Here is a 101,174-nt window from a genome sequence, read left to right as displayed (position 1 = left end):
GGCACCGCCAGCCGGGACCGGCGCAGCCGCCCGCCGAGCGGGCCGGGCGCCGCCCGGGCCAGCAGCCGCACCGCCAGCCGGGGCGCCCGGCCGGGGTCGTCGCGGATCTGACGCCAGGTGAGTCCCAGCAGGTAAACCGGCTTTTTCAGGGCAAGGTTCCGCACGGCGACGGAGCGTAGGCAACCCTGATGAACAGAAGGGAAATTGTGGTGTCACCCATCGTGCACGTCCTCGGGGCGCGCCCCAACTTCGTCAAGGCGGCCCCGGTCATCGGCGCCCTGCGGGCCGCCGGAGCCGACCAGGCGGTGATCCACACCGGGCAGCACTACGACGCCCGGATGTCGGAGATCTTCTTTGACGAGCTGGGACTGCCCGAGCCCGACGTGAACCTCGGCGTCGGCTCCGGCGGGCACGCCGAGCAGACCGCGGCCCTCATGGTCGGCCTTGAACGGGAGTTCACGAGCCGTTCACCGGTGCTCGTCATCGTGTACGGCGACGTGAACTCGACGATCGCCGCCGCGCTGGTCGCGGCCAAGCTGCACATCCCGGTCGCCCATGTGGAGGCCGGGCTGCGCTCCTTCGACATGACCATGCCGGAGGAGGTGAACCGGCGGCTCACCGACCAGCTGTCCGACATCTGCCTGGTGACGAGCCCGGAGGGGATCGGGCACCTGGCGAACGAGGGCGTCCCGGTGGAGCGGGCGCACCTGGTCGGCAACCCGATGATCGACACGCTGCTGGCCAACCTCGACTCGTTCGACACCGGACGCGTCCGGGAGGCGCACGGGCTGCCGGACCGGTACGTCCTCGCGACCATGCACCGGCCCGCGAACGTCGACGCGCCGGAGACCGCCGCCGCGCTCGTCCGGCACCTGCACGGCGTCGCCGACCTGGCCGACCTCGTCATCCCGGTACACCCGCGCGGCCGCGCGAACCTGCTGGCGGCGGGGCTCGACGAGCACGACCGCGTGCACGTCCTCGAACCGCTCGGCTACATCGACTTCATCGCCGCCGTGCGCGGCGCGGCGGCGGTCGTCACCGACTCCGGCGGCCTGCAGGAGGAGACGACGATCCTCGGGGTGCCGTGCCTGACCGTCCGGCCGAACACCGAGCGGCCCATCACGATCACCCACGGGACGAACCGGCTCGTCACCTTCGCGGAACTGGTGCCGGGCGTCCGCAAGGTGCTGGAGTCCGGCGCCCAGGCCGGCGACCGCAAGCCCCCGCTGTGGGACGGCCACGCCGGCCCCCGCATCGCGGAAGTCGTCATGACCTACCTCGGCGAGAACGGAGCCCTCGGATGAGCGGAGCCGACGGCGCGAAGGCGAACCGGCAGGCGGCGCGGCTGCGCGCCGCACTGCGGGAGCGCGAGGCGCGCGTCCAGGAGCTGGAGCGGCGCCTCGGCGCGCTGGAGACCTCGGTCGCCCTGCAGTTCGGCCGGCTCGTCGCCGGCGCCGCCCGCAACCCGCGCCGCCGCGGCGTCCGGCTCCCGAAGGAGCTGTACCGGCTCTGGCGCAAGCGGAACGGCCCCGAGCAGGGCCCGGCGGCCTCCGGGAGCGACCGGCTCCAGCTCGACCGGATCGACCGCCCCGAGGACCGGCTGCTCGCCGCCGCGCCCTACGACGGGACCGTCATCGCCGGGATCTTCGCACCGGCGACGGCGGCGGCGCTGCGCGAGCACGCCAAGGTGATCCCGCTCTACCCGCACGACGCCACGATCGTCCTCGACACCGCGGACGTGGACCTCGTCGTCGTCGACGCGGCGGCCGGCGAGCCCGGCGGGCCGTGGGCCTACCTGGGCGTCCCCGGCATGTACGACCGGGACCGCGCGCTGCACGACGTCCGCGAGCTCGCCCGCGCCCGCTCGCTGCCGCTCGTCCTGTGGGGCGAGGCGCCGCCCGCCACCCTCGCGCTCCTCGACTGGGACGCCGCCGTCACCAGCCCGAACCGGCTGCACGACCTGCTGGAACCCTCGCAGCGGGCGCAGCCCGCGGGGTCCGGGCGCACGCCCGCGGACATGACGCCGCCTCGTTGAAAGGAACTGCTGTGCCACCACGCGCCCTCGTCTACGGAGACGTCGACCTCAACCTCATCGACGGATCGGCGATCTGGGCCCAGGGCATGGTCCAGGCGCTGGCCCGCGCGGGCTGCGCGGTGACCCTGGTGCTCAAGGCCCCGGTCCGGACCGGCCGGCTGGTCGACCCGCTGCGCGCCCTGCCCGGCGTCACCGTCCGCAGCCCGCACGCCGAAGGGCTGGTCGAGGGGGAGGCGGGCATGCCGGCCAAGCAGGCCGCCGTGATCCTCGCCCGCGTCGACGAGCCCGAGCCGTTCGACCTCGTCGTCGTGCGGGGCCGCCGCCTCGCGGGCAAGCTGTCCGGCGGCCCGCTCGCCGGGCGCCTGTGGACGTACCTCACCGACGTCCCGCAGTCCGCCGCCGAGTTCACCGGCTCCGCGAAGGGCGAGCTGCGCCGCATCGCCGACGCGTCCCGGGTGCTGCTCTGCCAGACCGAGGAGCTGCGCGGCTTCCTGGAGAGCGCCGTCCCCGCGACCGCCGGGAAGAGCGTGCTGTTCCCGCCCGTCGTCGTGCTGCCCGACGGCCTGGAACCGCGCCCGGACGGCGCCCCGGACGGCCGCGCGCTCAAGCTCGTCTACACCGGCAAGTTCGCGCCGCGCTGGAACACCTACGAGATGACGTCGCTGCCGCGCCTGCTCGCGATGCGCGGCGTGGACGCCGAGCTGCACATGGTCGGCGACAAGATCCACGACGACCCGAAGGACCCCGGGTTCGCGACCCGGATGCGGACCGCGCTGGAGACCGGCGACGGCGTCGTCTGGCACGGCGGGCACCCGCGCGCGGAGGCGATGCGGCTGACGGCCGCGTCCGACGTCGGGCTGTCGTGGCGGCACCCGGAGATGGACGCGAGCCTGGAGCTGTCCACGAAGGTGCTGGAGTGCGGGACGCTCGGCGTCCCGGTCGTGCTGAACCGGACGCCGATGCACGAGCGGCTGTTCGGCGCCGACTACCCGCTGTTCTCCGCCACCGAGGACGACGTCCTCGACGCGCTGACGATCATCGGCAAGAACCCCGAGGTGTACACGCTCGCCGCCGACCGCTGCCGGACGGCCGCCGCCGGCTTCACCCTCGACGCCGCCGCCGCGCGGCTGCGGGACTGCCTGGCGCAGACGTTCCCGGAGCCGTCCGCCGCCGTCCTCGCCGCCGCCGAGGAGCACGAGCGCCGCTCCGCCGCGCCGGACGCCCCGGCGCTCCGGCCGCCCGCCGCCGGGGGCCGGCGCCTGCGCGTCGGCGTCGCCGGCCACGACCTGAAGTTCTTCACCCGCCTGCTCGACTACCTGAAGTCGCGGCCCGACATGGAGGTCCGCGTCGACCCGTGGGCGGCGCTGCGCGTCCACGACGAGGAGCGCAGCCAGGAGCTCGTCGACTGGGCCGACGTGATCGTCTGCGAGTGGTGCGGGCCGAACGCGATCTGGTTCGCGCAGCGCAAGCGGCCCGGGCAGCGGCTCGTCGTGCGGCTGCACCGCTTCGAGCTGTACGCGCGCTGGCCCCGGCACCTCGACATCGACGCCGTCGACCAGGTCATCTGCGTCAGCCCGCACTACGCGCGGCTGACCCACGAGATCCTCGGCTGGCCCATGTCGAAGATCACCACGGTGCCGAACTGGGTGGACGACCGGCAGCTCGACCGGCCGAAGCTCGCCGGCGCCGAGCACCACCTCGGCATGATCGGCATCGCGCCGTCCCGCAAGCGCCTCGACCTCGCCCTGGACGCGCTGGAGGAGCTGCGCCGCGACGACCCGCGGTTCACCCTCTTCGTCAAGTCCAAGCTCCCCTGGGAGTACTGGTGGATCTGGCAGAAGGACGAGGAGCGCGCCCACTACGAGCAGGTGTTCCGCCGCATCCGCCGGTCCCCGGTGCTGTCCGGCGGGGTCGTGTTCGACTCCTACGGCCGCGACGTGGCGTCCTGGCTGCGCCGGATCGGGTTCGTGCTGTCCACCAGCGACGACGAGAGCTTCCACCTCGCGCCCGCCGAGGGCATGGCGTCCGGGGCCGTCCCGGCGCTGCTCGGCTGGCCCGGCGCGGAGACGATCTACGACACCCGCTGGATCCACGCCGACCCGTCCGCGATGGCCGCCTCGATCTCCGGCACCGTCGCGCTGGACCGGTGGGAGGCCGACGCGGCGCTGGCCCGCGACCAGGTCCGCGCCGCCTACGGCCTGGACGAGGTGTGCCGCCAGTGGACCGACCTCCTCGCCGCCGCATGACCCGCGGCATGACCCGCGGCGCGGCGGGTCAGAGGCGATAGTACGGCTCGGGGTAGACCTCGATGCGCTTCACGTCGACGGTCGGCGGGACGCCCTTCGTCCGGATCCGCTGGATCGACCAGCCCGGCGGGAAGCGCGTCCAGGTCACCGTGTCCACCGGGCCGGTGCCGCCGACGATCCGGCCGCGCGAGTCGCGGAGGATGGCCGAGGCGTGCCCGTCGGGCAGGACCTCGCGCGCGCCGGACTCCACCCGGAACGTGATCGACAGGTCATGCCGGCGTTCCCGGTGCACCTCAGCGCGCGGCGGGCTGCCGAGGAGGAAGGGCTGCAGCTTGTCGACCCGATAGAGGTCGCCCTTGACGAGGCTCGCGGTGAGGCGCGGCGCGCGCGGGTCGGTGGGCGGGAGCCACTGCGCGGCGCCGAGCCGGAACGTCATCCGGGCCGCGCCGGCCCGCGTGACGTAGGTGTCGTCGCCGATGCCGAAACGGGCGCCCGGCATGATGTAGGGCGTGCTGCGGTGCCGCGCGTAGTCGCTCGTCTTCCCGATCAGCTGCGCGCCCCGGCGGTCGAGGATCCCGACGGTCACCGGCACCGAGACCGCCGTCGTCCTGCTGGTGTTCTCCAGCACGAGCCCCCAGCTCACCCGGTGCTCGCCGGACGCGTCGCGCAGCGCGGTGAAGCCCTGCTCGACGATCCGCACCGTCCCGCCGTCCGCCGGCTTCGCGGCGGGTGAGGCGACCGCGGACGGCTGCGGGAACGGGGTCGCCGGCGGGGTCGCGCCCTGCGCGGCCTGTTCGCCGGAGCCCCAGGGGCGGGTGAAGGCGAGCAGGAGCGCCACCGCCACTGCGGCCGCCGCCAGCGAGGCCCGCCCGTACAGGCGCGCCGTAGCGTACCGCCGCTCGTCGTCGTCCACCGCCGATCACCTCCGCCGCCGACTCTGGCGGAGGACGGGCGGGCGCGGTTCCGGCCTGACCGGAACCGGTCGCCGGGGACCCGGGGAAGGCCGCGATGCCATCTCATTGACTCCCGAAACGATCAGGGAGGTGGCCGTGCGGGAGTTCCGGTACCGGCGGCGGTGGATCCTCGGCGGCGGCGTCGCCCTGGCCGGGGTCCTCCTGGCCTCCCTCGTACACGGGACCGGCCGGGAGCCCCGCACGGTCGCGCTGGTCCGCGGCTACTTCGAGGCGATCGCGAAGCACGACGTCGCCCGCGCGCTGAGAACGGCGAAGATCGACCGGCCGGACGGGGAGGAGGCGCGGTTCCTCGCGGCCGGCGCCCTCGGCGACTGGAAGGTCGGCGGCGTCACGGAGACGAGCGACTCCGGCTACACCGGCGACGCGGAGGTCACCGTCGTCCTCGTCGGAGAGCACCACAGGCGGTACAGGACCACCGTGCGGTTGCTCAAGAGCCGCGCGGGCCTGCGGATCGCGGAGCCGCTGGCGACCGTGCGGTTCGGGGTGACGGCGATGCGGTACGCCGAGGTCGGCGGGATCCGCGTCCCCTTGCAGGTGGACCCCGCGAACAAGGACCGCAGCGTGGAGTACCGGCTGCTCCCCGGCTTGTACCGCTTCTACCAGGGCCGCCAGGACGTGGTGCGGGTCGCGGCGGGGCAGACGCCGGTGTTCCCCGGGGACGGCGGCACCGTGTCCGGCGGGGTGCCCGTTTCGCCGGAGTTCACCGTCACGCCCGCTGGGGAACGCGCCGTGTCGCAGGCCTACAACGCGTTCATCGACCGGTGCGCGAAGGCACGCGGCCTGCCGGCTGCGGGCTGCCCGTTCGGCCCTGATCCCGCCGGCGCCATCAGGACCCGCGACCGGGACGTGTTCGGATTCCGGAAGCTCACCTGGCGGGTGCTGAAGTACCCGGCGGTCGCCGTCCTCGCCCAGGGGAGCGGGCTGGAGATCGTCGATCGGGAGCGCGGCACCGTCGAGCTGAAGGGCACGGGGGTCGTCGGCGGCGCCGGGCCGAGGCGCGCGTTCACCGTCCCCTGCGAGACGATCACCGACGCGACCTACGGCACCCTGGGCATGGACGGGACGGTCTCGATCAGCGTGCCCCGGAGCGGCCCCCGCAAGGACACCTGCCGCGACGGCGCGCTCTCGGCCCGCTGACCCCGTCTCTCGGCTCGCTGACCGGCGACGCGCGTCAGCCGGAGCTGCCGACGCCCGCGCCGACGTGGCGCTCCACGACGTCGGCGGGCAGCTGCTCCCGGTACTCGTCGATCTTGGCGTTCAGCTTGGCGAGGCTGCGGCTGTAGTCCCGGCTGGACAGCCAGAACTTGTAGATGATGAACAGCTCGAAGGCCAGCATGCCCGCCGCGCTCACGCACACCACCGGGATGATCGCGCCCGGCACGGCCGCGGCGATCACCGGGGCGACGATGAACACGCCCATCTGGAACTCGATGCCGCTGATCAGGTGCGGGCGGATCCGGCCGCGCAGCAGCACGTTGCGGATCCGGATGTACCAGGGGAACCGCTTGTAGAACCCCGCCTGCAGGTCGGCGTTCGCGCGGTCGGCGTCGCCCTGGGGGGTGTCGCCGACGACCCGGTCCTCCTCGATCTCCGGGTCCGCGCCGAGCGCGCCCTCCGCCGACCGCAGGTCCGTGTCGACCGCCGCGGCGTCCGGCACCGCGCCCTCCGCCGCGCCGCCCCGCGCCGCCGCCTCCAGCGCCTCGGCCTCCCGGCGCGCCTCCGTCAGCGTGGTGCGCATCTGCGCGCGCACCTTGTAGATCTCCAGGGCGTCCATGTAGCGGAGCATGTCCAGGAACACGACGCCGAGCGCCGTCCACACGTAGGCGACGTTGTCGGTCGCCGCGTACTGTCCGGCCATCAGCGCGATCGCGCAGGCCAGCACCCGGACGCGGTCGAAGATGTAGTCCAGCCACGCGCCGAACACCGACCCGGTGCCCTTGAGCCGCGCGATCTTGCCGTCCATGCAGTCGAGCGTGAACGACAGGTGGTACAGCAGCGCGCCGGCCAGCAGCCAGGGCCAGGACGCCGCCGCGAAGCAGGCGCCCGCGCCGAGGCCGAGGATCAGCGCGCCCACGGTGAGCTGGTTGGGCGTGATCCGGGTGCGGTTCGCGGTGAACCTCACCAGGCGGGACGCGAGCGGGTCGACCAGCAGGACCGTCCACCACGCGTCACGCGCCTTGTACGTCCGTTGCCGAACGTCGTCGAGCGTGAAGTTCGCCATGGAGGAATTCCTTTCGTGCCGGGACCGCTCGATGGTATCGGCTGTCCGGATGCGGTCTCCGGCATTGTCACCGAGTCGTGACTCCGTTAATGGGACGTATGGGACGCCGGGGGACGGCGCCCGGCTCGTCCCGATCGTTTCCATCGGAGGGGCTGGGTAGGCTTTGCCGGTGCGCGTCAGACCTACGGCGGTTCTCGCCCAATTGCCCTTCGCCGGCGTGCTGGCGGTGGCGATCTGGATCAGGGTCGTGGCGGTGCGCGGGTATCCGGCGCCGAGGTGGAGCGGCGACTCCGCCGGATATCTCGATTCCGCGCTGAAGCTCCAGCCGGGCGAGACCCGCCCGAGCGGCTACTCGTTCCTGCTGTGGGCGCTGAAGCCGTTCCACAGCTTCACCGTGGTCGTCGCCGTGCAGCACGCCATCGGCGTCCTCGCCGGCGTCCTGGTGTACCTGCTGGTGTGGCGCGCGGCGCGGGCGGGGTGGCCGCTCGGCGGAGAGCGGCGCGCGGGCCGCTGGGCGTGGCGCGACTTCGTCCCGGGGCTGCTGGCGGCGGCCGTGACGGTGCCGGTGCTGCTGGACAGCTACCAGATCTCCCTCGAGCACATGCTCATGTCGGACTCGTTCTTCACGTTCCTGCTGGTGGCGGCGGTGACCGCGGCGCTGTGGCGGCGCCGGTCGACGTGGTGGCTCGGCGCCCTCGCCGGCCTGTTCGCCGCGTTCGCGGCGGTGACCCGGTCGGCCGGGCTGCCGCTGGTCGCGGTGATCCTCGTGGGGATGCTGCTGCGCCGCGCCGGGTGGCGCGCGCTCGTCGCCGTGGTGATCGCGTTCGTGCTGCCGCTCGGCGGCTACATGTACTGGTTCAAGCAGGTCCACGGCGAGTTCGCGGTGACGAAGGCGGGCTCCATCTGGATCTACGGCCGCACCGCCGCGTTCGCCGACTGCGCCAAGATCAAGCCGAGTCCCGAGCTGCGGATCATGTGCCCGGAGGACTCCAACCCGCAGATCGCGCCCGCGTTCGCGGTGCTGTGGACCGACGACTCCCCGTTCCACCGGATCCCCGGCTGGATCACCGGGGACGAGGCGAACCGGCTCTCGAGCGAGTTCACCAAGCAGGCGATCGAGAAGCAGCCGGGCGACTACGCGCGGGTGGTGTTCCGCGACACGTGGCGGTCCTTCGACTGGAAGCGCGAGCCGTACCCGACCCCGTGGACGTGGCTGGAGTACGTCTTCCCGCAGGGCGAGTCGTGGGACGACGAGCAGGCGCTGGAGGCCGTGAAGTACGACCCGTCCGGCGGGGAGACGAAGGTCGTCCGGCCCTGGGCCGGGACGATGCTGGGCTACCAGGACCGCATGGCGATGCCCGGAACGGTGCTCGGGCTCGTCCTGCTCGGCGGGCTGGTGCTCACGCTGCCGCACGTCGGGCGGCGCGGCAGCCGGTGGCGGTTCCTCGGGCCCGTCCGGCATTGGGGGACGGGCGCGCTGATGCCGTGGGGGATGGGCCTCGCGCTGCTGGTCATCCCGGCCGCGACCGCCGACTTCGACTACCGCTACGTGCTGCCCGCCGTGCCGTTCGCCTGCATCGCGCTCGGCCTCGCGCTCGTCCCGCCGCCGCGCCGCGTCCGCGACGAGCCCGCGGAGACCGAGGACGGGAGCGACGACGGCGGGTGGACCCGGCGGCGGATCGTGGCGCTGAGCCGCCGCGCCGGCACCCTCGCCCGCGACCGCGTGAAGGCGTCCTAGCCGGCGCGCAGGCCGGCGAGCATGCGGTCCCACCGGTCGGCGACGTTGCCGACGCGGTGCCGCTCTGAAGAGGCCAGCGCGCCCGCCGCGAGCATGCGCCGCAGCTCGCCGTCGTCGATCAGCCGGGTCAGCGCGCCCGCCAGCGCGTCGGTGTCCTGCGGCGGGACGAGCAGCCCGTCGCGCCCCGCGGTGATGATCTCGCGGGGGCCGCGCGGGCAGTCGAAGCCGACCACCGGCACCCCGCACGCGAACGCCTCGACGATCGTCATGCCGAACGCCTCGGCGCGCGACGGCAGCGCCAGGATCGACGCCTTCGCCAGCTCGCCCTCGACGTCGCCGGTGGCGTCCATCAGCAGGACGTGGTTGTAGAGCCCGAGCCGGGTGGCGCGGCGGCGGAACTCCTCGCGCCGCGGGCCCTCCCCGTAGATCCGCAGCCGCCAGTCCGGGTGCTTGTCGACGACCTTCGCCCACGCGTCGATCAGCAGGTCGTAGCCCTTGAGCCAGACCATCCGGCCCGCGGCGGCGACGATCCGGTTCTCCTGCCGGGAGCGCGGGTACAGCCGCTCGGGCAGGCCGTTGCCGATCGTGTGGACGGGCGGCGTCCCCCGGGGCAGCAGCCGCTCGTAGTCCTCGCGGTCGGCGACCGTCAGCGTGGTCAGCGCGCTGAGCCGCGGGTACCACTCGGTGATCTCCGCGAGGATGCCCGGCTCGTGCATGCCGAGCTGCAGGTGCTCCTGCCCGATCGTGACGGTGCCGGACGGGGCGAACCGCGCCGCCGCGATGTTCAGCCCGGCGCGGGTGGTGACGAGCACGTCGGTGCGCGGCCGCCGCAGCGCCTCGGTGAGCCGCGCGTCCGTCCAGGCGGAGAAGTACTCGTAGCAGCGCTCCTCCGGGTGGACGAGCCGGCTCGGCTCGTCCATCAGCCGCCGGGCGCGGCCGGCGTGCGGCCAGCGGACCTTCGCGCCGGGCCGGGTGTCGGTCAGCGCGCTCAGCGCCACCCGGTCCGCGAGCGGGAATACCGGGGCGTCCTTGTCGCGCAGCACGCTGACGATCTCCACCTGGTGCCGGCGGGACAGCTCGTTGGCGAGGGTGATGGTGCTGCGGACGGTCCCGTCGATGGTGAACGCGTCCAGCAGCATGAAGGTGATCTTCATGCCGCGTCCCGCTCGTCGACCAGGTGGCAGGCGACCGACAGCGCGTCCTCGACGGTGTAGTACGGCCGGACGCTCATCGTCCCGCCGCCGCCCGCCGCGATCTGCCGGGGGAACGACAGCTTGTTCCGCTTGCCCGGCGCGTCGTCGAGCAGGGTGGCGAGGCGGGCGCGCACGCCGGACGCCTCCAGCCACAGGTCCCACAGCGCGGGCGGCGCGGCGACGAGGGCGTCGATGGGCAGGCAGGCCTCGAACTCGGTGCCGTCGATCCGCAGGTCACGGGCGGTGGCGCCGCCGCCCTTGCGGGCGACCGCGGCGAGCCGGGCCGGGCCCGGCCGGGGGCCGGTGTAGGCGAGCCGGCCGGAGATCTGGATCTCGCCGCCGGCCGGGCGCACCGCCGTCACCTCGGCGTGCGGCGCGACCTCCCGGACGTCGAGGGCCACCTGCCCGCCGGGCGCGCGGACGACGCGGATGGCGCGTTCCCGGCGGACGTCCGCGTACGCGCGCAGGCCGTCGAGCGAGAAGCCGGGGTCGTCGGTCAGCAGCGGCCGGGCCGGGTCGTCGGCGCCGGAACCGGCCGTGCCCGAGGGGGTGAGGCCGAGGGTGTCGAGCAGGACGGTCCAGGTGCCGCGGGCGAGGCCGAGGGCGCCGAGCGCGACCGAGCAGGACGGGCGGCCGTTCAGCGGCACCGTGTGCTCGGTGCGGGACGGCGTGCCGGACGCGCCGCCGGACCCGGTGTGCCGCAGGACGAGCCGGGCGCCCGCGGGCGGCGCCTCGAGCCAGCCGATCGTCAGCACGTCCGCGGCGTCGACCCTGACCTGGTGCGCGACGGTGTCCGCGGCCCGGTCCGGCCCGCCGCGGCGGACCGCGGTGTCACGTCGAACCGCAGCATCCACGTGAAAGCGACCTTTCCCCCGATTTCACTGCGTAAGCGGGACCTTACCAGGTGCTCGTGAACGGCAGCGGTCCCGCGGCGGTCCGCGCGCGCGTCAGCGGCGTCCCCGGCCGCCGAGCCGGCGCCGCGCCGACCGCGCCATCGCCGGGACCTTCCCCGGCACCACCTCGACCGCGAGGTTCCCGCCGCCGGTCCGGTAGTAGCGGGCGCGGCGCATCCCGAACGGCGCGCAGGCGACCGCGGCGGACCGCCCCGCCTCCGCCATCGGCACCCGGATCCGGGTCGTGTCGCCGCCCACCGCGAGCTCCAGCCAGGCGTCCCACCGCCCGGACGACAGCCCGCGCGGGTCGACGGAGGCGGTGAACGCGACGGCGTCGCCGTCCTCCCCGACCCGGGCCTCGCCCCGGCGGGACTCGCCGCCGCCGCGCCGGTCGAGCGCGAGGCCCACCCGCACGTGCGCGTGCGCGCCGGGCGCGGCGGGCACCCGCCCGCGCACCAGGAGCCGTCCGTCGCCGTCCCAGCCGATCCCGTCGAGGGCGACCAGCCGGGCCAGCCCGGCCGCGCCGGGCCGCACGGTGAAGCTCAGGTTGCCGTACTCGCGGGTGAAGAACGGCTCGACCGCGGCGGCGCCCCGCGCGGACGCGACGAACCGCTCCGGCGGCAGCGCGACGCCCTCGGCGCGGTCGGCGCCGAGCCGCCCCTCCTTGACCAGCCGGTCGGTGGTGATCTCGGCGTACAGGTCCCAGATGCCCGCCTCCAGCGGCCCCTCCGAGGCACCGCCGTCCGATCCGCCGGACGCCGCGATACCGGCGGCGAAGCCGCCGACGCCCCCCTCGACCGGCAGCCTCCGCTCGGCCCCGGACCCCCGGTGCCGCAGCAGCAGCGCGAGCGACTGCGCGCCCGGATCGACCCGGGCGATCACGGCGCTCCCGGCCAGCCGCAGGCTCCCGCCGTCCCAGTCCAGCCCGGTGAGGCTCCGCTCCGTCCGCAGCCGGTCCGTGGCGTCGAAGTAGGCGTCCGGGATCGCCGCGGACGGCTCCCGGAACCCCGGGTACACCTCGTACGCGCGGTCCTTGTCGACCACGACCGGGACCGGGCCGGGCGCCAGGATCGCCTCGACGATCCGGGTCAGCAGCTCGTCGTGGCCGCTCCGCACGCAGTGCGCGATCAGCCGCAGCCGCGGCGGCATCCGCATCAGGACGGCGGGGGTGAGGAAGTCCTCGCACAGGCCGCGCACCCCGTCCCGGGTCTGCCGCCGGTACTCCGCCGAGTCCTCCAGGTACCGGTGCGCCTTGATCCGGTGCAGCACGTCCCGGGTGAACAGCCGCAGCAGCATCCGGTCGCGGACCGGCCCCGGACGGCGGTGGGCGACGACCATCTCCAGCAGCGGCCGCGCCGCCTTCGCGTAGTAGTCCTCCGAGGACGCGCCGCCCGTCTGCATGATGCTCGTGCCGTCGTCGCGCTCCACCAGGTAGTAGCAGTCGTAGTCGGCGATGACCGAGACGCCCGACGCGTGCAGGTACGCGTGTACGGCGAACACCTTGTCCTCGCCGGACAGCAGCCCCTCCGGGAACCGGATCCCGTTGGCCTCGACCAGCTCCCGGCGGAACAGCTTCTGCGCCGTCAGCGACCGCGTGAAGACGTCGATCTCCGGATCGTCCACCGAGACCTTGGCGATGTTCTCCCTGAACCGCGCCGCGCCCCGCCCCACGCCGACGTAGTTGCCGACCACGATGTCGGTGCCCTGCTCGTCCGCCAGCGCGCACATCCGCTCCAGCGCCTCCGGGCCGAGCCGGTCGTCGGCGTCCAGGAAGAACAGGTACTCGCCGCGGGCCCGCTCGATCCCGGTGTTGCGCGGCCCGCCCGGACCCCCCGAGTTCGGCTGGTGGACGACCGTGAGCCGCGGCTCCGCGGCGGCGAGCCGGTCCAGCTCCGCGCCGCTGCCGTCGGTGGACCCGTCGTCCACCGCCACGACCTCCACAAGCTCAGGCGCGATCGTCTGCTCGAACACCGAGCGCAGCGTGCCCGCCACCGACGTCCGGCAGTTGTAGACCGGGACGATGACGCTGACCTTGGGGGTAGTCACTGGTGGGTCCTCAGGGGAAATCCGTCAACGGGACGGGGGGAACACGCGATCCACGGTACGCGCCGCCGCGTGCCCGTCGTCCAGCGGGCAGAACCGGGCCACGAACTCCTTGTAGCGGTCCTGGTGGCCCGCCGTGGCGGCCTCGACGTCGCGGATCGCGTCGATCAGGTCGTCGGAGGTCTCCACCAGCGGCCCCGGGGCCTCCGCCTCGAAGTCGAAGTAGAAGCCGCGCAGCCGGTCCCGGTAGTCGGCGAGGTCGTAGGTGAAGAACAGCATCGGCCGGCCGGTGTTGGCGTAGTCGAACATCACCGACGAGTAGTCGCTGATCATCATGTCGGAGATCAGGTACAGCTCGGTGATGTCCGGGTACAGCGACACGTCCCGGACGAAGCCGTGCGCGTCCTCGGTGATGCCGTCCACCACGTTGGAGTGCAGCCGGACCAGCAGGACGTGGTCGTCGCCCAGCGCGGCGCGCGCGCGGTCCAGGTCGAGGCGCATGTCGTGCTTGTAGCGGCCGCGGCTGTAGTACTGGTCGTCGCGCCACGTCGGCGCGTACAGCACGACCCGCTTGCCCTCCGGGATGCCGAGCCGCGCCCGCACCGACTTCGCGACGGTGTCGGCCTCCGGGCTGTACAGCAGGTCGTTGCGCGGGTACCCGACCTCCAGCATCTCGCCCTTGAACGCGAACGCGCGGCGGAAGATCTCCGTGCTGAACGGGTTCGGCGACAGCAGGTGGCTCCACTCCGGGACGGCCGGGCCCTCCGGCTTCTTCTCCTTGCTCTGCAGCGCCGACTTCATCCCCGGCGCGTACGCGAAGTGGACCTCCTTGACGTCCCGGCCGATCTTCTTCAGCGGCGTGCCGTGCCAGGTCTGCAGCACGACCTGGTCGGGGTGCCGCTGGAACCAGTCGCCGAGCCGGTGGTTGGTGACGATGTAGCGGGACGTCGTCACCGCCTCCTGCCACTCCTTGCCGTTCAGCCGCACGCCCTGCAGCGTGTCCGGCAGCTCCGCCTGCGCGTCGTTGACGACCCAGAGCTGCTCCAGGTCCGTCCCGCGGCGCAGCAGCTCCTCGTGGATCGCCTTCGGGCTGTCGGAGTACTGCCGGCCGTTGAAGCAGGAGAACAGCACCGCGTCGCGCAGCCCGTCGCGGGCCACCCGGCGCCGCGCCTCCTCCCGGTACTTCGCGCCCGCGCTCTTCTCCTCGCCGGACACGTCGCCGGTGACGGCGACGACGAGCCGGCCGTCCTTGGTCTCCGGCTCGTAGCCGCGCCGCGCCACCTCCAGCGGCCCCGGCAGGGCGCGCTGCGCCTCCGGCGTCAGCCGGACGGTCAGCGCCCGCTCGCCGGGCGGCCGGAACAGCACGTCCCAGCGGCCGGGCCGCAGCGGCAGCACGCCCGCGACGCTCGGCACGGCCGCCGCCGGGACCTCCGCCCGCAGCGTGCCCGAACCGTCCGCGACCAGGTCGAACGCGTGCTCCTTGCGGCGGCCGCGGCTGCGCACCACGATCTGCCCGGACGCGTGCGCCGGATGCGTCGCCGCCAGCGCCAGCGTCCCGTCGGGACGCCACGCGACCTCGGTCACCGACAGCCGGATCGTCGCCCGCCGCACCCGCACGTACCCGCCGGGGCCGCGGCCCGCGCTCACCTCCAGCGCGCCGAACGTGCGCCGCGCCTCCGCGACGCCCTCGGCGAGGACGAGCGGCCGGCCGTCCGCCGACAGCGTCCAGTCGCGGGTGTCGTCGATCGAGTCGGGGTCGATGGCGACGTCGAGGGCGTCGGGGTCGACGCGCGCCGTCCAGCCGCCGGACCGCGCCTCCACCGGCACCGGGACGCGCGCGTCGCCGAGCGTCAGCACCAGCTCCGCGGGCGGCGCGCCCGCCGACTCCACCTCGACGAGCAGCCCGTTCTCGTCCCACTCCAGCGCCGTCGCCCGCTCGCGGACCCGCTCCACCTGCACGACGAAGTGGCCGTCCACGACCTTCGGCACGATCCGGACGTCGTCGGCGACGTACCGGTAGGGCGGGTGCGCGCCCGTCCCCGACCCGCCGCCGCGGACCGGGCCCTGCCGGAACACGCCCGCGTTCAGCACCGACGCGTGCACCTCCCAGGTGCCCTCCCGCCAGCCGCCGCGGTCCTTCAGCTTCGCCGCGTCGAGCGCGAACTCGAACCCGGTCCAGCCGCCGGACGACTTGCCCGGCTTCGGGGTCTGCCGCGCCTTCATCACGATCTTGCGGCGGCCGTCGCGCAGCGTCACCGTCTTGATCGACGTCCAGCGGCGGCGCGAGCTGACCGAGTTGATGTAGGCCTCGCCGGTGACGACCAGCCGGTCGTCCTCCCAGCGCACCGCGTGTACCCGGCCCCGCATCCTGACCTCGTCGCGCGCCCGGTACACCTCGCGCGGGACGTCGACCTTCGCGTCCTTCCAGTACGGGTAGACGACGTAGCGGCGCAGCGGGTCCCGCACGATCGACGGCGACGACTTGCCGCGCTCGTACCGGACGACCTTCACCAGCTCCATCGTGTGGCCCGCCTCGGCGAGGTGCCACTTCAGCCGGGTCAGCGCGGGCGCCTCCGCGAACACCTTCGGCGACACCCCCTTGGCGTACGCCGCGGCCTGGGCGACGACCTGCTCCCGCTCCTCGCCGGACAGGTCGGGCAGGGCGTCCAGGAACGTCTTCAGCTCCGTCGTGACCAGCGCGAGCTGCAGCCGCCGCAGCTCCTTGACGTCGCCGCGCTCGGCGACCCAGGCCGTCGCGAGGTTCGCCGCACCGAACCCGTCGGCGATCTCCTGCGGCTCGGTCGTCGGAGTGTACCGGCGCGACCGGCGGTGCAGCACGATGTCCGGCACCACGTCGACGGACGCCGCCGCGTGCAGCGCCCGCACCATGACCGGCAGGTCGTCGTAGCGGCCGAGGTCGGGGAACTCCAGGCCCGCCGCGTCGAAAAACGAGCGGCGCAGCAGCGTCCCGGTGATCTTGCGGTTGAGCAGCAGGTCCGGGCTGCGGTGCAGGTCGGTGGCCTTTGCGGGGGCCGGGTTGTCGCCGCGCGCCTTCCACTGCGACACCTGCCCCGTCCACTTGCGGGACGCGTCGGGGCCCGTCGCGAGCTCCGACCCGGACGCCTCCAGAGCGGTCAGCAGCGCCGCGACCGCCTCCGGCGGCATCGGGTCGCCGCCGTCGGCGAACAGCAGGAACTCGCCGCGGCTCTCCGCCACCCCCAGGTTGCGGCCCGCGCCCCGGCTCGGCGCCCCGTCGCGGACGATCCGGAACCGGTCGTCGGGCAGCTCCGCCCGCGCGGCCGTGCCGGTACCGTCGTCCACGACCAGGACCTCGAGGTCCCGGAACGTCTGGGCCGCGAGCGAGTCCAGGGCGTCGCCGAGGTCCTCCCCGGCGCCGTGCGAGAGCACGATGACACTGATCCTGGGGGCGGTCATGCCCACTCCTTCGGGGGCTGTGCGAGCCGGACGCGGCGTCCGGTCGCGGACGGTCAAGGGGATGGTGGCCGGCGCGGCCCGCCGCGCCGCCGCTAGGCCGGGCCGACGGCGACCGCCGGCGGGAGCGCCTCGCCGAGGAACACCCGGCGCACGGCCCGCTCGGCCGCGTGCCCGTCGTCCCACGGGCAGAACCGCGCCCGGAACGCCTCCAGGTGCTTCGCCGCCGCGTCCCCCCACGCGGCCCTGGACGCGAACGCGTCGACCAGCTCGGACTCGGCGTAGGCGACGACCCCGGGCGGGAACTCGGTCAGGTCGAAGTTCACGCCCCGGGTGAGCTTGTAGGTCTCCCAGTCGTTGGCGTAGATCACGATCGGCTTGCCGAGGTTGGCGTAGTCGAACATGACCGACGAGTAGTCGGTGAGCAGCGCGTCCGAGGCGATCATCAGGTCCTCGACGGACGGGTGCTTGGAGACGTCGATGACCTGGTCCTCGTTCCAGCCGAGGTCGGCGGCCATGTTCTTGAGCTTGTAGTAGTAGTGCGCGCGCAGCAGCAGGACGTGGTCGTCGCCGAGCTGCTCCATGACCCGGCCGATGTCGAACATCGGCGCGTACCGGCGCTGGTAGTCGCGGTGCGTCGGCGCGTACAGGATCGCGGTCTTGCCCTCGGGGATGCCGAGCTCGTCGCGCAGCCGCGCCTGCTCCTCCGGCGTCGCCCGCACCAGCCGGTCGTTGCGCGGGTAGCCGATCTCCAGCAGCTCGTACTTGCACGGGAAGCCGCGCTCCCACGCCTCGCTCATCAGCGGGTTGGCCGACAGCAGGAAGTCCCACCGGTCGGACCGCTCGATCAGCGCCTTGAAGTCCATGTCGCCCGCCCCGACCGGGTACTCCATCTGGTCGAGGCCCATCTTCTTCAGCGGCGTGCCGTGCTGGGTCTCCAGGTGTACCTGCCCCGGCCGCTTGACGACGTTGTCGGGGAAGTTGACGTTGTTGACGAAGTACTTCGCGGCGGCGATCGTCCGGTAGTACTCCGCCGACCCGGCCACCACGTACTCGACGCCGTCCGGCATCGTCTTGCGGGCGCCCGGCTTCACGACCCACACGCAGCGGATGTGCGGCGCCAGCTCCCGGACCTTCTCGTAGATCGCGGCCGGGTTGCAGGAGTAGCCGCGGTACCAGTAGGCGGCGAACACCGCGAGGTTCTCGTCGATCGGCATGTGCCGCCGCATCGCGTAGTACCGCTCCTTGGCGAGCTCCTTGGAGCGGACGACGCTGCGCCTCTGCAGCTTGCGGACCTTGCGGCCGCGCTTCTTCGCCTTCGTGGTGAGCGTCGGGGTGTTGAGGCGCTCCCAGGCCCGGAAGTCGCCCCGCTCGATCGCGCGGTGCTTGTCCGCCAGCCCCGGCTCGTCGTCCGGCGGGACGTGGCCCGGCGGCTTGTAGCGGTTGTAGGTCTTGGTCATCTCGGCGAAGAACCGCTGCTTCTCCGAGGGGTACACGCGGTCGGCGCGCTCGATGATGACCAGCAGGTGCCAGATCGTCCGGTCGAACATCAGCGGCCGGTACCGGTCCATCTTCGGGCCCAGGTGGTCCATGAACGCGAAGATGCGGTCGTACTGGTCGAAGGCGTCGAAGTGCTTGGCGCTGGCCGTCTTGGTGATCGCGCCGCTGCGGCGCTGCCGGTAGATGTAGCAGACCCGGTCCAGGAAGCTGACCCGCTCGGCGGCCATCAGGACGGGGTAGGTGATGCTGACGTCCTCGTAGTAGCCGCTGTTGAAGCGCAGCCCGTGCTCGATCATGAACTCGCGGCGGATCGCCCGGTTCCAGATCGAGGTGAACATCTCCAGCAGGCTCGGCCGGTCGGCGAGCGTGAACACCTCGGGCGCGGGCGGCTCCCGGAACAGGTGGTTGATGATGCTCCGCTTGACCCGCCCGTTCCAGTAGGACCGCGCGTAGTCGAACATCAGCACGTCCGGCCGGGTCTCGGCGAGCCGGTCGCAGATCGCCTTGACGGCGCCCTCGGTCGCGTAGTCGTCGCTGTCGAAGAACCAGACGTAGTCGCCGGTCGCCATGTCCAGCCCGACGTTGCGGGCCTCGCCGAGGCCCACGTTCTCGGTCAGGTGGCGCACCTTCAGCCGCGCGTCGCGCTCGGCGTACTCGTCGAGGATCTCCCCGCAGGCGTCCGGCGAGGCGTCGTCGATCGCGATGATCTCCAGGTTGGGCACGTCGGGGACCAGCAGCGAATCCAGGCACTGCCGAAGGTACCCCTGCACTTTGTGCACGGGCACGATGATGCTCAGGGAGATGTCGTATTCACTGCTCACGCGAACGCCAATCAACTACTCGATGAATCTGGATCATACCCGCATCCGGCAGGTAAATCTTATGTCCTGCCATGAGAGGGCTTGAGTAGCCATCGTCCCTTGGGCTCGATCGCCCAATGGGTGAGCCGCTGCACCGGGGCGGTGCCGAGCAGCACGCCGGCGGCGAGCGCGCCCAGCGTCGCCGCGACCACGCCCGCCGGGGTGTCGAAGAAGTGCGCGTCGAAGACGCCGCCGTAGTCCAGCGTCTTCACGATCAGGCCGTGCAGCAGGTAGACGTACATCGTCCGGGTCCCGAGCGCGGTGTACCAGGCCCGCCCGCGCGGGACGGCGGCGAGGAACGCGGTGCCGAGGACGACGGCGAGCACCATCGCCAGCAGCCGGTACGCCATGCCCTCGACGGCGCTGAAGTGCATGTGCTCGTACCCGCGGTTCCACAGCAGGACCCCGTGCGCGATCTTGGGGACGACGGTCCCGCGCTCCCACACGTACGCCGCCGGCAGCGCGGCGACCAGCACCGCGAACCCCGCCCAGCGCGTCCAGCCGCGGTCGCGCGGGGCCAGCGCGAGCTCGGGCCTGATGGTCAGGCCGAGGACGAAGAACGGCAGCAGCCCCGCCGCCCGGCACAGCGTCGAGTCCGTGTTGAAGCTCCAGCTCCCGGCGACCAGCGACAGCGCCACCGACACCGCGACGGGGTGCCGCAGGTGCCCCCACAGCGGGGCGCTCAGCCGCCACAGCACCAGCGCGACGAGGAACCACATCAGGAACTGGGGACGGAAAAGCTCGTGCAGCCGGAAATCATTTCCCCGGATGAACACGAGCTGCAGCCGGTAAAGCACGGCGAAGATCACGTAGGGAACGACCAAGGTGGGGAAAACAACCCGGAATTTGTCGGTCGACCGCATGAATCCGCGCGCGAAGTAGCCGGAGACGAACACGAACACCGGCATGTGGAAGCCGTACACGACCGTGTAGGCGGCGTCCACCGCGTGGCTGTTCGTCCGGAGGACCTCCCAGACGTGCCCGACGACGACCAGCAGGATGAGGAAGAACTTGACGTTGTCGAAGTAGGCGTCGCGCCGGCGCGGCGGAGCGGGGGGCTCCGGTGCCGGGCGCGCGACGGGCGCCGGCCCGCCGTCGAGGGGCCGGCCCGGCTCCGGGGGACGCGGCTGGGGGAGGGTTTCCGTCATGTCTCCGAAGGATTCATTTCGTCCGTGACAACCGTTCACGTGCGGGCAGGGCGACTCTAGTCCGCGATCGGCGGCCCTGGGGCCGGATGAGAGATTGTTCCGGTTCCGTGCCGCGGGCTAGCCGCGGCTCGGCCGGCGCAGCGGGGTGAACACCCAGGTCATCTTGGGCTCCAGCGCCCAGCTCATCGCCCGGCGGACCGGAGGCGAGCACAGGAACGTTCCGACGACGACGGCACCGCAGAGCACCGCGACGACGCCGCCCGGCGTGTGCATCCAGTCCGCGCCCCACCAGCCGGTGAAGTTCAGCAGCCGGGTGACGAAGCCGTGCAGCAGGTAGCAGTACAGCGTCGTCGCGCCCAGCGCCGTGAACCAGTACCGCTTGCGGGGGATCAGCGTCAGGAACGCGGCGACGAGCACGGTGGCGCACGCGAACATCGCGAGCCGCATCAGGGTGCCCTTGAAGTCGCCGACGCCGAGCATGAAGTGCGGGTCCTTCCAGAAGATCCACCGCACCGACATGTGCTTCATCACCAGGTAGGAGCACGCCAGCCCGACCGCGAGGACGGCCGCGCCGATGGGCCGCGCGATCGGCCGCTTCAGCAGCTCGAAGTGCTCGGGCCTGAGCTTCAGGCCGAGGACGTAGAACGGCAGCAGCCCGAACACCCGGTGGATGTCGAAGGTGCTGCCGAGGTCGCTCATGTACGACAGCAGCGCGAAGCCCATCGCGACGGCCAGCGGCCACCGGATCTGCTGCCACACCGGGGTCGACAGCCGCCACAGGAACAGCGCGCACAGGAACCACGTCAGGTAGTACGGGCTCAGCAGGCTGATCTCCAGGTCGTGGCGGCCCGCCAGCCAGTCGTACAGCGAGTACGCGACCTCGAACACCACGTACGGGACGCCGACGTTGGTGATGAGCTTGCGGGCCTTGCCCGGGGAGAACGTCCAGTTCCGCGAGAAGTAGCCGGTGATCACGATGAACAGCGGCATGTGGAACATGTAGATGAAGATGTACAGGCCCTTGGCCATCGGGACGTTCTGCAGGTTGGCGATCGAGTGGCCCGACACCACCAGCAGGATCGCGAAGTACTTCGCGTTGTCGAAGAAGGGGTCCCGCTCCTTGCGCGGCTTCGGCGGGGAGGAGATCCGCACCGGCCCGGAGGCCGCGCGCTCGCCGTCCGGCGGCGCCGCGACGGTGGCCGTCGCCGTGCCCGCTGTCGCGGCTGTCGCTGCGGCCGTGCCCGCCGTGGCCGTGCCCGCTGTCGCCGTGGCCGTGCCCGAGGTGGCCGCGGTGGTGCCCGGGAGCCCGGTGTCCGCGGCGGCGGGCGCCGCCGGGTCGGGACGGGGATCGGGGACGGCCGGTGCGCCCCGGTCGTCCGGTGCTCGCTGGTCGGCCGCCCGCGCGGCGGCAAGCGGTCCCGTCTCGGGCCCCGAGGGCCTGCTGCTGTACGTCATGGCCGGCCGGTTCAAGCCCCCTTGCAGATGTCGTCGTTGGCGCGGATCTCGCCCTGCTGCTTGGGGATGCCCCCCTTGGCGTTCTTCAGGGCCGTCCAGTTCGAGCCGACGACCAGGTCGACCACGCCCGGCTTCGCGCCGGTGGTGCGGGCCGCCGGGGTCGGCTTGCTCGGGATCAGCGCGGTGAGCGTCTGCGCCTGCTGGTCCGCCCCGGCACCGTACAGCACCTTGGTGGTGCTCGTCTGGGAGGCGTTGCCGCCGACCGACACCTGGAAGCCCTGCGCCTCCAGGTCGGAGGCGACGCGGCTGGCCTGGCCGGCGATGCCGCTGCCGTTGTAGACCCGCACCCGCACCTGCTCCGGCTGGATCTTCGGAGTGGCCGACTTGGTCTCGGTCGGCACCGTCTTGTCGTTGCGGACCGCGGAGAAGAACGGCTGCGCGGCGGAGGTGAGCACGACCCGGTTCGGGTCGGACGGGTCGGGGCCGTTGGGCGCGGTGACGAAGCGCAGCTTGCCCGAGGTCATGCCCTGCATGCCCTGGGCGATCTTCAGCATGACCTGCGGGGTCAGCTCCTTGTCGGTGGTGAGCGACTTGGTCGCCGCGTTCATCAGCGGGATCAGCTTGGTCGGGTTGCTCAGCACCCCGGCGCTCATGGCCTTGTTCGCCAGCGCGCCCATGAACTTCTGCTGCCGCTTGATGCGGTCGAGGTCGGAGCCGTCGCCGAGGCCGTGCCGGACGCGCACGTAGGCGAGGGCGGTGGAGCCCTTGATGACGTGCTTGCCGCGGGTCAGGTGCAGCTTGGACTTGGGGTCGTTCACGTCCTTCGGCAGGCAGACCGGGACGCCGCCGACCGCGTTCGTGATGGCCTTGAACCCGGTGAAGTCGACCTGCATGAAGTGGTCGATGCGGATGTCGGACAGGCCCTCGATCGTCTTGATGACGCAGGCCGCGCCGCCGATGGTGAACGAGGAGTTGATCTGCGCCTTCGGCTGGTCCGCGGACATGCCGCCCGCGTGCGTCTTGCACGGCGGGATGTGCACGATCAGGTCGCGGGGGAAGCTGATGCCCATCGCCTGGCTGCCGCCGGGGGACAGGTGCAGCAGGATCATCGTGTCCGAGCGCGGCGGGTCGTTCTTCATCGACCGGCCGTAGCTGGCGTTGGCGCCGGCGCGGGTGTCGGACCCCAGCAGGAGGATGTTCATCGCGCTGTTCAGCTTCTTCGGCCGGTTGGGGCCGATCGCCGAGTTGACGTCCTCGTGGTTGATGTTGCCCATCGCGCTGCGGTAGAGGCCGTAGGCGGTGAGGGAGCCGGCCACCATGACCGCCGACATTCCGACGCACACCCAGCCGAGGATGCGCCAGCCGCGTCGACGCGGCGCCGGCTGCGGATCGGCGTCGTCGACGTACTCCATGTACATCGGGTTGCTGTTCATCGGCTCCGTGTCCGGGGGCGCGGCCCGCTTTCAGGGGGTCGGTCGGCTTGGTCTGCTCTGCTGGAACGGTCTGTTCTGCTGACTCTGTCCTGTAGTGCTGTGACGGTGCTGGCCGCGGCTCGGTTGACAAAGCCCGGGCAAAGAGAGCGTAGGTCAGCCGAGCCGGCGCACGGACCCGGATGCGTCTTTCCATCCGGTCAGTCCGGCGACCGCCGTCACATGCTCCAAGGTCAAGCGTCGATCTAGGGCGGCTTTGTCAAAGTTTCGTTGGATTATGACGGAAGCTCCTGAGGCTAGTGGTGCGACCAGGCCCGCCATAACCCCGTCGAGTGTGGTGAAGGGCATGTCGACCAGCAGCCGCGCGTCCGCGTCCAGCTCCCATTTCGCGGCGGCCGCGCGGGCCGCCGCGACCAGCTCCGCGCCGGTCAGTGTGGTCTTTGTCACATCCAAAGCGGGCAGGTCGGGACCCACTTCCGGGCCCGCCGAGAACCGGTCGCCGTACGAGCGGACCTCCGCGGCGTAGTCGGTGACGCCCACCGGGCAGTCCGCCAGCGGCCCGCCGAGCGGGTGCAGCGAGAGCCCGACGATCTCCTCCGCCTCGGCGTCCACGCCCGGGTCCGCGAGCACCACGTCCAGCACCTCCTCGGCCGCCGCCAGGATGTACGGCCCGGACGCCCCGAGCGGTTCGGACCCCGCCGCGCTCCGCTCCAGCACCGCCGCCGGGTCCACCGGCTCGGCCACGAGCCCCGCCGACCAGCAGGCCATTAGCCACACGGCGGTCTGCCAGTGCGGCGGCAGCGCCAGCACGACACGCCCGCCGGGCTCCGCCGCGAGCCCGTCCACCAGGAAGTTCGCGGTCTTGGCGACCCAGTTGTCGAACGTCCGCGCGGACAGCTCGACGCGTTCGTTCTTCGCGTCGTCGTAATAGGTGACGAGCGGGCGGGACGGGTCGGCGGCCACCCGCAGGCGCAGCAGCTCGGCGGGTCCGGGCACGGCGGGTTCGCTGTGGCTCATGGGGCGAGCGTAGAGCCCCGTGACCGGCGGGGACTCGCTGACCGGCCGTTCCCGCTACGCTCCGCACCGATGGATGACCACGGATCGGACGAGCGCGGGGCGGGTGCATGAACGCGGGTCGGCTGCTCGCCCGGATCACCGTGGCCCCGGCGCTGCTCGTCGCCGCCTGGCTCGTGGTGGCGCTTCCGCTGCTGATGGGCGGGGTGTTCCGGCCCGGCCCGGCGATCCTGCTGTGGGCGCCGGTCGCCGCGGCGGCGCTCTGGCTCGGCCTGCGGCGCCGGCCCCGCGACGCGACCGCCGAGCGGGACGGGCCGCTCGGCCCCGCCCCGTGGTGGTCGGCGGCCGGGGTGATCGCGGTCGCCGCCGCGTTCCTGGTCTTCGAGGCGCTGATGTGCTCCGAGCAGATCATCGTCCGCCGCGACCCCGCCTCCTACGTGCAGTTCGCGACCTGGCTGAAGGACCACGGCTCGCTGCCGATCCCCGAACTGCGCTGGGCCTTCGGCGGCGGCGACCCCGCGCTCAAGTTCGACAGCCCCGCCTTCTACGAGCATGACGGTTCCGTCGTCCCGCAGTTCATGGCGGGCCTGCCGATGATCCTCGCGCTCGGCGGCTGGGCGGGCGGCACGCACGGGATGCTGCTGATGGCGCCGCTGCTCGGCGCCTGCAGCGTGCTGGCGTTCGGCGGCCTCGTCGCGCGGCTCGTCGGCCCGCGCTGGGCGCCCGCCGGGGCGCTGCTGCTGGCGCTGACCCTGCCGATGCTGTGGGTGTCGCGGTCCACCTTCAGCGAGCCGCCGGCGCTGATCCTGCTGCTCGGCGGCCTCTCCCTGCTGCACGACGGCCGGACGGAACGCCCCGGCGCGGCCGCGGTGAAGGCGTTCCTCGGCGGCCTCGCGCTCGGGCTGATCGTGCTCGTCCGCATCGACGGGATCCGCGACATCCTGCCCGCCGTCGTGTACGCCGGGCTGCTCGTCGCGTGGCGGCGCCGCACCGGCTACGCCCTCGCCGGCGGGCTCGCGCTCGGCGCGGCCGCCGGGCTCGTCGAGGGCTACGTCAAGTCCCGCCCCTACCTCGACTACCTGCACGCCTCGCTCGACCCGCTGCTGATGATCTCCGGCGCGATCGTGGTCGCGACGGCGCTGATGGTCGTGCTGCTCCGCTGGGACGCCACGGGCCGCCGGCTGCGGGCCGCCGGGGCCGCGATCGGACGTGGCCGGCTGCCCGGCGCCGCCGCGATCCTCACCGCGCTGGTGATGGTCGGGTTCGCCGTCCGGCCGCTCGTGCAGACCGTCCGCCGCGTCCCGACCAACACCGACGACCGGCTGAACGCCCAGTTCATCGAGGCCGTCCAGAAGATCGACCAGCTGCCGCTGGACGGCACCCGGCAGTACTCGGAGCTGTCGCTGTACTGGGTCGTCTGGTACATCGGCATCCCCGCGCTGATGCTCGCCACCTTCGGCGCGGCGCTGCTCGTGCGGCGGCTCATGCGCCGCCAGTCGCCGGAATGGCTGCTGCCCTACGCCGTCATCGTCTGGACGACCGTGCAGGTGCTGATCAGGCCGGGCATCACCCCCGACCATCCGTGGGCGTCCCGCCGGCTGATCGGGCTGGTCATCCCCGGCCTGCTGCTGTTCACGGTGTTCGCGGCGGCGTGGACCACCAAGCGGCTGAGGCGGATCGGCTACTCGCGGAAGGTCGTGCGGATCACGGCGGTGGCGGGCGTCGCGCTCATGCTGGTCCCGATCGTCATCACGTCCGCCGGGTACATGGTCGAGCGGACCGACCAGAAGGAGGTCGGCGCCGTCGGCGCGATGTGCGACCGGCTCGGGCCCGGCCGCTCCGTCGTGGTCGTCGAGGCCGGGACCGCCGACCGGTTCCTGCAGGTCCTGCGCGGGATGTGCGGGCTGCCGGCCGCGCGGGCCGCCACGTTCGCCACGCGGTCCGACGTCCGCCGCGTCATCGGGAAGATCGACCGCGCCGGGCGGCATCCGGTGGTCATGGGGTCGAAGCCGGACCAGGTGGCGCCGTACGGGCGCCCGCGGCAGATCATGCGGCTGCGCAGCCGGCAGGACGGGCGCACCCTCGACGAACCGCCGGCCGGGTCCTGGGGCCTCGGCATCGACGTGTGGATCGCCGAGCCGGCGGCCCCCTGACACGCCCCCGCCGGGGCGCCCGCGGGCGGTGTCCACGCGCCGTGCCGGCCGGTGAGTCGGCCGGTGAGTCGGCCGGGGTGCGCCGTTGCGAGTATTCTCGCGGTGCGTGAGTACCCAGCCCGCCGAGCCCGCGCAGCGGCCCGCGCCCGAAGGCGCCGAGCCGAGCGACCCCGTGAGCGACCCGGCCGCCGTGCCCGGCACGGCCCCGGAGGCCGCCGCCGACCCCGACGCGGCGCCGCCCGTCCACGTGACCATCGTCCTGCCCTGCTACAACGAGCAGGACCACGTGATCGACGAGGTCGAGCGCATCACGAAGGCCATGGACAACAGCGGCAAGAGCTACGAGCTGCTGGCCGTCGACGACTGCTCCACCGACGCGACCCTCGCCCGGCTGGAGGAGGCGGCGCCCCGCTTCCCGCACATGCGGGTCATGGCGTTCCAGCACAACAGCGGGTCCGGGACGGTCCGGCGCATCGGCTCCCAGCAGGCCCGCGGCGACATCGTCGTGTGGACCGACGCCGACATGTCGTACCCGAACGAGCGGATCCCGGACCTCGTCGACATCCTCGACACCGACCCGTCCGTCGACCAGGTCGTCGGCGCCCGCACCACCGAGGAGGGCACGCACAAGCTGCTGCGCGTCCCCGCGAAGTGGTTCATCCGCAAGGTCGCCGAGCGGCTCACCAACTCCAAGATCCCCGACCTGAACTCGGGGCTGCGCGCGTTCCGCCGCGACGTGTCCCTGCCGTACCTGCGGCTGCTGCCGCCCGGGTTCTCGTGCGTCACCACGATCACGATCGCGTTCCTGTCGAACCAGCACCCCGTGTACTACATGCCGATCGAGTACGCCAAGCGGGCGGGCAAGTCCAAGTTCCACTTCACCAAGGACGCCTACCGCTACATCCTGCAGGTGCTGCGGATGGTGATGTACTTCAACCCGCTCAAGGTGCTGATGCCGCTCGCCCTCTGGCTGATCGGGATCGGGCTGCTCAAGGGCGTGTTCGACATGGTGGTGCACATCGGCTACTTCGCCAACAACACCATCATGATCTTCGTGACGGGGCTGATCATCGCGTCGCTGGCGCTGCTGGCGGACCTGATCGTCCGATCGCGCGGCGACGTCTGATGCGGGCGGTCTAGTGCGGATCGCCGTCGTCGGCCCCGCCTTCCCCTACAAGGGGGGCGGCGCCCACCACACCACCGAGCTGGCGCGGCGGCTGGCCGCGGCCGGGCACGACGTCGCCATCGAGTCGTGGCGCGCCCAGTACCCCGGCTTCCTGTACCCGGGGCAGCAGACGATCGCCGAGCCGGAGGGCGAGCCGTTCCCCGGCACCCGGCACCGCCTCGACTGGCGCCGTCCGGACGGCTGGTACCGCACCGGCCGGGCGCTGCGGGCGTACGACCTGGTCGTGCTGGCCGTGCTGAGCCCCGTCCAGGTTCCGTCCTACCTGGGCATACTCGCCGGTCTCCGGCGCCGGGCGCCCGTGGTGGCGCTGTGCCACAACGTGCTGCCGCACGAGCGCAAGGTCTACGACGAGCCGCTGATGAAACGGCTGCTGCGCAAGGTCGACGGCGTCCTCGTCCATTCGGAGGCGCAGGCGGAGCTGGCGCGGGGGTTGACGGCGCGTCCCGTCCGCGTGGCGGAGATGCCCGCGCACCTGCCCGCGTCCGGCGGCGTGCCCGCCGACGACGGCAAGGTGCGGCGGCGGCTGCTGTTCTGGGGGATCGTCCGCCCGTACAAGGGTCTGGACGTCCTGCTGCGCGCGCTCGCCGAGGGGCCCGGCGACGTCGGGCTGACCGTCGCGGGCGAGTTCTGGGGCGGCCTGGACGAGACCCGGGAGCTGATCCGGTCGCTGGACCTGGCGTCCCGGGTGGACCTGCGGCCCGGCTACGTGCCCGCCGCGGACGTCCCCGGCCTGTTCGCCGCCGCGGACGCGCTCGTCCTGCCGTACCGGACGGCCACCGCGTCGCAGAACGTGTGGATGGCCTACGAGCACGGCCTCCCGGTGATCGCGACGGACGTCGGCGGGTTCGCCGAGCAGGTCCGCGACGGCGTGGACGGCCTGATCTGCCCGCCCGGCGACGCGCCCGCGCTGGCCGAGGCCATCACCCGGTTCTACGCGCCGGGGGAGCCGGAGCGGCTGCGCTCCGGCGTCCGCCCGGTCGACCACGGCCCGGTCTGGGCCGCCTACCTGGAGGCGCTCACCGCGCTCACAGGTGGGGCTCGATGACCTTCAGCAGCGCCCGCTTCGGCTTGGCGCCGGTGATCTGCTCGACGACCTCGCCGTTCTTGAGCAGCAGCAGCGTCGGCAGCCCCAGCACGCCGTACTTCTGCGGGGTCTGCGGGTTGGCGTCGTAGTCCAGCTTGGCGATCTTGATCCGGCCGTCCTGCTCGGCCGCGATCTGGTCCAGGACGGGGGCGATCATGCGGCAGGGGCCGCACCAGTCCGCCCAGAAGTCGACGAGCACCGGCACGTCGCTGTTCAGGACTTCCTCGGCGAACGTGGCGTCGGTCACGCTGATGGGGGCCGTCACGGTCACTCCTTCGTAGGCTTGGTACCCCTGACAAGCGCGTGGCGATCGGCTTCATTCCCGCCTTCGTCCGCGGACAGGGCGGCCTCCGCGCGGTGGCGGCGGGCGGAGCGGCCGAGCAGGAGGCCGGCGCCCGCGTTGAGCAGGTCGGCGACCGTCAGCACGACGCGCGACGCGATCGCGACCACGACCGGCGCGCCCGCCGGCAGCACCGGCGTCAGGACCACCGTCAGCGCGGCCTCCCGCGCGCCGATGCCGCCCGGCGCGATGAAGACGAGGAACCCGGCGACGAACGCCAGCGCGTAGGCGCCGGTCGCGAGGAACGGGAGCCCGGGGCCGTCGCCGCCGACGGCCAGGCACAGCAGCCAGGTGTGCACGCCGAACAGCGCCCACCCGAGGACCGTCCAGCCGACGGCCCGCAGCGTCACGCCGAGGCTGACCGGATGCTCCAGCGGCGGCCGCCGGACGAGCTTCAGCATGAGGTCCAGCGCCCACGTCACGACCTTCGGGTGCAGCGCCGCGAGCATGAACGGGGCGAGCAGGAACAGCCACCAGTACTCGCGGCGCGCCGCCGCGGACGTCAGCGGCAGCGTCACCGCCGCCACGGCGAGCCCGCACGCCGTCGAGGTCGCGACGGCCAGCAGCGTCGAGCCGAAGCTGCGCTCCGCCGGCACCTTGTGCTCGCGGGCCATCTCGATCTGCGTGACGAGCGCCCACACCTTGCCCGGCACGTACTTGCCGAGCTGGGAGACCGCCGAGATCCGGTAGGCGACCTGCAGCGGCAGGTGCGAGCCGAGGCCGCCGAGGAACGTCCGCCACCCGAGCGTCCACGCGAACAGGCCGGCCAGGCCCGTCACGAGCGCGCCGGCGAGCGTGGGCCAGGACATCTCCCGGAACGCCTTCGTCGTCGCGTCCCACTGGTGGATCACGCTGTAGGCGCAGAACCCGAGCGCGAGCAGTACCAGCAGCACGCGCAGGGCCCGCATGGCGACGACCTTGATGTTCACGCGCCCAGCGTAGGCGAACCCGGATCGCGGCGTGCCCGGCCTCCGCGGAGCCGCTTCGGCCGCGCCGCCGCCCTCCGCGCCCTACAGTTGGGGGCGATGAAACTCTCGGATGTGGTCGCCTTCATGGGGCACCAGGTACACGTGTGCCGGTACCGCGAGGCGGGGACGCTGCTGTCCTGGATGGGACGGGACCTGCGCGGCAAGCGGGTCCTCGACGTCGCCGGCGGCGACGGCTACTGGGCGGGGCGCGCGCGCCGCCGCGGGGCCCACGCCGTCTCGATCGACCTGGCCCGCAACAAGATGGTGTACGGCCGGACGCTCGCCGACGCGCCCGCGCTGATCGAGTGCGACGCGCTGCGGCTGCCGTTCGGCGACGCCTCGTTCGACGCGGTCCTGTCGGTGTGCGCGATCGAGCACTTCGACGACGGCGGGAGGTCCCTGGACGAGATGGCGCGGGTGCTGAAGCCCGGCGGTGAGATCTTCATGTCCGCCGACGTGCTGAGCCGCGCGGACGCCTGGCCGAAGCTGCGGGACGCGCACAAGGCGAAGTACCACGTCCAGCACACCTACACCCACGAGAGCCTGCGCAAGCTGATGGACGAGCGCGGCCTCGACCTCGTGCGGCACTCCTACCAGTTCAGGACGGCCGCGACGGAGCGCCTGTACCTGTCGCTGTCGACGTACGGCGGGAAGGTCGGCTTCAACGCGGCGGCCCCGCTGGCGCCGCTCGTCGCCCTCGCCGACCGGAGCGCGCCGAACCAGCAGGGCAGCATCGTCCTGGTACACGCGCGCAAGAGATAGGTGTGGGGCCGGGCCCGGAGTGAAAGGTATGGGCCCGGGGGCTCGGGTAGGCCCTCACCATGACTCGCGGCGGCGAGGGGCGCGGAGGTCGCGCGCCCGGCACGGTCGCGGGCGTAGGCTCGAACGGTAAAGAGTGATCTACGCCACTACGGCGGAAGCGCCGGAATGGGGGAGTGGACCGTGGCGCCTCGGATCCTGCTCGACGCCACCGCGGTACCCGCCGACAGGGGCGGGCTCGGACGGTACGTGGACGGCCTGCTGTCGGCCCTGCACGCGCTCGGCGCGGACCTCGCGGTCGCGTGCCAGCGCGCGGACGAGAAGCGGTACGGCCAGCTCGCCCCGGGGGCCCGGATCGTCGCGGGCCCGGCGGCGCTGGCGCACCGCGCGACCCGGCTGGCGTGGGAGCAGACCGGTCTGCCGCATGTCGCCGACAGCGTCGCGGCCGACGTGATCCACCTGCCGACGTACACGATGCCGGTCAGCGCCGTCCGGCCGACGGTGGTGACCATCCACGACGTGACGCTGTTCGCGGAGCCGGAGGTGCACGACCCGGTCCGCACGACCTACGTCAAGTCGGCGACCCGGACCGCGGCCCGCCGCGCGACCCGGCTGATCGTCCCGTCGCGGGCGACGCGGGACGAGTTGGTCCGGATCCTCGGCGCCGACCCCGAGCACATCGACGTGGCCTACCACGGCGTCGACCACGAGGTGTTCCACCGGCCGTCCGAGGCGGAGGTGAAGCAGGTCTCCGACCGGCTCGGCCTGCACGACCGCCCGTACGTCGCGTATCTGGGCGCGCTGGAGCCGCGCAAGAACGTCCCGAACCTGATCCGCGGCTGGGTGCGCGCGTGCTCCGGGCTGGAGGACCCGCCCGCGCTGGTCCTCGCGGGCGGCGGGGGCTGGGACGACGAGGTCGACGCGGCGATGGCGACGGTGCCGCCGCGGCTGCGGGTGCTGCGGCCCGGGTATCTGCCGTGGCCGTCGCTGCCCGGGTTCTTCGGCGGCGCGCTGGTGGTGGCGTTGCCGAGCCGCGGCGAGGGGTTCGGGCTGCCGGTGCTGGAGGCGATGGCGTGCGGCGCGCCGGTACTGACGACGCGCCGGGGCCCGCTGCCGGAGGTCGGCGGCGACGCGGTCGCCTACACCGAGCCGGACCCGGAGGGCATCGCGTCGGCGCTGACCGCGCTGAGCGGCGACCCGGCGCGCCGCGCCGGGCTGGCGGAGGCCGCCTACACGCGGTCGCTGGAGTTCACCTGGACCGCGTCCGCGGAGGCGCACATGGCCTCCTACGAGCGCGCCATCCGGCAGTACGAGGCCTCCCACGGTCGCGGGCCCGCGTCCGCCACCCACTAGGCTTCGTCACCACGGCCGTGGTGGAGAAAGGAGCCGAGTGGAAGCGATCCTCCTGGTGGGAGGCCAGGGCACCCGCCTGCGCCCGTTGACGATCTCCACCCCGAAGCCGCTGCTCCCCACGGCCGGCGTCGCGTTCCTGGCGCACCAGCTGGCCCGCGCGCACGCCGCCGGCGTCGAGCGCATCGTGTTCGCGACGTCCTACCGCGCGGAGATGTTCGAGGCGGCGTTCGGCCCGCGCGCGCACGGCGTCGACCTGGTGTACGTCAGCGAGTCGCAGCCGCTCGGCACCGGAGGCGCGATCCGCAACGCGGCGCGCGCGCTGACCTGCGGCCCGGACGACCCGGTGCTGATCCTCAACGGCGACATCCTGTCCGGCCATGACATGCGCGCCCAGGTGAAGGTGCACGAGAGCGCCGGCGCGGCGGTCACGCTGCACCTCACGGAGGTGGACGACCCGACCCGGTTCGGGTGCGTCCCGACCGACGGCGCGGGACGCGTCACCGCGTTCCTGGAGAAGACCTCCCATCCGGTGACGAACCAGATCAATGCGGGCTGCTACGTGTTCCGCCGCTCGGCGATCGACACGATCGCCGAGGACGAGGTCGTCTCCGTCGAGCGCGAGACGTTCCCGGCCCTCATCTCCTCCGGCGCCGTGGTCATGGGCCATGTCGAGTCGGGCTACTGGCTGGACGTCGGCACGCCGGAGGCGTTCGTCCGCGGGTCCTGCGACCTCGTCCTCGGCAAGATCGACTCGCCGGCGATGCCGGGCGGCCCGGGCGAGCGGCTGACCCTCGCCGGTTCGACGGTGTCGCCGGGCGCGGTGGTGCGCGGCGGCACGACGGTCGGGCGCGGCGCCGTGGTCGAGGCGGGCGCGACCGTCATCGGCAGCGTGCTGCTGGACGACGCGTTCGTCGCGGAGGGCGCGACCGTCCGCGACTCGGTGCTGAGCCGCGGCGCGCGCGTCGGCCCCGGGGCGGTCCTGGACGGGGTCATCCTCGGCGACGGCGCGGTGGTCGGGCCGGGCAACGAGCTGTGCTGCGGCCTGCGCGTCTGGCCGGGGATCGAGCTGCCGCCCACGGCGGTCCGCTTCTCCACCGATGCCTGACGGCCCGGCGGGCGTCGCGTCCGGGCCGCTGCCGGGACGTGCCGCCGGGGGGCTGCGGCGCGAGTGGGCGCCCGCCTTCGCCGTCGACGTGGGGGCGACGCTGGGCCCGCACCAGCGCGGGCACCACGATCCCGCGTTCCGGGTGGAGCGGGACGGGACGGTCTGGCGCGCGTCCTACACCCCGGAAGGGCCGGGCACGCTGCGGATTCGCACTCGCGGAGGCGTCGTCGAGGGGAACGCGTGGGGGCCGGGCGCCGAGTGGCTGCTGGACGGCCTGCCGGACCTGCTCGGGGCATCCGACGACCCGGACGGGTTCGAGCCGCACCACGAGATCGTGCGGCGGCAGGCGCTACTTCGGCCGGGGCTGCGGATCGGCCGGACGAACCGGGTGTTCGAGGCGCTCGTCCCGGCGGTGATGGAGCAGAAGGTCCTCGCCGAGGAGGCGTGGCGGGCCTGGGGGTACCTGCTGCGCCGGTTCGGCGAGCCGGCGCCGGGCGCGCCCGCCGCGCTGCGGCTGCGGGTCCCGCCGCCGCCCGCGGTCTGGATCCGGATCCCGTCGTGGGAGTGGCACCGGTCGGGGCTGGAGGCGGTCCGGGCCCGGACCATCATCGGCGCGGCGCGGGTCGCCGCCCGGCTGGAGGACGACCCGGCCGAGGCCCGGCTGCGGACGCTGCCGGGCGTCGGGGTCTGGACGGCGGCGGAGGTCCGGCAGCGGGCGGCCGGCGATCCCGACGCCGTCTCCGTCGGCGACTACCACCTGCCCGGCCTGGTCGGCTGGGCGCTGGCGGGCCGCAAGGTCGACGACGCCGGGATGCTGGAGCTGCTGGCGCCGTACGCGGGGCATCGGCACCGGGTCACCCGGCTGCTGGGATCGTCCGGCGCGCGCCCTCCGCGGCGCGGCCCCCGTCTTCCCGTCCGCGACTACCGGCGCTTCTGACCCTTTCCTTCCGGGCCTGGGCGGACCGGCGGGAGAGCCAGAAGTTGTCGGGGGTCCAGTTCAGGCCGTCGCGGGTGTCGGCGCCGGCGATCGGCGCGAGGACGGCGAGCAGGATGATGATCGCGAGCATGACCAGCATGGGACTGTCCTTCGGCGAGGGCCGTGCGGCGGTGGTTCCGCCCGGGGGGACGACCCTCTCGCACCTTTAGTTTGACTCAGTCCAACATTGAGGACTAGCGACTCTTTCTAGAGGTATTGATTAAGTTTCGCTACATCCCGGGTCGCGGCGGTCTCGGGGGAATAGTCGGAGCACGCGGCGGGCTGTATCCCGGTGATCGCCGGTTTCCCGGCCCCCGGCGCGGCGCAAAATATGACGATTGGCATAGAGTGCCCGCATGGAGGCCACGCAGAACGCGATCAGGCGGGCTTTGGCCCGTGCGCGTGACGGGAAGACGCTCGACCAGTCCGAGGCCGCGACGCTGCTGCAGGCCCGCGGCCCGCAGCTCGACGATCTCCTCGCCTACGCGGCGAGGACCAGGGACGCCGGTCTCGCGGCGGCGGGACGTCCCGGGATCATCACCTACAGCCGCAAGGTCTTCATCCCGCTGACCCGGCTGTGCCGGGACCGCTGCGGCTACTGCACGTTCGCGACCGTCCCGCACAGGCTGGACGCGCCGTACCTCAGCCCCGACGAGGTCCTCGACATCGCGCGGCAGGGCGCGGCGATGGGCTGCAAGGAGGCGCTGTTCACGCTCGGGGACCGTCCCGAGGACCGGTGGAAGCAGGCCCGCGAGTGGCTCGACGCGCACGGCTACGACGACACGCTCTCGTACGTGCGGGCGATGGCGATCCGGGTGCTGGAGGAGACCGGGCTGCTGCCGCACCTGAATCCCGGCGTGCTGACCTGGCGGGACTTCCAGCGGCTCAAGCCGGTCGCGCCGTCCATGGGGATGATGCTGGAGACGACCGCGACGCGGCTGTTCAGCGAGCGCGGCGGCCCCCACTTCGGGTCGCCGGACAAGGACCCGGCCGTCCGGCTGCGGGTGCTGGAGGACGCCGGCCGGACGAACGTCCCGTTCACCACCGGCATCCTCATCGGCATCGGCGAGACGGTCGAGGAGCGCGCCGACGCGATCTTCGCGATCCGCCGGACGATGCGGGAGTACGGCGCCGTCCAGGAGGTGATCGTGCAGAACTTCCGGGCGAAGCCGGACACCAAGATGCGCGACACCCCGGACGCCGAGCTGGAGGAGCTGGCCGCGACGATCGCGGTGACGCGGATCGTCCTCGGACCGAAGGCGCGCGTCCAGGCGCCGCCGAACCTCGTCGCCGACCAGTACGCGCTGATGCTGCGCGCCGGTATCGACGACTGGGGCGGCGTGTCCCCGCTGACGCCGGACCACGTGAACCCCGAGCGTCCGTGGCCGCAGATCGACGAGCTGGCCGAGCGGACCCGCGAGTCGGGCTTCGAACTGCGCGAACGCCTCACGATCTACCCCGAGTACGTCAAGCGCGGCGAGCCGTGGCTGGACCCGCGGCTGATCGGGCACGTGTCCGCGCTGGCCGACCCGGCGACCGGGCTCGCCCGCGAGGACGCCGTCCTCGAAGGGCGCCCGTGGCAGGAGCCCGACGGCGGGTTCGAGGCGTCCGGGCGCACCGACCTGCACACCGAGATCGACACGACCGGCCGCACGTCCGACCGGCGCGACGACTTCGACGAGGTGTACGGCGACTGGGACGCGCTCAAGGAGCGGATGAGCGCGCCGCAGCGGTTCGACGCCGACGTCAAGTCCGCGATGGCCGCCGCCGAACGCGACCCCGCCGGCCTGTCCGACGACGAGGCGCTCGCGCTGCTGCACGCCGACGGCCCGGAACTCGACGCGCTCGCGAAGCTCGCCGACGACCTGCGCCGCGACACGGTCGGCGACGACGTCACCTACGTCGTCACCCGGAACATCAACTTCACGAACGTCTGCTACACCGGCTGCCGGTTCTGCGCGTTCGCGCAGCGCCGCACCGACGCCGACGCGTACACGCTGTCGCTCCAGCAGGTCGGCGACCGGGTGGACGAGGCGTGGGAGGCGGGCGCCACCGAGATCTGCATGCAGGGCGGCATCCACCCGGACCTGCCCGGCACCGCCTACTTCGACCTCGCCCGCGAGGTGAAGCGCCGCGCCCCCGGCATCCACCTGCACTCCTACAGCCCGATGGAGGTCGTCAACGGCGCGTCCCGCACCGATCTGTCCATCCGCGAGTGGCTGGAGGCGGCGAAGGAGGCCGGCGTCGACTCGCTGCCCGGGACGGCCGCCGAGATCCTCGACGACGACGTCCGCTGGGTGCTGACCAAGGGCAAGCTGCCCACCGACCAGTGGGTCGAGGTCGTCACCACGGCGCACGAGATCGGCATCCCGACGACGTCCACGATGATGTACGGGCACGTGGACACCCCGGCGCACTGGGTCGCGCACCTCAAGCTGCTGCGCTCCATCCAGGAGCGGACGGGCGGGTTCAGCGAGTTCGTGCTGCTGCCGTTCGTCCACCACAACTCGCCGATCTACCTGGCGGGACTCGCGCGTCCGGGGCCGACCGTGCGGGAGAACGTCGCCGTCCACGCGCTGGCCCGGATCCTGCTGCACGGCGCCATCTCCAACATCCAGACGTCCTGGGTGAAGCTCGGCGACGAGCTGTGCACGCGGGTGCTGCAGGGCGGCGTCAACGACCTCGGCGGGACGCTGATGGAGGAGACCATCAGCCGGATGGCCGGGTCGGAGAACGGCTCGTTCAAGCCCATCAGCGAGCTGGAGGAGATCGCCGCGCGCGCGGGCCGACCCGCCAGGCAGCGCACCACCCTTTACGGCGAGGTCCCGCCCGAACGCCTCGAAGCCGCCCGCAAGACGGACGGAATCGGCCACTTCGGCCGCCCCACCCTCACCCTCACCCCTCGTTGAGTCGCGGCGTGTTGTCGCCATGGCGTCGTTCATGGCGCGGTTCATGGCGACAACACGCCGCAAACGAACGCGGGTCCGGTATGACTGACGCGTGAGGTGGAAGGTGTGGGCGGCCGCCTTGCTCGTCGTGACGGGCCTGGGCGGCGGGGCGTGGGCGCTCGGGCTGCTGCCGGGGCCGTCGTCGTGCGCGGGCGGGATCGTTCGCGTCTCCGTCGCCGCGCAGCCGGAGATCGCGCCGGCGCTGCGCGACGTCGCGTCCCGGTTCAACGTGGAGGAGCACCGCGTCGGCGGGCGGTGCGTCCGCGCGCGCGTCACGGCCGTCGCGCCCGCCGAGTTCGCCCGCCGGCCTGAGCTGCGGCGGCGCGCGGACGCGTGGGTGCCGGAGTCGTCGGTGTGGCTCGGCATCGTCCGCGACGCGGGCGGCGAGGACGTCCCCTCGGGCGGGACGTCGCTCGCCGAGACGCCCGTGGTGCTCGCCATGACCCGCCCGGTGGCGGAGGAGTTCGCCGCCGACCGCGTCGCCATGAGCTGGAAACTGCTGTTCAAGGACAAGACGGACGCCATGGGCCTCGCCCGCAGGGCCGCCGACCCCGCGGTCGGCATCAGCGGGGCGGTCGCGATGCTCGCCGTCGAGCAGACGGGTGGGAAGACCGGCGACGTCGCCGCGGCCCTGCGCGCGTCCGCGCCGTCACCGGCGGACGACGCGTCCGGCGGATCGGCCGCCGTCCTCACCGGGCTCACCACCGCCGGGCGCCTCGACCGGTCCCTCGTCGTCACCACCGAGCAGGCCGCCGTCGCCTACAACGACGCGCACCGCCCCAACCCGGTGACGCCGATCGTCCCGGACGAGGGCACGCTCATGCTCGACCACCCGTACGCCGTCACCGCCCGGGACCGGCGGCACCGCGACGCGGCGGCCGCGTTCGGCGACGCGCTCGGCGCCCGGTCCGCGCGCGACGCGCTCCAGCAGGCCGGGTTCCGCGCGCCCGACGGCACGTTCGGCGACGCCTACGCCCGCGACCACGGCCTCTCCGCGACCCCGCCCCGCGCCCTCCGCTTTCCCACCTCCAAGGAGCTGGCCGAGGCCCTCTCCTCCTGGAAACGCTGAGCCGTGGCGTGTCAGCGGACCTCGATGAACGCGTCGGGGGTCCGCGGCGGGCGGTCGCGGGGCGGGGCGGCCGGATGGCCGACGCCGACGGCGCCCATCGGGTCCCACTCGTCGGGCAGGTCCAGGGCCTCGCGGACGACGTCGCGGCAGAACATCGTGCTGGACACCCAGCACGACCCGAGCCCCTCCACCGCCAGCGCGACCAGCAGGTTCTCCACGCCCGCGCCGGTCGCGACGACGAACATCTCGCGCTCGGCGGTCGCGCGGCGCGCGTCCGGGTAGTCGTGCGAACCGTCCATGACCAGGCACGGGACGACCAGGTACGGCGCGCGGCGCAGCACGTCGCCGCGCCGCAGCCGCTTGGCGATCGACTCCTCGGAGAAGCCGTCGCGGCGCAGGTCGCCCTCCCACGCGTCGCGCATCGCGTCCAGCAGCCGGGTCCGGGACTCCGCGGACTCCAGCAGGACGAACCGCCACGGCGTCGTGTGGTGCGGCGCCGGCGCGGTGATCGCGGCGGCGACCGCGCGGCGCACCGCCTCCGGGTCGACCGGGTCCTCCGTGAACTCGCGGATGGTGCGGCGCGCGTGCAGCACGTCCGCCGACCCGTACCGGAACATGTCCTCGGCGGGCGGCCGGACGAGCTGCCGCGCCCCCGGCCCGTCATCGGCCGTGACCAGGTGGGACAGCCCGCGCACCACCGCGATCGGCACCCCGTCGAGCTTGCCCTTCACCAGCTCGGCCGCCGCCGCGATCTCGTCCGCGACCGCCGTGATGGTGGCTTCGAGGCGGTTGCCGTACTTGTCGTCGCTACCGCGCAGGTCGCTGAGCGGCGCGAGGCCCGCCACGCCGATCGCCGCGTCCGTCAGCCCGTTGCGCCACGGCCGTCCGAGCGTGTCCGAAACGATGACCGCGACGTCCCTGCCCGTGCGCTCCCGCACGCCCGCGCGGATGCGGCGCGCGGAGGCGTCGGAGTCCTCCGGCAGCAGCAGCACGGTGCCGGGCGCGGTGTTGGACGCGTCCACCCCCGCCGCCGCCAGCACCAGCCCCTGCCGCGTCTCCACGATCCGGGTCTCGCCGCGCGCGTGCCTGCGCCGCGCCACCACCCGCACCGTCTCGGCGTCGATCGCCTTCTCCCGGTCGTCCGCGACCAGGACCCGGCCCTCCGCCTTGCTCACGATCTTGGACGTGACGACCAGCACGTCCCCGTCCTCGACCAGGTCCGCCGGGACGAGCGCGGCGATGTCGTCGCCCTCGCCGACCTCCGGCAGCCCGGGAACGCCGAACACCTGCAGGTTCACGGTGCTTCCTTCTTCAGCTCCAGGGCCAGGTCGAGCGCCGCGCGCGCGATCGCCGCCGTCGCCTCCGGGTCGCTCATCAGCAGCGGGCGGGACCGCACCTCGATGCCCTCGACCCGCACGTCGCCGTCCGCCTCGTCGACCAGCCAGCCGTCCAGCAGCCCGAGCCCGTAGTGCTCGGCCACCGCCTTCGCCGACGTCTCCACCCCGATCGCGGTCAGGCACGCGTCCGCCATCCCGCGCACCGGGGCGCCGCCGATGATCGGCGACACGCCGACCACGGTGTTCGCCGCGACCGCCTCCCGGATGCCGGGGATCGCCAGGATCGTCCCGATGCTGACGACCGGGTTGGACGGCGGGAACAGCACCACGTCCGCCTCCTCGATCGCCTTCAGCACGCCCGGCGCGGGCTTCGCCTCGTCGGCGCCGACCGGCGCGATCGACAGCGCCGGCAGCGACGCGCGCAGCCGCACCCACCACTCCTGGAAGTGGATCGCCCGCCGGCCGTGCTCCGGGTCGTCGACCACCACGTGCGTCTCGACCTGGTCGTCGGTCATCGGGATCAGCCGCACGCCCGGCTTCCACCGGTCGCACAGCGCCTCCGTCACCGACGACAGCTTGTACCCGGCCGCGAGCATCTGCGTCCGGACGATGTGGGTGGCGAAGTCGCGGTCGCCGAGCCCGAACCAGCCGGGCCCGACGCCGTAGGCGGCGAGCTCCTCCTTGACGGTGAACGTCTCGTCCGTCCGCCCCCAGCCCTGCTCCTCGTTGATCCCGCCGCCGAGGGTGTACATCACGGTGTCCAGGTCGGGACAGACGCGCAGCCCGAACAGGGAGATGTCGTCCCCGGTGTTGCCGACGACGGTGATCTCCGCCTCGGGGGCGGCGGCCTGGAGCCCGCGCAGGAAGCGGGCGCCCCCGATGCCGCCCGCCAGCGCCACGATCCTCATGCCGATCAGCCTAGGGCGCCGGATGGGCGGCTCTCGACGCGCAGTGCGCGTTTCGCGTCCGCGAACCGCGCCTTTCTAGCGGTTTGGCGTGCCGCGGGGGACAGAGACGGGGCCGGGCGGGATGTGCAAAGCTTTGCGTGTCATCCGATTGCCTCGGTCTGGAGAAGTCACCGTGAACAAGGAAGCCGTCCAGCGCCTGCGCGAACCGGCCGCCTGGGTACTGCTCGCCTCCGCGGGCGTCCAATTGCTCGCGGGCATCATCCTGCTGCTCGGCGGCGGCGGTGCCTTCACCTACCGTGCGCTCGCGGCCGCCCAGGACACCCTGTTCACGCAGATCGTCTGTGTCGGGCTGGTCGTCCTCGCGGTGCTGCTGACGACGTGGGGCGCCGCGACCCCGCAGGCGCGCACCATCACCATGGGCGGGCTCGGCGTGCTCGGCGTCACCGCCCTGTTCGCCGTCATCTCCTGGCTGAGCGCGATGGCCGCCGACGGCGCGAGCGCACTCAGCAAGCTCGCGGTGTTCCTCGCCGGCGGCGGCAAGATCGCCGTGATCGGCGTCGGCGCCTGGTTCGTCTTCACCGTCTTCCAGGGCATGCAGCCGGCCCGCCCGCAGCCGCAGATGCAGCAGGGCTACCCCGACTTCGGCTACCAGCAGGGGCAGCAGCAGTACGGGCAGCAGGGCTACGGCCAGCAGCCCTACCAGCAGTACCAGCAGTACGGCCAGCCGGGCGCCGAGGGCCAGCAGTACGGCCAGCCGGGTGCCGAGGGCCAGCAGTACGGCCAGCCGGGTGCCGAGGGCCAGCAGGCCGCGCAGCAGCAGTACGGCCAGCAGTACGGGCAGCAGCAGTACGGCCAGCAGCAGTACCAGCAGTACGGCCAGCCCGGGCAGGCGCAGCCCGGCCAGCCGCAGGCGCAGCAGCCGGGGCAGCCGCAGGGCGGCGAGCAGCCGCAGCAGGCCGCCGACCAGCAGGAGGAGATGGGCGAGTGGACCCGCGCCTACGGCGGGTCCGGCCAGGAGGGCGCGGGGCAGCAGGGCCCGCAGGGCACCCACCCGGGGCAGCCGCAGGGCGAGCAGCGGCCCGACGAGGGCGGCGACTGGTACCGCGACAACCGGCCCCCGCCGCCGCAGTGACCGGCGCCGGTCGCGCGGCGATCCGCCGCGCTGACCCGCCGATTAACTGATCTTCATCTGAGGGTCGGCGAGGGGTTCACCACATAACCCGCTATGTCGCCCTGGAAACTCGTTCCGCTTGACGGGGCGGGCGCTACACGCGTGTAATTTCGTCGGTGTAGTTTCAATGCCTTCCCGGGGGAGAGATCTTGAGGACGGCATTGACCAGGGGGTTCCACGGGCAGGAGGTGCGCTGTGAGCGAGGTCGTCATCCCGCTGGCGCACGGCACAGACGGCGAAGAGATGGGCTGGCAGGAGCGCGCACTGTGCGCGCAGACGGACCCGGAGGCGTTTTTTCCGGAGAAGGGCGGCTCCACTCGCGAGGCCAAGAAGGTGTGCCGGGCATGCGAGGTGCGGACGGAGTGCTTGGAGTACGCGCTGCAGCACGATGAACGTTTCGGTATTTGGGGGGGACTGTCCGAACGCGAACGCCGCAAGCTGAAGCGCCAAGCCGTCTAGTTCCCGCCCAACGTGCCGAGCCGCCGCGCGAGCGCGTTATCTGACCGGTGGGGGCGATGCCGGAGGCGAGCCCCCACCGGGAAGCTCGCGAAGCGAGGTCGCGCTCGCCCAAGCCTGGTCAAGGGGCGAGCCGCCAGGCGAGCCCCTTGGGCCGGGATTGCAGGAAATACAGCGAAGCCACGCGTACAGTAAGCAGCCGTGCCGATCTGATGGTCGGCACGGCTGCTGCATTTCCAGCAGGGAACAACCCGTCGTCCCACAGATCGAGCGATCCTTGGCCCCCACACTCGATCGCCATGTCGTCACGGCGGTCCTCGTCGCCCACGACGGCGCGCGCTGGCTGCCCGAGGCGCTCAAGGCGCTGCTGACGCAGGCGCGGCCCGTGCAGCGCCTCGTGACCGTGGACACCGGGAGCCGCGACCGCGGCCCCGCCGTCCTCGCCGAGGTGATCGGCGGGCACGACGTCCTCACGCTGCCCCGCACCACCGGCTACGGCGAGGCCGTCGCGGAGGCGCTGCGCCAGGACGCCGCGTCCGCACCCGTCCCCGACGACGAGCCGGGCACCCCGAGGACCGAGTGGATCTGGCTGCTGCACGACGACTCCGTGCCCGACCACGACGCCCTCGGCCACCTGCTGCGGACCGCCGAGTCCGACCCGGGCATCGCCGTCCTCGGCCCCAAGATCCGCGACTTCGCCGACCGGCGGGTGCTGCGCGAGGCCGGGACGTCCGTCGACGCCGCCGGGCGCCGCTGGACCGGCGTCGACCGCCGCGAGTTCGACCAGGGCCAGCACGACGGCGTCCGCGACGTGCTCGCGGTGTCCAGCGCCGGGATGCTGGTGCGGCGCGACGTGTGGGACCGGCTCGGCGGCTTCGACGTCGAGTACGGCATCTTCCGCGACGACCTGGACTTCTGCTGGCGGGTCCACGCGGCCGGGCACCGGGTCGTCGTCGCGACCGACGCCGTCGTGTACCACGCCGAGGCGGCGCGGCGGGGGCTCCGCGAGATCGGGATGACGTCGGAGCATCCGCTCCGCCGCGACCGCCGCAACGCGCTGTGGACGCTGCTGGCGAACCAGCCGTTCCGCGCCATGCTGCGGTCGCTGGTCCGCAACGTGTGGGCGTCGCTGCTGCACGCGCTCGTCCTGACCATCACCAAGCGGCCCGCCGCCGCGCGCGCGGAGCTCGCCGCGCTCGCCGACGTGCTGCGCGATCCGGGCCGGCTGCGGCGGGCGCGCGCCGTCCGCGCCGAGGGCCGGGCGCGCGTACACCGCAGCGTGCGGCGGTTCCAGCCCCGGATGGTGGTGCTGCGGCGGGTCGCCGAGGCGGTCTCGGAGTTCTTCGCCGCGCACGAGCACGAGCGGGAGTCCGAGGACGAGATCACCGACGAGCCGGGCCCGATCCGCCGGCTGCTCGCCCGTCCCGGCGTGCTGCTGGTGCTCGCGCTGGCCGCCGTCACCGTCGCGGCGGAGCGGTCGCTGATCACCGGCGCCACGCGGCTCGGCGGCGGCGCGCTCGTGCCCGCGTGGGGCGGCGCGAGCGACCTGTGGGACCAGTACCTGTCGGGCTTCCACCCGGCCGGGCTCGGCACCGGCGCGGGCAGCCCGCCGTACGTCGGGTTCCTGGCGCTGCTGTCGACGGTCCTGTTCGGCAAGCCGTGGCTGGCGGTCGCGGTGCTGCTACTCGGCAGCGTCCCGCTCGCCGGGCTCACCGCCTACCGCGCGTCCCGCGTCCTGGTGCTGGAACCGCCGCGGACCGGCCGCCGCGCGCGCGCCGCCGCAGGCCGCCGCATCCCCGTCTCCGCCGTCCGCGTGTGGTTCGCCGCCGCGTACGCGCTGCTGCCCGCGGCGACCGGCGCCATCGCTGGCGGGCGGATCGGCACCGCGGTCGTCCTCGTCCTGCTCCCGCTGATCGCGGTGCAGGTCGCCCGCATGTACGGGCTGCCGCGCTTCGCCGCCGACCCCGCCACGCTGCGCAAGCGCGCCGGGCGCGCGGCCTGGGCGGTCGCGCTGATGCTGACCGTCGCGACGGCCTTCGTCCCGCTCGCGTGGCCGCTCGCGCTGGCCGGCGGCGGCCTGGTCTGGGCGCTGTTCGACCGGCGTCGCCGGCAGGACCGCCGCAACCTCGTCATCGCGCTCGCCGTCCCGCCGCTGCTGCTGTTCCCCTGGACGATCGGGCTCCTGCTGCACCCGTCGCGGTTCCTGCTGGAGGCGGGGCTGCACCGCTCGTTCGACCCCGCGACGGCCGCCGAGCTGCTCGCCCTGAACCCGGGCGGCCCCGGCACGCCGGTGTGGTGGACGTTCGCCGGGCTGTTCGCCGCCGCCGTGTGCGCGCTGCCGCTGCGCGGCCGCCGCACCGCCGTCCTCGCGGGCTGGCTGCTCGCCGTCGCGGGGCTGCTCGTCGCGATCCTCACCGGCGCCGCGACCGTCACCAAGGGCGCGGACGCGGCGCCCGCCTGGCCGGGCGTCGCGCTGATCTTCGCGGGCGCGGGGGTGCTGCTGGCCGCGACCGCCGCCGTCCAGCGCGGCACCGAGGTCCTCGCCGGCAAGCACCTGATCTACAAGGCGGGCGGCGCGGTCGTCGTCCTCGCCGCGCTCACGGCACCGCTGCTGGCGGCGGGCGCGTGGGTAGCGCGGGGCGCGGGCGGGCCGCTCAGCACGGTCGGCACGGACACCGTCCCCGAGTTCGTCAAGGCGCCGGGCGGGCCGCGCACCCTCGTCCTGCACGGCGCCCCGTCCGGACGCGTCTCCTACACGCTGCTGCGCGGCGACCGGCCGAGGCTCGGCGAGGCCGAGACCTTCGCGGACGGCCCCGGCGCGCGGCGCCTGGACGAGCTGGTCGCGGGCCTTGCCGCGAACCGGGAGGGCGACGACGGCCCCGCGCTGTCGCGTATGGGCGTCCAGTACGTGCTGGTGCCGCGCCCCGGTTCCGACCCGGTCACCAAGGTCCTGGACGCGGCGCCGGAACTGTCGCGCCTCAGCCGGACGGGATCGTTCGCGGTGTGGCGGCTGCAGGCGAACTCCGCCCGCATGATGCTCCTGCAAGGCTCCACCATCACACCGCTGCGCGCCGGCAAGATCGATGCGCGGGTGCGCATCCCCGCCGGTACCGGCGCGCGCACACTGCTGCTCGCCGAACCTGCGGACGGCGGCTGGAAGGCGGAGCTGAACGGCCACGGCCTCAAGTCGCGGACCGTGGACGGCTGGGCGCAGGGCTACGACGTTCCTACGTCCGGCGGCGAGTTCACCCTGACGCGCGGTATGGCGATGCGGCACACGTGGCTTGTCATCCAGGGTGTGGCCGTGCTGCTGGTCGCCGTCCTGGCGCTGCCGGGCGCGCGCGCGGAGACCCTCGTGCCGGGCGGCGACCGCAACCGCGAACGCCGCGACGGGCGAGGCCGCCGCGGCAGGCGCGGCGCACGCGGCGCACGCGGTGCCCGCCCGCGGAGGCACCGATCCTGCCCGCGGAGGCGCCGGCCCTGCCTGCGGAGGCACGGGCCCTGTCTGCGGGGGCATCGGAGCCGCGAGCCGAGCCCGAGTCCGCCTCCGAGGCTCCGCCCAAACCCGCGCCCAAGGCCGAGCCTGCGCCGAAGCCCGAGCCGGAGCCCGCGCCCGAACCCGTGGCCTCGGAGGAGCAGAGCTGACATGGACCGAGTGCTGAAGCTCCTCGGCATGCGCTACGCCATCGCCGCCCTCGTCCTGGTCGGCCTCGCCGCCCTCTACGGCGCGGCGTCGTTCTCCCGGCCCGGGAACGCCGTGGAGAAGGGACGCAGCGAGCCCGTCAACGCCGCCGTGATGGTCTGCCCCGGGCACGAGGGCGGCCGCGTCAGCGTCCAGTCCCTCCCGCAGAAGCGGACCGGCGGCCGCCTCGACGTGGCAAGCACCCGCGGCGGCTCCCCGCTCGCCTCCATGACCGCGACCGGCCAGGGCTGGGACAAGGACATGGGCACCACCGAGGACTCCTTCACCGTCCGGGCCACCGGCGCCCTCGCCGCCGGGCTCGAAGCGGAGCAGACCACCTACTGGCCTCGCGGCGACGACCGCGGCCTCGCTGGCGACCGCTGCGCCCGTCCCGGCACCGACCTGTGGTTCCTCGGGCCCGGCCCGCTCGCCGCCGACCGGCTCGACCTGTACCTCACCAACGTCGACGCCCAGCCGGCGTCCGTCGACGTCACCGGCCTGTCCGGGGAGGGGCCGCTCGACACCACCGAGGGGCGCGCCACCCCCGTCGCGCCGTACAGCACCAGCGTCATCAAGCTCGGCGGGCAGCCGGAGGGGCTCGGCGACATCGTCAAGACCGCCCGCGACCTCGCGCTCAACGTGCACACCACCGCCGGACGCGTCGCCGCGTCGCTGCGCGTCCGGATCGGCAAGAAGAAGGGCGTCGAGTGGCTGCCGCTGTCGCCCGAGCCCGCCGGATCCGTGGTCGTTCCCGGCGTGCCCGGCGGCGACGGGCAGCGCAAGCTGCTGGTCGCGGTGCCCGGCGAGGCCGACGCCCGGATCAGGGTGCGGGCCGTCACCGCCGACGGCGCCTTCGCGCCGCAGGGCCAGGACACCGTGGAGGCGCCCGCGCAGAGCGTCACCTCCGTCGACCTCGCCGGTGCCCTCTCGGGCCGCGCCGCCGCCGTCCGGCTGGACTCCGACCGGCCGATCATCGCCGGCTTCTCCGCCGCGCGCGGCGCCGACGTCGCCTACGGCACCGCCACCGAGCCGCTCGGCGGCGCGTCCGGGGCCTCCGCGGTCGTGTCCGACGACCGGTACGACACGTCCGTCGTCCTCACCGCGCCCGCCGGCCGCGCCGCCGTCCAGGTCATCACGATGGACGCGCAGGGGAAGGGCGCACCGCAGAACGTCGAGATCGGCGCCGGACGCACCGTCGAGACCAAGCTCGCCGCGCCCCACGGGAGCGGCGACAAGGGCTACGGGGCCGTGATCACGGTCAAGCCGGGGTCGGGCCCGGTGTACGCCGCCCGGATCATGGCGAAGGGCAAGGGCGACGGCTACCTGGTCACCGTCCTGCCGCTGATGCCCGCGCCGACCACCGTCCGGCTCCCGCCCACCGGCGACAGCCAGACCGCCCTCATCCACTAGCCGTACGTCGGCCGGTCGTCCCGCTGGCCGCCGCGCTAGTCGTCGGGGGAGTCGTAGCTCGGGTCGACGGACTCGGGGGAGAGGCCGAGCAGGTCGGCGACCTCCTCCACCAGCAGGTCGCGCACCAGCCGGCCGAGCTCCTGCTCGCCCGACGCGCGCGCCTCCACGGGACGCCTGAACACCACGATCCGGACGGGCCGGGCGGCCTCGCCCGGGACGGTCCGGCCGAGCGGCACGGGACCGTCGAACCACGGCTCGACGTCCGGCACCTCCTCGACGCCGAACTCCACACCGGACAGCTCCCGGCCCCAGCGCGCGCCGAGCCGCCGCACCTCGTCGTGGACGAGGTCGTCGAACTTCTCCGCGCGGGTCCGCGAGACCGGCGCCTGCGGGGGCGTCAGAGGGCCACGGAGGCCGCGACCGTGCCGATCGCGGCGCCGTACGCCTGCCACACGGGATCGCACCCCCTCAGGTTACCTCCCGCCGCACGCGAATCCCGGCCCCCGCACCAGGAACACCCGCCTCCACCCCGGGAACACCATCGTGGCGCCCCGGACAGCGACATCCCAGCGCCCCGGACGGCGACGTCGCGGCGCCCAGGACGGCCACCCCACGGTGAGGGTTCGGGACCACACGGAATGTAGTTGTTACCCCGGAAATCGGCCGGTAACGGCGACACGTGCGCCCGGGTGGTGGCGGCGGCGCCGGGAGCGAGGTACGGTCGGCCATCGTGAGCCCCGTCCGCACCTGCTCCCGCACCGCCTGCAAGGCGCCCGCAGTCTTCACGCTCACGTACGTCTACCGCGACTCGACCGCTGTCCTGGGGCCCCTCGCCACGTACGCCGAGCCGCACTGCTACGACCTGTGCGCGGAGCATTCGGAGCGGCTGACCGCCCCCATGGGCTGGGAGCTCGTCCGGCTCCCCGTCGAGGAGGAGACCGAGCCGAGCGCCGACGACCTCGAGGCGCTCGCCGACGCCGTCCGCGAGGCCGCGCGGCCCGCGCCGGGCGCCGGCCAGGAGCCGGTCGGCCAGGGCACCGAGGTCGGCCGCCGCGGGCACCTGCGGGTGCTGCGCTCCGAACCGGCGGGCACCCAGCCGCAGGAGTGACCCGGCCGCAGGAGTGACCCGGCCGCGGGAGTGACCCGGCCGCGGCAGTGACTCCGGTCACGCCCGCGACCGGCACCGGCTCGGGCCGCCGCCGCGCTTCCCGGTAGGCTCGGTTGTCCCGCCGACTTTCGGTCATCACTTGCGTACAGGGGAGCAGGAGTGGGCGACCTCGCCAAGATCTTCAAGGCGTACGACATCCGCGGCGTCGTGCCCGACGAGCTGGACGAAGCGGTCGCGGAGGCGGCCGGCGCGGCGTTCGTGCGGGTGACCGGGGCGGACGCGGTCGTCACCGCGCACGACATGCGCGAGTCGTCCGGGCCGCTGGCCGCCGCGTTCGCGCGCGGCGCGACCTCGCAGGGCGCGGACGTGGTCGAGGCCGGCCTCGGCTCCACCGACATGCTCTACTACGCCAGCGGCGACCTCGGGATCCCCGGCGCGATGTTCACCGCCAGCCACAACCCCGCCAAGTACAACGGCATCAAGCTGTGCCGGGCGGGCGCGAAGCCGGTCGGCCGCGACACCGGCCTCACCGAGATCCGCGAGATGATCGAGAACGGCGTCCCGGCGTACGGCGGCGAGCCCGGGACGGTGTCGCGGCGCGACGTGCTGCACGGCTACGCCGAGCACCTCAAGACGCTGGTCGACCTGTCCGCGATCCGGCCGCTGAAGGTCGTCGTCGACGCGGGCAACGGCATGGGCGGGCACACCGTCCCGGTCGTCTTCGAGGGGCTGCCGATCGACCTCGTCCCGCTGTACTTCGAGCTGGACGGCACCTTCCCCAACCACGAGGCCAACCCGATCGAGCCGGAGAACCTGCGCGACCTGCAGGCGAAGGTCCGCGAGACCGGCGCCGACATCGGCCTCGCGTTCGACGGCGACGCGGACCGCTGCTTCGTGGTGGACGAGCGGGGCGAGATCGTCGCGCCGTCCGCGATCACCGCGCTGGTCGCGGTGCGGGAGCTGGCCAAGCACCCCGGCGCGCCGATCGTGCACAACCTGATCACCTCGAAGGCCGTCCCGGAGATCGTCACCGAGCACGGCGGGTCCCCAGTGCGGACCCGGGTCGGGCACTCGTTCATCAAGCAGACGATGGCGGAGACGGGCGCGGTGTTCGGCGGCGAGCACTCGGCGCACTTCTACTTCCGCGACTTCTGGTTCGCCGACTCCGGCATGCTCGCCGCGCTGCACGTCCTCGCCGCTCTCGGCGAGCAGGACGGGCCGCTGTCGGCGCTGCTCGGCGAGTACACCCGGTACGTCGCGTCCGGCGAGATCAACAGCGAGGTCGCCGACCAGGACGCCGCCGCCGGCAAGGTCCGCGAGGCGTTCGCCGGCCGCCCCGGCGTTACGATCGACGAGCTGGACGGCCTGACCGTCGGGGACGAGGCCGCCGGATGGTGGTTCAACCTGCGGCCGTCCAACACCGAGCCGCTGCTGCGCCTCAACGCGGAGGCCGGCGACGAGGCCACCATGGCGGCGATCCGCGACGAGGTCCTGGCCATCGTGAGGGAGAAGTGACCCGGCGTGAGAGAAGTGATCCTGCCATGAGCATGAAGCTGGACGACTGGCTGCTGGAGATCCTGGCCTGCCCGAACTGCGGCGGCGAGCTGCGCGCCGACGACGCGGCCGCCGAGCTGGTGTGCACCGGCTCCTGCGGCTACGCCTACCCGGTCCGCGACGACATCCCCGTCCTCCTCGTCGACGAGGCCCGGGCTCCCGCTTCGTGAGCACGCTGGACCCCGGCCGGCTGGAGGACGCGCAGGACGTCGAGGCGTCCGATCCGGGCGGGATGCTGCGCCAGGTCGCCTCGTCCGCGGCGCAGATCCGGGAGGCGCGGCGCGCGGCCGAGGAGGCGGGCGTCGCGGCGCTCGCCGAGGACGGCCGCCCCCGCGCGATCGTGGTCACCGGCATGGGCGGCTCCGGGATCTCCGGGGACGTGCTCGCGGCGGTGTGCGGGCTCGGCTGCCCGGTCCCGGTCACGACCGTCCGCGGGTACCGGCTGCCCGGCTGGGTCGGCGCCGCCGACCTGGTGATCGCGGTGTCCTGCTCCGGGTCGACCGAGGAGACCCTCGAGGTGGCGGCGCAGGCGGCCCGGCGCGGCTGCCGGCTGCTGTGCGTCGGCGGCGCGGGCTCCCCGCTCGCCGACCTCGCCGCCCGCAGCCGCGGCCTGTTCGTGCCGGTGCGGTCGGCGGGGCAGCCGCGGTCGACGCTGTGGGGGCTCACGGTCCCGCTGCTCGTCGCGGCCCGCACGCTCGGCCTGACGGACGTCCCCGACGCGGTGCTGGAGTCCACGGCGGCGCGGCTGGAGGACGTCGCGCACCGGTGCCGTCCGGCCAGCGAGCCGTTCGTGAACCCGGCGAAGCGGATCGCGCTCGACCTCGCCGGCGACGTCCCGCTGGTGTGGGGGACGTCGCCGCTCGCCGAGACGGCCGCGTACCGGATGTGCTGCCAGCTGAACGAGAACGCCAAGTACCCGGCGGTCGCCGGCGGCCTGCCGGAGGCGGACCACAACCAGGTCATGGCGTTCGACGGCTTCTTCGCGGGCGGCGGCTCGCCCGCCGATCCCGACGACTTCTTCCGCGACCGCGCCGGGGACGCCGAGCACGGGCTGCACCTGGTCGTCCTGCGCGACACCGAGGAGCATCCGCAGACCGCCAAGCGGCGCGCGGCGTCCGTCGAGATGGCCCGGGACCGGGGCGTCGCGGTGACGGAGATCCTCGCCGAGGGGACCCATCCGCTCGAGAGAATCGCGACAATGATCGCGTTGGCGGACTATGTCACGGTTTACTTGGCCATCACGCTGGGCGTCGACCCGACGCCCGTGCCGGCCATTCAAGAGCTCAAAGCGAGGATTGCCTAGATGAGTGCTGAGGGTGGGACGAAGGCCATCATCGCGGCCCTGGCCGCCAACCTCGGAATCGCCGCGTCCAAGATGGTCGCGTTCGCGTTCACGGGTTCGTCGTCGATGCTGGCGGAGTCGATCCACTCGGTCGCCGACTCGGGGAACCAGGGCCTGCTGCTGCTGGGCCGCAAGCGCTCCGAACGCGACCGGACGCCCGAGCACCCGTTCGGCTACGGGCGGGAACGGTACTTCTACGCGTTCGTCGTCGCGGTCGTGCTGTTCACCGTCGGATCGGCGTTCTCGCTGTACGAGGGCTACCACAAGATCTCGCACCCGGAGGACGTCGAGTCGCCGATCTGGGCGTTCGCGGTGCTGATCATCGCGATCGGGATGGAGGGCTTCTCCTTCCGCACCGCGATCAAGGAGTCGAACACGCTGCGCGCCGGGAAGTCGTGGTGGGCGTTCATCCGCCGCGCGAAGGCGCCGGAGCTGCCCGTCGTCCTCCTGGAGGACATGGCCGCGCTCGTCGGCCTGGTCCTGGCGCTGTTCGGCGTGTCGATGGCGGTCGCGACCGGCGACGGCCGCTGGGACGGCATCGGCACCGTCGCGATCGGCGTGCTGCTCGGCCTGGTCGCCACGGTGCTGGCGATCGAGACCAAGAGCCTGCTGATCGGCGAGGGCGTCGACGCCGAGCAGGAGAAGCGGATCATCGACGCGCTGGAGTCGGTGGAGCAGGTCGACCACGTCATCCACATGCGGACCGAGTACCTCGGCCCGGAGGAGCTGCTGATCGCCGCCAAGATCGCCGTCTACCATGACGACACCGCCGCCGAGGTGGCCCGCGGCATCGACGCCGCCGAGGCGAAGGTCCGCGCGGTGATCCCCGAGGCGGGCATGATCTACCTGGAGCCGGCGCTGGACGAGGCGGACCGCCGCAACGCCGCCAAGCCCGCCGGGAAGGCCACCGGCGAGAACGTCTGACGCACCGCGCACGGGTGACGCGCGAGAGCGTGCGACGCGCGACGGCGGGCGGCCCGGGCCGGCCCTGGCGGGCCGTCGCGGGCGGCCGCACGGGATCCCTCGCCGGGCGGCCGGCACCGGATGCCGGCCGAACCCCAGCCCAGGCGAGACCGGCGAGTGCCTCCGCGGAGGCGGGCGGCGCGGCCGTCCGGCGAGGTGCTTCCCATGCTTCCCCGCCCGGACCCCTGAAACCGGGCGGTTGGCGTGACCGCGGCAGCCCCGCCGAACCCCCTACGTCGGCGGCGCCGCCGTCGCGGTCACGGTTAAGACATTACGTCTCCGCCGGTCGTCCGCACGTCCCCCGCAAGGAGGGATCGGGGGTCGTCCTCCAGGGGGATTCAGGCCGCGCGCATACCACCGCACGGTGAGGTGATGAGCCCGGCCAGCGGTCAGTATTGAGGAGTGAGCACCGATGACAAGGCCCGGACCGGACCCGACCCCGCGGGGTTCGGCCCAGCCCTCGCGCACCAGGCGTGGCGGCTGTCCGGCCGGATCGTGGCGGGGGTGGGGCAGCTGCTGCTCTGGATCCTCACCGGCATCGGGCACCTGCTGCGGCCGCTCGCCGTCAGGCTCGGCGCCCGGCTGAACGGCGCGGGCCGCGCCCCCGCCCCCGGCGTCCCGGGGATGCCGCCGGGCGCCGCGCCGCGTCCCGCCGGTGAGACGGCGCCGCTGCCCCGCTGGATCAACACCTGGACCGACTTCACCGGCGCCTGGTACTTCGCGCCCCTCACCGGCCTCGCGCTGACCATCGCGGCGCTGGCCGAGCTGGCGCCGAGCACCGGGTCCCCGCTGAGCCTCGCCGGCGGGTTCGCGGTCGCCTCGACCGTCCCGCTCGTCTGGCGCCGCGAGAACCTGCGGCCCGTCGCCGCCGTCGTCCTCGGCGCCTTCGCGGCCGGGCTGCTCACCGGCCAGCAGCTGCTGATCACCACCGCGTTCGCCGCGCTGTACACGCTGTACGCGCTCGGGCGGCAGCTGCCCCGGCAGTCCGCGGGCGTCCTCGCGGCCGGGAGCGTCGCCACCGTCGCCGTCGTCTACCTCGCCACCGGCACGCTCGACGACGTCCCGTGGCCCGCCGCGGTCGTCGCGGTGCTGGCCGCCATCGGCCTCGGCGACGCGCGCCGCGCCGTCGAGTCCGCCGGACGCACCGAGGCGGAGGCGGAGGAGCGCACCAACGAGACCCTCACCCGGCTCACCGCCGTCCAGCGCGAGCAGGCCGTCATGCGCGAGCGCGCCCGCATCGCCCGCGAGCTGCACGACGTCGTCGCGCACTCCGTCTCCATGATCGCCGTGCAGGCGGAGACCGCCCCGTACACGATGGACGACCTGTCGCCCGAGGCCCGCGCCGGCTACACCGAGATCGCCAAGACGGCCCGGGACGCGCTGGTCGAGATGCGCCGGCTGCTCAGCGTGCTGCGCGCCGACGCCAAGCCCGAACCGGACGCCGCGAACTCCCCGCAGCCCCGCCTCGACCGGCTCCCCGACCTGATCGAGCAGCACCGCGGCGCCGGCGGCGCCGTCGACCTCGCCGTGCACGGCGACCCGCGGGCGCTGTCCACGACCGTGGAGCTGTCGGCGTACCGGATCGTCCAGGAGGCCCTGACGAACGCGCGGCGGCACGCGCCCGGCGCGGGCGTGCACGTCGACCTCACCTTCCTGCCCGACCGGCTCGCGGTCCGCGTCCGCGACGACGGCGCCGCCGGGTCGACGCGGCTGCTGAACCGGGACGATCCCGCCGCCCGTACCGCGGTACTGGACCCGGCCGGCGCCGGCCCGGCCGGTCCGACCCGGCTGGAGGGCGCGCCGCCGCGTCCCGGCGGCCCCGGAGCCCCCGGCGGCGGGCCGGGCGGCGGACACGGTCTCGTCGGCATGCGGGAACGTGCGACCATGCTGGGCGGACGGTTCTCCGCCGGCCCGGCGACCGAAGGCGGGTTCCTGGTGGAGGCCGAACTGCCGCTCACGAGGGAGGGGAATTCCACCAGTGGACACGGTTCCGAGGCGCCCCCCGGCCGCCGCTGACCGCGCTCTCGCCCGCCCCGGGACGGAGACCCGCCGGTGATCCGGGTGCTGGTGGCGGACGACCAGACCATCGTCCGCGCCGGGTTCGCCGCGCTGCTCGACGCGCAGGACGACATCACCGTCGTCGGCGAGGCCGGCGACGGGCGGCAGGCGGTCGCGCTCGCCGAGCGGGGCCGGCCCGACGTCGTCGTCATGGACATCCGGATGCCCGGCATGGACGGCATCGAGGCCACCCGCCGGATCCTCGCGCAGCCCGGCTCCGAGGGCGTCCGCGTCCTCGTCCTCACCACCTTCGACGTCGACGAGTACGTCTACGAGGCCCTCGCCGTCGGCGCGTCCGGGTTCCTGCTCAAGGACGCGACCGCGGACGAGCTGGTCTCCGCCGTCCGGGTCGTCGCGCGCGGCGACTCGCTGCTGGCGCCGCAGGTCACCGGGCGGCTGATCCGGGAGTTCACCAAGCAGCGGCGCAGCCGGCCGCAGGCGCCGTCGGAGCTGTCCACGCTGACGGCCCGGGAGAACGAGGTGCTCGTGCTGATCGCGGGCGGGCTGTCCAACGCCGAGATCGCCGCGCGGCTCGTGGTCAGCGAGCACACGGTCAAGACGCACGTGGCGCGGGTCTTCACCAAGCTGGGCCTGCGCGACCGCGCGCAGGCGGTCATGCTCGCCTACGAGTCCGGCGTCGTCGTCCCGGGAGAGAACGCGACCTGATCAGCGGCCCGGCCAGGCCCTTGGCTTCAGGCGGGCGGGTACGGCCCCGGCTGGGCGGGCGGTGCCGGGAGGTCGGCGGGCCGGGCGCTCGGCGGCGGTGGCGGCGCGGCGTGCGGCGGCTGGGCAGTGCCCGGGTGCGGCGGGTAGCCGGAGCCGCCCTGCGGCGAGGACGAAGCCGCGCCCGGCGGCGGGTAGCCGGATCCCGGCGGCGGATACCCAGAGCCTCCATGCGGCGGGTACGCGGCCGCGCCGGGCGGCTGCGGGTAGGCGTGGCCCGGCTGTGGCGGATAGCCGGAAGCCGCTGGAGGCGGGTACGCGCCCGGCGCAGCGGACGGCTGGTACGAGCCCGGCGGGGCGGACGGCGCGGGCGGGTACCCGGGCGGCGGACCGCCGTGTCCGGGGGTGACGTATCCCGGGCCGCCGTGTCCGGGGGCGCCCGGGCCGGGGTATCCGTGCCCCGCGGCGGGACCTCCCGCGTACGCCGCCGCGGCCTTGCGGCGGCGCGTGAGGGCCGGGCCGAGGAAGAGCACGCCGCAGCCGATCGCCAGCAGCGGGCCGACGATCATCATGATGACCGCCTCGCGGCCGTCCTTGGACTTCTGCTCGTCGTAGGACCGGTCGGTGGCGCGCCCCTTGCGGATCGTCGTGCAGGTGTCGCCCGGCGACATCACCCGCTCGCCGCACTTCACCGTGTCGCCCGGCATGGACGCCAGACCGCCCACGAACAGTCCGATGCCGAGCACGAGGCCGAGCACCCCGTAGAGCCAGTTCTTCACGCGCCGTCTCCCGTCCGTCCAGCGGGATGGTAGTGGGTGCCGCCGACGGAACGTGAGCCGGCCGCTACCGGCGGCGCAGGAGCCGCAGCGCCTTCTCTTTCTCGAAGTCCAGCGCCCGGGCGGGCGGCGCGGACAGCCGGCCGATGCGTTCGCCCAGCTCCCGGACGTGCGCCTGGACCTGCGGTTCGGCGAGCACCCGGAGCCCGAACGCCAGCTCGGCGGGGCCGACGTCGTAGCGCTTCTCCAGCGCCAGCGCGAGCGCGACGGCGCGCAGCTCCGCGTCGCCGAACCGCCGGTGGCCGCCGCCGCGCCCGGTCCCGCCGCCGGACGGGGCGGTGTCGCGGGTCGCGGGCAGCAGCCCGAGCGTCTCCCGGTAGCGGAGCATGCGGGGCGAGGTGCCGAGCCGCCGGGCGGCCTCCGTGATGCGCATGCGTCGATTCTGACAAATCCGTGTCAGAAATGCGCCCCCGATCGTGCCTCCGGACCGTCCCCGCCCGTAGACTCGGCCGGGTCGGCCGGCCCGCGGGGCCGGTCCTCGCGGACGAACGACGCGACCCGCGGGCACCAACTGGACCTGCCGCGCACGGGCGGACCTGCTGCGAAGCGGACCTGCTGCGAGAAAGCAGACCGGGCAAGCAGACCGACCAAGCAGACAAGGAGCAACGAAAGCATGGACTACAAGGTCGCCGACCTGTCGCTGGCGGACTTCGGCCGGCGGGAGATCCGGCTCGCCGAGCACGAGATGCCGGGCCTGATGGCGGTGCGCGAGGAGTACTCCGCCGCCAAGCCGCTGCGCGGCGCCAAGATCATGGGCTCGCTGCACATGACGATCCAGACCGCCGTGCTGATCGAGACGCTGGTCGAGCTCGGCGCCGACGTCCGCTGGGTGTCCTGCAACATCTTCTCCACCCAGGACCACGCCGCCGCCGCGATCGTCGTCGGCAAGGACGGCACCGCCGAGGACCCGAAGGGCGTCCCGGTGTTCGCCTGGAAGGGCGAGACGCTCGAAGAGTACTGGTGGTGCACCGACCAGGCCCTGCAGTGGCCGGACGGCTCCGGCCCGAACATGATCCTCGACGACGGCGGCGACGCGACCCTGCTCGTCCACAAGGGCGCCGAGTACGAGAAGGCGGGCGCCGTCCCGCAGGCGACCGAGGACGACCCGGAGGAGTGGGGGATCATCCTCGAGACCCTCCGCCGCACCATCGCCGAGAAGCCGGGCCGCTGGACCGAGACCGCCGCCGGCATCAAGGGCGTCACCGAGGAGACCACCACCGGCGTGCACCGCCTCTACGAGATGGCGAAGGCCGGCACCCTCGCCTTCCCGGCGATCAACGTCAACGACTCGGTCACCAAGTCGAAGTTCGACAACAAGTACGGCTGCCGGCACTCGGTCATCGACGGCCTGAACCGCGCCACCGACGTGCTGATCGGCGGCAAGGTCGCGGTCGTGTGCGGCTACGGCGACGTCGGCAAGGGCTGCGCCGAGGCGCTGAAGGGCCAGGGCGCCCGCGTCATCGTCACCGAGATCGACCCGATCTGCGCGCTGCAGGCCGCGATGGACGGCTTCCAGGTCACCACCCTGGACGACGTCGTCGACATCGCCGACATCTTCGTGACGACCACCGGCAACTTCAACATCATCTCGGCCGCGCAGATGAGCCGGATGAAGCACCAGGCGATCGTCTCCAACATCGGCCACTTCGACAACGAGATCGACATGGCCGGCCTCGCCAAGATCGAGGGCATCGAGAAGATCGAGATCAAGCCGCAGGTGCACGAGTGGCGGTTCCCGGACGGCCACTCGATCATCGTGCTGGCCGAGGGCCGGCTGATGAACCTCGGCTGCGCCACCGGCCACCCGTCGTTCGTCATGTCCAACTCGTTCACCAACCAGGTCATCGCGCAGATCGAGCTGTTCACCAAGACCGAGGAGTACCCGGTCGGCGTGTACGTGCTGCCGAAGCACCTGGACGAGAAGGTCGCCCGCCTGCACCTGGACGCGCTCGGCGTCAAGCTGACCACGCTCACCAAGGAGCAGGCCGCCTACATCGGCGTCCACGTCGAGGGCCCGTACAAGCCGGACCACTACCGCTACTGATCGCCTGTAGCGTTCGGACCGCCGCACGGCCCAGTGCCGTGCGGCGGTTTGTGCCTTGAGGGGGACGGATGAGCGATATCGCGGATGTGTCGCTGGCGTACGAGGGCGTCAAGCGGATCGAGTGGGCCGACCGGAGCATGCCGGTGCTGCGGCAGATCCGGGAGCGGTTCGCCAAGGAGCGTCCGCTGGACGGCCTGCGCATCGCCGCGTGCATGCACATCACGACGGAGACGGCCTGCCTGATCCGGACCCTGCAGGCGGGCGGGGCGAGCGTGGCGCTCGCGTCGTCCAACCCGCTGTCCACGCAGGACGACACGGCCGCCGCGCTGGTGCAGGAGGACGGCACGGAGGTCTTCGCGCGCGCGGGCATCGACCGTGAGGGCTATTACGCGCACATCCACCAGGCGCTGGAGACCGGTCCCGATCTCGTGTTGGACGACGGCTGTGACCTCGTCAACACGCTGCACATAGAGCGCACCGATCTGCTGCCCACGGTGAAGGCGGGCTGCGAGCAGACGACGACGGGCGTCATACGCCTGCACCAGATGGCCCGTGAGGGCGCGCTCCGGTTCCCCATGGTCGCGGTGAACGACACCGATACGAAGCACATGTTCGACAACCGGTACGGCACCGGGCAGTCGACGCTGGACGGCATCATCCGCGCCACCAACACGCTTCTGGCGGGCAAGACCGTGGTCATCGCGGGCTTCGGCTACTGCGGGCGGGGCCTCGCCGAGCGCGCGCGGGGACTGGGTGCCCGCGTGGTCATCACCGAGATCGACCCGGTGAAGGCGTTGGACGCGGCGCTGCAGGGCTTCGCCGTGCAGCCGATGGCGGAGGCGGCGGTGGACGGCGACGTGTTCATCACCGTCACCGGCAACCGCGACGTCGTGAACGCCGAGCATCTCGCGCTGATGAAGGACGGCGCGATCCTCGCGAACTCCGGCCATTTCGACGTCGAGATCGATGTGCGCGCCCTGGAGGAGATGGCGGTCGCCGTCCACCACGGCGTGCGACCGCAGACGGACGAGTACGTCCTGGCGGACGGCCGGCGCCTCGTCCTGCTGGCGGAGGGCCGCCTGGTGAACCTGGCGGCCGCCGAGGGGCATCCCGCCGCGGTGATGGACATGTCCTTCGCCGACCAGGCCCTCACGTGCGCGTGGCTCGCGACGGCGCACGCGTCGCTGCCCGCCGCCGTCCACGACGTCCCCAAGGAGATCGACACGGAGGTGGCCCGGCTCAAGCTGGCGTCCATGGCCATCTCCATCGACCTGCTCACCCCGGACCAGGAGGACTACCTGCACTCCTGGCGCATCGGGTCCTGACCCGTGCCGTCCGGGACGTACCTGCATCTCGACGAGGGGATCGAGGAGCGCTTCCAGTGCGCGCCCGGGCCCGGCGGCTGGCGCTACACGTCCCGGCGGGACGACGGCGTCCGCCTGGACCTCGTCGTGGACGCGCGCTGGCGGCAGATCCGCGTCGAGCTCGTCACCCCCGGCTGGTGGCTGCGAGGCGGGCTGACGGGGCCCGAACTGGCGTGGGTGCGGGCGGCGGGGGAGAGCGGTACCGAGCACGGGGAGCGGGCGTCGGGCTTCGTGTCGGACTCGCCGGGGTTCCTCGTCGCGGTGGCGCGTTCCCTGGAGTTGGACGAGGGCGCGGCGGCGGACGTCCGTCTCGTCCGGTTGAGCGGGACGTCGCTGTCGGCGCTGTCGGTGTCGTGGCGGTGGCGCCGGGGCGAGACGTCGAGTTACGAGACCGAGACGGAGCCGCTGCCCGTCTCGGAGTACGAGATAACGGATCTGTCTACGGGCGAGGTGGAGTCCCTCTATCTGGCCGGTGACGTTGCCGTGGCCGCTCCCGGCGTGGAGCTCACCGAACTGGGCTCCCCGCCGAACCTGCTCGTCTGACTACACGTCCGGGAGCAGCGCCAATAGGGCGTTGACTGCGGGCGGCAGGGGGCGCGCGGCGAGGGTGACCGCGACGAGGTCGCGGTGCAGCGGCGGATCGGTCGGGACGGCGGCGACACGGTCCGCGGCGTTGCGGAGGGCCTGGGGCGGCAGTAGCGACACCCCCAGCCCGTGACCGACGAGCTCCACCAGGTACTGGATGGTGTCAACCTCCGCGGCGACGCGGCGGTGGAGGTCGGCGGCGGCGCAGGCGGCGTCGATCTGCGCGCGCAGCGCCGAGTCGGCGCGGTACTCGACGAAGTCGCGGGACGCGAGCGTGGGGTCGGCGAGGCGGATCACGCTGCGCGCGGCCAGCGGGTCCGTGCGGGGGACGGCGAGGACGAGCCGGTCGCCGCCGAGCGGGTGCTCGGCGAGCCGGGGCTCGCCCGTCGCCCGGTCGACGAACGCGAGGTCGAGGCTTCCGGCGGCGGTCTCGCGGGCGAGGGCGGCGGCGCCCGCGTGCCGCAGCCGGAGGGCGACGCCGGGGTGCCGGCGCCGGTAGCGGGCGAGCAGCGCGGGCAGGTCGAGGACGCCGAGGGTCTGGATCGCGCCGACGGTCAGCCGGCCGCGCAGCACCCCGCGGACCCCGGCGACCGCGTCGCGGCCGGTCTCCGCGGCGGCCAGCGCGCGGCGCGCGGACGGCAGGAGCGCGCGGCCCGCCTCGGTCAGCTCGACGCGGCGGTTGGTGCGGGTGAACAGCCGGGCGTCCAGCTCGCGTTCGAGCGCGCCGATCGAACTCGACAGGCTCGACTGGACGACGTGGACGCGCGCGGCGGCGCGGGTGAAGTGCAGCTCCTCCGCGACGGCGACGAAGTGCTCGAGCTGGCGCAGCTCCATGGATCGACTGTACCGATGATGAGCATGGGAATCATGCGTTGGACTGATGGTGGTGGTTCCCGCCACCCTGGGAAGGGTGCTTTGGGTGGAAGGAGAGGATTGATGGGGATTCGGGGGCACGGCTCGGGGCGGGACCTGCGGAGGGCCGCCGGCCCGGCGTGCATGGCCTACGCGTTCTGGGCCGTCATGCTCGGCACCACGCTCGCGACGCCGCTGTACCCCATCTACCAGCGGCATCTCGGTTTCGGGAGCCTGGTCACGACCGTCGTCTTCGCCGTCTACGCCGCGGGCGTGATGTTCGCGCTGCTGTTCGGGCGCTCCTCGGACGTGCTCGGCCGCCGCCGCGTGATGCTCGCGGGCGTGGCGGTGTCGATGATCGCCGCGGTGGTGTACCTGGTCGCGGAGGACGTCCCGGTCCTGCTGGCGGCGCGGGTGCTGTCCGGCCTCTCGGCGGGGGTCGTCACCGCGACCGGGACGGTCACGCTGGTCGAACTCGTCCGCCCCGAGCGCCGGGGCGCGGCGGCGCTGCTCGCCGCGGCCGTCAACATGTTCGGGCTCGGCAGCGGGCCGCTGCTCGCCGGGCTGCTCGCCGAGTACGCGCCGCATCCGCTGGCGCTGCCGTTCGTGGTGGACCTCGTGGTCCTCGCGCTCGCGCTGGTGGCCGTGCTGGCGGCGCCGGAGACCGTACAGGGCCGCCGGGTCGCGTGGCCGCGCGCACAGCGCCCCGCCGTGCCGGCGGAGGTGCGGCCGGTGTTCGTCCCCGCGGCCATCGCGGCGTTCTCCGCGTTCGCGGTCTTCGGCCTCGTCACGGCGGTCGCGCCGGGGATCCTCGTCAACGTGCTGCACCGCCCGGACCGCGCCCTAGCAGGCGCCGTGGTCTTCGCCATGTTCGGCGCGTCCACCGTGGGGCAGGTGGTGTTCGCCAAGGTGCCGGAGAGGATCGCCCTGCCCGCGGGGTGCGCGGTGCTCGTCGCCGGGCTCGCCGCCATAGCCGGCGCGCTCCTGGCCGAGTCCCTTCCCCTCCTCATCACCGGCACCGTCGTGGTGGGCCTGGGGCAGAGCCTCGGCTTCCGCGCCGGGCTGGCCGCCGTCACCGCGGGCACCCCGGCCGCCCAGCGCGCCCAGACGGTGTCGAGCTTCTTCCTCACCGCCTATGCCGGGATCTCCCTCCCTGTGATCCTCGTCGGGGTCGCCGCCCAGGCGCTCGGGCTGCGCGGCGCCGCCGTGGCGTTCACCGGGGCCGTCGCGGTGCTGGCGCTGGCCGCGCTCGCGGCGCTGCTCCGGCTGGAGCGCCGCCCGGCGTCCCGGGACGGGCGGCGGTCCGACCGCCGCCCGGCGCCGCACCACGCCGGCCGCTGACCTGTTGGCCCGCCGGCTCGCCGGCCGCTGGCTCGGCGGCCCGCTGACCGCCGTGCTCTCCGATGGTTAGTGTGGCGGCATGCCGAGACCGCCGCGCACCCGCAGACCGCGTCCGGGCACGCCGGGCCGCTCGCCCCTGGCCTGGCTCCCCGACGGGAGGCCCGCCGACGTCTACAGCGCCCCGTGCCCGTCCCGCGCGGCGCTGGACCGGATCGCCGACAAGTGGACGGCGCTGATCGTCGGCGTCCTCACCGGCGGGACGCGGCGCTTCTCCGAACTCCGCGCGGAGATCGACGGCATCAGCGACAAGATGCTCACCCAGACGCTCCGCAGCATGGAGCGCGACGGGCTGGTGGCCCGGCACGTGCATCCGACGGTCCCGCCGAAGGTCGAGTACCGGCTGACGGACCTCGGCCGGACGCTCGAGGAGCCGCTGGCCGCCGTCCGTGACTGGGCGGAGAAGCACATCAACGAGGTGGAGCGGGCCCGCCTGGAGTTCGACTCCGGCGGGGGCGCGCACTTGCAAGTGGGTACTTCCCAATAGTTAGTGACTCTCCAATAGTGGGTGCAGCGGCCTCCGCCCGAGGCCGCCCCACGAGAGGATGGTCATGGTTCAACCGGCTTCCCGCGCACAGGTCCGCCTTGGCGCCACCACCGTCACCTTCCTGCCCGACGGGCACGCCAGTGTCGTCCCCACAGCGGTGTTCCCCGCGAGCGCGCCCACCGGCTGGGCGACGCACAGCGAGTTCCTGGACGCCGACGGACGGCTCCCCATCAGCATCGGCTCGTTCCTCGTCCGCACGGGCGACCGCGTCGTCCTGGTGGACCTCGGCTTGGGCGAAGTGGACTTCGACGTGCCGGGCCTTGCCTCGTTCAAGGGTGGTTCACTGCTGCGCAGTCTCGCCGCGGAAGGACTCGCCCCCGAGGACGTCGACACCGTCGTCTACACCCATCTGCACCACGACCACGTGGGCTGGACCACCGATGTGGCGCCCGCCCCCACCCTCCCCGAAGGACGCGTCCCGAGCGGCCTGACCTTCGCCAACGCGCGCCATCTCGTCGCCGAGGCCGAGTGGCGGCACTGGAAGGGCACTTCGGAGATCATCGGCCCGGACGCCGTCGCCGTGCGGGACCCGCTGGCGGACCGCGTCGGCTTCGTCGCCGACGGGCAGGAGATCGCGCCGGGCGTCCGCGTCCGCGCGACCCCCGGCCACGCCCCCGGGCACCAGAGCCTCGTCGTCACCGGCGACGGCGACGACCGGCGCCTGATCATCCTGGGCGACGTGATGCACTGCCAGGTCCAGGTCGCGGAGAGCCGGTGGGGGTTCCTCTTCGACGACGCCCCCGAGGAGGCGCTCGCCACCCGGGAGTCGCTGCTCGCCGACCTGGAGGACGAGCGCACGCTGCTGGCCGGCGGCCACTTCGCCGGTCACGTCTTCGGACGCGTCCTGCCTCCCGTGGCACGCCGGGCCTGGAGCAGCGCCGCATAAGCGCCCTGGCGAAGCCCGTGCAGGGGCTATGGCGTGACGGTGACGGTGTGGGCGGCCGTGTCGGGGTCGGCCCACACGGACAGGACGTGGCGGCCGGCGTCCCAGGCCGTCCGCCACGTCCCGGCCGGGTCGGTCGACGTGACCTTCGGAGTGGACGGGAACCAGATCTCCGTGGGGCCCGACACACCGGCCTTGTTGCGCCAGGACACCGTGAGCGTCGGCGAGGAGTACGACATCTTGACCGGGGTGCCCGCTATGGCCCTTGCGTAGGGGCGGGCCAGAAGCTTGGCGAAGAGTGTCGGGTTGCCGTTGCCGTCGGTCACGCCCACGGAGCCGGGGTCGTTGGACCAGTACGACCAGCCGATGCCCAGGTCGTCCGCCATGGAGAGCCAGTCGCCGGTGAAGTCCGCCGCACCGGAGGCGTCCTGCCCCATGCCGCCGACCTCACCGAGCCACATCGGCACGTTCAGGCGCCGCGCCGCCGCCGGCATGTTGCGCTTCCATAGTGCGAACTGTGCCTGGATGAGGAGCTTCGTGGCTCCGCTGTAGGCGCCGCCAAGGTCCACGCCACCCGGGTAGAAGTGCGGGGCCAGGACGATGTGGGGCGTCCCTGGACGCGGGTCCGTGACGGGTGCGATGGACGATTCGGCGCCCTCGTTGGACCCGAGGGCCTGCGGCTCCACGAATACCCAGTTGTCCTGGTCGACCTTCCGGATCGCGTCCACAACGCGCTGGTAGAAGGGGGTCAGGATGGGGCCCTCGAAGAAGCCGAACTGGCGGGTCCCGCCGAACGGCTCGTTCATCAGGTCATAGCCGAGGACCGCGGGGTCCTCGGCGAAGCGCTGCGCGACGTGCTGCCACATCGCCGCGTACCGCTGCATCAGCTCCGGGTGCTTCCCGGTGTTGTTCCAGAAGTTGTCGTAGGCGCGCAGGACGGCGGGCTGGAGGTAGGTGAGCACCCAGGGGTCCTGTGGCGTGCAGGGGAGCCCGTCGGTGATCGTGGCCCAGGCGGGCGCGCCGTTCCCGGCGCCCTTGCACGCGGCGGGCCCGTAGATGTCCTGGTGCATGTCCAGGATGACGTGCATGCCCTGCTCCCGGTACCAGGCCACGCGTTCGGCGACCTCGTCGAGATAGGCGTCGTCGTAGCGCCCGGGCTCCGGCTCGACGTTCTTCCACTGGATCAGGTAGCGGACCGAATCGGTGCCCATCTCGCGGGCCTCGCGGACGACGTCGTCCCGGTCGATCCACGGCAGGCCGCTGTCGCCCTTGGCGCTGCTCGCGGTGTTGAGGCCGTGCAGGACCAGCGTCCGGCCCTGCTCGTCGGTGATGGTGGAGAGCGGCGCGGCGTCCGCGTGCGCGGGGGCGCCGGCCGTCGCGGTCCCCGCCGTCCCGGCGAGGGCCAGCGCGGTGGTCAGGGTGATCCGGCCGAGGGCACTGCGGACGCGCATCCCGCCTCCTGAACGTGAAATTTGTTCGGATATTAGGAGGCGAGGAGATCCCCGGGAAGTCGGAGAAATGCACAACAACGGCGCCGGCTTACGGCGGTAGATGACAACACGGCGCTCCCGCCGCTGGTCGGGAGGCGTCGACGGAAGGTCCGGCTACCGGCCCGGCTGCCCGCCGCCGGGGTATGCGCCGGGCTGCGTGCCCTGCACCGGATACGGGGCAGGCGCGTACTGGCCGCCCGCATAGGGCCCTGCTGGAGGGCCACCGACCGGGTAACCCCCGGTCGGGTACGGGCCGGTCGGGTACGAGCCCGTCGGATGAGGACCGGCGGGATAGGGGCCTGTGGGGTAAGCGCCCGGCGGGTACGGGGCGGGCCGCGGCGGCGGGCCGGCGGGAGGCCCCTGCCACCCGGGCGAGGGAAACCCCTGCCAACCGGGCGGGGGAGGCCCCTGCAACCCGGGCGGGGGAGGCTGGCCTGTTCCGGCCATGGCCATCGCCGGGGCGGGAACAGGGGCGGCGCCAGGAGCAGGAGCCTGCGCCCAGCCCGCCTGCCCGGCACGGCGCAGGCGGCGAGCCCTGCGCTGGGCCAGCCGCCACTCCTCGCGGTGGCGGCGCTCTGCCAGGACGGCGGACAGCAGGATCTCCGGGCGGACGCCCGGAGGCGGCGGCGGGCTGACCACCGCGACGACCTGCGCCGCAATGCGCTGCCCCAGGGAGTCGCGCACCTCCGGCAGCAGCTCCCAGAACCGCGACAGGTACTGGCGGGCCGTCATCGCCAGCTCGTCCGAGAGCATCGAGATCTCCAGCGACCGCGCCCACCACGCCAGCTGCGGGGGCATGACGGCGACCGGGCCGAAGAGGCCGGACGACGAGATCCGCTCCTGGATGACGATCGTCCCGGCGAACAGGTCGCCGAGGCGCTTGCCGCGCCGGTTGCAGAACGAGGTGATCAGCGCGGGCGCGCCGTAGAGCGTCCAGAACTCGATGAAGCCGGCGAGCGCGCGCACGAGCGCCTGCCGGAACCTGATCGGCCCGCCGTCGTCGGCCACGACCCGGATCCGCATCGCCATCTTCCCGAGCGTCCGCCCTCGCGAGAGGGTCTCGAACGCGCACGGGTAGCCGACCATCACGGCGACGAGGGCGACCAGGGACAGTCCGACGGTCCACGCCTCGTCCGCGACCAGGGCCGTCAGGCCCGTCACGTAGATGGCGACGTTCAGCAGGATGAGCTGGAACAGCAGGTCCAGCAGCAGGGCACAGCCCCGGCTCGCCAGCCGCGCGACCCGGATGTCGAGCGCGACGGCCTCGCCGGTGACGAGTTCGGCCATGTCCTGATCCTCCAATGCCGGGGCCGGTCCATCTTGCCGCCTTCGCGGGCCCAGGCGTTAGTCTCCCCGGGTGGACGTCGACGCCTATGTGGCCGCGCACAACGCCGACTGGCTGCGCCTCGAGCAGCTCATCAACCGCGGCCGCAGGCTGACCGGCGTGGAGGCCGACGAGCTGGTCGAGCTGTACCAGCGGACGGCCACGCACCTGTCGGTCGTCCGGTCGAGCTCGCCGGATCCCGAGCTGGTGGGGCGGCTGTCGTCGCTGGTGGCGCGCGGCCGGGCCGCCGTGGCGGGCGCCCACGCGCCGATGTGGCGGGACGTCACGCGGTTCGTGACGGTGTCGTTCCCCGCCGCCGCCTACCGGATGCGGTGGTGGTGGCTGGGCAATGCGGTCCTCGGCAACCTGCTGGCGCTGGCCCTGGCGATCTGGGTCGTCCACAGCCCGCACGTGCAGTCGAGCATCGGCACCCCGAACGAGATCCGGGACCTTGTCGAGCACGACTTCGCGAACTACTACACCGAGCACTCCGCCGCGTCGTTCGCGTTCCAGGTCTGGACCAACAACGCGTGGGTGTCGGCGATCGCGCTCATCTTCGGCATCCTGCTGGGCATCCCCACCGTGTACGTGTTGCTGATGAACCAGATCAACCTCGGCGTCACGGGCGGGCTGATGTTCGCCTACGGCAAGGGCGACGTGTTCTTCGGCCTGATCCTGCCGCACGGCCTGCTGGAGCTGACCGCTGTCTACCTCGCGTGCGCGGGGGGCCTGAAGCTCGGCTGGACGGTCGTGGACCCGGGGCGGCGCCGCCGCGGCCAGGCGCTCGCCGAGGAGGGGCGCGCCGCGATCAGCATCGCGATCGGGCTCGTCGGCGTGCTGCTGGTGTCCGGGCTGATCGAGGGCTTCGTCACCGGCTGGGTGCACGTCACCTGGCTGCGGATCGCGATCGGCGTCGTCGCCGAGACGGCGTTCCTCGGGTACGTGATCGTGCTGGGCCGCCGCGCCACCCGGCAGGGCGAGACCGGCGACGCGGAGCTGCGCCCCGATCTCGTCCCGGTCGCCGGCTGACCCCCGGAGTCGCCGGCCTGCCCTCGGAGTCGCCGGGCGGCCCTCGGAGGCGTCGGCCGGCCCCGGAGGGGAACGCGTCATACCAGGTGAAACCGCCGTCAACCGGCGCCGGTGCCGGTCCGGGCGGGTGTCCCGCGGCCCCCGGCGGCCGTCCAGGCGCCGCTGAGAGGGCCGCTGAGCCGCTCAGAGACGGCCGGCGGCCTTGAGGGCGAGGTACGCGTCCGCGAGCGCCGGAGCGATGTCCTGAGGCGGCGCGTCCACGACCTCGACGCCGTGCGAGCGGAGCTCGGCGGTCAGCCGGCGCCGCTCGGCCCGCGCCCGCTCCGCGGCCGCCGCGTCGTACACCGCCGCGAGATCGCCGCGCGCGCCGGCCATCTCGCCGACCCGCGGATCCGACACGGCCGCGACCATGACGAGGTGCCGGGCCGTCAGCAGCGGCAGCAGCGGCAGCAGCCCCTCCTCGATCGCCGCGGTGTTCAGCTCGGTCAGCAGGACCACCAGGCACCGCTGCCGCACCCGCGCCATCAGCGTCGACACCATCCCCGCCGCGTCGAACTCCAGCAGCTCCGGCTCCAGCGGCGCCATCGCGTGCACCATCGCGGGCAGCAGGTCGGTGCGCGACGCGCCCTCGACGCGCGTACGGACGCGCCGGTCGTAGGCCAGCATGTCGACGCGGTCCCCGGCCCGGGACGCCAGCGTGCCCAGCAGGAGCGCCGCGTCCATAGAGCAGTCCAGGCGGGGAATGTCCCCGACCCGGCCCGCGGACGTGCGGCCCGTGTCCAGCACCATGTAGATCCGGCGGTCGCGTTCCGGGCGCCACGTCCGCACCACCACGTCCGCGCGCCGCGCCGTGGCCCGCCAGTCGATGGAGCGGACGTCGTCGCCGTCGACGTACTCGCGCAGCGAGTCGAACTCGGTCCCCTGGCCGCGGATGAGCGCGACGTGCGCGCCGGTCAGCTCCCGCAGCCGCGCCAGCTTCGCGGGCAGGTGGCGGCGCGACGGGAACGCCGGCAGCGCGCGCACCGTCCACGGCGCGGACCGCGACAGCTGCCGGGCGGCCAGCCCCAGCGGTCCCACCGACCGCACCACGACGGTGACGGCACGGCGGTCACCGCGCCTCGTCGGCGTCAGCGCCATGTCGACGCGGCGGCGCTCCCCGGCGGGGACGTCCACGTGCACCGTCCGGGGCGCGGCGGCGGCGCTGGGCGGCCACACGTCCCGCAGCCGCGCCTTGAGCCGGCGGCGGCCGAGGTTCTCCACGATGAGCGCCACATGGGCCGTCTCGCCGAGGCGGACGTTGGTGTCGCCCGACCGGTGGAAGCGCAGCGCCCGCACGTTGCCGGCCAAGGCGAGGTCCACCAAGACTCCGAGCAGCAGGGCGCCCCACAGCGCGAGCAGCGTCCACCAGCTCGGCAGCAGGATCGGCGCCACCGCGCCGAGCAGCGCCAGCAGCCCCAGGCGTCCGGTGAGCGCCATCAGCGCGGAGCGGGGACGTGGGCGAGGATGCCCTCCAGCACCCCGTCGGCGGTCGCGCCCTCCAGCTCGGCCTCGGGACGCAGCTGCACGCGGTGCCGGAGCGTCGGGCGGGCCAGCGCCTTCACGTCGTCCGGAGTCACGTAGTCGCGGCCGGACAGCCACGCCCACGCGCGCGAGGTCGCCAGCAGGGCGGTGGCGCCGCGCGGGGAGACGCCGAGCTGGAGCGACGGGGACTGGCGCGTGGCGCGGCACAGGTCCACGACGTACGCGGCGACCTTCGGGTCCAGGTGAACGGCCCGGACGGCGGCGCGCCCCGCGGCCAGCTCCGCGGCGCCCGCCACGGCCTTCACCTCCGACAGGTCGCGGGGATCGAACCCCGCGGCGTGCCGCTGCAGCATGCTGATCTCCTCGTCCCGCGTGGGGACGGGCACCGTCAGCTTCACCAGGAACCGGTCGAGCTGCGCCTCCGGCAGCGGGTACGTGCCCTCGTACTCGATCGGGTTCTGCGTCGCGCAGACCACAAACGGATCCGGCAGGGGACGGGCCGCACCCTCCACCGAGACCTGCCGCTCCTCCATCGCCTCCAGCAGCGACGCCTGCGTCTTCGGCGGCGTCCGGTTGATCTCGTCGGCGAGCAGCAGGTTGGTGAAGACGGGCCCCTCGCGGAACTCGAACTCCGCGGTCCGGTTGTCGTACACCAGGGACCCGGTCACGTCGCCCGGCATCAGGTCCGGGGTGAACTGGACGCGCTTGAAGTCGAGGTCGAGGGCCCGCGACAGCGTCTTGATGAGCAGCGTCTTGGCGGTCCCGGGGACGCCCTCCAGCAGCACGTGGCCGCGGCACAGCAGCGCGATGACGAGCCCGGTCACCACCGAGTCCTGCCCGACGACCGTCTTGGCCACCTCGCCGCGCAGGGCCGCGAGCGCCGCGCGGGCCGTCTCGGCCTGCCGCCGGATCTCCTCGGACACGCCCGCGGCGCCCGGCGGGGTGTCGGCCGGCGCGTCGCCGGGCAGCGGGCCGGGCACGTCGTCCTTCCCGAGGTCAACAGGGTGGTTCACGACTGGCGTACCTGCCTTTCCAGGTCGTCGAGGACGGAGGTGAGGGCGATCAGCCCGGCGTCGTCCACGGGTTCGGGACCGTACAGGGCCGCGCCGACGTAGGCCTCGTCGCGGTCGGTCCGGCGGGCCACGGCCGCGACGATCTCCTGCGCGGCCGCGGGGTCCTGCGCGCTGCTGCGCGGCAGGCCGAGGAGCGGGACGAGGCGCTCGCGGGCGCCGGAGCGCAGCGCGCCGGCGGCGCGGTCCCGGGCGCGGCTCGCCCGGTACAGGCGCGCGCGTCCCTCGACCGTCTCAGCGGAGCGGACGACCACGGGCAGCGCCTCCGCCACCACCGGGCCGAGCCGCCGCCCCCGCCACAGCGCCACGAGGGCGACCGCGACGATCAGCTCCAGGAAGAACAGCTTGACGCCGAACGGCAGCAGGTCGGTCAGCGACTCCTGCCCCGCGCCGGCGCCCTCGGTGGGGATGTCGGGCGCCAGCCACACCACGGACTGGCGCGCCCCGGCGAGGTTCATCAGCAGCGCCGCGTTGCCCTCCTCCGCGAGGTGCTGGTTGGTGAGTGGTGCGCTGGAGCCCAGCACGGTGACGGTCCTGGGACCGTCCTGCACCTGTGCTAGGCGGGCCTCTTGGTCCACCTCGTAGCAGGAGACGGCGTTGCCGGACACTTCGTAGGTCTGCGACTGGCCGAACGTCACCGAGCCCGCCAGCGTGGCGGCCTGCAGGGAGCACTCGGGGTCGGCCGTACTGGCGAAGCTGGTGTTCTGGATCTCCACGCCCGGCGCGAGCGCCTCCAGCACGGGAGCCGTCGGCTCGACGAGCAGCAGGTCCCCTTGCGCGCCCCGCATCCGGTCGATGTCGTCCTGGGTGAGCCGCTCGCTGCGCGTCACCACCATGACGGTGCCGGTGCCGGACGCGTCGACGGCCTGAGCGGCGTGCCTCGCCACCGTTACGGGCGTCCCGTGCTGCTTGAGGATCTCCGCGAGCGCGCGCGAGCCGTCCCTCTTCGGGGACGTCGGGTCGAGCCGGTCGGGCGAGCCGGACGGGCGCAGCGCCGCGAGGATGACCGCGATCACGGCCATCGCTAGCAGCGCCGCCACCACGCCGCGCGCCGACCGCCAGCGGCGACCGGCGACCTGCCGGGCGGACGCCTCGCCGCGCGCGCCGCCGCCGTTCGTTCCGCCGCCCGTCTCGTGTGCGCGCGCAGGCGACTGCATCACCATCGCGTGCCTCCGTCCGGATCGTCGGCGCCGACCCCTGCGGGCGTGAGGCCGTCGGACTCCAGCGGCTTCGGACGTGCCGCGCGCACCCTCTCGTCAAGCTCCTTGACCTGCGCGTACCTCTCGGCCGTGCCCGGACGGTCGCCGTACCAGACGTCGTCGAAGACCCGCACGCCGGCGCGCAGCGCGTCCGCCAGCTCGGGCACCGCCTCGCCCGCCTCCGCCGCCAGCTCGTCCGCCGTGCGCCCGGGGCGCGGCGCGAGTACAGCCCGCTCCTCCAGATCGCGGGCGATGGCGCGGAGCCGCTCCCGGATGGCCTCGGCCCACTGCCCCTCGGCCGCGAGCCGCTCCGCGGCCTCCCGGTGGTCGAGGGCGGTCGACGGCGTGTCCTCCAGCAGCGGGTCCTCCCTGGAACGCGGATTGCGCCGGTCCCACATGAGCCACACCACCAGGCCCACCGCCACCAGGGCGATCACCACGATGACGGCTATGGACAACCATCCGCCGCCGCTGCCGTGCGCGTTCGGATGGGAGGCGTGGCTGAACAGCTTCTGGAGCCACTCGGAGAATCTGTCCCACACGCGCTCCAGCCAGGACGGCTTGTCCCGCTGGTAGATCTGCTTGTCCAGCTCACGGCGCGCCATCTCGCGGGCCTCGTCGCGGCCGATCGGGTCGAGCGTCACCGGCGCGCCCCCGCTTCCGATCCGGTTTCATGCCAGGCGCCTGCAGGGCGGGGCCGCCACAGGTCGATGAAGCCCTCGCTATCGCCGTCGTCCGCGTGGCCGTTTCCGTCACCGGAGCCACCTTCGCCACCGGGGCCACTACCGCCACCTTCGTCACGGCCGGAAGCGGCCGCCAGCTCGGCGGCGGACCGTCCCCTCGTACGCAGGTCAAGGTCGAGGCCCTCACGGCGCATACGGCGGTCCATGTAGAGAAGCGCGATGACCCCGGCGTCGAACGGCAGGACCACCGCCCAACTGATGATCCGGCCCGCGGTGTCGACCGCGAGCGAGCCCAACGTCGAGCCGCCGTCCGAGCCGATCCCGAAGAAGATCAGCTGGATGACCAGGAACGGGATGCGCAAGGCGAAGAACCCCATGAACACCGTGATGAGGATCGCCAGCAGCAGTGTCCCGCATGTGCGGAACCATCGGCCCTTGGACAGCACCCGGGCCCGTTTAAGCGCGCCACCGACGTTCGTACGCTCCAGCACCACGGCAGGTACGGCCAGGACCAGCAGGATGTACGACCACACCATCAGCCCTATGCCGACGGGGAAGCCGACGATCGCCGCCACCGCCCCCAGGGCCGGATGCGCACCCGACGCCACCAGGAGGATGAACGGCACGATCGGCGCCATCATCGCGGCGAGCGGCACCAGCAGCACCACCGCCGCCGTAGCGGCGAGCCGTCCCAGCCGCGGCCTTGCGTCCCGCCACGCCTGCCGGGGGGCGATCGGCAGGCCCACCAGTTCCCGCCCAAGGATCGGCGCGAGCAGCCCCGACAGGACCAGGATCCCGTAGGCCGACAGCACCAGACCCATGACGGCGAGGGTCATCTGCGCGCCGAACGACCGTAGGAGCAGCCCCGGCGTGACCTCGTCGCGGGCCTCGTTGCCGATGAAGAAGTACGCGGCGACGGAACTCGCCACCTGGATCACCGCGCTGAACGCCAGCGCCGTGCCGAGGGCCGTGCGCGGGCGGCGCCGGATGCCGGCGATCGCCCCGTCCAGCATCTCCGAGATGGACAAGGGGCGGAACGGGACGTCGGCGTCCGCGTCGTCGTCCCAGCCGTCCGGTCCCGGCATGTCGGCTCCCTGCGGTCTTCGGCGGGGGGTGTCCCGGCGTGGACGGCCCATGGTGCCGCGGCCGCCGGTCAGGTCATCCTGTCACGGGCGAGCCGCCGCATATGCCGACACGGGCCCGGTCGATGACGATCTGCGCCCTGACGGGCGCGCACAGGGACGAAAGCTTCCGATCCCGGACAACCTGGCATGTGTTTCGGGAGTCCCGTTTACAATCCCGCCCTTGTATGGGGTGACGCATAAGGCGCGCATAAGGCGGGCCTCTCGCCATGCCGCGCCCTGGGGCGCGTCACGGGGCGGCCACCGGACGCCTGGAGGAGTCATGTACGAGGCAAACGCAGGTAACCTTGCACGCCAAGGCATATCTCTCCCTGGCGAGGTGGGGCCGGAGCGTCTCACCCCACTCCACCGAACCCCGACTTTGTGACGATGAGGGCCATGAGAGGACGTGTACTGGTCGTCGACGACGACCTCGCGCTCGCCGAGATGCTCGGCATCGTGCTGAGGGGCGAGGGCTTCGAGCCGTCGTTCGTGCACGACGGCGACAAGGCGCTCGAGGCGTTCCGGGAGACCCGGCCCGACCTGGTGCTGCTGGACCTGATGCTGCCGGGCGCCGACGGCATCGACGTCTGCCGGCAGATCCGCGCCGAGTCCGGGGTGCCGATCGTCATGCTGACCGCCAAGAGCGACACCGTCGACGTCGTCCTCGGCCTCGAATCGGGCGCCGACGACTACATCGTCAAGCCGTTCAAGCCCAAGGAGCTGGTCGCCCGTGTGCGCGCGCGCCTGCGCCGCACCGACGAGCCCGCCCCCGAGACCCTGCAGATCGGCGACATCACCATCGACGTGGCCGGGCACTCGGTGAAGCGCGCCGACCGGCACATCCCGCTGACCCCGCTGGAGTTCGACCTGCTCGTCGCCCTGGCCCGCAAGCCCCGCCAGGTGTTCACCCGCGAGGTCCTGCTGGAGCAGGTCTGGGGGTACCGGCACGCCGCCGACACCCGCCTGGTGAACGTCCACGTCCAGCGGCTCCGCGCCAAGATCGAGAAGGACCCCGAGCGGCCCGAGATCGTCGTCACCGTGCGCGGCGTCGGCTACAAGGCCGGGCCCGCCTGACCCCCCGGTCCCGCGCCCCTCGTGACAGCCGGAACGGCACGCCGATGACCGCCACGCCACCCCGCCCCCGGGACCCCTCGTGAAGGCCGACATGACGAGGGCGAAGCGGCTCGTGCGGTGCGGGCTGGTGACGCTGCGGCGCGTCCTGCGCGGCACGGCCAGCCGCGCCTACATGCGCTGGCGCCGCTCCATCCAGGTACGGGTGGTCACCTCCACACTGTTCATCTCGGCGATCGTGGTGGCCATCCTGGGCGTGTTCCTGATGCAGCAGGTGTCGACCGCGCTCATGGACGGCAAGGTCAAGGCGGCCCGTCTCCAGCTGGACGAGGGCTTGGCGCAGGTACAGCGGGACCTGGGGAACAGCACGTCGCCCGCCTCGGAGGACGGCAGCCGCCTCAACGCCGTGGTGAACCGCCTGAAGGCGCGCAGCGGCCCGTCCGGCCTGTACGAGGTGTACATCCGCGACACCACCGCCGAGTACTTCGACGGGTACGCCACCAACGAGCTCCGCAAGGAGAGCGTCCCCAAGCGGCTCAGGGACGAGATGAAGCACGCCCCCGGTGGAGCACGCGCCTACACCTACGGCAAGCTCACCTATGTCGGCGGCCACCCGTCCGAACGCGGCCTCATCGTGGGCGGCAAGTCCGGCCAGTTCGAGCTGTACTACCTGTTCCCCCTGGACCAGGAGCAGCGAACCCTCACCAACGTGAGCCGCTCCATGGTCGGCGTAGGGGTCGTCCTGGTGCTGCTCCTGGCCGCCATCGCCTCACTGGTGACGCGCCAGGTCGTCATCCCGGTACGGCTGGCCGCCCAAGGAGCGCAGAGGCTCGCCGCAGGACGGCTCGAAGAGCGCATGCGCGTGCGCGGGGAGGACGACCTCGCGCGCCTGGCCCGCTCCTTCAACGACATGGCCGCCAACCTCCAGGAGAAGATCGGCGAGCTGGAGGACCTGTCGCAGCTGCAGCGCCAGTTCGTCTCCGACGTCTCCCACGAGCTCCGCACGCCCCTGACCACCATCAGGATCGCGGCCGACATGCTCTACGAGAACCGCGACACCTTCGACGACCCCGCCGTGGGACGGTCCGCGGAACTCCTGCAGAGCCAGCTCGAACGGTTCGAGTCGCTGCTGGCCGACCTGCTGGAGATCAGCCGCCACGACGCCGGCGCCGCCACGCTCGACGCCGAGTCGCTCGACATGCGCGACCTGGTCCTGCGCGTCGTCGGCGACATCCAGGGCCTAGCCGAGCGCAAGGGCAGCAAGGTCGTCCTCCAGCTCCCGGGCGAGCCCTGTATGGCCGAGGTGGACCGCCGCAGGGTCGAGCGCATCCTGCGGAACCTCGTCGTCAACGCCGTCGAGCACGGCGAGGGCGAGGACATCGTGGTGTCGGTCGCCGCCGACCGTGACGCCGTCGCCGTCGCCGTGCGGGACCACGGCGTCGGCCTCAAACCGGGGGAGGGACAGATGGTCTTCGACCGCTTCTGGCGCGCGGACCCCGCCCGCGCGCGCACTACCGGCGGCACCGGGCTGGGGCTGTCCATCTCCCGGGAGGACGCCCAGTTGCACGGCGGATGGCTCCAGGCCTGGGGAGAACCCGGCGTCGGCTCCCAGTTCCGCCTGTCGCTGCCCCGCGTCGCTGGGGCCGAACTGCGCGGATCGCCCCTCCCGCTCGTCCCGCCAGGGGCCGGCGACGCGCGCCCCCTCTTCGCCGAACTGGAGGCGGGGGATTGACCGGCGACCGCCGTACGACGCTGCGCCTCCGGCACCGGCGGGTGCGGCCCGCCGTCGCGGTCGCGGCCGTACTCGTCCTCTGCGCGACCGGATGCGCCAACGTCCCCACCGGCGGTCAGGTCGTCACCGGCAAGCCCGCCGAGAAGGCCGAACGCGTCGACGACCCGTACGTCCGCCTCATCCCCGTCAGCCCGCAGCCCGACTGGGGACCCACCCAGATCGTCTCCGGCTTCCTCACCGCCTCCGCGAGCTTCGACGACGGCCACAAGGTCGCCAAGGAGTACCTCAGCACCCCCAACGCCTGGGACCCCGGCCTACGGCCGTACGTGGACGTCCTGTCGAGCCGCACGGTCGACCCCCACGTGGACCAGACGTCCGCCAACCAGGCCACCGTGCACATCACCGGCGACCAGCTCGGCACGATCGACTCCGACGGCCAGTACACCGCCGCTCCCAAGAGCTTCGAGGCCGACTTCCAGCTGGCCAAGACCCAGCAGGGCGTATGGCGCATCACCGGGCTGCCCGGCAACGACAAGGCCGGCCTGTTCCTCACCAAGGACGACGTCGAGCGCGCTATGCGCACCGTCAACCTGTACTTCTTCGCCCCTGACGAACACACGCTCGTCCCTAACGGCATCTTCCTGCCGGTGGTGGACCGCGAGACGCTGCCCACCCAGCTCGTCCAGGCCCTCCTGTCCGGCCCCACGTCCTGGCTCAACGGCGCGGTGCAGAGCGCCTTCCCCAAGGGGACCAGGCTGCGCGGCGGCAGCGTCCGCATCGACAAGGACCTCGCGATCGTCGACCTCACGCAGGAGGCCCGCGGCGGCAACGTGGAGCGCATGTCGGCCCAGCTCAGCTGGACCCTGCGGCAGCTCTCGGAGATCAAACGCTGGCGCCTGGAGATCGACGGCGAGACCGTCACGCCCGACGGCTCCGACGCCACGCAGTCCGTCCACTCCTGGGACGGGAACTCCCCGGACGGCCAGGACCCCGACGAGCAGGTCCGCCAGACCGCCTACGTCGCCGCCACCGCCGGCTTCATCGGCACCCTCCAGGGCGACCATGCCCAGCCCGTCGTCACCGGCGCCGCCGGACGCCTGTCCCACCCGGCCGTATCGCCGAACTACCAGGAGCTCGCGGGCCTCAGCACGGACGGCCGCCAGCTCGTCACCACCGGGCCCGTCGCGGGCAGCCCGTCCATCCATGTCCTGCTGAACGCCCACAAGGGCGCACGCTTCACCGCACCCTCCTGGAGCCGCGACGGCACCCTGTGGACGGTGGAGAGCACTCCTAAGGCGTCGTGGCTGTGGGTCCGGCGCCCTGGCAAGGCGCCCGTGAAGGCCGGCCACTGGGGACTCGGCGGACGCCAGGTGCTGGCGTTCCACGTGGCCCGCGACGGGGTCCGCGCCGCCGTCATCGTCCGCATCGACGGGCGGCCCGAGGTCCAGATGGGCCGGATCGCCACCACCCCTGACGGGTCGCTGGACGTGGGATCGTTCCTGCCCGTCTCGTCCGAACTCCAGGACGCCGTCGACCTGGCCTGGCGCGACTACGACACCCTCGCCGTCCTCGGCCGCGCCAAGCGCGACTCCCAGACGCTGCCGTACCTGATGCCCGTGAACGGGAGCGCCATCACGTCCATGGGCGTCGGCGCCCTCGGCGAGCCTCGCACCATCGCCGCGGCTCCGGGCTCCCCGGTCCTGATCGGGACGTGGTCGTCGGGCAAGGACCAGGTGTGCCGCCAGCGCCCGCCCGTGACCTCGTACAGCCAGTGGATCTGCCCGACCCCCGCGCGGGACCCCAGCTACGCGCACTGACCCCGGAGCCGCGCTCACATAGCCCGAATCCCGGCGCCCTGCGTCCGGAACACGGAAATGTGGACGACGTCGCGGGCCGGTTATCCACATTTCGGCGAGGGCCTTCCGGGGGCCGGCGCCGGCCGGGATCGTCGAGGCCATGAGCTTCTTCGGCGACCTGATCGACTTCCTGCTCCCCGAGACCTGCGCCGGCTGCGGCGGCGAGCCCGGCCTCCTCTGCGGCTCCTGCGCCGCACCGCTGTACGGCCCCGCCCGCCCGGCCCGCCCGGCCCGCCCGGCACCCCCGGGTCTCCCACCCCTGTGGACGGTCGCCGCCTACGAGGGCCCCGTCCCGAAGATCTTTTCCGCCTACAAAGAGCACGGAAGAACGGCTCTGGCCACCCCGCTAGGGGAGGCCCTGGCCACAGCAGTGGACGCCGCCCTCCCGGCGCCACAGCCCCCCGCCTCCACGACACCCCCACCGAGCGGGCCGGGGCCGCCGCATGGCGCCTCTGGGGCCTCGCCGGGTGGGGCGGCTGCGGGCGGCGCATGGGCGGCGTCGGGGGAGCTGATGCCGGTCGTGTGGGTTCCGTCGGGGCGGGGAGCGGCGCGGCGGCGCGGGCACGATCCCATGAGGCAGGCCGTGGCGGTGGCCGTGCGGCGGCTGCGGGCGGGCGGCGTCCCGGTGGTCGCGGTGGGTGGGCTGCGCCAGTGCCGTCGGGTCGCCGACCAGGCGGGGCTCGGCGCCAGGGCGCGCCGGGACAACCTGAGCGGCGCGCTGGAGGCGGTCGGGCGAGCAGCTCTCGCCGGGCGACGGGTCGTCCTGGTCGACGACGTGATCACGACCGGGGCGTCGCTGGCCGAGGCGGCGCGTGCGCTCCGGGCGGCGGGCGCGGACGTCGTCGCGGCGGCGACCGTGGCGGCCACCCCGCTGCGACGGCGCTGGTGACTTTCTTCACGCCGGCGTCCTGGAACGGCAGGTAGCTACCTTACGTAGCCGCGTAGAGCGGCGGCCGGGCACCGGTCGGCGACATAGGGGGTAATTCGGGTCACATCGCTTCATCGCGGGGGTACAGATTTTCTCAAACTCACCGGGCGGGTACGGCGGCCTGACCTGCGCGGTACAACGGCGCGGACCGCCCGGAACCAGGGGCCTCAGCGGTCCCCGGCGCGCGGCGGGGGCGGGGCGGAGGACGGCGCAGTGGTGGCCCTCGATGACGTTCAGTGAGTTTTTCCTCGCCTCACCCCCCTGACATTCGTGGCGTAAGGGGTTAGCGTTCCTGACATGGCACCCGCCCGGGTCCGTGGTTGCGTCGGATCGCAGTGCTCGTCAGGAGCACGGCAGACGATCCGGCTAGCCGATGCCAGGCGCAGGCGAAACGGCCCACGTAAGGCGACTTCTCGTCGACCGATCACGGTGCGCCTTAGAGGTAAGTCCTGCCCCGTCGAGGGATCCGACATCCCCCGAACCGGGAGAAGGGCAGTAGTGGCGAGAGCGCCGCGAGCCCCTCAGCAGGCGGATGTGGGGACGAAGACCAGGTCGGCCGGGCGGGTGCGACCCACCGTGCTGTGGTGCCCGTACGGGGCCGTCAGGGGTCCCGGATCGGGCGTGAATCGCAACCGGGAGAAGGGGGGTCCCGCGTGGACATCATCGTGAGGGGCCGGCACACCGAGGTCAACGACAGGTTCCGTCGGCACGTCGACAGCAAACTGGCCAAGATCGAGCGGCTCGACCAGAAGGTCATCCGCGTGGATGTGGAGGTGTCCGAGGAACGCAACCCGCGGCTCGCCGACCAGCGCGAACGTGTGGAGCTCACGATCCGCTCCCGCGGCCCGGTGATCCGGGCCGAGGCCGCCGCCGACGACCGCTACGGAGCCCTCGACCTGGCGCTCGACAAGCTGGAGTCGCGGCTGCGCCGCGACTGCGGGCGCCGCAAGGCCCACGGCGGCAAGGGCCGCGCCAAGCTCGCCACGATGGAACCGCTCCCCGAGCCGACGCCGCTGACCGCTCCCGTGCCGGAGCCGGCGTCCGGTGGCGGGCGCACGGCGACGGCGGTCGCCGAGGAGGAGACCGGCACCGCGCGGAGCGGGGCGCCGGCGGACGAGAGCATCGTCCCCATCCCGATGGAGGGCGACGGGCCCGTCGTCGTCCGCGAGAAGTTCCACAAGGCCGAGCCGATGGGCATCGAGCAGGCGCTCTTCGAGATGGAACTCGTGGGGCACGACTTCTTCCTCTACCGCGACAAGGCCACCGGGCACCCCTCGGTCGTCTACCGCAGAAGGGGCTGGGACTACGGAGTGATCAGGCTCGTCGAGGAGTGAGGAGCGGCGCCTGAGAACGCGGACGCGACACCGGGATCGGCACGGCCCCGGACGGCCCGCGCACCCCGCCGGGGTGACGTGGAGCGTCCGGGCCGGCCGGCCCTCCCGGATTTTGTCAGGAGACGTCGGCCCCGCGAGACGCTGGGAACGGCGGAAAACCCCGTAACGTAGGGGCTGAGGGGCGTTGCCGCCGCCGGTATCGCGCCGGGGCGGTCCCGGCCCGACCGTTCCGGGGGCGACCCCGGGCCCCGCGAAGAACTCCGGGGGCGACCCTGGAGCCCCGACCCTCCGGTAGTTTCAGATCACTGACAGTGAAGGGGGGAAGCGGCGTCTCCTCCACGCCGCGACTCAGGTGAGCGAGAATCCCGAGGCTCGCGAAGCCGTGACGGTGCCCCGGCAGGGCGGCGCCGCCGCCACCCCCGCCGAGCGGCGGGCCGCGCGGCCGGGCGATGCGGCCGACCCGATCCGCGTGCTCATCGTCGACGACCACGCGCTGTTCCGCAGAGGCCTGGAGATGGTGCTGCAGGCCGAGGACGACATCGAGGTCATCGGCGAGGGCGGCGACGGCCACGAGGCGGTCGAGATGGCCGGCGACCTGCTGCCCGACGTGGTGCTGATGGACATCCGGATGCCCCGCCGCAGCGGCATCGAGGCGTGTACCGCGATCAAGGACGCGGCGCCCAGCGCCAAGATCGTGATGCTGACGATCAGCGACGAGGAGGAGGACCTCTTCGAAGCGATCAAGGCCGGGGCCAGTGGCTACCTGCTCAAGGAGATCTCGATCGACGAGGTCCCGCAGGCGGTCCGCGCCGTGCACGGCGGGCAGTCGCTGATCAGCCCGTCCATGGCGTCCAAGCTGATCACCGAGTTCGCCTCGCTCGCCAAGCGGAGCGAGGAGCGCACCCAGCAGGTCCCCGCGCCCCGCCTCACCGAGCGCGAGATGGAGGTGCTGCGGCTCGTCGCCCGCGGTCTCGGCAACCGGGAGATCGCGCGGGAGCTGTTCATCTCCGAGAACACGGTGAAGAACCACGTCCGCAACATCCTCGAGAAGCTCCAGCTCCACTCGCGCATGGAAGCGGTCGTCTACGCCGTCCGGGAGAAGCTCCTCGAGATCACCTGACCCGCGACCCGGTTACCGGCAATGTGGTTTTGTCGGTGTTGTGGCCTAGCATCGCGGGCGTGGTCGAGGCCGGGGGCCCGGCCGCCGGGGCCGGGGGCCGCCGGCCCGCCCCCCCCCCCCCCCCCCCCCCGCGGCCGAGGGGCGGCGTGACGGGCATGCTGGAACGGCTCGGCGCCGTCCAGCTCGACACGATCTCGGTGCTGGCCCGGTCGCACGAACTGGTGCCGTACGCGCGGCTGGGGCCCGTCGGGCGCGGCGCGATCGAGACCGCCTACTGGGGGAACGGCTCGTTCGGCGCGTTCGAGTACTGGGCGCACGCGGCGTCGATCCTGCCGATGCGCGACTGGCCGCTGTTCGCGTTCCGCCGCCGCGCCTACCTGCGGCGGGGCTGGCGCTGGCACAAGGTCCCCGAAGGGGTCTGCGACGAGATCCGGGCCCGGCTGCGCTCGGACGGCCCGCTGACCACGAAGGAGCTCGGCGGTGCCAAGGCCAGCGCCGAATGGTGGGACTGGAGCGAGCACAAGATCGGCATCGAGTGGCTGCTCGACATCGGCGAGGCCGTGTGCGTCGAGCGGGTGGGCTGGCGGCGGGTCTACGACCTCGCGGAACGGGCCGTCCCCGCGGAGCTGCTCGCGCAGGACCCGGACGACGAGGCGTGCCTGACGGCCCTCGTCGCCCGGTCGGGGCGGGCGCTCGGCGTGGCGACGCGCGGCGACCTCGCCGACTACTACCGGCTCAAGCAGGACCAGGTGGCGGCGGTCGTCGAGGCGGCCGGGCTCGTCCCGGTGAAGGTGGCGGGCTGGAAGCAGCAGGCCTGGGCCGACCCGGAGGCCCTCGCCGCCCCGGCGCGCGGGCGGCACGCCACCACGCTGCTGTCGCCGTTCGACTCGCTGGTGTGGGACCGGGCGCGGACGTCCCGCGTGTTCGGGTTCGACCACCGGCTGGAGGCGTACGTCCCGAAGGACAAGCGCGTCCACGGATACTTCGCGATGCCGCTGCTGGCCGGCGGGCGCCTGCTCGGCCGGGTCGACCCGGCGCGGGAGGGCGGCACCCTCGTCGCCCGCCAGGTGTCGTTCGAGCCGTGGGCCACCAGGACCGCCGGCCGCGCGGAGGCGTCCGCCGCGGCGCTGGCCACGGCACTGTGGCGTGCGGCGGCGTGGGTCGGCTGCGACGACGTCCGCGTCGAGCGGATCGTCCCGGACGGCGTCGACCGCGCCCTCGTAGAAGCCGCCCTCAAGACCGGCCCCGCCTGACCCGGAAGCAGCCCGGAAGCAGCCCGGAAGCAGCCCGAAAGCAGCCCGAAAGCAGCCCGAAAGCAGCACAGCGTTGTGGGGGGTCAGCCGTGGGGGGTTTGCTGGGGGTCGGTGGCGGTGGGGCGGTCGAGGATCTCGCCGGCGTCGCCGCCGCGCCGCTTCGCGCTGCGCGAGCCGAAGAGCGTGTAGTCGACGATCTCGGGGATCACCCGCGGGGCGTCCAGCACCACGTCGGAGAACAGGTGGACCGCCCAGCTGGCCAGCAGGCCGAGGACGATGATCCCGACACCGACCCAGAACATGATCCACATGGGGCCGTTGCAGAGTGCGACACCGCCCACCACGAAGCCGATGAAGATGATCGTGACGGCGACCCAGGAACTCGGCCGGCCGGCGTGGGACCCGTGCGACTCTCCGGACATTGAGCCTCCCTCCGATGGTGCCTCAGATCTTCTCCCCGGCCCCGTCCGTCAAACGGGACGGGCCGTGGATTGCGCTGCGGAGTGACCTAGACCATTCTGGGTCTCGCCTACGATGGGCATCGTACGAGTGGTGTGCGTGCCGCCGGGAGCGGTGAACCACGATCTGCAAGGAGCCTTCGAGAGTGCCGCCAGTCATCGATAAGATCCTTCGTGCGGGCGAGGGAAAAATTCTGCGCAAGCTCAAGAAGCTCGCGGATCAGGTCAACTCGATCGAAGAAGACTTCGTCGACATGTCCGACGCCGAGTTGCGTGAGCTGACCGACAAGTACCGCGAGCGCATCGCCGAGGGGGAGTCCCTCGACGACCTGCTCCCCGAGGCGTTCGCGACCGCCCGGGAGGCCGCCAAGCGGGTCCTCGGCCAGCGCCACTACGACGTCCAGATCATGGGCGGCGCGGCGCTGCACATGGGCAACATCGCGGAGATGAAGACGGGTGAGGGCAAGACCCTGACCTGTGTACTCCCGGCGTACCTGAACGCGCTGTCCGGCGAGGGCGTGCACGTGGTCACGGTGAACGACTACCTGGCCAAGCGCGACGCCGAGTGGATGGGCCGCGTCCACCAGTTCCTCGGCCTCGAGGTCGGCGTCATCCTCCCGCAGATGACCCCGGACGAGCGCCGCGTGGCCTACAACGCCGACATCACCTACGGGACGAACAACGAGTTCGGGTTCGACTACCTGCGCGACAACATGGCGTGGAGCCTGGAGGAGTGCGTCCAGCGGGGGCACAACTTCGCGATCGTGGACGAGGTCGACTCGATCCTCATCGACGAGGCCCGGACGCCGCTGATCATCTCCGGTCCGGCCGAGCAGAACTCCAAGTGGTACTCGGAGTTCGCCAAGATCGTCCCGCGGCTGAAGCGGGCGGAGCTGGTGAGCACCGCCGGGCAGGTCGACGAGTACGGCCCCGGCGACTACGAGGTGAACGAGAAGAAGCGCACGGTCGGCATCACCGAGTCCGGCGTGGAGAAGGTCGAGGACTACCTCGGCATCGACAACCTCTACGACTCGGTGAACACGCCGCTGGTGAGCTTCCTCAACAACGCGCTGAAGGCCAAGGAGCTGTACAAGCGCGACAAGGACTACGTCGTCATGAACGGCGAGGTCCTGATCGTCGACGAGTTCACCGGCCGCATCCTGCACGGCCGCCGCTACAACGAGGGCATGCACCAGGCCATCGAGGCCAAAGAGGGCGTGGCGATCAAGGACGAGAACCAGACGCTCGCCACGATCACCCTGCAGAACTACTTCCGCCTCTACGGCAAGCTGTCCGGGATGACCGGTACCGCCGAGACCGAGGCGGCGGAGTTCAACAAGACCTACAAGATCGGCGTGGTGCCGATCCCGACGAACAAGCCGATGATCCGCCAGGACGTCGCGGACGTCGTCTACAAGACCGAGCAGGCCAAGTTCGAGGCCGTGGTCGACGACATCGCCGAGCGGCACGAGAAGGGCCAGCCGGTCCTGGTCGGCACGACGTCGGTGGAGAAGTCCGAGAAGCTGAGCAAGATGCTCAAGCGGCGCGGCATCCCGCACCAGGTGCTGAACGCCAAGCACCACGAGCAGGAGTCGGCGATCGTCGCGGAGGCGGGCCGCAAGGGCGGCGTCACCGTCGCGACGAACATGGCGGGCCGCGGCACCGACATCATGCTCGGCGGCAACCCCGACTTCCGCGCGGACCTGGAGCTGCACCAGCGCGGGCTGTCGCCGCTGGAGACTCCGGAGGAGTACGAGGCGGCCTGGCCGGAGGCGCTGGAGAAGGCCAAGGAGGCCGTGAAGGGCGAGCACGAGGAGGTCGTCGAGATCGGCGGCCTGTACGTGCTCGCGACCGAGCGGCACGAGTCGCGGCGCATCGACAACCAGCTGCGCGGCCGGTCCGGCCGGCAGGGCGACCCGGGCGAGTCCCGGTTCTACCTGTCGCTCGAGGACGACCTGATGCGGCTGTTCAACTCGGCCCGGGTCGAGGCGATCATGACGCGCCTGAACATCCCGGACGACGTGCCGATCGAGTCCAAGATCGTCTCGAACGCGATCCGCTCGGCGCAGAGCCAGGTCGAGCAGCAGAACTTCGAGATGCGCAAGAACGTCCTGAAGTACGACGAGGTGCTGAACCGGCAGCGCAAGGTCATCTACGCCGAGCGCCGCAAGGTGCTGGAGGGCGAGGACCTGCACGACCAGGTCCGCCGGATGATCGACGAGGTCGTCGCGGGCTACGTCGCGGGCGCCACCAACGAGGGCTTCGCCGAGGACTGGGACCTCGAGAAGCTGTGGAAGGCGTTCAAGCAGCTGTACCCGATCAGCCTCACCGTCGACCAGCTCGTCGAGGACGAGGCGGGCGGCGACATCTCGGGCCTGGACGCGGAGACGCTCGCCGCGAAGATCCGCGACGACGCGCAGGAGGCGTACGACAAGCGCGAGGAGGAGCTCGGCCCCGAGGTCATGCGGGAGCTGGAGCGCCGCGTCGTGCTGTCGGTGCTGGACCGCAAGTGGCGCGAGCACCTGTACGAGATGGACTACCTGCAGGAGGGCATCGGCCTGCGGGCCATGGCGCAGCGCGACCCGCTGGTGGAGTACCAGCGCGAGGGCTACGACATGTTCAACGCGATGCTCGACGGCATCAAGGAGGAGTCGGTCGGCTACCTGTTCAACCTCGAGGTCGAGGTGGAGGAGCAGCCGGAGGCCCCGCAGGTCGGCGCGAAGCCGGTGTCGGTCGCGAAGACCGCCCCGGCCGCCGGGGAGGCGGAGCCGGTCGACGACGTTCCGGTGGACGCGGAGGCCGACGAGGAGCCGGTCATCCACGCCAAGGGCCTCGACGAGCCGAAGCGTCCGAAGAAGCTGGACTACTCGGCGCCGACCGTCGACGGTGAGGGCGGCGTGGAGCACCACACCGAGGAGGCGGACGACGAGTACGCGGGCGTGAACCGCAACGACCCGTGCCCGTGCGGTTCCGGCAAGAAGTTCAAGCGCTGCCACGGCGACCCGCGCAACAAGAAGTAGGGTCACGCCCTGACGAGGCGGCCTCCCGGGTGTCCGGGAGGCCGCCTCGCCGCGTTTCGGGTTCGCCGTGTTTCGAGGTTCGGCGCGTCAGGGGGATCGATGCGTCAGGGGGCGGTGGTCTCGACGGCCGTGCAGCGCCACCGTCCGCGCAGGTGCTGGAGGCGCAGCGCGACGGCGTGCACGCGTCCCGCGACGACGACCACGGCGGACGTTTCGGCGACGGTGCGGGACGGCCGCTGGAACCGGCTGGACAGCACCCGCGGCGGGACGATCCGCCGCCCGCCGGGGACCGCGCGGCGGTGCGGCGCGAGGCCGCGGCACACCGCCGGCACCGCGACCAGCGACAGCTGGTGCGGCGGGCGCGTCCCGGCGAGTACTTCGACGACGATCCGCAGCGTGGTGTCGGCGACGGCCCGGACCTCCGCCTCGACCCCGTCCCCGGGCCGCACCACCCGCAGGGGCCCCGGCGTCGCTCGATGAACCGGCCGCACGACGCTGCCCGGTGGCGCCTCGGGCTTCTGCTCGGACGCGGCGGGCCGCCGCCTCGCACTCGTCTGGGCGGGGTTGAGGGCGAGCGCGCCGTCCGTCCGCTGTGACGGAACGGCGCGTGCTGGAACGGCGCGGTATGGGACGACCCGGACCGCAGGGCGCTTGGCTGGACGGTGACCCATCGAGAACCTCCCGACTCGTTTTTGAACTGGAGTCGTGAGGCGGCGAAAAAATACATCCATGGCCGACTGCGGCCACTTTTGCCGAGCCGGCCGTCCGTCGGCGCCCTGTCGTGGCTGCTCAGGCGGCCGTCTGGGACGGGGTTATCCACAGAACGGGGTTCTGTCGGCGGTGGAGGCCGGCGAGGGGTTGACTTGGGCGGTAGCGAGGTCCGCCCCCGGGTGGGTGGGGCGTCTTTTAAGCGCAAGCGAACGGCCCTCGCGCAAGCAGAACGGCTGCGCGGAAGCAGGTGGCGCGCGCGGAAGCAGGTGGCGCGCGCGGAAGCAGAACGGCTTGCCTGGAAAGGGAACGGCGGCGGGCGCCACGGAAGGGCGTCCCGCCGCCGTTGATGGGCGACGAAGCAGGTGTCAGCCGGTCGTCGGGGACGGGGACTCGGCGGGTTCGGCCTCCTGCGCGTCCGGCTTGCGGCGGCGTGACGGCTTCTTCCCGCCGCCCGCCAGTTCCGGGTTCGAGCCCGGGTCGGCGGCGACGGACTCCACGTCCTCCGGTTCGCGTCCCGGCGTCGCGAAGTTGAACTTCACGATCAGGAACTTGAACAGGAAGTAGTAGATGACGAAATAGAGGATTCCCATGCCGATGATGAGCGGGAGCCCCTTGGTGTTGTCCTTCGACGCGTTCAGCAGCATGTCGATGCCGCCCGCCGAGAACCCGAAGCCGAGCTGGGCGCCGGCCGCGTTGAGGATCGCCATCGACACGCCGGTGAGGACGACGTGCACCGCGTACAGCACGGGCGCGACGAACATGAACGCGAACTCGATCGGCTCGGTGACGCCGGTGACGAACGCGGTGAGCGCGGCGGAGATCATGATGCCGCCGACCGCGGAGCGGCGGTGCGGGGGCGCGGCGCGCCACATCGCGAGCGCGGCGCCGGGCAGGCCGAACATCAGCACCGGGAAGAACCCGGCGAGGAAGCCGCCCGAGTGCGGGTCGCCGGCGAGGTACCGGTTGATCTCGCCGTGCACGACGCCGTCCGGGCCGTTGTAGGAGCCGAACACGAACCAGATGAGCGAGTTCGGGATGTGGTGCAGGCCGAACGGCAGCAGCAGCCGGTTGACGACGCCGTAGATGCCGGCGCCCGCGGCGCCCGCGCCGGTGATCCAGTTGCCGAAGTCGGTGAGCCAGCCGCCGAACACCGGCCAGATGAAGCCGATCAGCACGCCGAGGACCAGCGCGGCGAGCGCGGTGACGATCGGGACGAACCGGCGGCCGCCGAAGAACGCCAGGTAGGTGGGCAGCTTCACCCGGTAGAAGCGCTGGTAGAGCAGGGCGGCGACGACGCCGATGAGGATGCCGCCGAGCACGTCCGTCGGGTTCTTGGCGCCGAAGTCGATGGCCGGCGCGGCGGTCCCGTCGGTCACCTTGGTGATCAGCACCTGGCCCTTGAGGTCGGCCGAGTGCGAGAACATGATCTTGGTGACCTGGTCGAAGACCAGGTAGCCGACGACGGCGGCGAGCGCGGTGGAGCCGTCGGACTTCTTGGCGAAGCCGATCGCGACGCCGACCGCGAACAGCAGCGGCAGGTGGTCGAACAGGGCCTGGCCGGCGCCGCCGACGACCTCGGCGACCCGGATCCAGCCGAGGCCGTCCTTGCCGAGCATGTCCGGCTGGCCGAAGCGGAGCAGCAGCGCGGCGGCGGGCAGCACGGCGATCGGCAGCATGAGGCTGCGGCCGATCCGCTGCAGCACCGCGAGGGCGCGCGACCCCCGCCGCGGCGCGGCGTCCACGGTGGTCGAAGTCATCGGGAGGTTCCTCCTCAGGGGGTGTGTCAGGAGTGCGGCGGGGGATTTCCGAGTGCCGTGTGGATCTGGTAGCGGTCGGCCCGGTAGGTCGACACGCCCAGCTCGGCGCAGACGCCTCCGGTGTAGGAGCGGCGCTGCAGGAGCAGCACGGCGCTGCCCTTGGGGATCTGCAGGTGCTTGGCGTCGGCCGCGTCCGCCAGGCTGGCGTCGATGGTCTGGTCGCCGGCGTCGAAGACCAGCCCGTACACCGCTTCGAGGACGCCGTACAGGGAGCGGTCGGCGAGGCGGCGGTCCAGCAGGTCGGGGGCGAGGGAGGCGAGGATGTGCGCGCGTTCGAGCGCCATGGGATCGCCGTCGGCCGTGCGCAGCCGCTCGATCACGTGGATCTCGGTGCCGGGCTCGACCTCGAAGATCCGGGCCAGCCGGGCGTCCGCGGGGACGGTGCGGCGGTCCAGGTCGACGGCGCCGGGCCGCAGCCCGCGCGCGAGCATGTCCTCGGTGAACGAGACGAGCCGCAGCGGCATCTCGATCTTGGGCCGGGCGACGAAGGTGCCCTTGCCGGGGACGCGGTACAGCCGCCCCTCCGACACGAGCTGGTCGACGCCCTGCCGGACGGTCATGCGGGACAGCCCGTACCGCACGCACAGCTCGCGCTCCGAGGGGATCGGGGCGTCGACGGGCAGCTCGGCGCTCTCGATGAGGTCGAGCAGGATGGCGCGCAGCTGGAAGTACTTCGGGACGGGGCTGTGCGGATCGATGGTCGTCACTGGGGGTGTCCTCGATGGCCTCTGCGGCCGTATCGACGGGATTGACGGGAATGATGGGGTGACGCGTGAATCGACTTGGTTCGTACTGGTCTAGGCCGGACTAGACCACATCATAGAAAGTCGTGTCAATGCACGAAACCGTAACGACCGGGTCACGGCCCCGGGGCGGCAAGATCAGGTGAACGTGCAGGTCAGGGCTCATGTGGCGGGCTCCGGCGGGGCGTCCGGGCGGGCCTGCGGCGGCGCGTCCTCGGCCGGCTCGCGGCCCGGCGTCGCCAGCCCGAACTTCTTGATCACGAAGCTGAAGACCAGGTAGTAGACGAAGAAGTAGACCACGCCGAGCCCGACGACGTACCACAGATGGCGGGTGTTGCTCTTGGTCGCGTTCAGCAGCAGGTCGATCAGCCCGGCGGAGAAGCTGAACCCGAGCTGCGCGTGCGCCGCCGCGAGCAGGTACATCGAGACGCCGGTCAGCACGACGTGGATCCCGTACAGCAGCGGCGCGACGAACATGAACGAGAACTCGATCGGCTCGGTCACCCCGCAGACGAACGCGGTCAGCGCCGCGGAGATCATCAGCCCGCCGACGGCGCCGCGCCGGTCCGGTTCGGCGCACCGCCAGATCGCCAGCGCCGCGCCGGGCAGCCCGAACATCAGCACGGGGAAGAACCCGGCGAGGAACGTCCCGGCGTGCGGGTCGCCCGCCAGGTACCGGTTGATCTCGCCGTGCACGACGCCCTGCGGGCCCTTGTACGACCCGAACACGAACCAGATCAGCGAGTTCAGGATGTGGTGCAGGCCGAAGGGCAGCAGCAGCCGGTTCGCTACCCCGTAGACGCCGGCGCCGGCCGCGCCCGCGCCGGTGATCCAGTCGCCGAAGTCGTTGATCCAGCCGCCGAGCGTCGGCCAGATCAGCCCGACCACGACGCCGAGGACGAGCGCGGCGGCCGCGCTGACGATCGGGACGAACCGGCGGCCGCCGAAGAACGCCAGCCAGGACGGCAGCTTGATCCGGTAGAACCGCTGGTACAGCAGCGCGACCATGAGCCCGACCGCGATGCCGCCGATGACCTGCGTCGGGTTGATGAGCCCGTACCCGATCGTCTCCTTGAGGGAGCCGTCTTCCTGCCGGACGAGCTGGACGACGCTGTCCTTCAGCGCCGAGCTGTGCGCGAACATCGTCTTGGAGACGCGGTCGAAGACGAGGTAGGCGGCGACGGCGGCGAGCGCCGTGGAGCCGTCGGACTTCTTCGCGAACCCGATCGCGACGCCGACCGCGAACAGGATCGCGAGGTTGTCCAGCAGCGCGCCGCCGGCGGCGGCGAACACCTCGGCGACCCGGTCGGCGCCGAGCCCGTCCGCGCCGAGCAGGTCGGGCTGGCCGAGGCGGAGCAGGATCCCGGCGGCGGGCAGCACCGCGATCGGCAGCATGAGGCTGCGGCCGATCCGCTGCAGCACCGCGAACGTCGCCGACCAGGCGTCCCGGGCCGATCCCGGATGAGTTCGGGCCGACATCTTTAGCTCCATCCGATTCGTGGAGTATGGTGCGTACTGGTCTAGTCCGGACTAGACCAGTTCGCCGCGCAGGCGGCGGCCGGTCGCATCACGGAGAGTGCACCCCCATGGCATCACTGCTGATCACCGCGGAGCGCGTGATCATGACCCCCGCGGACGGTCCTACCCGCGTCGTCTCCCCGGGATACGTCCGCGTCGAGGACGGTGTCATCACCGAGGCGGGCGAGGGCGTCCCGTCCGGCGCCGACGTGCACCTGGCGGACGGGCTGCTCGCCCCCGGCCTGGTCGACCTCCAGGTCAACGGCTTCTTCGGCCACGACATGGTGGACGCCGGCGAGACCGGCTGGCGCGAGGTCGTCACCCGGCTCCCCGAGACGGGCGTGACCTCGTTCCTGCCCACGTTCATCACCGCGCCCGTCGCGACGCAGGCCGAGGCGCTGCGCCGCACCCGCGACCTGCTGCCGAAGCTGCCGCCCGGCACCCGCGTGCTCGGCGTCCACCTGGAGGGGCCGTTCCTCTCCGAGAAGCGCAAGGGCGCGCACAACGCCGCGCACCTCACCGACCCGACGCCCGAAGCGGTCGGGACGCTGCTGGAGACCGGGCTCGTCAAGCTCGTCACCCTCGCCCCCGAGCGGAACGGCGCGCTCGACGCGATCCGCCGCCTCACCGGGGCAGGGGTGCTGGTCAGCGTCGGGCACAGCGACGCGACCGCCGCGCAGACCGCCGCCGCGGCCGACGCCGGCGCCCGCAAGGTCACCCACATCTTCAACGCGCAGAGCGGCGTCCACCACCGCGACCCCGGCGTGGCCGTCCAGGCGCTCATCGACGACCGGCTGCACCCCGGCCTCATCCTCGACCTGCACCACGTCGGCCCGGAGACCGCGCGGCTGGTGTTCCGCGCCGCCGCCGGACGCGTCGTGCTCGTCACCGACGCCGCGTCCGCCGCCGGGATGCCGCCCGGCACCTACGAGCTGGGCGGCGAGCCGATCACCATGCCCGAGCAGGGCCCGCCGCTGCGCGCCGACGGCACCATCGCCGGCTCCGGCCTGCGCCTCGACGAGGCGGTCGGCAACGCCATCGGGCTCGGCGTCGACCCGGCCGCCGCGGTCGACGCCGCCACCCGCGTCCCGGCCGACCTCATCGGCCGTCCCGACCTCGGCCGCATCGCGCCCGGCGCGGCCGCCGACCTCGTCTGGCTCGGGCCGGACCATCGGGCGCGTACGACCTGGATCAACGGGCAGGAACTCTTCGGAGGGGGATCATGACCAGTCTGATGCGCGCCGAGATCGGTGAGCAGCCCGACGCGCTGCGCCGGACGATCGACGCGCTGCTGCCGCGCACGCCCGACATCGGGGCGCTCGCCCGGGAGACGCGGCAGGTGCTGTTCATCGCGCGCGGCTCGTCCGACAACGCCGCCGTGTACGGCCGCTACCTGGTGGAGTCGCACGCCGGGCGGCTCGCCACCCTCGCCGCCCCGTCCATCGCGACGACCTACAGGCGGCGCCTCGACCTGTCCGGGGTGCTCGCCGTCGCGATCAGCCAGTCCGGCAAGACCGAGGAGATCGTCGAGACCCTCGACTGGGCGAGGGACTGCGGCGCCCGCACCGTCGCCGTCACCAACGGCGCCGGGTCGCCGCTCGCGGAGGCCGCCGAGGTCGCGCTGATCACCGAGGCGGGCGACGAGATCGCCGTCCCCGCCACCAAGACCTACACCACCCAGCTCGCCGCGCTGTCGGTGCTCGGTCTCGGGCTCGGCGCCGACGTCGCCGTCGACGACCTGCGCCGCGTCCCCGACGAGGTCGCGCGGATGATCGCGGAGACCGAGGCGTCCCCGGCGCTGCCCGCGATCGTCGAGGAGCTGGCGAAGGTCCCCGGCGCGGTCGTGTCGGGGCGTGGCATCGCGTTCGGCACCGCGCTGGAGCTCGCGCTGAAGATCAAGGAGGCGTGCTACCTGCACGCCATGGGCCTGTCCTACGCCGACCTGCTGCACGGCCCGATCGCCGTGGTCGACGAGCAGACCCCCGCGCTGCTCGTCGCGGCCGACTCCGGCCCGACGCTGCCCGGCACGATCGCGCTGGCCCGCCGCGTCGAGAGCGCCGGCGCCAGGGCGTTCGGCGTCGGCGGCGGCGACGGGCTGGCGCAGGCCTGCTCCGCCGCGCTGCCCGGCCCGGGCCTGCCCGAATGGGTGGCGCCGCTGGGCCTCATCGTCCCCGGCCAGATCCTGGTCGAGAACCTGGCCCGCCGGCTCGGCGTCGACCCCGACGTCCCGCGCGGCCTCAACAAGGTCACCCAGACGGACTGACCGGACGCACCGAGAGAAGAGAACGACATGGACAAGGCCGAGGCCATCGTCGCCGCGCTGGGCGGCGCCGACAACATCGTGGAGATCGAGCCCTGCGCGACCCGGCTGCGCACCGAGGTCTCCGACGGCGGCAAGGTCGACGAGGCGGCGCTGAAGAAGGCCGGCGCGTTCGGCGTCATGCGCAGCGGCACCGTCGTGCAGGTCGTCGTCGGCCCGGAGGCCGACACCATCGCCAGCGACATCGAGGACATCCTCGACTGACCCGAAGGAAACCCCCGCTCATGACCCGAGTACTGTCCCCGGTCGCCGGCCGGGTGGTCGGCCTCGCCGGCGTCCCGGACCCGGTGTTCGCCCAGGCCATGGTCGGCCCGGGCACCGCCGTCGACCCCGAGCGCGGCCCCGGCCACGCCATCGCCCCGGTCACCGGCAAGATCGTCAAGCTGCACCCGCACGCCTACGTGGTGGTGGACGAGGAGGAGCACGGCGTCCTCGTGCACCTCGGCATCGACACCGTCAAGCTCAAGGGCCAGGGGTTCGAGCTGCTGGTCGCCGAGGGCGACCAGGTCACCGCCGGCCAGCGGGTCGTCGCCTGGGACCCCGCCGTCATCGAGGCGGGCGGCCGCTCGCCGATCTGCGCCGTGGTGGCGCTGGACGCCGGCGCCGACGCGCTGTCGGACGTCGTCGAGGCGGGCGAGGTCGTCAAGGGGGCCGAGCTGTTCACATGGAGCTGACCGGATGGCGCTGATCGGCCTGCGCGCGGCGGTGTTCGACCTCGACGGCACCCTGATGGACACCGAGCCGCGCAACCGGGTGATGTGGGCGCGGCTGTTCGAGGCGCACGGCGTGCCGTACGACGACGAGCTGATCTCCTCGTTCGCCGGGCGCCGCGGCATCGAGGTGCTGGAGGACCTGGCGCACCTGTTCCCCGGCCGCACCGCCGAGGAGCTGTTCGAGCAGGCGGTGTCGTACGAGACGGCGGACGGGATCCCGGAGGACGTCCCCGTGCCGGGGGCCGTCGAGCTGGTGCGGTCGCTGGCGGACGCGGGCGTCCCGCTGGCCGTCGTCACGTCGGGGCAGCGCCCGTACGCCGAGCGGCTGCTGGCCGCGCTGGGCGTCCGCGACCTGATGGACATCGTGGTCACCGCCGGGGACGTCGTCACCGGCAAGCCGCACCCGGAGGGGTACCTGGCCGCCGCGCGCGACCTCGGCGTCCCGCCGGGCGAGGCGGTCGGGTTCGAGGACGCGCCCGCGGGCGTCGCGGCCGTGAAGGCGGCCGGGATGGCCTGCGTCGGCGTCGCCACCACCCAGCCGGTGGCGGCGCTCGCCGAGGCGGACCACGTCGTCGCGGACCTGAAGGAAGTCAATGTCGAGCCGGGCCCCGCGCTGCGGGTGCGCGGCGCCGCAAGGGAGATTCTGTGAGCGAGCGCAACGTCAAGATCGAGTCCAGGGTGGGGCTGCACGCGCGGCCGGCCGCGCTGTTCGTCCAGACCGCGGCCAAGGCGCCGATGGACGTGACCGTGGCCAAGCGCGGCGGCTCGCCGGTGAACGCCAAGAGCATCCTCGCGGTGCTCGGCATGGACGCCCGGCACGGCGAAGAGGTCGTGCTGTCCGCCGACGGTGAGGGCGCCGACGAGCTGCTGGACAGCCTGGAGGCGCTGCTGTCCACGCCGGAGCCGGAAGGTGCCTGAGGTCCTGCGCGGCGCGGGCGTCAGCCCGGGGGTGGGCGTGGGACCGGTGCGGCGCATCGCCGGCGCCGTCCCTGAACCGGACGCCGGTTCCCGGCACGGCGGCGACGCCGCGGCCGAACGGGACGGTGCGCTGGCCGCGCTGGAAGCGGTCGCCGCCGACCTTGAGGAGCGCGGCGCGCGCGCGGCGGCGGCCGGTAACACCGACGGCCAGGACGTGCTGAACGCGCAGGCGCTCATGGCCCGCGACCCCGGCCTCGCCGACGGCGTCACCGCCAAGATCGGCGAGGGCACGGCCGCGGCCCGCGCCGTGTTCGAGGCGTTCGGGGTGTACCGGGAGATGCTCGCCGGGGCGGGGGAGTACATGGCCGCCCGGGTCAGCGACCTCGACGACATCCGGGACCGCGCGATCGCCCGCCTCCTCGACCTGCCGATGCCCGGCGTGCCGGAGTCGGACGAGCCGTTCGTGCTGGTCGCGCGGGACCTCGCGCCCGCCGACACCGCGGTGCTCGACCCGGCGCAGGTCGTCGCGTTCGTCACCGAGGAGGGCGGCCCGACCAGCCACACCGCGATCCTCGCCCGCACGATGGGCGTTCCGGCCGTGGTGGCGCTGCCGGGCGCGACGGACCTCGCCGACGGCACCCGCGTCCTCGTGGACGGGGCCGCCGGGACCGTCCGCCCCGACCCGACCGAGGCCGAGGTCGCCGCCGCGCTCGCCGCGGGCGCGGCCCGCGACTCCGCGCTCGCGGAGACGTCCGGGCCGGGCGCGACGAAGGACGGGCACGCGGTCCCGCTGCTGGCGAACGTCGGCGGCCCGAAGGACCTCGACGCCGCGCTGGCGAACGACGCGGAGGGCGTCGGCCTGTACCGCACCGAGTTCCTGTTCCTCGACCGTTCGGTACCGCCGTCCGACGACGAGCAGGAGGACGCCTACCGCAAGGTGCTGGAGGCGTTCCCGGAGGGCCGCGTGGTCGTCCGGACGCTCGACGCCGGCGCCGACAAGCCCCTCGCGTTCCTCCCGCCCCCCGGCGAGGAGCCGAACCCGGCGCTCGGCGAGCGCGGGCTGCGGTTGGCGCGCCGGCACCCGGACGTGCTGACCGCCCAGCTCGCCGCGCTCGCCCGCGCCGCCGCCGGGCTCAGCGTGAAGCTGCAGGTCATGGCCCCGATGGTGACGGACGCGGCGGAGGCCGCGTTCTTCGCCGGAGCCTGCCGCGAGGCCGGCATCGAGCACCCCGGCGTCATGATCGAGGTGCCCGCCGCCGCGCTGCGCGCCCGCGACCTCGCGCCGGAGGTGGAGTTCTTCAGCATCGGCACCAACGACCTGACCCAGTACGCGTGCGCAGCCGACCGGCAGGTCGGCGGCCTCGCGCACCTGCAGGACCCGTGGCAGCCCGCCGTGCTCGACCTGGTCGCCCCGGCGGCCGCGGCGGGCGTCCCGTGCGGGGTCTGTGGCGAGGCCGCCGCCGACCCGGCGCTCGCCTGCGTCCTGGTCGGGCTCGGCGTGACGTCGCTGTCGATGAGCGCCCCGTCCCTCCCGCTCGTCCGGGCCGCGCTGGCCCGGCACACGCTGGCCGAATGCCGCCGCGCCGCGGAGGCGGCCCGTGCCGCCCGCTCCGCCGAGCAGGCGCGCGAGGCGGCCCGCTCCCACCTGCCGGGCCTCGCGGAGCTCGGCATCTGAACGCGCTCGCGGCGGGTCGTCGGGGTGGGCGGCCCGTCGCGAGCGTTCCTTTCCCCGGACGCGTCCGCTGCGGGCGCGTCCAATGCGGGCGCGCCCGTCAAGGCGGCGCGTGCGCTGCGGGCGCGCCGTCAGGCGGTGATGAGCCAGCGGGCTCCGGTCTTGCGGAGGGTGAACTTCGCGGCCAGGACGCCGCCGGGACGCGCCGGGTCGCCCTTCCACTTCAGGTCGCCGAACGCGACCGTGTACTCGCCGTCGCCCGGCCCGTCGTCGCAGGTCGGGACGGTCACGCCGCGCAGCGCCACCAGGTCGGCGGGACGCAGCTTCGCGCGGGCCGCGGCGAGCCCGCCGGCCTTGCAGCCGCCCGCGCGGCCGAACGCCGCCCGGTCGTACGCGGGGGCCAGGAAGCCGCAGACCTTGACGTTCCCGGCGGCGACGCCCCGCAGGAACTTGTAGAGCACCAGCCGCGCGGGAAGGCTGTCCTTCGCCGGGGCGGTGACGTCGACGAGCCGGGAGTCGCCCGGCTCGGGCGTCAGCGGCGGCATCCCCGCCTCCTCCTTCCCGCCGCAGGCGCCGAGGCCGAGGGCCAGCGCGGGCAGCAGGGACAGAGCGGGCAGGAACGGACGAACGCGCACGGGGACCTCCCGGGGGTGCGAAGGCGGGCCGATCTTCCCAGCTCGCGGGGCCCCGCGTCCATCAATACGACAAGCCGTGACCAACGGGTTGCCCGCCCGCGGGCACCGGCAGCTTCCCGACCGGCTTCACCGCGCCGGACAGCACCCCCGCGAGCGCGCCGATCGACGTCGCGCCGGACGAGTACGTCGCGAGCGTCGCGGCGGCCCCGGCGGCGTGGTCGAGGTCGTAGGGGCGGCCGAGCGCCGCGACCACGACCGGCCTGGACGCCAGCGCGCGGACCCGCGCGGCCGTGGCCGTCCCGGCGTTCACGGTGGTCAGCACGTGGACGTCGGCGGCGCCCGGCGCGGCCGTCGCCACGCCCCGCTCGCGCAGCGCGGCGCCGAGCGCCTCGCTGCCCGGGCCGGTGACGCTGACCTTCTTGCCCTTCAGCGGCAGCAGCCCGCGGTCGTTGCGGACGAGCGTGACGGCGTGCTCGGCGACGCGCCGCGCGGTCGCCTTCTGCTGCGGCGTGCCGATCTGCGCGGACGCCTTCGCCGGGTCGGCGGGCGGCGCCTTGAACAGCCCCCGCTTCTGCTTGAGGTCCAGGATCCGGGTGACGGACTCGTCGAGCCGCTGCTGCGTGATCTTCCCGGACTGCACGGCCTTCAGCACCGCGTTGTACGCCTTGGACAGGCTCGGCGGCATCAGCAGCTGGTCGGCGCCAGCGTTGATCGCCCGGACGGGCACGACCGCGTCGCCGTACTTCTCCCGGACGCCCGCCATCTGCAGCGAGTCCGTGGTGATCACGCCCTTGTAGCCGAGGTCGCCGCGCAGCAGCCCGGTCAGCACCGTCTTCGACAGCGTGGACGGGTCGCCCGACTTGTCGAGCCCCGGCACCACGATGTGCGCCGTCATGACCAGGTCGACGCCGGCGTCGATCGCGGCCTCGAACGGCGGCGCGTCCAGCTTCCGCCACTGCGCCGCCGAATGGGTGATCACCGGCAGGCCGGTGTGGCTGTCGGTCGCGGTGTCGCCGTGCCCGGGGAAGTGCTTGGCCGTCGCGGCGACCCCGGCGCCCTGGTACCCGGCGATCGCCGCGGTGAGCAGCGGCGACACCCGCGACGGGTCGGAGCCGAACGAGCGCAGCCCGATCACCGGGTTGCGCGGGTTCACGTTGACGTCGGCGTCGGGCGCGTAGTCCAGGTTGATCCCGACCGCGCGCAGCTCGGTGCCGGTGACCTGCGCGGCGGCGCGCGCGTCCGCGGCGCTGTGCGTCGCTCCCAGCGCCATGTTGCCGGGGAAGCGGGTGATGAACGGCGTCCGCGACACGATGCCCTGCTCCTCGTCCACGCCGAGCAGCAGCGGGACCATGGACGCCTTCTGCAGCGCGTTCGACTGCTCGGCCGTCGTGGCGGGTGACCCGAAGTTCTCCGGGAAGTAGATGAACCCGCCGACGTGGTACTTCCGGATGATCGCCAGGGCGCTCGCGCGGCTGGAGAACGTCGGCACGAACAGCTGCCCGACCTTCTCCCGCAGGCTCATCTTCGCGACGTATCCGGGGACCCACGCGTCCGGGGCCTTCGTCACGGGCGCCTTCTTCCCGGACGTTCCGGACGCGCCGGGGGAGCCGTGGTGCGCGGACGGGCCCTTCCCGCCGTCGCCGCCCCCGCAGCCGGCCAGCGGCACCACCAGCGCCAGCGCCGCCGCGAGCGGCAACCGTCCGAACCGCGGTCGTCCGAGCGCAGCGCGCCTTCGCCGGGGCCGCCGCCGGGCGGTTCCGGCCGATCGCGAACGGTCATCCGCGGACATCAATGGCACGCACCTGACCAGGCCCCCCGACGTGGTCGTCTGCTCGCATCGGACGTCGCGACGTTAACCGCTCGCCGCCGCCCTGTCGACTCGCGGCGCCGCCCTGCCGGCTCGCGGCGCCGGACGGCCGCCCGCCCGAGTCACCGCCCGGCGCAGGCCGCCGCGTCCTCGTTGCCGGGCGTCGCGCACCACTTTCTGCGGCTCCGCGCGTCGGCGGGCGCGCCGGACGAGCCGCCCGGATCCGGTGTCCGGGACGGCGCCTGCGACGCGCCGGCCGAGGGCGCCCCGCGTCCGGCCGCCGGGCCGCCCGGCTCCTTCTTCTCGACCGTGTCGTCCCAGTTCGCGGCGGTGCCGGTGAACGCCGGCTCGGCGAACGGCTCCGTCGGCATGCCGCGCGTGACCTTCGCCATGAACGCGTGCCACACCGAGGACGGCAGGTCCTCCCCGGCGACCCGCCCGGGATGGCCGGGCAGCCCCTCGAGCGGGCCGGGCTCCGCGCGCGTCATCACCACGGACGCCGACAGCTGCGGGACGTACCCGACGAACCAGGCGGCGTGGTTGCCGTCGGACGTGCCGGTCTTGCCCGCCGCGTCGCGGTCCGGCAGCGCGGCCCGCCGCCCCGTCCCGCCGGTGACGACCGCGCGCATCGCGTACGTCGCCTGCGCCGCCTGCTCGCCGGTCAGGACGCGGCCGCCCGGCCGGTCCCACGGCAGCGGCACCCGCCGCCCGCGCGCGTCGACGACCCTGGTGACCAGGTGCGGGATGACGGCGGTGCCGCCGTTGGCGAACGCCGCGTACCCCGCCGCCTGCACGGCCGCCGACACGTTCGCGATGCCGAGCGCGAGCCCCGCCTGCCCCCGGTACGGGCGCAGCGCCGACTCCGGCACCCCGAAACGCCGCGCAGTTTCCGCCACGTTCGCGATCCCGGTCTTCAGCGCCGCCTTCACGAATCCGGTGTTCACCGACAGCTCCATCGCCTCGACCAGGTCGATCGTCCCCAGCGAGCCGATCTTCTCGTCGTTGGAGACCCGGTAGCCCGGCGCGGTCATCGGCGTGACGCTCCCGTCCGGGGCGAACCGCAGCGGCGACCTGCCCGGCACCGCCGTCCGGACGTTGAAGCCGCGGCGCAGCGCGGCGGCCAGCACGTACGGCTTGAACGTCGACGCCGCCTGCGCGACCGGCTCGAACACCGAGTCGTACACGCCGCGCTTCGGATCGCCGGAGTAGAACGCCTTGACCGCGCCGTCGGCGGGGTCCACCGCGACGAGCCCGGCGCGCACGTCCTTCGGCCATTGCGGCTCGCGCGCGCCCCGCATGGCCTCTTCCGCGTACGCCATCCAGCGCGGGTCGAGGCCGGTGTAGATCTTCAGCTTTCCGTTCACGACGGCGCTCGCGGGAATGCCGGCGCCCTCCAGCTCGTCCAGCACCCGCTGGCGCGCCAGCAGCCCCTGGCCGGACACGCTGACGCCGCGCCACACTCCCCGCGTGCGCGGGAAGCGGAGACGGTCCGCGTCGGCCCGGTCGAGCTTGCCCATCGACACCATGCCGTCCAGCACGTACCGCCAGCGGGCCTTCAGCGCGCGCGCCGCGTCACCGTTGCCCTGCGTCCGGAAGTAGCCCGGGCGCTGGATCATCGCGGCGAGCAGCGCGCACTCGGCGACGTCCAGTTGCCACACGTCCTTGTCGAAGTAGGCGCGCGCCGCCGCCTCCACGCCCGACGTCTGCCGTCCGAAGGGGACGGTGTTCAGGTACAGGTCGAGGATCTCGTCCTTGGCGCGGTGCCGGTCCAGCTTCAGCGCCACGAAGATCTCCTTGATCTTCCGGCCCGGCGTCCGGTCGCGGCTGAGGCCCTTGAAGTAGTTGCGGGCGAGCTGCTGGGTGATCGTGGACCCGCCCTCGACGTCGCCGCCCGACGCGTCCCGGAGCAGCGCGCGGAACGTCCCCGAGACCGAGACGCCCCGGTTGCGGTAGAAGCCGCGGTCCTCGGCGGCGAGCACCGCCCACCGCAGCCGGTCCGGGATCTGGCCGTGCCGGACGCTCTGCCGGTTCGCGCCCAGCCGGAACAGCGGCGTCCGGCCGTCGGCGTAGTAGACGGTGGAGCCCTCGTCGGTGACGCCGTCCTGCGGCTCGGTGGGGACGGGCGTCCGGGCGTAGCCGATCACGACGGCGACCGCCGCCAGGACGGCCAGCGCGCAGAAGAAGGCCAAGGCCCAGCGCATGGCGCGCGGGACGCGGCGGAGCGGACGAGCGCGGCGGTGCCCACCAGTGCCACGGCGGTGCCCGCCGGTGCCATGGCGGTGCCCGCCGGTGCCGCGGCGGAGCGACCGCTGCCCGGCGCGGACGAACCGGCGGGCGCTGCGGGACAGGCGGACACGGGCGGCCCGGAGACGGCGCCCTTCGGAAGCGGGGAGCATGCGACCTCGTTCGACGTGGTGTACGGAGTCGGCCGTCGTCCGGGCGTCGGCGGGCGCCGTGGCGCGGGCGCGTGCGGAGGCGCACGCGGGAGGCGGCACGGCGCGGCCAGGCGCACGAGGGATGTGCGGCAGGACGGACCTGCGCGGACGACGCTGCGGAACGACCGCAGCCCAAATCGGTACGAGCCACGTCTGTGGCCGGTGGTCCCACCGGTCACGGCGCCCACAGCACCGTCCCGGCGGATCTCGAGCCACCGTGGTAACAGCCTAATCACGATGGACCCCTGGCCCGCAAGCGGAACGGAAATACGGTGGGGTCCATCGTGATGAGCCGGACGGCCGCGTCGCCGTCGTCTCCGGCCTCTCGGCGGGGCGTCCGGTGGGGTCGGCCACCGGCGCCGCCCGCACGGCCGGGCGGGGCTCGCCGG

General features: G+C 73.3%; 80 protein-coding genes. 46 read left to right on the top strand and 34 right to left on the bottom strand.

Features of this window, described 5'->3' with window-relative positions; all coding sequences use genetic code 11:
- Positions 1 to 188 precede the first annotated feature (188 nt).
- The 3 genes from wecB to F9B16_RS05220 all read left to right on the top strand — a co-directional run bounded on the left by wecB (position 189) and on the right by F9B16_RS05220 (position 4,281).
- A complete protein-coding gene (gene wecB / locus F9B16_RS05230) occupies positions 189 to 1,304 on the top strand; it encodes a non-hydrolyzing UDP-N-acetylglucosamine 2-epimerase (RefSeq protein WP_151538672.1) in 1,116 nt (371 codons plus the stop codon).
- Positions 1,301 to 2,035: a hypothetical protein gene (locus tag F9B16_RS05225; protein WP_151538671.1), complete on the top strand. Its 735-nt coding sequence runs from the start codon at positions 1,301 to 1,303 to the stop codon at positions 2,033 to 2,035. Before wecB ends, F9B16_RS05225 begins: the two co-directional genes overlap by 4 nt.
- Positions 2,036 to 2,121: 86 nt before the next feature.
- Positions 2,122 to 4,281, top strand: a complete 2,160-nt coding sequence (locus F9B16_RS05220; protein WP_225991367.1) for a glycosyltransferase — start codon at positions 2,122 to 2,124, stop codon at positions 4,279 to 4,281.
- Positions 4,282 to 4,309: 28 nt separating this feature from the next.
- Here F9B16_RS05220 and F9B16_RS05215 read toward each other — a convergent pair whose 3' ends face one another.
- A complete protein-coding gene (locus F9B16_RS05215) occupies positions 4,310 to 5,194 on the bottom strand; it encodes a hypothetical protein (RefSeq protein WP_151538669.1) in 885 nt (294 codons plus the stop codon).
- A 136-nt stretch (positions 5,195 to 5,330) separates the two neighbouring features.
- On the opposite strand from F9B16_RS05215, the gene F9B16_RS05210 reads away from it, so the two are divergent.
- The gene (locus F9B16_RS05210) at positions 5,331 to 6,392 is read left to right on the top strand and encodes a hypothetical protein (protein ID WP_151538668.1); all 1,062 of its coding nucleotides are present in this window, start codon (positions 5,331 to 5,333) and stop codon (positions 6,390 to 6,392) included.
- A 34-nt stretch (positions 6,393 to 6,426) separates the two neighbouring features.
- On the opposite strand, the gene F9B16_RS05205 is transcribed toward F9B16_RS05210, so the two are convergent.
- Positions 6,427 to 7,476: a CDP-alcohol phosphatidyltransferase family protein gene (locus F9B16_RS05205; protein ID WP_151538667.1), complete on the bottom strand. Its 1,050-nt coding sequence runs from the start codon at positions 7,474 to 7,476 to the stop codon at positions 6,427 to 6,429.
- Between the two features lie 169 nt (positions 7,477 to 7,645).
- On the opposite strand from F9B16_RS05205, the gene F9B16_RS05200 reads away from it, so the two are divergent.
- A complete protein-coding gene (locus F9B16_RS05200) occupies positions 7,646 to 9,214 on the top strand; it encodes a hypothetical protein (protein WP_151538666.1) in 1,569 nt (522 codons plus the stop codon).
- Here the strand turns inward: F9B16_RS05200 and F9B16_RS05195 are convergent.
- From F9B16_RS05195 to F9B16_RS05155, 9 genes are all read right to left on the bottom strand, one after another.
- On the bottom strand, positions 9,211 to 10,368 hold the full coding sequence (locus F9B16_RS05195; protein ID WP_151538665.1) for a glycosyltransferase family 4 protein: 1,158 nt from the start codon (positions 10,366 to 10,368) through the stop codon (positions 9,211 to 9,213). The genes F9B16_RS05200 and F9B16_RS05195 overlap by 4 nt on opposite strands.
- Positions 10,365 to 11,261, bottom strand: coding sequence for a hypothetical protein (locus F9B16_RS05190; protein ID WP_151538664.1), 897 nt, complete (start codon positions 11,259 to 11,261; stop codon positions 10,365 to 10,367). Before F9B16_RS05190 ends, F9B16_RS05195 begins: the two co-directional genes overlap by 4 nt.
- Before the next feature lie 93 nt (positions 11,262 to 11,354).
- Positions 11,355 to 13,346, bottom strand: a complete 1,992-nt coding sequence (locus tag F9B16_RS05185; RefSeq protein WP_151538663.1) for a glycosyltransferase family 2 protein — start codon at positions 13,344 to 13,346, stop codon at positions 11,355 to 11,357.
- 24 nt (positions 13,347 to 13,370) lie between these two features.
- Positions 13,371 to 16,778: a bifunctional glycosyltransferase/CDP-glycerol:glycerophosphate glycerophosphotransferase gene (locus tag F9B16_RS05180; RefSeq protein WP_151538662.1), complete on the bottom strand. Its 3,408-nt coding sequence runs from the start codon at positions 16,776 to 16,778 to the stop codon at positions 13,371 to 13,373.
- Positions 16,779 to 16,870: 92 nt separating this feature from the next.
- A complete protein-coding gene (locus F9B16_RS05175; RefSeq protein ID WP_225991364.1) occupies positions 16,871 to 19,096 on the bottom strand; it encodes a bifunctional glycosyltransferase/CDP-glycerol:glycerophosphate glycerophosphotransferase in 2,226 nt (741 codons plus the stop codon).
- Positions 19,097 to 19,155: 59 nt separating this feature from the next.
- On the bottom strand, positions 19,156 to 20,283 hold the full coding sequence (locus F9B16_RS05170) for an acyltransferase family protein (protein ID WP_151538661.1): 1,128 nt from the start codon (positions 20,281 to 20,283) through the stop codon (positions 19,156 to 19,158).
- A 117-nt stretch (positions 20,284 to 20,400) separates the two neighbouring features.
- Entirely contained in the window at positions 20,401 to 21,738 is a 1,338-nt protein-coding gene (locus F9B16_RS05165) for an acyltransferase family protein (RefSeq protein ID WP_151538660.1), read from the bottom strand.
- An 11-nt stretch (positions 21,739 to 21,749) separates the two neighbouring features.
- The gene (locus F9B16_RS05160) at positions 21,750 to 23,171 is read right to left on the bottom strand and encodes an LCP family protein (RefSeq protein WP_151538659.1); all 1,422 of its coding nucleotides are present in this window, start codon (positions 23,169 to 23,171) and stop codon (positions 21,750 to 21,752) included.
- Between the two features lie 153 nt (positions 23,172 to 23,324).
- Positions 23,325 to 24,185, bottom strand: coding sequence for a TIGR03089 family protein (locus F9B16_RS05155; protein WP_151538658.1), 861 nt, complete (start codon positions 24,183 to 24,185; stop codon positions 23,325 to 23,327).
- A gap of 107 nt (positions 24,186 to 24,292) precedes the next feature.
- Here F9B16_RS05155 and F9B16_RS05150 point away from each other — a divergent pair, with 107 nt between their 5' ends.
- The 3 genes from F9B16_RS05150 (at position 24,293) to F9B16_RS05140 (ending at position 28,566) form a co-directional block, all read left to right on the top strand.
- Positions 24,293 to 26,335 (top strand): hypothetical protein, encoded by a 2,043-nt coding sequence (locus tag F9B16_RS05150; RefSeq protein WP_151538657.1) that lies wholly within the window; start codon positions 24,293 to 24,295, stop codon positions 26,333 to 26,335.
- 190 nt (positions 26,336 to 26,525) lie between these two features.
- Positions 26,526 to 27,461 (top strand): glycosyltransferase family 2 protein, encoded by a 936-nt coding sequence (locus tag F9B16_RS05145; protein WP_192808631.1) that lies wholly within the window; start codon positions 26,526 to 26,528, stop codon positions 27,459 to 27,461.
- Between the two features lie 13 nt (positions 27,462 to 27,474).
- Positions 27,475 to 28,566, top strand: a complete 1,092-nt coding sequence (locus F9B16_RS05140; protein WP_151538656.1) for a glycosyltransferase family 4 protein — start codon at positions 27,475 to 27,477, stop codon at positions 28,564 to 28,566.
- Here F9B16_RS05140 and trxA read toward each other — a convergent pair.
- Both trxA and F9B16_RS05130 read right to left on the bottom strand, forming a co-directional pair.
- Positions 28,547 to 28,870, bottom strand: coding sequence for a thioredoxin (gene trxA, locus F9B16_RS05135; protein WP_151538655.1), 324 nt, complete (start codon positions 28,868 to 28,870; stop codon positions 28,547 to 28,549). The genes F9B16_RS05140 and trxA overlap by 20 nt on opposite strands.
- Before the next feature lie 2 nt (positions 28,871 to 28,872).
- Positions 28,873 to 29,874: a lysylphosphatidylglycerol synthase transmembrane domain-containing protein gene (locus tag F9B16_RS05130; RefSeq protein ID WP_225991363.1), complete on the bottom strand. Its 1,002-nt coding sequence runs from the start codon at positions 29,872 to 29,874 to the stop codon at positions 28,873 to 28,875.
- 96 nt (positions 29,875 to 29,970) lie between these two features.
- On the opposite strand from F9B16_RS05130, the gene F9B16_RS05125 reads away from it, so the two are divergent.
- From F9B16_RS05125 to F9B16_RS05100, 6 genes are all read left to right on the top strand, one after another.
- Entirely contained in the window at positions 29,971 to 30,675 is a 705-nt protein-coding gene (locus F9B16_RS05125; protein WP_151538654.1) for a class I SAM-dependent methyltransferase, read from the top strand.
- 180 nt (positions 30,676 to 30,855) lie between these two features.
- Positions 30,856 to 32,025: a glycosyltransferase family 4 protein gene (locus tag F9B16_RS05120; protein ID WP_151538653.1), complete on the top strand. Its 1,170-nt coding sequence runs from the start codon at positions 30,856 to 30,858 to the stop codon at positions 32,023 to 32,025.
- Positions 32,026 to 32,062: 37 nt separating this feature from the next.
- Entirely contained in the window at positions 32,063 to 33,130 is a 1,068-nt protein-coding gene (locus F9B16_RS05115) for a mannose-1-phosphate guanylyltransferase (protein ID WP_151538652.1), read from the top strand.
- The gene (locus F9B16_RS05110; protein ID WP_225991362.1) at positions 33,123 to 34,067 is read left to right on the top strand and encodes a DNA-3-methyladenine glycosylase family protein; all 945 of its coding nucleotides are present in this window, start codon (positions 33,123 to 33,125) and stop codon (positions 34,065 to 34,067) included. The genes F9B16_RS05115 and F9B16_RS05110 overlap by 8 nt, the downstream gene beginning before the upstream one ends.
- A 395-nt stretch (positions 34,068 to 34,462) precedes the next feature.
- Positions 34,463 to 37,015 carry a bifunctional FO biosynthesis protein CofGH gene (locus F9B16_RS05105; protein ID WP_151538651.1) on the top strand — a complete coding sequence of 851 codons (2,553 nt, stop codon included), beginning with the start codon at positions 34,463 to 34,465 and terminating at the stop codon, positions 37,013 to 37,015.
- 91 nt (positions 37,016 to 37,106) lie between these two features.
- Entirely contained in the window at positions 37,107 to 38,123 is a 1,017-nt protein-coding gene (locus tag F9B16_RS05100) for a substrate-binding domain-containing protein (protein ID WP_151538650.1), read from the top strand.
- 11 nt (positions 38,124 to 38,134) lie between these two features.
- Here F9B16_RS05100 and F9B16_RS05095 read toward each other — a convergent pair whose 3' ends face one another.
- Together F9B16_RS05095 and cofD are read right to left on the bottom strand one after the other, a co-directional pair.
- On the bottom strand, positions 38,135 to 39,421 hold the full coding sequence (locus F9B16_RS05095) for a coenzyme F420-0:L-glutamate ligase (RefSeq protein ID WP_151538649.1): 1,287 nt from the start codon (positions 39,419 to 39,421) through the stop codon (positions 38,135 to 38,137).
- Positions 39,418 to 40,368: a 2-phospho-L-lactate transferase gene (gene cofD / locus F9B16_RS05090; RefSeq protein WP_151538648.1), complete on the bottom strand. Its 951-nt coding sequence runs from the start codon at positions 40,366 to 40,368 to the stop codon at positions 39,418 to 39,420. The genes F9B16_RS05095 and cofD overlap by 4 nt, the downstream gene beginning before the upstream one ends.
- 172 nt (positions 40,369 to 40,540) lie before the next feature.
- Here cofD and F9B16_RS05085 point away from each other — a divergent pair, with 172 nt between their 5' ends.
- From F9B16_RS05085 to F9B16_RS05075, 3 genes are all read left to right on the top strand, one after another.
- Positions 40,541 to 41,500 (top strand): hypothetical protein, encoded by a 960-nt coding sequence (locus F9B16_RS05085; protein ID WP_151538647.1) that lies wholly within the window; start codon positions 40,541 to 40,543, stop codon positions 41,498 to 41,500.
- A 282-nt stretch (positions 41,501 to 41,782) separates the two neighbouring features.
- Positions 41,783 to 41,998, top strand: a complete 216-nt coding sequence (locus F9B16_RS05080) for a WhiB family transcriptional regulator (protein ID WP_171064042.1) — start codon at positions 41,783 to 41,785, stop codon at positions 41,996 to 41,998.
- Positions 41,999 to 42,272: 274 nt separating this feature from the next.
- Entirely contained in the window at positions 42,273 to 47,087 is a 4,815-nt protein-coding gene (locus tag F9B16_RS05075; RefSeq protein WP_192808628.1) for a DUF5719 family protein, read from the top strand.
- Between the two features lie 35 nt (positions 47,088 to 47,122).
- On the opposite strand, the gene F9B16_RS05070 is transcribed toward F9B16_RS05075, so the two are convergent.
- Positions 47,123 to 47,551, bottom strand: coding sequence for a metallopeptidase family protein (locus F9B16_RS05070; RefSeq protein ID WP_225991361.1), 429 nt, complete (start codon positions 47,549 to 47,551; stop codon positions 47,123 to 47,125).
- A gap of 266 nt (positions 47,552 to 47,817) precedes the next feature.
- Here F9B16_RS05070 and F9B16_RS05065 point away from each other — a divergent pair, with 266 nt between their 5' ends.
- From F9B16_RS05065 to F9B16_RS05035, 7 genes are all read left to right on the top strand, one after another.
- Positions 47,818 to 48,195 carry a DUF3499 domain-containing protein gene (locus tag F9B16_RS05065; protein WP_192808627.1) on the top strand — a complete coding sequence of 126 codons (378 nt, stop codon included), beginning with the start codon at positions 47,818 to 47,820 and terminating at the stop codon, positions 48,193 to 48,195.
- Between the two features lie 159 nt (positions 48,196 to 48,354).
- On the top strand, positions 48,355 to 49,710 hold the full coding sequence (locus F9B16_RS05060; protein ID WP_151538646.1) for a phosphomannomutase/phosphoglucomutase: 1,356 nt from the start codon (positions 48,355 to 48,357) through the stop codon (positions 49,708 to 49,710).
- Positions 49,711 to 49,736: 26 nt separating this feature from the next.
- On the top strand, positions 49,737 to 49,919 hold the full coding sequence (locus tag F9B16_RS05055; RefSeq protein WP_151538645.1) for a Trm112 family protein: 183 nt from the start codon (positions 49,737 to 49,739) through the stop codon (positions 49,917 to 49,919).
- A complete protein-coding gene (locus tag F9B16_RS05050) occupies positions 49,916 to 51,052 on the top strand; it encodes a bifunctional phosphoglucose/phosphomannose isomerase (RefSeq protein ID WP_225991360.1) in 1,137 nt (378 codons plus the stop codon). Before F9B16_RS05055 ends, F9B16_RS05050 begins: the two co-directional genes overlap by 4 nt.
- The gene (locus F9B16_RS05045; RefSeq protein WP_151538644.1) at positions 51,053 to 52,015 is read left to right on the top strand and encodes a cation diffusion facilitator family transporter; all 963 of its coding nucleotides are present in this window, start codon (positions 51,053 to 51,055) and stop codon (positions 52,013 to 52,015) included.
- A 441-nt stretch (positions 52,016 to 52,456) separates the two neighbouring features.
- Entirely contained in the window at positions 52,457 to 54,070 is a 1,614-nt protein-coding gene (locus tag F9B16_RS52425; protein WP_225991359.1) for a sensor histidine kinase, read from the top strand.
- 36 nt (positions 54,071 to 54,106) lie between these two features.
- Entirely contained in the window at positions 54,107 to 54,778 is a 672-nt protein-coding gene (locus F9B16_RS05035) for a response regulator (RefSeq protein ID WP_151538643.1), read from the top strand.
- Positions 54,779 to 54,804: 26 nt separating this feature from the next.
- Here F9B16_RS05035 and F9B16_RS05030 read toward each other — a convergent pair whose 3' ends face one another.
- Positions 54,805 to 55,554, bottom strand: coding sequence for a hypothetical protein (locus F9B16_RS05030; protein WP_151538642.1), 750 nt, complete (start codon positions 55,552 to 55,554; stop codon positions 54,805 to 54,807).
- A gap of 64 nt (positions 55,555 to 55,618) precedes the next feature.
- Positions 55,619 to 55,984 (bottom strand): MerR family transcriptional regulator, encoded by a 366-nt coding sequence (locus tag F9B16_RS05025; RefSeq protein WP_151538641.1) that lies wholly within the window; start codon positions 55,982 to 55,984, stop codon positions 55,619 to 55,621.
- A gap of 240 nt (positions 55,985 to 56,224) precedes the next feature.
- On the opposite strand from F9B16_RS05025, the gene ahcY (F9B16_RS05020) reads away from it, so the two are divergent.
- The 3 genes from ahcY (F9B16_RS05020) to F9B16_RS05010 all read left to right on the top strand — a co-directional run bounded on the left by ahcY (F9B16_RS05020) (position 56,225) and on the right by F9B16_RS05010 (position 59,562).
- Positions 56,225 to 57,655, top strand: coding sequence for an adenosylhomocysteinase (gene ahcY / locus F9B16_RS05020; RefSeq protein ID WP_151538640.1), 1,431 nt, complete (start codon positions 56,225 to 56,227; stop codon positions 57,653 to 57,655).
- Between the two features lie 68 nt (positions 57,656 to 57,723).
- Positions 57,724 to 58,980: an adenosylhomocysteinase gene (gene ahcY / locus F9B16_RS05015; RefSeq protein WP_151538639.1), complete on the top strand. Its 1,257-nt coding sequence runs from the start codon at positions 57,724 to 57,726 to the stop codon at positions 58,978 to 58,980.
- Between the two features lie 3 nt (positions 58,981 to 58,983).
- Positions 58,984 to 59,562 carry a hypothetical protein gene (locus tag F9B16_RS05010; protein ID WP_151538638.1) on the top strand — a complete coding sequence of 193 codons (579 nt, stop codon included), beginning with the start codon at positions 58,984 to 58,986 and terminating at the stop codon, positions 59,560 to 59,562.
- Here F9B16_RS05010 and F9B16_RS05005 read toward each other — a convergent pair whose 3' ends face one another.
- Complete coding sequence (locus tag F9B16_RS05005) at positions 59,563 to 60,438, bottom strand: LysR family transcriptional regulator (protein ID WP_151538637.1); 876 nt, start codon at positions 60,436 to 60,438, stop codon at positions 59,563 to 59,565.
- Between the two features lie 102 nt (positions 60,439 to 60,540).
- Between F9B16_RS05005 and F9B16_RS05000 the strand changes: the two genes are divergently transcribed.
- From F9B16_RS05000 to F9B16_RS04990, 3 genes are all read left to right on the top strand, one after another.
- Entirely contained in the window at positions 60,541 to 61,797 is a 1,257-nt protein-coding gene (locus F9B16_RS05000) for an MFS transporter (RefSeq protein ID WP_192808626.1), read from the top strand.
- A 79-nt stretch (positions 61,798 to 61,876) separates the two neighbouring features.
- Positions 61,877 to 62,341 (top strand): winged helix-turn-helix transcriptional regulator, encoded by a 465-nt coding sequence (locus F9B16_RS04995; RefSeq protein ID WP_151538636.1) that lies wholly within the window; start codon positions 61,877 to 61,879, stop codon positions 62,339 to 62,341.
- Positions 62,342 to 62,405: 64 nt separating this feature from the next.
- The gene (locus F9B16_RS04990; RefSeq protein ID WP_151538635.1) at positions 62,406 to 63,287 is read left to right on the top strand and encodes an MBL fold metallo-hydrolase; all 882 of its coding nucleotides are present in this window, start codon (positions 62,406 to 62,408) and stop codon (positions 63,285 to 63,287) included.
- Between the two features lie 26 nt (positions 63,288 to 63,313).
- Here the strand turns inward: F9B16_RS04990 and F9B16_RS04985 are convergent, their stop codons facing one another.
- Together F9B16_RS04985 and F9B16_RS04980 are read right to left on the bottom strand one after the other, a co-directional pair.
- Positions 63,314 to 64,735 carry a cellulase family glycosylhydrolase gene (locus tag F9B16_RS04985; protein WP_151538634.1) on the bottom strand — a complete coding sequence of 474 codons (1,422 nt, stop codon included), beginning with the start codon at positions 64,733 to 64,735 and terminating at the stop codon, positions 63,314 to 63,316.
- Positions 64,736 to 64,888: 153 nt separating this feature from the next.
- Entirely contained in the window at positions 64,889 to 66,061 is a 1,173-nt protein-coding gene (locus F9B16_RS04980) for an RDD family protein (protein ID WP_151538633.1), read from the bottom strand.
- 70 nt (positions 66,062 to 66,131) lie between these two features.
- Between F9B16_RS04980 and F9B16_RS04975 the strand changes: the two genes are divergently transcribed.
- Entirely contained in the window at positions 66,132 to 67,127 is a 996-nt protein-coding gene (locus F9B16_RS04975) for a stage II sporulation protein M (RefSeq protein ID WP_151538632.1), read from the top strand.
- A 183-nt stretch (positions 67,128 to 67,310) separates the two neighbouring features.
- On the opposite strand, the gene F9B16_RS04970 is transcribed toward F9B16_RS04975, so the two are convergent.
- From F9B16_RS04970 to F9B16_RS04950, 5 genes are all read right to left on the bottom strand, one after another.
- Complete coding sequence (locus F9B16_RS04970) at positions 67,311 to 68,603, bottom strand: DUF58 domain-containing protein (RefSeq protein ID WP_151538631.1); 1,293 nt, start codon at positions 68,601 to 68,603, stop codon at positions 67,311 to 67,313.
- Entirely contained in the window at positions 68,603 to 69,571 is a 969-nt protein-coding gene (locus F9B16_RS04965; RefSeq protein ID WP_225991366.1) for an AAA family ATPase, read from the bottom strand. The genes F9B16_RS04970 and F9B16_RS04965 overlap by 1 nt, the downstream gene beginning before the upstream one ends.
- A gap of 86 nt (positions 69,572 to 69,657) precedes the next feature.
- Positions 69,658 to 70,881 (bottom strand): DUF4350 domain-containing protein, encoded by a 1,224-nt coding sequence (locus tag F9B16_RS04960; RefSeq protein ID WP_225991358.1) that lies wholly within the window; start codon positions 70,879 to 70,881, stop codon positions 69,658 to 69,660.
- Positions 70,875 to 71,561: a DUF4129 domain-containing protein gene (locus F9B16_RS04955; protein WP_151538629.1), complete on the bottom strand. Its 687-nt coding sequence runs from the start codon at positions 71,559 to 71,561 to the stop codon at positions 70,875 to 70,877. Before F9B16_RS04955 ends, F9B16_RS04960 begins: the two co-directional genes overlap by 7 nt.
- The gene (locus tag F9B16_RS04950) at positions 71,558 to 72,685 is read right to left on the bottom strand and encodes a hypothetical protein (RefSeq protein WP_151538628.1); all 1,128 of its coding nucleotides are present in this window, start codon (positions 72,683 to 72,685) and stop codon (positions 71,558 to 71,560) included. The genes F9B16_RS04955 and F9B16_RS04950 overlap by 4 nt, the downstream gene beginning before the upstream one ends.
- A 435-nt stretch (positions 72,686 to 73,120) precedes the next feature.
- Here F9B16_RS04950 and mtrA point away from each other — a divergent pair, with 435 nt between their 5' ends.
- From mtrA to F9B16_RS04915, 7 genes are all read left to right on the top strand, one after another.
- Entirely contained in the window at positions 73,121 to 73,798 is a 678-nt protein-coding gene (gene mtrA / locus F9B16_RS04945; protein ID WP_151538627.1) for an MtrAB system response regulator MtrA, read from the top strand.
- A gap of 91 nt (positions 73,799 to 73,889) precedes the next feature.
- Positions 73,890 to 75,527 carry an MtrAB system histidine kinase MtrB gene (mtrB, locus tag F9B16_RS04940; RefSeq protein WP_151538626.1) on the top strand — a complete coding sequence of 546 codons (1,638 nt, stop codon included), beginning with the start codon at positions 73,890 to 73,892 and terminating at the stop codon, positions 75,525 to 75,527.
- On the top strand, positions 75,524 to 77,344 hold the full coding sequence (locus F9B16_RS04935) for an LpqB family beta-propeller domain-containing protein (protein ID WP_225991357.1): 1,821 nt from the start codon (positions 75,524 to 75,526) through the stop codon (positions 77,342 to 77,344). The genes mtrB and F9B16_RS04935 overlap by 4 nt, the downstream gene beginning before the upstream one ends.
- Before the next feature lie 610 nt (positions 77,345 to 77,954).
- Positions 77,955 to 78,272: a ComF family protein gene (locus F9B16_RS52420; RefSeq protein WP_225991356.1), complete on the top strand. Its 318-nt coding sequence runs from the start codon at positions 77,955 to 77,957 to the stop codon at positions 78,270 to 78,272.
- A gap of 692 nt (positions 78,273 to 78,964) precedes the next feature.
- Positions 78,965 to 79,645 carry a ribosome hibernation-promoting factor, HPF/YfiA family gene (gene hpf / locus F9B16_RS04925; RefSeq protein ID WP_151538624.1) on the top strand — a complete coding sequence of 227 codons (681 nt, stop codon included), beginning with the start codon at positions 78,965 to 78,967 and terminating at the stop codon, positions 79,643 to 79,645.
- Positions 79,646 to 80,033: 388 nt separating this feature from the next.
- Entirely contained in the window at positions 80,034 to 80,765 is a 732-nt protein-coding gene (locus tag F9B16_RS04920) for a response regulator (protein ID WP_151538674.1), read from the top strand.
- A 155-nt stretch (positions 80,766 to 80,920) separates the two neighbouring features.
- Positions 80,921 to 82,018: a winged helix-turn-helix domain-containing protein gene (locus tag F9B16_RS04915; protein ID WP_151538673.1), complete on the top strand. Its 1,098-nt coding sequence runs from the start codon at positions 80,921 to 80,923 to the stop codon at positions 82,016 to 82,018.
- Between the two features lie 83 nt (positions 82,019 to 82,101).
- Here F9B16_RS04915 and F9B16_RS04910 read toward each other — a convergent pair whose 3' ends face one another.
- On the bottom strand, positions 82,102 to 82,440 hold the full coding sequence (locus tag F9B16_RS04910) for an HGxxPAAW family protein (protein ID WP_151538623.1): 339 nt from the start codon (positions 82,438 to 82,440) through the stop codon (positions 82,102 to 82,104).
- Positions 82,441 to 82,622: 182 nt separating this feature from the next.
- Between F9B16_RS04910 and secA the strand changes: the two genes are divergently transcribed.
- Complete coding sequence (gene secA, locus F9B16_RS04905; RefSeq protein ID WP_151538622.1) at positions 82,623 to 85,496, top strand: preprotein translocase subunit SecA; 2,874 nt, start codon at positions 82,623 to 82,625, stop codon at positions 85,494 to 85,496.
- A gap of 104 nt (positions 85,497 to 85,600) precedes the next feature.
- On the opposite strand, the gene F9B16_RS54045 is transcribed toward secA, so the two are convergent.
- The 4 genes from F9B16_RS54045 to F9B16_RS04885 form a co-directional block, all read right to left on the bottom strand.
- The gene (locus tag F9B16_RS54045) at positions 85,601 to 85,945 is read right to left on the bottom strand and encodes an Rv3235 family protein (RefSeq protein WP_151538621.1); all 345 of its coding nucleotides are present in this window, start codon (positions 85,943 to 85,945) and stop codon (positions 85,601 to 85,603) included.
- 627 nt (positions 85,946 to 86,572) lie between these two features.
- Entirely contained in the window at positions 86,573 to 87,964 is a 1,392-nt protein-coding gene (locus tag F9B16_RS04895; RefSeq protein ID WP_151538620.1) for a PTS transporter subunit EIIC, read from the bottom strand.
- A gap of 26 nt (positions 87,965 to 87,990) precedes the next feature.
- Positions 87,991 to 88,731 carry a GntR family transcriptional regulator gene (locus F9B16_RS04890; protein ID WP_151538619.1) on the bottom strand — a complete coding sequence of 247 codons (741 nt, stop codon included), beginning with the start codon at positions 88,729 to 88,731 and terminating at the stop codon, positions 87,991 to 87,993.
- A gap of 198 nt (positions 88,732 to 88,929) precedes the next feature.
- Positions 88,930 to 90,246 (bottom strand): PTS transporter subunit EIIC, encoded by a 1,317-nt coding sequence (locus tag F9B16_RS04885; RefSeq protein ID WP_151538618.1) that lies wholly within the window; start codon positions 90,244 to 90,246, stop codon positions 88,930 to 88,932.
- Between the two features lie 107 nt (positions 90,247 to 90,353).
- Between F9B16_RS04885 and nagA the strand changes: the two genes are divergently transcribed.
- Genes nagA through ptsP form a run of 7 tightly spaced genes read left to right on the top strand, consistent with a single transcriptional unit; the run spans position 90,354 to position 95,911 of the window.
- Entirely contained in the window at positions 90,354 to 91,511 is a 1,158-nt protein-coding gene (gene nagA, locus F9B16_RS04880) for an N-acetylglucosamine-6-phosphate deacetylase (protein WP_151538617.1), read from the top strand.
- The gene (locus tag F9B16_RS04875; RefSeq protein ID WP_151538616.1) at positions 91,508 to 92,548 is read left to right on the top strand and encodes an SIS domain-containing protein; all 1,041 of its coding nucleotides are present in this window, start codon (positions 91,508 to 91,510) and stop codon (positions 92,546 to 92,548) included. Before nagA ends, F9B16_RS04875 begins: the two co-directional genes overlap by 4 nt.
- A 27-nt stretch (positions 92,549 to 92,575) precedes the next feature.
- Positions 92,576 to 92,809: a glucose PTS transporter subunit EIIB gene (locus F9B16_RS04870; RefSeq protein ID WP_151538615.1), complete on the top strand. Its 234-nt coding sequence runs from the start codon at positions 92,576 to 92,578 to the stop codon at positions 92,807 to 92,809.
- A gap of 20 nt (positions 92,810 to 92,829) precedes the next feature.
- Entirely contained in the window at positions 92,830 to 93,279 is a 450-nt protein-coding gene (locus F9B16_RS04865) for a PTS sugar transporter subunit IIA (protein ID WP_151538614.1), read from the top strand.
- Positions 93,280 to 93,283: 4 nt separating this feature from the next.
- On the top strand, positions 93,284 to 93,967 hold the full coding sequence (locus tag F9B16_RS04860; RefSeq protein WP_151538613.1) for an HAD family hydrolase: 684 nt from the start codon (positions 93,284 to 93,286) through the stop codon (positions 93,965 to 93,967).
- The gene (locus F9B16_RS04855) at positions 93,964 to 94,236 is read left to right on the top strand and encodes an HPr family phosphocarrier protein (RefSeq protein ID WP_151538612.1); all 273 of its coding nucleotides are present in this window, start codon (positions 93,964 to 93,966) and stop codon (positions 94,234 to 94,236) included. Before F9B16_RS04860 ends, F9B16_RS04855 begins: the two co-directional genes overlap by 4 nt.
- Positions 94,229 to 95,911, top strand: coding sequence for a phosphoenolpyruvate--protein phosphotransferase (gene ptsP, locus F9B16_RS04850; RefSeq protein WP_151538611.1), 1,683 nt, complete (start codon positions 94,229 to 94,231; stop codon positions 95,909 to 95,911). The genes F9B16_RS04855 and ptsP overlap by 8 nt, the downstream gene beginning before the upstream one ends.
- Before the next feature lie 128 nt (positions 95,912 to 96,039).
- Here ptsP and F9B16_RS04845 read toward each other — a convergent pair whose 3' ends face one another.
- The 3 genes from F9B16_RS04845 to F9B16_RS04835 form a co-directional block, all read right to left on the bottom strand.
- Positions 96,040 to 96,543 carry a hypothetical protein gene (locus tag F9B16_RS04845; protein WP_151538610.1) on the bottom strand — a complete coding sequence of 168 codons (504 nt, stop codon included), beginning with the start codon at positions 96,541 to 96,543 and terminating at the stop codon, positions 96,040 to 96,042.
- A 61-nt stretch (positions 96,544 to 96,604) separates the two neighbouring features.
- A complete protein-coding gene (locus tag F9B16_RS04840; protein ID WP_225991354.1) occupies positions 96,605 to 98,239 on the bottom strand; it encodes a glycoside hydrolase family 3 protein in 1,635 nt (544 codons plus the stop codon).
- A 233-nt stretch (positions 98,240 to 98,472) separates the two neighbouring features.
- Entirely contained in the window at positions 98,473 to 100,746 is a 2,274-nt protein-coding gene (locus F9B16_RS04835) for a transglycosylase domain-containing protein (protein ID WP_151538608.1), read from the bottom strand.
- Positions 100,747 to 101,174 lie beyond the last annotated feature (428 nt).

The organism is Actinomadura montaniterrae, assembly GCF_008923365.1.
In the GTDB taxonomy this organism is placed as follows: Bacteria; Actinomycetota; Actinomycetes; order Streptosporangiales; family Streptosporangiaceae; genus Spirillospora; species Spirillospora montaniterrae.
The sequence above is the reverse complement of the archived record's forward strand: the minus strand, read 5'-3'. Positions and strand labels throughout refer to the sequence as shown.

Excerpts from the sequence above, each read along its gene's own strand:
- wecB (WP_151538672.1), top strand. The coding sequence starts at position 189 with ATGAACAGAAGGGAAATTGTGGTGTCACCCATCGTGCACGTCCTCGGG.
- F9B16_RS05225 (WP_151538671.1), top strand. The coding sequence starts at position 1,301 with ATGAGCGGAGCCGACGGCGCGAAGGCGAACCGGCAGGCGGCGCGGCTG.
- F9B16_RS05220 (WP_225991367.1), top strand. The coding sequence starts at position 2,122 with ATGGTCCAGGCGCTGGCCCGCGCGGGCTGCGCGGTGACCCTGGTGCTC.
- F9B16_RS05205 (WP_151538667.1), bottom strand. The coding sequence starts at position 7,476 with ATGGCGAACTTCACGCTCGACGACGTTCGGCAACGGACGTACAAGGCG.
- F9B16_RS05195 (WP_151538665.1), bottom strand. The coding sequence starts at position 10,368 with ATGAAGATCACCTTCATGCTGCTGGACGCGTTCACCATCGACGGGACC.
- F9B16_RS05180 (WP_151538662.1), bottom strand. The coding sequence starts at position 16,778 with ATGACCGCCCCCAGGATCAGTGTCATCGTGCTCTCGCACGGCGCCGGG.
- F9B16_RS05170 (WP_151538661.1), bottom strand. The coding sequence starts at position 20,283 with ATGACGGAAACCCTCCCCCAGCCGCGTCCCCCGGAGCCGGGCCGGCCC.
- F9B16_RS05165 (WP_151538660.1), bottom strand. The coding sequence starts at position 21,738 with ATGACGTACAGCAGCAGGCCCTCGGGGCCCGAGACGGGACCGCTTGCC.
- F9B16_RS05160 (WP_151538659.1), bottom strand. The coding sequence starts at position 23,171 with ATGAACAGCAACCCGATGTACATGGAGTACGTCGACGACGCCGATCCG.
- F9B16_RS05155 (WP_151538658.1), bottom strand. The coding sequence starts at position 24,185 with ATGAGCCACAGCGAACCCGCCGTGCCCGGACCCGCCGAGCTGCTGCGC.
- F9B16_RS05150 (WP_151538657.1), top strand. The coding sequence starts at position 24,293 with ATGAACGCGGGTCGGCTGCTCGCCCGGATCACCGTGGCCCCGGCGCTG.
- F9B16_RS05125 (WP_151538654.1), top strand. The coding sequence starts at position 29,971 with ATGAAACTCTCGGATGTGGTCGCCTTCATGGGGCACCAGGTACACGTG.
- F9B16_RS05110 (WP_225991362.1), top strand. The coding sequence starts at position 33,123 with ATGCCTGACGGCCCGGCGGGCGTCGCGTCCGGGCCGCTGCCGGGACGT.
- F9B16_RS05105 (WP_151538651.1), top strand. The coding sequence starts at position 34,463 with ATGGAGGCCACGCAGAACGCGATCAGGCGGGCTTTGGCCCGTGCGCGT.
- cofD (WP_151538648.1), bottom strand. The coding sequence starts at position 40,368 with ATGAGGATCGTGGCGCTGGCGGGCGGCATCGGGGGCGCCCGCTTCCTG.
- F9B16_RS05080 (WP_171064042.1), top strand. The coding sequence starts at position 41,783 with ATGGGCTGGCAGGAGCGCGCACTGTGCGCGCAGACGGACCCGGAGGCG.
- F9B16_RS05055 (WP_151538645.1), top strand. The coding sequence starts at position 49,737 with ATGAGCATGAAGCTGGACGACTGGCTGCTGGAGATCCTGGCCTGCCCG.
- F9B16_RS05045 (WP_151538644.1), top strand. The coding sequence starts at position 51,053 with ATGAGTGCTGAGGGTGGGACGAAGGCCATCATCGCGGCCCTGGCCGCC.
- F9B16_RS05025 (WP_151538641.1), bottom strand. The coding sequence starts at position 55,984 with ATGCGCATCACGGAGGCCGCCCGGCGGCTCGGCACCTCGCCCCGCATG.
- ahcY (WP_151538640.1), top strand. The coding sequence starts at position 56,225 with ATGGACTACAAGGTCGCCGACCTGTCGCTGGCGGACTTCGGCCGGCGG.
- ahcY (WP_151538639.1), top strand. The coding sequence starts at position 57,724 with ATGAGCGATATCGCGGATGTGTCGCTGGCGTACGAGGGCGTCAAGCGG.
- F9B16_RS05005 (WP_151538637.1), bottom strand. The coding sequence starts at position 60,438 with ATGGAGCTGCGCCAGCTCGAGCACTTCGTCGCCGTCGCGGAGGAGCTG.
- F9B16_RS05000 (WP_192808626.1), top strand. The coding sequence starts at position 60,541 with ATGGGGATTCGGGGGCACGGCTCGGGGCGGGACCTGCGGAGGGCCGCC.
- F9B16_RS04995 (WP_151538636.1), top strand. The coding sequence starts at position 61,877 with ATGCCGAGACCGCCGCGCACCCGCAGACCGCGTCCGGGCACGCCGGGC.
- F9B16_RS04990 (WP_151538635.1), top strand. The coding sequence starts at position 62,406 with ATGGTTCAACCGGCTTCCCGCGCACAGGTCCGCCTTGGCGCCACCACC.
- F9B16_RS04985 (WP_151538634.1), bottom strand. The coding sequence starts at position 64,735 with ATGCGCGTCCGCAGTGCCCTCGGCCGGATCACCCTGACCACCGCGCTG.
- F9B16_RS04980 (WP_151538633.1), bottom strand. The coding sequence starts at position 66,061 with ATGGCCGAACTCGTCACCGGCGAGGCCGTCGCGCTCGACATCCGGGTC.
- F9B16_RS04970 (WP_151538631.1), bottom strand. The coding sequence starts at position 68,603 with ATGGCGCTCACCGGACGCCTGGGGCTGCTGGCGCTGCTCGGCGCGGTG.
- F9B16_RS04960 (WP_225991358.1), bottom strand. The coding sequence starts at position 70,881 with ATGGTGATGCAGTCGCCTGCGCGCGCACACGAGACGGGCGGCGGAACG.
- F9B16_RS04950 (WP_151538628.1), bottom strand. The coding sequence starts at position 72,685 with ATGCCGGGACCGGACGGCTGGGACGACGACGCGGACGCCGACGTCCCG.
- mtrA (WP_151538627.1), top strand. The coding sequence starts at position 73,121 with ATGAGAGGACGTGTACTGGTCGTCGACGACGACCTCGCGCTCGCCGAG.
- mtrB (WP_151538626.1), top strand. The coding sequence starts at position 73,890 with ATGACGAGGGCGAAGCGGCTCGTGCGGTGCGGGCTGGTGACGCTGCGG.
- F9B16_RS52420 (WP_225991356.1), top strand. The coding sequence starts at position 77,955 with ATGAGGCAGGCCGTGGCGGTGGCCGTGCGGCGGCTGCGGGCGGGCGGC.
- F9B16_RS04915 (WP_151538673.1), top strand. The coding sequence starts at position 80,921 with ATGCTGGAACGGCTCGGCGCCGTCCAGCTCGACACGATCTCGGTGCTG.
- F9B16_RS04910 (WP_151538623.1), bottom strand. The coding sequence starts at position 82,440 with ATGTCCGGAGAGTCGCACGGGTCCCACGCCGGCCGGCCGAGTTCCTGG.
- F9B16_RS04895 (WP_151538620.1), bottom strand. The coding sequence starts at position 87,964 with ATGACTTCGACCACCGTGGACGCCGCGCCGCGGCGGGGGTCGCGCGCC.
- F9B16_RS04885 (WP_151538618.1), bottom strand. The coding sequence starts at position 90,246 with ATGTCGGCCCGAACTCATCCGGGATCGGCCCGGGACGCCTGGTCGGCG.
- nagA (WP_151538617.1), top strand. The coding sequence starts at position 90,354 with ATGGCATCACTGCTGATCACCGCGGAGCGCGTGATCATGACCCCCGCG.
- F9B16_RS04875 (WP_151538616.1), top strand. The coding sequence starts at position 91,508 with ATGACCAGTCTGATGCGCGCCGAGATCGGTGAGCAGCCCGACGCGCTG.
- F9B16_RS04870 (WP_151538615.1), top strand. The coding sequence starts at position 92,576 with ATGGACAAGGCCGAGGCCATCGTCGCCGCGCTGGGCGGCGCCGACAAC.
- F9B16_RS04865 (WP_151538614.1), top strand. The coding sequence starts at position 92,830 with ATGACCCGAGTACTGTCCCCGGTCGCCGGCCGGGTGGTCGGCCTCGCC.
- F9B16_RS04860 (WP_151538613.1), top strand. The coding sequence starts at position 93,284 with ATGGCGCTGATCGGCCTGCGCGCGGCGGTGTTCGACCTCGACGGCACC.
- F9B16_RS04835 (WP_151538608.1), bottom strand. The coding sequence starts at position 100,746 with ATGCTCCCCGCTTCCGAAGGGCGCCGTCTCCGGGCCGCCCGTGTCCGC.